The organism is Apibacter sp. B3546 (assembly GCF_009827885.1).
Lineage (GTDB): Bacteria > Bacteroidota > Bacteroidia > Flavobacteriales > Weeksellaceae > Apibacter.
The window spans coordinates 1-115,343 of sequence record NZ_WINW01000033.1 but is presented as its reverse complement, the minus strand read 5'-3'; the positions used below and the strand labels follow the sequence as shown (position 1 = coordinate 115,343).

At 31.2% G+C, this 115,343-nt stretch carries 85 protein-coding genes (1 of these 85 running past the window's edge); 30 read left to right on the top strand and 55 right to left on the bottom strand.

Features of this window, described 5'->3' with window-relative positions; all coding sequences use genetic code 11:
- The 3 genes from lon to GFU93_RS06510 form a co-directional block, all read right to left on the bottom strand.
- On the bottom strand, positions 1–1,424 hold the 5' portion of the coding sequence (gene lon / locus GFU93_RS06520; RefSeq protein WP_160568167.1) for an endopeptidase La. The gene continues 982 nt to the left of window position 1, outside the view; the window shows 1,424 of its 2,406 coding nt (coding positions 1–1,424); its start codon is at positions 1,422–1,424; the stop codon falls past the left edge of the window.
- 192 nt (positions 1,425–1,616) lie between these two features.
- A complete protein-coding gene (locus tag GFU93_RS06515) occupies positions 1,617–1,970 on the bottom strand; it encodes a T9SS type A sorting domain-containing protein (protein ID WP_105296307.1) in 354 nt (117 codons plus the stop codon).
- Between the two features lie 216 nt (positions 1,971–2,186).
- Positions 2,187–2,858 carry a ComF family protein gene (locus GFU93_RS06510; RefSeq protein WP_160568165.1) on the bottom strand — a complete coding sequence of 224 codons (672 nt, stop codon included), beginning with the start codon at positions 2,856–2,858 and terminating at the stop codon, positions 2,187–2,189.
- A 47-nt stretch (positions 2,859–2,905) separates the two neighbouring features.
- Here GFU93_RS06510 and GFU93_RS06505 point away from each other — a divergent pair, with 47 nt between their 5' ends.
- Together GFU93_RS06505 and GFU93_RS06500 are read left to right on the top strand one after the other, a co-directional pair.
- Positions 2,906–3,349 (top strand): 6-carboxytetrahydropterin synthase, encoded by a 444-nt coding sequence (locus GFU93_RS06505; RefSeq protein ID WP_160568163.1) that lies wholly within the window; start codon positions 2,906–2,908, stop codon positions 3,347–3,349.
- Positions 3,328–4,122, top strand: coding sequence for a UDP-2,3-diacylglucosamine diphosphatase (locus GFU93_RS06500; protein ID WP_185150460.1), 795 nt, complete (start codon positions 3,328–3,330; stop codon positions 4,120–4,122). The genes GFU93_RS06505 and GFU93_RS06500 overlap by 22 nt, the downstream gene beginning before the upstream one ends.
- A 2-nt stretch (positions 4,123–4,124) precedes the next feature.
- On the opposite strand, the gene GFU93_RS06495 is transcribed toward GFU93_RS06500, so the two are convergent.
- The 4 genes from GFU93_RS06495 to lepA all read right to left on the bottom strand — a co-directional run bounded on the left by GFU93_RS06495 (position 4,125) and on the right by lepA (position 8,279).
- Complete coding sequence (locus GFU93_RS06495) at positions 4,125–4,643, bottom strand: acyl-CoA thioesterase (protein WP_160565823.1); 519 nt, start codon at positions 4,641–4,643, stop codon at positions 4,125–4,127.
- A gap of 14 nt (positions 4,644–4,657) precedes the next feature.
- Positions 4,658–5,056 carry a hypothetical protein gene (locus GFU93_RS06490; RefSeq protein ID WP_160568161.1) on the bottom strand — a complete coding sequence of 133 codons (399 nt, stop codon included), beginning with the start codon at positions 5,054–5,056 and terminating at the stop codon, positions 4,658–4,660.
- A gap of 102 nt (positions 5,057–5,158) precedes the next feature.
- Entirely contained in the window at positions 5,159–5,761 is a 603-nt protein-coding gene (locus GFU93_RS06485; RefSeq protein WP_105296301.1) for a Crp/Fnr family transcriptional regulator, read from the bottom strand.
- Between the two features lie 724 nt (positions 5,762–6,485).
- Positions 6,486–8,279 carry a translation elongation factor 4 gene (gene lepA, locus GFU93_RS06480; RefSeq protein WP_160542477.1) on the bottom strand — a complete coding sequence of 598 codons (1,794 nt, stop codon included), beginning with the start codon at positions 8,277–8,279 and terminating at the stop codon, positions 6,486–6,488.
- Between the two features lie 186 nt (positions 8,280–8,465).
- Here lepA and GFU93_RS06475 point away from each other — a divergent pair, with 186 nt between their 5' ends.
- Positions 8,466–9,740, top strand: coding sequence for a YeiH family protein (locus GFU93_RS06475; protein WP_160568159.1), 1,275 nt, complete (start codon positions 8,466–8,468; stop codon positions 9,738–9,740).
- A 144-nt stretch (positions 9,741–9,884) separates the two neighbouring features.
- Here GFU93_RS06475 and GFU93_RS06470 read toward each other — a convergent pair whose 3' ends face one another.
- The 5 genes from GFU93_RS06470 to GFU93_RS06450 form a co-directional block, all read right to left on the bottom strand.
- Positions 9,885–10,529, bottom strand: a complete 645-nt coding sequence (locus GFU93_RS06470; protein WP_105296299.1) for a carbonic anhydrase — start codon at positions 10,527–10,529, stop codon at positions 9,885–9,887.
- Between the two features lie 56 nt (positions 10,530–10,585).
- Positions 10,586–10,999 (bottom strand): DoxX family protein, encoded by a 414-nt coding sequence (locus GFU93_RS06465; RefSeq protein ID WP_185116728.1) that lies wholly within the window; start codon positions 10,997–10,999, stop codon positions 10,586–10,588.
- Between the two features lie 326 nt (positions 11,000–11,325).
- Entirely contained in the window at positions 11,326–14,502 is a 3,177-nt protein-coding gene (carB, locus tag GFU93_RS06460; RefSeq protein ID WP_105296298.1) for a carbamoyl-phosphate synthase large subunit, read from the bottom strand.
- 132 nt (positions 14,503–14,634) lie between these two features.
- Positions 14,635–15,708, bottom strand: coding sequence for a carbamoyl phosphate synthase small subunit (locus tag GFU93_RS06455; protein WP_160568157.1), 1,074 nt, complete (start codon positions 15,706–15,708; stop codon positions 14,635–14,637).
- 34 nt (positions 15,709–15,742) lie between these two features.
- On the bottom strand, positions 15,743–16,618 hold the full coding sequence (locus tag GFU93_RS06450) for an aspartate carbamoyltransferase catalytic subunit (RefSeq protein WP_160568155.1): 876 nt from the start codon (positions 16,616–16,618) through the stop codon (positions 15,743–15,745).
- Positions 16,619–17,372: 754 nt separating this feature from the next.
- On the opposite strand from GFU93_RS06450, the gene GFU93_RS06445 reads away from it, so the two are divergent.
- The 3 genes from GFU93_RS06445 to GFU93_RS06435 all read left to right on the top strand — a co-directional run bounded on the left by GFU93_RS06445 (position 17,373) and on the right by GFU93_RS06435 (position 26,270).
- On the top strand, positions 17,373–23,156 hold the full coding sequence (locus GFU93_RS06445; RefSeq protein WP_160568153.1) for a hypothetical protein: 5,784 nt from the start codon (positions 17,373–17,375) through the stop codon (positions 23,154–23,156).
- A 48-nt stretch (positions 23,157–23,204) separates the two neighbouring features.
- Entirely contained in the window at positions 23,205–23,705 is a 501-nt protein-coding gene (locus GFU93_RS06440) for a hypothetical protein (protein ID WP_160568151.1), read from the top strand.
- Positions 23,706–24,485: 780 nt separating this feature from the next.
- Positions 24,486–26,270: an LTA synthase family protein gene (locus tag GFU93_RS06435; RefSeq protein ID WP_255448659.1), complete on the top strand. Its 1,785-nt coding sequence runs from the start codon at positions 24,486–24,488 to the stop codon at positions 26,268–26,270.
- 6 nt (positions 26,271–26,276) lie between these two features.
- On the opposite strand, the gene GFU93_RS06430 is transcribed toward GFU93_RS06435, so the two are convergent.
- Complete coding sequence (locus GFU93_RS06430; protein WP_160568147.1) at positions 26,277–26,972, bottom strand: 3'-5' exonuclease; 696 nt, start codon at positions 26,970–26,972, stop codon at positions 26,277–26,279.
- A gap of 81 nt (positions 26,973–27,053) precedes the next feature.
- Here GFU93_RS06430 and GFU93_RS06425 point away from each other — a divergent pair, with 81 nt between their 5' ends.
- The 6 genes from GFU93_RS06425 (at position 27,054) to pyk (ending at position 32,257) form a co-directional block, all read left to right on the top strand.
- Positions 27,054–27,830 carry an HAD-IIB family hydrolase gene (locus GFU93_RS06425; RefSeq protein WP_160568145.1) on the top strand — a complete coding sequence of 259 codons (777 nt, stop codon included), beginning with the start codon at positions 27,054–27,056 and terminating at the stop codon, positions 27,828–27,830.
- Positions 27,831–28,065: 235 nt separating this feature from the next.
- A complete protein-coding gene (locus tag GFU93_RS06420) occupies positions 28,066–28,305 on the top strand; it encodes an acyl carrier protein (protein WP_055424989.1) in 240 nt (79 codons plus the stop codon).
- A 23-nt stretch (positions 28,306–28,328) separates the two neighbouring features.
- Positions 28,329–29,579, top strand: a complete 1,251-nt coding sequence (gene fabF, locus GFU93_RS06415; protein ID WP_160568144.1) for a beta-ketoacyl-ACP synthase II — start codon at positions 28,329–28,331, stop codon at positions 29,577–29,579.
- Positions 29,580–29,598: 19 nt separating this feature from the next.
- Complete coding sequence (gene rnc, locus GFU93_RS06410) at positions 29,599–30,351, top strand: ribonuclease III (RefSeq protein ID WP_105296289.1); 753 nt, start codon at positions 29,599–29,601, stop codon at positions 30,349–30,351.
- Positions 30,348–30,830 carry an IPExxxVDY family protein gene (locus GFU93_RS06405; protein ID WP_105296288.1) on the top strand — a complete coding sequence of 161 codons (483 nt, stop codon included), beginning with the start codon at positions 30,348–30,350 and terminating at the stop codon, positions 30,828–30,830. The genes rnc and GFU93_RS06405 overlap by 4 nt, the downstream gene beginning before the upstream one ends.
- Positions 30,830–32,257, top strand: coding sequence for a pyruvate kinase (pyk, locus tag GFU93_RS06400; RefSeq protein ID WP_160568143.1), 1,428 nt, complete (start codon positions 30,830–30,832; stop codon positions 32,255–32,257). Before GFU93_RS06405 ends, pyk begins: the two co-directional genes overlap by 1 nt.
- Before the next feature lie 75 nt (positions 32,258–32,332).
- Here pyk and GFU93_RS06395 read toward each other — a convergent pair whose 3' ends face one another.
- The 10 genes from GFU93_RS06395 to GFU93_RS06350 all read right to left on the bottom strand — a co-directional run bounded on the left by GFU93_RS06395 (position 32,333) and on the right by GFU93_RS06350 (position 52,754).
- The gene (locus GFU93_RS06395; protein ID WP_160568141.1) at positions 32,333–33,823 is read right to left on the bottom strand and encodes a hypothetical protein; all 1,491 of its coding nucleotides are present in this window, start codon (positions 33,821–33,823) and stop codon (positions 32,333–32,335) included.
- A 101-nt stretch (positions 33,824–33,924) separates the two neighbouring features.
- Positions 33,925–35,118, bottom strand: coding sequence for a glycosyltransferase (locus GFU93_RS10135; RefSeq protein WP_160568139.1), 1,194 nt, complete (start codon positions 35,116–35,118; stop codon positions 33,925–33,927).
- Between the two features lie 5 nt (positions 35,119–35,123).
- Positions 35,124–36,311, bottom strand: a complete 1,188-nt coding sequence (locus tag GFU93_RS10130) for a glycosyltransferase (RefSeq protein ID WP_160568137.1) — start codon at positions 36,309–36,311, stop codon at positions 35,124–35,126.
- Between the two features lie 15 nt (positions 36,312–36,326).
- Entirely contained in the window at positions 36,327–37,088 is a 762-nt protein-coding gene (locus GFU93_RS06380) for an alpha/beta fold hydrolase (protein WP_160568135.1), read from the bottom strand.
- Positions 37,066–37,365, bottom strand: a complete 300-nt coding sequence (locus GFU93_RS06375; RefSeq protein ID WP_105296282.1) for an acyl carrier protein — start codon at positions 37,363–37,365, stop codon at positions 37,066–37,068. The genes GFU93_RS06380 and GFU93_RS06375 overlap by 23 nt, the downstream gene beginning before the upstream one ends.
- Positions 37,353–41,678, bottom strand: a complete 4,326-nt coding sequence (locus GFU93_RS06370) for a type I polyketide synthase (protein WP_160568133.1) — start codon at positions 41,676–41,678, stop codon at positions 37,353–37,355. Before GFU93_RS06370 ends, GFU93_RS06375 begins: the two co-directional genes overlap by 13 nt.
- A gap of 8 nt (positions 41,679–41,686) precedes the next feature.
- On the bottom strand, positions 41,687–48,829 hold the full coding sequence (locus GFU93_RS06365) for a type I polyketide synthase (RefSeq protein WP_160568131.1): 7,143 nt from the start codon (positions 48,827–48,829) through the stop codon (positions 41,687–41,689).
- A 174-nt stretch (positions 48,830–49,003) separates the two neighbouring features.
- Positions 49,004–50,368 (bottom strand): MATE family efflux transporter, encoded by a 1,365-nt coding sequence (locus tag GFU93_RS06360; protein WP_185150461.1) that lies wholly within the window; start codon positions 50,366–50,368, stop codon positions 49,004–49,006.
- A 117-nt stretch (positions 50,369–50,485) separates the two neighbouring features.
- Positions 50,486–51,190 (bottom strand): response regulator transcription factor, encoded by a 705-nt coding sequence (locus GFU93_RS06355; protein ID WP_105296279.1) that lies wholly within the window; start codon positions 51,188–51,190, stop codon positions 50,486–50,488.
- Positions 51,191–51,197: 7 nt separating this feature from the next.
- Complete coding sequence (locus GFU93_RS06350; RefSeq protein WP_160568128.1) at positions 51,198–52,754, bottom strand: sensor histidine kinase KdpD; 1,557 nt, start codon at positions 52,752–52,754, stop codon at positions 51,198–51,200.
- Positions 52,755–52,932: 178 nt separating this feature from the next.
- Between GFU93_RS06350 and GFU93_RS06345 the strand changes: the two genes are divergently transcribed.
- The 3 genes from GFU93_RS06345 (at position 52,933) to GFU93_RS06335 (ending at position 56,413) form a co-directional block, all read left to right on the top strand.
- Complete coding sequence (locus GFU93_RS06345) at positions 52,933–54,615, top strand: glutamine--tRNA ligase/YqeY domain fusion protein (protein ID WP_160568126.1); 1,683 nt, start codon at positions 52,933–52,935, stop codon at positions 54,613–54,615.
- Positions 54,616–54,626: 11 nt separating this feature from the next.
- The gene (locus GFU93_RS06340) at positions 54,627–55,487 is read left to right on the top strand and encodes a DUF2911 domain-containing protein (RefSeq protein ID WP_160568124.1); all 861 of its coding nucleotides are present in this window, start codon (positions 54,627–54,629) and stop codon (positions 55,485–55,487) included.
- 125 nt (positions 55,488–55,612) lie between these two features.
- A complete protein-coding gene (locus tag GFU93_RS06335; protein WP_160568122.1) occupies positions 55,613–56,413 on the top strand; it encodes a rhomboid family intramembrane serine protease in 801 nt (266 codons plus the stop codon).
- On the opposite strand, the gene GFU93_RS06330 is transcribed toward GFU93_RS06335, so the two are convergent.
- The 4 genes from GFU93_RS06330 to rsmG all read right to left on the bottom strand — a co-directional run bounded on the left by GFU93_RS06330 (position 56,408) and on the right by rsmG (position 62,071).
- A complete protein-coding gene (locus tag GFU93_RS06330) occupies positions 56,408–56,629 on the bottom strand; it encodes a PspC family transcriptional regulator (RefSeq protein WP_105296274.1) in 222 nt (73 codons plus the stop codon). The genes GFU93_RS06335 and GFU93_RS06330 overlap by 6 nt on opposite strands.
- A 71-nt stretch (positions 56,630–56,700) precedes the next feature.
- Complete coding sequence (locus GFU93_RS06325) at positions 56,701–58,449, bottom strand: hypothetical protein (protein WP_160568120.1); 1,749 nt, start codon at positions 58,447–58,449, stop codon at positions 56,701–56,703.
- A 21-nt stretch (positions 58,450–58,470) separates the two neighbouring features.
- Positions 58,471–61,440, bottom strand: a complete 2,970-nt coding sequence (locus GFU93_RS06320; RefSeq protein WP_160568118.1) for a tetratricopeptide repeat protein — start codon at positions 61,438–61,440, stop codon at positions 58,471–58,473.
- 4 nt (positions 61,441–61,444) lie between these two features.
- On the bottom strand, positions 61,445–62,071 hold the full coding sequence (gene rsmG / locus GFU93_RS06315; RefSeq protein ID WP_160568116.1) for a 16S rRNA (guanine(527)-N(7))-methyltransferase RsmG: 627 nt from the start codon (positions 62,069–62,071) through the stop codon (positions 61,445–61,447).
- A 305-nt stretch (positions 62,072–62,376) separates the two neighbouring features.
- Between rsmG and GFU93_RS06310 the strand changes: the two genes are divergently transcribed.
- Complete coding sequence (locus GFU93_RS06310) at positions 62,377–64,500, top strand: Tex family protein (RefSeq protein ID WP_160568114.1); 2,124 nt, start codon at positions 62,377–62,379, stop codon at positions 64,498–64,500.
- A gap of 288 nt (positions 64,501–64,788) precedes the next feature.
- Positions 64,789–72,117 carry a T9SS type B sorting domain-containing protein gene (locus tag GFU93_RS06305; RefSeq protein ID WP_160568112.1) on the top strand — a complete coding sequence of 2,443 codons (7,329 nt, stop codon included), beginning with the start codon at positions 64,789–64,791 and terminating at the stop codon, positions 72,115–72,117.
- 107 nt (positions 72,118–72,224) lie between these two features.
- On the opposite strand, the gene GFU93_RS06300 is transcribed toward GFU93_RS06305, so the two are convergent.
- The 14 genes from GFU93_RS06300 to mraZ are packed head-to-tail and all read right to left on the bottom strand — an operon-like array spanning position 72,225 to position 87,958.
- A complete protein-coding gene (locus tag GFU93_RS06300; RefSeq protein WP_160568110.1) occupies positions 72,225–72,671 on the bottom strand; it encodes a GatB/YqeY domain-containing protein in 447 nt (148 codons plus the stop codon).
- Between the two features lie 22 nt (positions 72,672–72,693).
- Positions 72,694–74,520: a cell division protein FtsZ gene (ftsZ, locus tag GFU93_RS06295; RefSeq protein ID WP_160568108.1), complete on the bottom strand. Its 1,827-nt coding sequence runs from the start codon at positions 74,518–74,520 to the stop codon at positions 72,694–72,696.
- A gap of 14 nt (positions 74,521–74,534) precedes the next feature.
- Positions 74,535–75,911 (bottom strand): cell division protein FtsA, encoded by a 1,377-nt coding sequence (gene ftsA, locus GFU93_RS06290; protein ID WP_160542446.1) that lies wholly within the window; start codon positions 75,909–75,911, stop codon positions 74,535–74,537.
- 2 nt (positions 75,912–75,913) lie between these two features.
- Positions 75,914–76,582, bottom strand: a complete 669-nt coding sequence (locus GFU93_RS06285; protein ID WP_160568106.1) for a cell division protein FtsQ/DivIB — start codon at positions 76,580–76,582, stop codon at positions 75,914–75,916.
- Positions 76,583–76,625: 43 nt separating this feature from the next.
- Positions 76,626–77,987: a UDP-N-acetylmuramate--L-alanine ligase gene (gene murC, locus GFU93_RS06280; protein ID WP_160568104.1), complete on the bottom strand. Its 1,362-nt coding sequence runs from the start codon at positions 77,985–77,987 to the stop codon at positions 76,626–76,628.
- A 3-nt stretch (positions 77,988–77,990) separates the two neighbouring features.
- Positions 77,991–79,091 (bottom strand): undecaprenyldiphospho-muramoylpentapeptide beta-N-acetylglucosaminyltransferase, encoded by a 1,101-nt coding sequence (gene murG / locus GFU93_RS06275; RefSeq protein WP_160568102.1) that lies wholly within the window; start codon positions 79,089–79,091, stop codon positions 77,991–77,993.
- Positions 79,078–80,268, bottom strand: a complete 1,191-nt coding sequence (locus tag GFU93_RS06270) for an FtsW/RodA/SpoVE family cell cycle protein (RefSeq protein WP_160568100.1) — start codon at positions 80,266–80,268, stop codon at positions 79,078–79,080. The genes murG and GFU93_RS06270 overlap by 14 nt, the downstream gene beginning before the upstream one ends.
- A gap of 3 nt (positions 80,269–80,271) precedes the next feature.
- Positions 80,272–81,606, bottom strand: a complete 1,335-nt coding sequence (murD, locus tag GFU93_RS06265; RefSeq protein ID WP_160568098.1) for a UDP-N-acetylmuramoyl-L-alanine--D-glutamate ligase — start codon at positions 81,604–81,606, stop codon at positions 80,272–80,274.
- Positions 81,607–81,612: 6 nt separating this feature from the next.
- Positions 81,613–82,836, bottom strand: a complete 1,224-nt coding sequence (mraY, locus tag GFU93_RS06260; protein WP_160568095.1) for a phospho-N-acetylmuramoyl-pentapeptide-transferase — start codon at positions 82,834–82,836, stop codon at positions 81,613–81,615.
- A 5-nt stretch (positions 82,837–82,841) separates the two neighbouring features.
- Positions 82,842–84,299 (bottom strand): UDP-N-acetylmuramoyl-L-alanyl-D-glutamate--2,6-diaminopimelate ligase, encoded by a 1,458-nt coding sequence (locus GFU93_RS06255; RefSeq protein ID WP_160568093.1) that lies wholly within the window; start codon positions 84,297–84,299, stop codon positions 82,842–82,844.
- Entirely contained in the window at positions 84,296–86,260 is a 1,965-nt protein-coding gene (locus GFU93_RS06250) for a penicillin-binding protein (protein ID WP_160542439.1), read from the bottom strand. The genes GFU93_RS06255 and GFU93_RS06250 overlap by 4 nt, the downstream gene beginning before the upstream one ends.
- Positions 86,253–86,603: an FtsL-like putative cell division protein gene (locus GFU93_RS06245; RefSeq protein WP_160557529.1), complete on the bottom strand. Its 351-nt coding sequence runs from the start codon at positions 86,601–86,603 to the stop codon at positions 86,253–86,255. The genes GFU93_RS06250 and GFU93_RS06245 overlap by 8 nt, the downstream gene beginning before the upstream one ends.
- 1 nt (position 86,604) lies before the next feature.
- Positions 86,605–87,504 (bottom strand): 16S rRNA (cytosine(1402)-N(4))-methyltransferase RsmH, encoded by a 900-nt coding sequence (rsmH, locus tag GFU93_RS06240; RefSeq protein ID WP_160568091.1) that lies wholly within the window; start codon positions 87,502–87,504, stop codon positions 86,605–86,607.
- On the bottom strand, positions 87,491–87,958 hold the full coding sequence (gene mraZ / locus GFU93_RS06235) for a division/cell wall cluster transcriptional repressor MraZ (protein ID WP_105297105.1): 468 nt from the start codon (positions 87,956–87,958) through the stop codon (positions 87,491–87,493). Before mraZ ends, rsmH begins: the two co-directional genes overlap by 14 nt.
- A gap of 196 nt (positions 87,959–88,154) precedes the next feature.
- On the opposite strand from mraZ, the gene GFU93_RS06230 reads away from it, so the two are divergent.
- From GFU93_RS06230 to GFU93_RS06215, 4 genes are all read left to right on the top strand, one after another.
- Entirely contained in the window at positions 88,155–88,919 is a 765-nt protein-coding gene (locus GFU93_RS06230; RefSeq protein WP_160568089.1) for an alpha/beta fold hydrolase, read from the top strand.
- Between the two features lie 11 nt (positions 88,920–88,930).
- Positions 88,931–89,554: a ribosome biogenesis GTP-binding protein YihA/YsxC gene (yihA, locus tag GFU93_RS06225; protein WP_160568179.1), complete on the top strand. Its 624-nt coding sequence runs from the start codon at positions 88,931–88,933 to the stop codon at positions 89,552–89,554.
- A gap of 63 nt (positions 89,555–89,617) precedes the next feature.
- Positions 89,618–90,361, top strand: a complete 744-nt coding sequence (gene rlmB / locus GFU93_RS06220) for a 23S rRNA (guanosine(2251)-2'-O)-methyltransferase RlmB (protein WP_160568087.1) — start codon at positions 89,618–89,620, stop codon at positions 90,359–90,361.
- A gap of 37 nt (positions 90,362–90,398) precedes the next feature.
- The gene (locus GFU93_RS06215) at positions 90,399–90,680 is read left to right on the top strand and encodes a hypothetical protein (RefSeq protein ID WP_160542434.1); all 282 of its coding nucleotides are present in this window, start codon (positions 90,399–90,401) and stop codon (positions 90,678–90,680) included.
- Here GFU93_RS06215 and GFU93_RS10215 read toward each other — a convergent pair.
- From GFU93_RS10215 to GFU93_RS06180, 7 genes are all read right to left on the bottom strand, one after another.
- Positions 90,667–91,110: an exosortase F system-associated protein gene (locus GFU93_RS10215; protein ID WP_160568085.1), complete on the bottom strand. Its 444-nt coding sequence runs from the start codon at positions 91,108–91,110 to the stop codon at positions 90,667–90,669. The genes GFU93_RS06215 and GFU93_RS10215 overlap by 14 nt on opposite strands.
- A gap of 4 nt (positions 91,111–91,114) precedes the next feature.
- Positions 91,115–91,645, bottom strand: coding sequence for an exosortase family protein XrtF (xrtF, locus tag GFU93_RS06205; RefSeq protein WP_160568083.1), 531 nt, complete (start codon positions 91,643–91,645; stop codon positions 91,115–91,117).
- Positions 91,646–91,952: 307 nt separating this feature from the next.
- On the bottom strand, positions 91,953–94,100 hold the full coding sequence (gene pnp, locus GFU93_RS06200; protein ID WP_105297111.1) for a polyribonucleotide nucleotidyltransferase: 2,148 nt from the start codon (positions 94,098–94,100) through the stop codon (positions 91,953–91,955).
- Between the two features lie 264 nt (positions 94,101–94,364).
- The gene (rpsO, locus tag GFU93_RS06195; RefSeq protein WP_105297112.1) at positions 94,365–94,634 is read right to left on the bottom strand and encodes a 30S ribosomal protein S15; all 270 of its coding nucleotides are present in this window, start codon (positions 94,632–94,634) and stop codon (positions 94,365–94,367) included.
- 137 nt (positions 94,635–94,771) lie between these two features.
- Positions 94,772–95,230, bottom strand: coding sequence for an META domain-containing protein (locus GFU93_RS06190; RefSeq protein WP_105297113.1), 459 nt, complete (start codon positions 95,228–95,230; stop codon positions 94,772–94,774).
- 97 nt (positions 95,231–95,327) lie between these two features.
- Complete coding sequence (locus GFU93_RS06185; RefSeq protein ID WP_160542430.1) at positions 95,328–95,612, bottom strand: rhodanese-like domain-containing protein; 285 nt, start codon at positions 95,610–95,612, stop codon at positions 95,328–95,330.
- A 2-nt stretch (positions 95,613–95,614) separates the two neighbouring features.
- The gene (locus GFU93_RS06180) at positions 95,615–97,633 is read right to left on the bottom strand and encodes a M13 family metallopeptidase (RefSeq protein WP_160568081.1); all 2,019 of its coding nucleotides are present in this window, start codon (positions 97,631–97,633) and stop codon (positions 95,615–95,617) included.
- 153 nt (positions 97,634–97,786) lie between these two features.
- On the opposite strand from GFU93_RS06180, the gene GFU93_RS06175 reads away from it, so the two are divergent.
- Positions 97,787–98,479 (top strand): cell division ATP-binding protein FtsE, encoded by a 693-nt coding sequence (locus GFU93_RS06175; protein WP_160568079.1) that lies wholly within the window; start codon positions 97,787–97,789, stop codon positions 98,477–98,479.
- A gap of 35 nt (positions 98,480–98,514) precedes the next feature.
- Positions 98,515–99,411, top strand: a complete 897-nt coding sequence (locus GFU93_RS06170; RefSeq protein ID WP_160568077.1) for a glycosyltransferase family 2 protein — start codon at positions 98,515–98,517, stop codon at positions 99,409–99,411.
- On the opposite strand, the gene GFU93_RS06165 is transcribed toward GFU93_RS06170, so the two are convergent.
- Positions 99,396–100,523: a glycosyltransferase gene (locus tag GFU93_RS06165; protein ID WP_160568072.1), complete on the bottom strand. Its 1,128-nt coding sequence runs from the start codon at positions 100,521–100,523 to the stop codon at positions 99,396–99,398. The two genes, GFU93_RS06170 and GFU93_RS06165, sit on opposite strands and share 16 nt — an antisense overlap.
- A 72-nt stretch (positions 100,524–100,595) precedes the next feature.
- On the opposite strand from GFU93_RS06165, the gene GFU93_RS06160 reads away from it, so the two are divergent.
- A complete protein-coding gene (locus GFU93_RS06160; RefSeq protein WP_160568070.1) occupies positions 100,596–101,741 on the top strand; it encodes a glycosyltransferase in 1,146 nt (381 codons plus the stop codon).
- A gap of 9 nt (positions 101,742–101,750) precedes the next feature.
- Positions 101,751–102,995, top strand: a complete 1,245-nt coding sequence (locus GFU93_RS06155; protein ID WP_160568068.1) for an oligosaccharide flippase family protein — start codon at positions 101,751–101,753, stop codon at positions 102,993–102,995.
- Here GFU93_RS06155 and GFU93_RS06150 read toward each other — a convergent pair.
- The 5 genes from GFU93_RS06150 to GFU93_RS06130 all read right to left on the bottom strand — a co-directional run bounded on the left by GFU93_RS06150 (position 102,992) and on the right by GFU93_RS06130 (position 107,043).
- Complete coding sequence (locus tag GFU93_RS06150) at positions 102,992–103,681, bottom strand: RluA family pseudouridine synthase (RefSeq protein ID WP_160568066.1); 690 nt, start codon at positions 103,679–103,681, stop codon at positions 102,992–102,994. The genes GFU93_RS06155 and GFU93_RS06150 overlap by 4 nt on opposite strands.
- A gap of 67 nt (positions 103,682–103,748) precedes the next feature.
- Positions 103,749–104,564: a 3-methyl-2-oxobutanoate hydroxymethyltransferase gene (gene panB, locus GFU93_RS06145; RefSeq protein ID WP_160542424.1), complete on the bottom strand. Its 816-nt coding sequence runs from the start codon at positions 104,562–104,564 to the stop codon at positions 103,749–103,751.
- Positions 104,565–105,003: 439 nt separating this feature from the next.
- Positions 105,004–105,825: an undecaprenyl-diphosphate phosphatase gene (locus GFU93_RS06140; RefSeq protein ID WP_160542423.1), complete on the bottom strand. Its 822-nt coding sequence runs from the start codon at positions 105,823–105,825 to the stop codon at positions 105,004–105,006.
- Positions 105,822–106,115, bottom strand: a complete 294-nt coding sequence (locus GFU93_RS06135; protein ID WP_105297124.1) for a DUF3098 domain-containing protein — start codon at positions 106,113–106,115, stop codon at positions 105,822–105,824. Before GFU93_RS06135 ends, GFU93_RS06140 begins: the two co-directional genes overlap by 4 nt.
- 28 nt (positions 106,116–106,143) lie before the next feature.
- Positions 106,144–107,043 carry an ABC transporter permease gene (locus tag GFU93_RS06130; protein ID WP_105297125.1) on the bottom strand — a complete coding sequence of 300 codons (900 nt, stop codon included), beginning with the start codon at positions 107,041–107,043 and terminating at the stop codon, positions 106,144–106,146.
- A gap of 88 nt (positions 107,044–107,131) precedes the next feature.
- Between GFU93_RS06130 and rsmA the strand changes: the two genes are divergently transcribed.
- The 5 genes from rsmA to GFU93_RS06105 all read left to right on the top strand — a co-directional run bounded on the left by rsmA (position 107,132) and on the right by GFU93_RS06105 (position 114,294).
- A complete protein-coding gene (gene rsmA, locus GFU93_RS06125; protein ID WP_160568064.1) occupies positions 107,132–107,896 on the top strand; it encodes a 16S rRNA (adenine(1518)-N(6)/adenine(1519)-N(6))-dimethyltransferase RsmA in 765 nt (254 codons plus the stop codon).
- 33 nt (positions 107,897–107,929) lie between these two features.
- Positions 107,930–108,202 (top strand): YHS domain-containing protein, encoded by a 273-nt coding sequence (locus tag GFU93_RS06120; protein ID WP_160568062.1) that lies wholly within the window; start codon positions 107,930–107,932, stop codon positions 108,200–108,202.
- A gap of 582 nt (positions 108,203–108,784) precedes the next feature.
- Positions 108,785–110,122, top strand: coding sequence for a cytochrome ubiquinol oxidase subunit I (locus GFU93_RS06115; RefSeq protein WP_160568060.1), 1,338 nt, complete (start codon positions 108,785–108,787; stop codon positions 110,120–110,122).
- Between the two features lie 3 nt (positions 110,123–110,125).
- Positions 110,126–111,130 carry a cytochrome d ubiquinol oxidase subunit II gene (locus tag GFU93_RS06110; RefSeq protein ID WP_160568058.1) on the top strand — a complete coding sequence of 335 codons (1,005 nt, stop codon included), beginning with the start codon at positions 110,126–110,128 and terminating at the stop codon, positions 111,128–111,130.
- A gap of 83 nt (positions 111,131–111,213) precedes the next feature.
- Positions 111,214–114,294 carry an exodeoxyribonuclease V subunit beta gene (locus GFU93_RS06105; RefSeq protein ID WP_160568056.1) on the top strand — a complete coding sequence of 1,027 codons (3,081 nt, stop codon included), beginning with the start codon at positions 111,214–111,216 and terminating at the stop codon, positions 114,292–114,294.
- Positions 114,295–114,985: 691 nt separating this feature from the next.
- Here GFU93_RS06105 and GFU93_RS06100 read toward each other — a convergent pair.
- On the bottom strand, positions 114,986–115,343 hold a 358-nt coding region (locus tag GFU93_RS06100), incomplete at its 5' end, for a hypothetical protein (protein ID WP_221411559.1).

Below are 115,343 nucleotides of genomic sequence, written 5' to 3'. Positions count from 1 at the left end.
AATACTTCAAGTAAAGCAGATGACGGATCACCGTGTCCACTGGTGCTAATTTTATCTATTTCGTCTAAAACAATAACGGGATTAGATGTTCCAACCTTTTTTATAGATTGAATAATTCTTCCCGGCATAGCTCCAATATAAGTTTTACGGTGTCCTCTAATTTCCGATTCATCATGCAACCCTCCCAATGATATACGAACGTATTTTCTTCCTAAAGCAGAAGCAATGGATTTGCCCAATGAAGTTTTACCGACACCGGGAGGACCGTATAAACAAATGATGGGAGATTTCATATCTCCTTTAAGTTTAAGGACCGCGAGATACTCTAAGATTCGTTCCTTAACATCTTCTAAACCAAAATGGTCTTTATTTAAAACTTTTTCAGCATGATTAATATCAAAATTGTCCTTAGAATATTTTTCCCAAGGCAAATCCAACATTAATTCTAAATAATTCCTTTGAACACCATAATCAGGTGTCTGCGGGTTCATGCGAACTAATCGATTAAGTTCTTTTTCAAAGTGTTCATTTATAGACTTGCTCCATTTTTTTTTCGAAGCTTTTTCTTTCATTTCTTGAACTTCAGCTTCATAAGAAACGCCTCCCAACTCTTCCTGAATGGTTTTCATTTGCTGGTGTAGGAAATATTCACGTTGTTGTTTGCTGAGGTCGGAGTTAACCTTATCCTGAATGGAATTTTTTAAAGATATTTTTTGAAGCTCAACGTTCAGGTACTTTAACGTTTTGGAAGCACGATCTAACAAACTGTTAATTTCCAGTAATTCCTGCTTTTTGACTAACGGCAAATCAAGATTGGAAGCAACAAAATTTACCAACAAGGAGCTGCCTTCAATATTTTTAATAGCAAAAGAAGCGTCTGAAGGGATAGCCGGATTTTCATTAATAATTTTAATCGCTGTTTCACGAAGGCTTTCCAATAAAACATTAAAATGTTCTTTATTTTTATTGGAAACCTTTCTTTTGTCTTCCAATAAAGTAATTTCAGCTTTTAAATAAGGCTCCTCCTCAAGTATATTATTAATAGAAAATTTACGTATCCCCTGAATAATTACCATGGTACTTCCATCAGGCATTTTAAGTAATTTTAATATTTTACCTATAGTACCTACGGAATACATATCATTTATAGTCGGATTATCTGCATTTACATCTTTTTGTGTAATGACTGCTATTATCTTGTCGTTTTGCTGAGCATCTTGTAATAAATTGATGGATTTATTTCTTCCGGCAGTAATTGGAATAACAACCCCGGGAAATAAAACTACATTTTTTACCGGAAGTAAGGGTAAAACTGTAGGAAAAGTTTCATTCATCATTTTATCTTCTTCATCCTGGCTTAGTAAAGGAATAAATTCACTATCATTTTGCATAACTTGATCTAATGACAATATGTCGAACTTCATAATGTTTCGTATTAAAGATTTAATGACAAACTTTCAGATATCTAAAAAAAGAGAACTGCTTTTTTTAAATCTTAAATGGGTATAGTATTGATTATTAATAAGAAATGTTGTAACCTCCAAAGTTTGTACGTGTACTAAGGTCAATTAATATGCCAAATAAAAACTTACTATAATTGCTAATAAAACTTAGAATTATAATTTGATAAGGGTTAGAATTTCTCTGCTTCCATCGGAATAAGTAACTTTAACAAAATATCTTCCTGTAGGAAGTTTTGAAATATTAATTTCCTGATTAAGATTGGAGTCAATTATATCTTTATCGATTAAATTGGTACCGACCATGGATAAAACAGAAATATTATCGATTTTATAAGAACTTGAATTCTTAACAAGTATAAAATTTACTGCCGGGTTAGGATATAATTTTGATTTAGTATAAGGTTGCTCTTGTAAATAAAAGTTCATTAAAATATTAGCCGGAAAATCTTTTGCAGTAACCAGGTTAATTGAAAAAAGCAACGTAATAAAAAATAAAAATTTCTTCATAAGCAATTTATATCTAAAATTATGAAAATTTCCTTGATAAAATGATAGTTTTATGTACTTAAAATTAATGTATAAAATTATAAAAAAAAAATATTCTTTACAACTTTTCATTAAATTATTTTTATTTTTATTTGGGAATAAAGATAATATTCAATTATCTTATCTTCAATAGTTTTATATTAAGGGCTTTTTTCTGAATTATTATATATTTTATATTTAGATTGTTGTTGCTAAAGTAAATATACTTACTTGAGAATCATTGGTTTTTAACAGTTCTTGAGTACATGCAATTAAGGTTGCACCCGTTGTTAAGACATCATCAACCAATAAATAATGACTCGAATAATTTAAATTTCTTATAAAAGCGTTTTCCATTTTTTTTATACGTTCTTCTCTGTTGGACTGGGTTTGAGATTTCGTATGAGAAATTCGTCGGAGAACATGCTCGTCGAAATTGCAATTCATTAGAGTTGCTAATTTTTTGCAACAGAGCAAAATTTGATTATAGTTTCTTTTTTTATATCTTTTCGAATGAATAGGGACCGGAACAATGGTTTTTACTTCTTTTAAACAAGGATTGTTCTCATTTTGCATAAACCAAATCTCAGCTAACCATGAACCGATTTCCGGTTTATTTTTATATTTTAAATGATGAATTAATTGTTGTGTAATATTTTCTTTTGAGAAAAATAATAAGGAAGATGCAAATTCTATTTTCGCAGAATTGTTAAGTTGGCTGTGAATTGAATTTGCGTTGTCAAAAGGAATATAAGTAAAAGGTAAATGAGCTTTACACCTTTCGCATACATAGTGTTGTGATGAAGAAATAATTGTTTCACAACCAATACATCTATTAGGAAACAGGGTAGAGAGTATTTCTTGCCACATGAGTATTTTTCAATTATCTTTGCGTAATATAAACAAATTTATTTATTGTGATAAGGCTGACTAAAATATTTACATTTGAAACAGCACATGCTCTGTGGGGATATGATGGTAAATGTAAAAACATTCATGGGCATTCTTATAAATTGTATGTTACTGTTAAAGGAGAGCCGTGTAATGATATACACCATGTAAAAAATGGAATGGTTATGGATTTTGGAGAGTTGAAATCTATTGTAAAAAAATTAATTATAAATCCTTTAGATCATGCCATTATTTTAAACGCTCAAACAGAACATAAACAATTAGGAGAGCAATTGCAAAATCAAGGGCATAAAGTTATTTTTATGAATTATCAGCCCACATGTGAGAATATGTTGATGGATTTTGCCGAAAAGATACAATCAGAGCTTCCTGAAAATATTTTATTAGCGAAGCTTAAATTATATGAAACCGAAACGTCATATGGTGAATGGATAAGGGAAGACCAATAGAAATTAATCTTATGGCAGGCAAAAAAGTTTATTTTGCCTCAGATCAGCATTTAGGAGCACCTGATGAAGTTTCATCCAGAAAAAGAGAAAAGATTTTCGTAAAATTTTTAGAACAAATTAAACATGATGTTCAAGTATTATTCCTATTAGGGGATTTATTTGATTTTTGGCATGAATATAAAACCGTTGTACCCAAAGGATTTGTTCGAATATTAGGAAAATTAGCTGAACTTTCAGATTCAGGGGTTAAAATATATTTTTTTACCGGAAATCATGATTTATGGATGAGAGATTATCTTCAAAAAGAATTAGCAATAACAGTTTTTAATGAGGAACAAACATTTATCATCAACAACAAAAGTTTTTTTATTGCTCATGGAGATGGATTGGGACCGGGAGATCGAGGGTATAAAAGAATGAAAAAACTTTTTACGAATCCTGTTGCTCGATGGTTTTTCAGATGGTTGCATCCGGATTTAGGAGTAGCCTTAGGTACTTATTTATCAAGAAAAAATAAATTAATTAGCGGGGAGGAAGATATTAAATTCTTAGGGGAAGATAATGAATGGCTGATTGTCTTTTCTAAAGAAAAATTGAATGAAAAACATTATGATTACTTTATTTACGGGCATCGTCATTTACCTATGGATTTATTAATTGGTGAAGATAAAAACAGCCACTATGTAAATTTAGGGGATTGGATTTCGTATTATACCTATGCTGATTTTGATGGAGATCACTTGCATTTACAGACTTTTACCGAAACAGTTTAATTTTATTTATCCATCGTAAATATTTTTCTTAATTCAACAGCTTCTGACGGTGTAATTCTTCCGGATAGCAGCAAAGATAATTCCCTTCTGTGAAGGGCTGAGTTATATCTAACTATTTCTTCTTCAGTTTCAGGTACTAAGTCAGGTATTTTTTTAGGTTTCATAAATTCATCTAAAGCTACAAAAGTATATATCCCTTCATTGGTTTTGGTTTTTGTATGATTTATTGCATCATCCACCCATATATCGACAAATACTTCCATAGAAGATCCAAAAGCTCTAGAAACCTTAGCTATGGCTTCTACGGTGCTTCCTAATGGAATAGGTGTTGAAAAGGAAACATGATTAACAGAAGCAGTCACAACTTTAGCTTCCGCATGTCTTTGAGCGGCTATGGCACATGCTCGATCCATTAAAGAAAGTAAATCCCCACCAAACATATTATTATAAGCATTGGTTTCATTCGTTAGCACAATGGTGGTCATTATGGTTCTTGAATCAGAGGGAGTTTTAGCTTTCATGAATTTCAATTCAATTATAGAGGAAGTAGACCAAAATTTTTGTAAGTAACAAAACTCTTTTCACTCAAACTGAAAATAATTTTTTCTTTTTCAGCTGTAAATGTTCCTAAATTTTCAATGGTTAAATATGTTTCCGATTTTAAATTTTTTTTCCACTCCTTAATTGTCTGATAAACAAAATCTTTAGCTCTCTTAACATCTATTGAATTCAATTCAGCAATTACACTGGCTAAAGCGATATCATTGAGGTTATGTTGCTGAGTAAAAGAAAGGGAATAGGAGGGGGGGAGTAGTTGATTAGTTTCCTGATCCTCTCTCACCGAATTAAATTTTAATTCAAATTTTCCAAAAGAAGGTAAAGTAACTTGATTGGTTTCTTGTAATAATAGTATGCAATATTTTATTAGGTCCATAAAGTAAATTTAAAATAAATACATTATTTATCAACTATCTTTATCTCCATTTTTAAAGCTGAAATATATTTTCACAAATTTAAATAACTTAAGAATATATAATTAAAATTCCTCAACGCATGTTTGCTTGTCTTTTAATTTTTTTTTCATAGCGCTAAAAAATTCAGGAGTAATACCAATGTATGAGGCGATATGTTTTTGAGATATTGAATTTTTTAATTCAGGAAACATAATACAAAAATTTCTATACCGTTCTTCTGCAGATAAACTTAATATTTCATATAAACGATTACGTAAGAAAATTACAGAACGGATTAAACTTTCATTATAATAAAGTTCTAATTTTGGAAACCTTTTAACGGATTCTTCTTTTGCTTTTTTAGATAAAATAAGTATTTCAGTATCTAAATCTGCAACAATATTGAATTTAGCAGGTTGATTGTATATAATACTTTCATTATCTGCAATCCACCAACCTTTAGATGAAAATTGAAGAACCTGCTCCAATCCTTTTTTGTCGTTAATATAACTTCGTAAACAACCGGAAAGTACATAATAATAATTATCTTCAACCTCTTCTTGATGCAAAAGAGAATCTCTTTTGTTTAGCTTTTTAAATTTTAAAATAGACTTTAGATACTCTTTTTCCTCTCTGGAAATAGGCACTACATCGTTTATTTCTTCCAATATTTTTTCAAAAATCATAGTATATAAGAGTTTTTAAATCGCTATGTAAAAATTTTTAAAATATGTAATACAATATCCATTTAATTGTAAGAATGTTATTTATGAAATTATGCTACTTGGTAAGAATTCTCCTCACTATTTTTTTAATAGAGATAGAAAACAATAATATAAGCGATGTTAAAATTTTATAAATACATTGTCTTAACTGTATTAAATGGTAAAGAACACTGAATCCCTTTTTACTATTTGTAGTATATTATTAGGATTGGTTACGAAAATTAATCTATAAAAAAAATTATGCAAAAATAATAAACAATCTGTTTATCTATTTAAAATTTAATGGAATTCGAATTTTACATAAAAATTAAATATAATTAGATTATAAATACTATATAAATTATTTAAAAACTCTTAGAATATAACTTTAATAAATGTTTAAATAGATATAAAAACATAAAAAGTAGTGTTCAAATTATTTTTATAGATAAAAGTACTAAATAATGAATATAAAATAATAATAATTAGAAGTTTAATTTATATAAAAAAGATAACAGCTAGGAAATAAATGTGTTTACCTTCTAGAAAAAATATATGCAAGTATATATACTATAACTTATTAAGGTACAAAATAATTATAGAAGGTAAATAAATCAATAATCCAATCAATTATCGTAATATGATACTCCTATAAAAAAATACAATAAGCATAAATTATAGCCTATAATCTTTCAATAGTAAACAATTAATCCAGTTTCAATACCGCTAAAAATGCAGATTGCGGGACTTCCACTCGACCAATTTGTCGCATTCGTTTCTTACCTTCTTTTTGTTTTTCTAGTAATTTTCTTTTACGAGATATATCCCCTCCGTAACATTTGGCAGTAACGTCTTTTCGTAAAGCTTTAATAGTTTCTCTAGCGATAATCTTAGCACCAAGTGCTGCTTGAATAGGAATGTCAAATTGTTGTCTTGGAATTAATTCTTTTAACTTTTCACACATTTTTTTACCTATAGTATAGGCATTATCTTGATGAATCAAAGCAGATAAAGCATCCACAGGCTCACCATTTATAAGTATGTCAACTTTCACCAGCTTGGAAGTTCTCATTCCGCAAGGTGAATAATCAAAAGAAGCGTATCCTTTGGAAATAGTTTTGAGTCTATCATAAAAGTCAAAAACCACCTCAGCTAAAGGCATTTCAAAAAATAGCTCTACTCGGTCTGTAGTTAAATACGATTGGTTAGTCAGTTCGCCCCTTTTATCAATACAAAGGTTCATTACAGAACCAATAAAATCTGATTTGGTGATGATTGAAGCTTTGATATAAGGTTCTTCCACACGATTTAAAGACGTAGGTTCCGGAAGTTCCGAAGGATTATGTACTACAATCGCTTTTTCAGGATCCTTGTTTAAATATGCATTATAAGATACATTGGGAACGGTAGTAACTACAGTCATTTTAAATTCTCGTTCCAAGCGCTCTTGAATGATTTCCATGTGAAGCATACCTAAAAATCCGCAACGGAAGCCAAATCCTAAAGCAGCGGATGATTCCGGTTCAAAAACAAGAGAAGCATCATTAAGTTGAAGCTTTTCCAATGCAGAGCGCAACAATTCATATTCTTCTGTGTCCACCGGATATATTCCGGCAAACACCATTGGTTTTACTTCTTCAAATCCGGCAATAGCTTCAGATGCAGGGCGTTCAACCGATGTGATGGTGTCACCTACCTTAACTTCACGAGCTTCTTTAATACCACTTATAATATATCCCACATCACCGCAATGTATAACATCTTTTGGAACTTGATTTAGTTTTAAAGTTCCTATTTCATCGGCATCATAACTCTTACCGGTAGCCATAAATTTCACTTTTTGACCTTTAGTTATACTGCCGTTTACAACCTTGAAAAAGGCCTCTATTCCTCGAAAAGGATTAAAAACAGAATCAAAAATCAAGGCTTGTAATGGAGCATTAGGATCTCCGGATGGTGCCGGGATTCTTTCCACAATTTGCTCCAACAATTCTTCAACCCCCGCTCCGGTCTTGCCACTGGCGCGTAAAACGTCTTCAGGTTTGCAACCGAGAAGATTTACAATTTCATCGGTAACTTCTTCAGGATTTGCAGAAGGTAGGTCAATTTTATTTAAAACTGGAATAATTTCCAAGTCGTGTTCTAACGCTAAATAAAGATTGGATATGGTTTGTGCCTGAATACTTTGTGCTGCATCAACAATTAATAAGGCACCTTCACAGGCAGCAATAGAACGAGAAACTTCATAAGAAAAATCAACATGCCCGGGAGTATCGATCAAATTCAAAACATATTTTTCCCCTTTATATTCATACTCCATTTGAATAGCATGACTCTTTATAGTAATACCCCGTTCGCGTTCTAAATCCATATCATCTAAGGTCTGTTCTTGCAGCTCACGATCAGAAATAGTTTTGGTTTGTTGTAAAAGTCTGTCTGCTAAAGTGCTTTTGCCATGATCTATATGGGCAATAATGCAAAAATTTCTTATGTTCTTCATATTTTCTACAATAGTGCAAAAATACATTTTTTATAAACAATATAAGGGTGTATTTGCTACAAACTGCGAATCTGGGTAAAAAATTTTAGTTGAATTCCTATTATTTCGATAGGAATTATTACATTTGCGGAGTTTTAATCTAAAATAAAACTAAAAAACTTTTTTAAAGAACATCAAAAATAAGAAATGAAAAAACTGAGTTTAACAGAGGATTGGACAGCCACAATAATTGGTGGATTAGTCATAGTATTAGGTATTATTTTATATTCTTCATTCGGGTATACACTAAGTTGGCCTACATTTAAATGGAGCACCGGTGACGATTTATTGTCCAATGTTTTAACAGGTAAAAATTTTATAAACATTTTTATCATTTTTATTGTTTCTTATGTTTTATTACTATTGGCAGATCTATTACAAGGAAAACCTATGAGTTCAGCAAAAGGGTTTCCCTTACTGTTCATTCTTACTATAGTTGCCATGGTGATTGGCGGAAACTCGGTAATGAATTATTGGGGATTTGAAACCGTAATATTTTGTTTGCTTATAGGATTAGTTATCAATAACTTTATAGGTACTCCTCAGTGGATGAAAGGATGTTTATCTTCTGAAATGTATGTGAAAATAGGATTGATCTTTCTAGGCTCAACCATTATTTTTCAAGATATTATGCAGGCGGGTGCTTTGGGATTAATACAATCAGTAGTAGTAGTTTTCTCTGTATGGTATTTTTCTTTTTGGCTGTGCAAAAAATTCAATATAGATAAGGAAATGTCTATGATGCTTTCCAGTGCGGTATCCATTTGTGGAGTTTCAGCTGCTATAGCAACGGCAGGAGCAATAAAAGGAGATTCCAAAAAATTATCTTATGTAGTATCACTAGTTTTAGTAGTCGCTGTACCTATGATTATCATTATGCCGGCATTAGCTAAATTACTGGGATTAGGAGAAGTAATGGCCGGTGCATGGATTGGTGGAACAATTGATACCACCGGAGCAGTTGCTGCAACCGGAGCCGTTTATGGAGAAGAAGCACTTAAAATTAGTACAATAGTTAAGTTCTCACAAAATGTATTGTTAGGTATTGCTGCCTTTTTAATAGCTGTTTATTGGAGTTATACTAAAAAAGAAGGGAATGAGTTTGCTGATAAACCTAATCTAAAAGTAATTTGGGATCGATTTCCTAAATTTGTTATAGGTTTTATCTTAGCTTCTTTGTTATTCTCATTTGTTATTCCAACTGAGCAATATAAACCGGTTCTTGGTGTATTGAAGAAATTTCAAGGATTATGGTTTGCCTTAGGGTTTACCTCCATAGGATTAGAAACTAATTTTAAAACGTTAATTAATAAAGAAAACAGAAAAGCTACTTTAGTATTTTTAGGAGCACAAACTTTTAATGTTGTATTTACCTTAATTATCGCTTATTTGGTTTTTGGTATCGAATGGACTAAAATATAAACAATTACTTTATTATTTTTATTTTGGGAGAGATTAGCAAATAGTTAACTCTCCCATTATTTTTATAAATGTTTTTATTGGAAATAAAATTACATTTTAATTTAGTAGAGAAAGGTAATTGACCCGTTGGTTTGTTTTCATATATTAAAATAAACTTTTCCCTTCATAAAGATTATATATTTCCATAATCTCTTTTAGAATCTTTTTGAAATTAATTTTCATGTCAATTAATTTTCCGGATCGTATGTCGAAAATCCAGCCATGAACCTTTAGATTACTTTCTATAATAGCTTTTTGTACAGCAGCGGTTTTAATTAAATTAATGCATTGTTCTTCCACATTCAATTCAATAAGCCGATTGTATTTTTCCTCTGAATCGGTAATTAAATTTAATTCATCTTTATGAATTCTATAAACGTCCCTGATATTTCGCAACCACGGATTTAAAAGTCCCAGGTCTTTAGCCTCCATAGCCTCTTTAACTCCGCCACAATAATAATGTCCACAAACAATGATTTGTTTAACTTTTAAATGATCGATAGCATATGTTATTACAGATTGTACATTAAAATCTGTGCTAATAACCATATTGGCTAAATTTCTATGGACAAAAACTTCTCCGGGTTTAGCTCCAAGTAACTCTTCTGTTGCTACCCGACTATCAGAACAACCAATATAAAGAACTTCAGGATTCTGTCCTTCTGATAGCTTATGGAAATACTCCTTATCGATAGATAACTTTTCTGCTATCCATGTTTCATTGTGGGCAAATATTTTTTCAAAATTCATGTATGGATTAATATAGTAGTAAAAAAAATAATGAACAAAAATTTGAAAGAAATCATTTATATCATAATTCCTTTGTTTCCTTTATATACGCTATATTTTCCTGAACCTAAGAAGAAAAGCGCTAATGAGGTTAATAAATAAAATAGGTTAAGCTCAACTTTTAAACCTCCGGTTTGTGATAGTGAAAAACCTTCCATCCCATGCACCAAATAAAAAGTCATAAGCATAGTAAATGCTACTAAAAGGGATGAAATCCTTGTAAAAACCCCTAATAAGATACAAATAGGAGCAAAGACTTCCCCTAAAGGAACACCAAGCCAGAGATATTCAGGCAAATTTTTTGAAGTAAGCATTCCTTTTATAAAATCGTGTCCATGATATAATTTAGATATTCCATGGAAGACCATTAATCCGCCTATTGAAACACGTAATAGGAGTTTTCCAAGATCAGAATTCAATTCTTTAGCCATAATTATAATGTAAATTTGATCAAAAATAAATTTTTTATTTCATAAATTCTGTATCTTTTGTAAATAAAATCAAATTTATTATAGTAAAAAATGTATTACAATAAGTTTTACGATAAACGTAATTAAGTGGTATAAAATGTATTTTACTAGATAAAAATAGAGCTTGAATAAGCGATACTTTTACCATATTGTGTATTTATATTAGTCGTAATCAGATATGAAAAGATACTATTATAGAAATAAAAACAAATATTGAAAAATTATATATACAAAAAAGCCCTGTTTTTACAGGGCTTTTTTGTATGTATATTTTATAAAATTTAAATTTAAAAAGGTTTAATATCAAATACTATTGATTCTAATACTTGAATTACGGCGGCGGTAGTATCCAAAGAAGTAAAACAAGCCACACTGTTTTCAACAGCATTTCGTCGAATTAAAAAGCCGTCTTCTTGAGCCGTACCGTCATTAGAAAGTGTATTAATAACAAATTGAGCTTTTCCTTGTTGCATAATTTTAACAATATTGTTGTCTTCACTTTCAATCTTGTTAATTTCAACAACAGGAATGTTATAATCTCGGAAATACTTGGCAGTTCCTTCGGTAGCCATAATTGTATAACCTATATCATAAAATCTCTTCGCTAATGGGAGAGCCTCGGCTTTATCCTTGTCTGCTACTGTGAATATGGCATTTCCTAAAATAGGTATATTGATTTGACCCGCTCTTAAAGCTTTATAAAGAGCTCTTTCATAAGTGGTATCTTTTCCAATAACCTCACCGGTCGATTTCATTTCAGGGCCTAACGTAATATCTACAGAACGTAATTTAGCAAATGAAAAAACAGGGGCTTTAATGTATATATTGCGAGGTTCCGAATAACAATCCATAGCATAACCTTGCTCTTTCAAAGATTGCCCTAAAACAGCTTTTGTTGCTATTTTTGCTAAAGGAATACCGGTTACTTTGCTCATGAATGGAATGGTTCGGCTGGAACGCGGATTAACTTCCAGAACGTATATTTTTCCGCTCATTAAAACAAACTGTATATTCATTAATCCAATGATTTTAAATCCTCTGGCTAATGCTTGGGTTTGTCTGATAATTTCTTCTTTTTCTTCTTTTGTTAATGTTTGGGAAGGATATACAGCAATAGAATCTCCGGAATGAACTCCGGCTTTTTCAATGTGTTCCATAATTCCGGGAACAAAAACATTTTCGCCATCGGAAATTGCATCTACTTCAATTTCTTTTCCAATTAAGTATTTATCAATTAGAATAGGTTGTTTCTCATGAACATTGATCGCTTCTTTCATATATCTTTCCAATTCAGAATCTTGATATACAATTTGCATGGCTCTTCCTCCTAAAACATAAGAAGGACGAATAACAACCGGATACCCAATGGAATTAGCTACATGTAAGGCTTCTTCTAACGTAAATACTGTATCGCCTTTAGGACGAGCGATATTTAATTCGTTTAATTGTTCTTCGAATTTTTTACGGTCTTCAGCTCGATCTATATCTTCCAGCGTAGTACCCAATATTTTTGCTCCGGCATCTATGGCAGCTTGAGCCAAGTTAATGGCCGTTTGACCACCAAATTGAACTAAAACACCGTCCGGTTTTTCTAAATCTATAATAGAAGTGATGGATTCTCTGGTTAGAGGTTCAAAATAAAGTTTATCAGAAATGCTGAAATCTGTAGAAACGGTTTCCGGATTGCTGTTGATGATAATAGCTTCATATCCTGACTCTTTAAGGGCTAAAACACTGTGTACGGTAGCATAATCAAATTCCACCCCTTGTCCGATTCGTATAGGTCCGGAACCTAATACAATCACTTTTTTCTTATCAGAACGTACCGATTCATTTTCAATACCGTAAGTACTGTAAAAATATGGGGTTGTGGATATAAATTCAGCAGCACACGTATCGACCATTTTATACACCGGAATAATAGAGTTTTCCTTTCTCAAAGAATACACTTGCTTTTCTTCCATGCTCCATAATTGGGCAATTTCCCAATCAGAAAATCCGTATTTTTTGGCTTTTGCTAAAACCTCAATATTTTTTGGTTTTTCTTTTACTTCATTTTCAATATTGATGATATGTAATATTTTAGCCAGGAAGAATAGGTCTATCTTGGTTATTTCATGTATTTTTTGAATACTTACACCGTTTCGTAAAGCTTCGGCAATTAAAAACAGACGTTCATCATCGGCATTTTTAAGTCTCTTTTCCAATGTCGTAGGATCATACGGCGTCATATCTTTTTTAGTTAAATGCAAACAACCTATTTCCAAAGATTGTACAGCCTTTAATAATGATTCTTCAATTGAAGTTCCTATAGCCATAACTTCACCGGTGGCTTTCATCTGAGTTCCTAGATGCCTGTTGGCACTTTGAAATTTATCAAAAGGCCATCGAGGGATTTTGGCAACAACATAATCCAGCGAAGGTTCAAAACAAGCATAAGTAGTATTAGTTACCGGATTTTTCATTTCGTCCAGAGTTAATCCTACCGCAATTTTAGCCGCCAATTTTGCAATCGGATATCCGGTAGCTTTAGAGGCCAATGCAGACGAACGGCTAACTCTTGGGTTTACTTCGATGACTATATAATCTCTACTAGAAGGATCTAAAGCAAATTGAACATTACAACCTCCTTCAATTTTTAAAGCGCGGATTATTTTTAATGCAGAATTTCTAAGTAATTGATATTCTTGATCTGCTAATGTTTGACTAGGAGCGAAAACAATGGAATCTCCGGTATGTATTCCAACCGGATCAAAATTTTCCATATTACAAACTACTATGGCATTGTCATTGGCATCCCTCATTACTTCATACTCAATTTCCTTATATCCGGCAATACTTTTCTCTATAAGACATTGATGAACCGGACTGTATTTTAATCCGGAATCAGTAATTTCCCTTAGTTCGGTTTCATTTTCTGCTATTCCACCTCCGGTGCCTCCCAGAGTAAAAGCAGGTCTAACAATTATCGGATAACCAATTTGATTAGCGAATTCCACCGATGACTCCACGTCATTAACAATTATACTTTCTGCAATAGGTTCATTAATGTTTTCCATTAATTGTTTGAACAAATCTCTGTCTTCGGCCTGCTCAATGGAAGATAATTTGGTTCCGATAATTTCAACATCATATTGGGCTAGCGTACCTGCTTTAGCTAATTCAACGGCAAGATTAAGTCCGGTCTGTCCTCCCAAAGATGGTAACAACGCATCGGGACGCTCTAATGCAATAATTTGTTGAAGAAAATCTAATGTTAACGGTTCCATGTATACCTTATCGGCAATTTCTTTATCGGTCATGATCGTTGCAGGATTCGAATTAACAAGAACAACTTTGTATCCTTCTTCCTTAAGAGCCAGGCAAGCCTGGGTTCCTGCATAATCGAATTCGGCAGCTTGTCCGATAATGATAGGTCCTGAACCTATTACAAGAATTTTATTTATATCTGTGCGTTTTGGCATGTTGTTTTTTTAATTTTTAGTTTGAAGTAGTGACTTCAGTTTATATGAATTTTTACTAATTCTTTTACATTAATCCTTTTTAACCTAGTAATAATTCGATAGTGCTTAACTATTCGGATATAAAGAATTTTATTATTTATTTTTAAATTCTTCTACCATAGACATAAAGCGGTTAAATAAATATTCGTTATCATGAGGCCCCGGACTGGATTCGGGGTGATATTGGACAGTAAATGCCCAATTCTTTTTATCCTGTAATCCTTCTATAGTTCCGTCATTTAAAGCTCGATGCGTTACTTCTAAAGTTGTGTTTTGTAAAGATTCTTCATCAACTACATATCCGTGATTTTGAGAAGTTATATACACTCTGTTAGTGGCAAGTTCTTTTACCGGATGGTTGGCTCCTCTATGTCCAAATAACATCTTAAAAGTTTTAGCTCCGTGTGCAAGAGCATATAATTGGTGACCTAAGCAAATTCCGAATATCGGGATTTTACCGCTCAATTCTTTTATAGTATTTATAGATTCGGTTAATTCTTCCGGATTACCGGGACCATTGGAAAGCATAATTCCATCGGGGTTTAATTCTAATATAGAGCTTGAATCTGTATTATAAGGTACTACCACTACATCACAATTTCGTAAGCATAATTCTTTTAAAATACTTTTTTTCATTCCATAATCTATCAATACAATTCTGTGTCCTTCTGCAGGAGCACTATAGGCTCTTGGTGTAGATACTTCGGGAACGTGATGTCCTAACTTGGTCTCTTGTAAAGATTTAATTACTTCATCAATGTTTTCATTTTCATCACAGAATTTACCTTTCATACTGCCTTTGGTTCGTATAGTTTTTACCAAGGCGCGGGTATCAATACCGCTTAAACCGGGAATATTTTGTTTTTTCAAAAAAGAATCGATGTTCATTTGGCTTTTCCAGTGAGATTCTGTTTCAGCGTATTCATGAACGATAATTCCACCTACAAAAGAATTAAGGGATTCAAAATCGCTGGAATTAATTCCATAATTCCCTATTAATGGATAGGTGAAAACAATAATTTGCTTGTGGAAGGAAGGATCTGATAAAGTTTCTTGGTAACCGGTCATACCTGTGGTAAAAACAACTTCACCGATTGTGAATTGGTCGCTCCCAAAGCCTTCGCCATTAAATACTAATCCGTTTTCTAATACTAATTTTCTTTTCAAGGGTTGTTAATTTATTATAGTGGTTTGAATATGGTTATGAATTAAAAACATAGTTTAGCACAGCAATTCTGGCAAAAACTCCATTCGTCATCTGCGTAAATATTCTTGATTTTGAAGATTCGATAAGATCCTCATCAATCTCAACATTACGGTTAATAGGTGCCGGATGCATAATGATTGCCGAGGATTTCATTTTATCGGCTCTCTGTTTTGTTAATCCATATAATTCTAAAAAATTTTTTTCGTCATATTGTTTCGCATGTCTTTCGTTTTGATTCCTTAATAACATCACAACGTCTGCTTCTTGTATTACTGAATCAAGAGAAGCATAGGTTCCCATAGTCATGCTGGAATCTCTCCAAAATTCCGGAGTCGCAAATGTTATAGAAGATCCCAGTCTTTTTAAAATTTTAGCATCTGAATGAGCTACTCTGCTATGTATCACATCGCCAACAATTACTATATTCAGATCTCTAAAAGTACCGAATTCCTCATATATGGTTACTAAATCCAATAAAGATTGGGTAGGGTGATCTCCGCAACCATCACCGGCATTAATGATGGGCACCTCTATTTTTGTAATTAAATCGTCATAAAATCTATCTTGCATATGTCTTATAACAAAACATTCAACCCCTATGGAATTTAAAGTTTTAACTGTATCATAAAGAGTTTCACCTTTTTTTACACTTGAACTTTCTGCATCAAAATATATAATTTCCATTCCTGTTTTTTTCTCAGCCATTTCAAAGCTGAGTTTGGTTCGAGTACTGTTCTCGAAAAAAAGGTTGGATATATAATGATTAGACAGATTTGGAAAAGCTTTTTTCTTTTTAAAGCTTATCGCATCATCCACTAATTCCTCAATCAAACTTAGATCAAGATTTTCTAAAGTGATAAAATGATTCATTATTTATATATTAGTTTAATTGGTGTTATAATAGTGTAATTTTTATTATTGCTTTTTAAAAATAAAAAAAAACATCTTAAATAATAAGATGTTTTAAATGAATATTTAAAAAAAATATTTCCGGTATCTTCTAAAGATGATTTCTTGCCCTGAATCTGGAATAGTAGAGGGATAAACTTTTTATAAAAAGTAATTCTTCCTTTTTTGTTTATTGTTTTAGGTAATGATTCAGAGTTATTCAAAAGATTTAATTAGTGTGATTATACAAACTTTTTTATTAAATCGATTTTTTAAAATCCTACAAAGATAAGTTGTTTTTTTTGATTGTGCAATTTAAATTTTTATTTATTTAAAATAAATATGTTTCTAAAGCAGAATAAAAATTTATATATCTCATATTTTAAAATTATTTTAATAAAATATTAAATAAGCGTTAAAAACTAAGGTATTTAAAATTAACTACTTATAATTTTAAATGAGATATAATGTACATTTAATGTGTATAATGCTTATTTTCTTTGTTAATACTTTGTTACATTTGCAGGTTAAAAAACATACATTATAATTGATTAGATAATATATTGTTAATATCATTTTTATTCTTTGCAGATAATAAATAATAAATCATTGTTTATTATAGAAGATAAATTAAGCCCTAAATAATTTTTTAAAATATATTACTATAATGAATTGATGTATGGCTAAAATTCTATCTAAATCAATAGAATTATAACTGTATAAAAAACTAAATTATATGAAAAGAAAAGCTAGTTATGGATCAATTACTTATTATTCATTTTTATTTTATTTTGTAATACCCGTGCTTTTGTTGGGACAAAGTCCCGGTGGGTTTGATAGCAATGTAGAGTTATGGTTAAAAGCAGACCGGCCTCAAGAAGGGGGAGTCGGCTCATTGATGGATAATCAACCGGTGGATTTATGGAAGGATGTATCCGGTAATGGAAGAGATCATAAGAAAGTTAATGAAAATTTGCCGGTGTATAAAAAAACCGGGGATTTAATGAATTTTCAACCGTCTATGTATTTTGAACCAAGATCTAAAGCTTTTTTAGCGGGGCCAGATTTAAAAATATCTGCAAGTAAAGCGTATTATGTATTTTATGTATCAATATTAGATAAACCTACAGGTATACATTACGTTTATTCATTAAATTCTGCGAGAAATAATTATTCGGGTTGGTCTACCGGGTTTCCATATTTTACTACAGCGGGCGGAACTTATAGAAGTAAAATCAGTCAAGGTAAAAATTATGGTATAGTCGGGATAATTCGTCCTAATAGTACAACTTTAACCCAGATGCTCTATTTCAACTCTATTCCCGAAAACACATTTAGATCCTATTCAATAAAGCTGGGAGATGGACAGAGTGTGGTGGGAGCTGGAAATGTAAAAAATCTAAATTCTTTTGAAGGTGAAATACAAGAAATAATTGTATTATCTGCCCCTCAAAATACCTATTTAACAGATATGGATTTACAAAAAATTCATTCTTACTTATCCGTTAAATATGGTATTTCTTTAGAATCAGCTGACGAGATATCATTTCCAAATTATGTTAATTCAAAAGGTGAAAAAATTTGGGACGGAGAAAATTTCATGTCCTATCAAAACCATGTATTTGGTTTAGGAAGAGATGATCAATACGGTTTATATCAAAAACAATCAACTAATTTTGATTTATCAACTTTAACCGCTTATGTTGGAGATGAATTAACAGAATTAAATGATAACAATAATGGAACTTTAACCAATAACACTTTTTTGATGTTTGGATCTAATGATGAGATTGGTGTAGAACGGTATGAACATTTGCAAGGAGAAAAATATTCTAACAGCATATTGAGTGAAGATATATTTTTTAAATTAAAAAGAACCTTAAAAACGAAGGTTACAGGAACTAAAAGTCTAACTGTCAACATGAAATTAAATGTTGATGCTAAATATGTTATAGTTAGTTCTGTTGAAACGTTTGATCCTTCAAAAACTCGTATTTATCCTGTTAATGACGGAATCGTTAAAGGAGTTGAGATAGAGAATGATGATTACGTTTCTTTTACCAGTGGACGACCTAATCCGGGAGGTGTAAATTTACTAACAGAACTTTGGTTACGAGCTGATGATATACCAAGCACTGAAGAAGATAGTACTGAAATTAGTACTTGGCAAGATATTTCAGTATATAAACGAGACCACTCGGTCATTACTGATGCTAAAGAGTTTACAGGACCTATTATTCGTAATCAAAAAGGATTAATGAATTATCATTCACATTTGCAATTTACTAATACCGGTCAGTCAAATTCTACAATTCCGGTATTGACAGCTCCAAGTTTTTTTAGTTCAGATAAATCTTACTACATATTCTATGTATCCGAAATAAATACTAGCGGATTATCTGTATTATATGCTTTAAACAGTAATTATAGTAATACCAATAATGATAATAACCAAGGATGGTATTTTGGAAATCCCGCATTAACCAATGGGTATAATCCGTCTAATACTGTTCAAACACATTACAATAGTATAAATAAAACGTATGGAGTAGTAGCAGTTGAACGAACCAATGATAAATATGTTGAACAAAGAATTATATTCAATGGTATTTCCAATACATTTTACGGATATGATATGGAAAATAAAATTCCGGCGATAAGTCTTATCGGAGCTCGACAACTCTATACTAAAACTTTAAATAATTTCAATCCTTTTGTAGGAAATGTTCAGGAAATAATTGTTCTTTCTGGAAATAAAGGAACCCCCATAGATTCCAAAGACTTTAATAGAATTAATTCTTATTTAGCGATTAAATATGGAATTACATTACATAGTGAATCTGAACCGAATTATTATGACTCTTATGGGAACAAAGTTTGGGATGGTAAAATAAATGCAGGATTTAATCATGATATTTTTGGTATAGCCAGAGATGATAGTTCTGATTTATATCAAAAGCAATCTGTAAGTTACGATAGAGACCTTATGACCATTTTTGTTGGTAATGAAGTCGCAGATATGAATAAGTTAGGTAACGGAACCTTGAAAAACAAAGATTATTTGATGTTAGGTTCTAATGGGTTAGAAGATTATTTATTAGATTATAATTATCTTGAAGGCACTGCTTATGCGAACGGTAAATTGCCATTTAGAATCGATTATAGGAATCAGGTGACTTTAAAAGCACAGACATCAGGATCCGGTTCCTACGTAGTAAATATACAACCAAGTTTGACGGCAAAGATCATGTTAGTTTCTCCTGATGGAAAATTTGAGCCCAAAAATACCAGATTTTATGTGGTGGAAAATAAAGTTGCCAAAAATGTTGAAATTAATGATGGAGATTATATAAGTTATGCTTTATACGGATTTGCTCCGGGGGGAGTATTGAATGGATTAAGATTGTGGTTAAAAGCAGATGATAAGAATAGTTTAGTGTTTGATGGGGAAAGTTCTAAATTATTGATTTGGAAAGACCAAACCGTTAATGAAAACGATTATTATTTTTCATTAGTGGATAATAAAAATAAAATAGAGCCGGTGTATGATTCATGTAATAGTAAAATGAATTTCTTTCCAAGCATATATTTTAGTCAAAATTCTGCACTTGCTATAAATAAGGGGCCTATGAGTACTAATGCGCCGGAACATACCACTTCTTTCATCATTTATAATAGCTTCGCGTCTCCATCATCAGTTAGAACCTACACTCACGGCTTTGGTGGAGTGGATCCAGTTACGGTAAAATCCAGACACCCGGCGGTAGGTTTCAATCCAAATCATGGAACAGGAAGAATAGCAACTTCCATAGCTGTAACTCAAGGTACAGTACAAGGATTCGAATTTGGAGCTACAGCCTTGCATATGACCAGGCTTAGTAAAGCTTATAAAGGTATAGATCCGAAATTTCCTTTAATCGAACATGATTTTGGAGGTATTGTTGATACATTATCTAGGCCGGAATCTAACTTTGGTTCGGATTTCTTAATGGCTAGTGGAGGAACTATAGGTGCAGCCAGTTTGAATTCCGGGCTTTTTGATGGATTAATTTCCGAATTGTTTTTTTATGAAAGAAAGTTAAGTAAAGATGAAAAAGTTCGTATACAAACCTATTTAGCAATGAAATATGCTATTACTTTATATACAACTAAGTATATAACTATGGGTGAGGAAACAGTGCAATTACAAAAACAACCGACTGATTACATATTATCAGACATTAAAACTAAAGTTTGGAAAGGATCAACACGGCCTTATTCTGACTATCATAGAAATGTAGCCGGTTTGGTACGTGATGATAATTCAAATATATTTGTTAACAAAGCTCGATCTACTGATGTTCAGTCAATTGTAACTATTCAAGCCGGTGAAAGTACCGAATGTGGACAAGGGCAAAAGTCTGTATTAAAAAATGATCTAAGTGGATTATTTTGGGGACATAATGGAGATACCGGTACTACTGATTTAAGTGAGCTATCACAATCTATTTGTGGAGGATTAGACAGAAGAATGAATCGAATATGGTTAGTAAATAAAACCAATTTAGATGAACAATCGGTTATTTTATCAGCTGATGAGTCTGCAGATGAATTCGTTTTTAATCAAAATTATAGAGTTTATTTATTAATTGCTAATTCTGACGATGATATTAAAAATGAAAATTGGGCTTATACTATACCCGGCGAATGGGTAGATAATAAAGTTCAATTTAATTATAAATTTACAGAAGATACTACCTATTTTACCTTTGGGGCTGTTAAGTCAGATGGAGTTTGTACAAATTGCAGCTTCAGTGGATATAAAACCATTGATCTACCCCAAATTTGGAAAGGAGCGGCAAATAATGGTCAGCTAGATAAAACGGTTGATTTAGGAGATGATTTCTCTGCCAATATTAATATTTCAGATCCGGGCAAAGTTCTACGCTATAAGTACCCGAGAAGAAGTGGTAAAACCTTGCAATTTTACCGATATGGAAATTTTGATAAAGATAAAGAACCTATCACTACTACCATTTCTTTTACCGGAGGAGCCGCTGCTGCAATGTTTGAAATATTTGATATTGATACCCAAGCGTATAGGTCTGATGAAATTAATGTTTACGGAATTTGCGGAGGAGGAATTGTTAAACCAAAGCTTATGTACGTTGCACCTAAAAAGAAAAGTTCTTATACTATTGATAAGAATATAGCAACAGCAAAAGCTACGGGTGGTTATAGATCTTCAGGATATACTTCTGCCAGAGGAAAAGTTTTAGTAGATTTTTCCGTAGCTGTCGAGAAGATAGTTATTGAGTATAAAGTTCATTATAATAGGCGTCCTGCGACGGGATCACAAATGATAGGTATTGGAGCTATAAAGCTATATTGTCCAAAGCCGGTGGAAGTTAATGAAGATGGTCTAGCATTTACGCTTAAAGTAGCTGAATCCACCCTTACCTGTGAAGAGGTGCCTTTTATATTTAAAATAATGAATACCAATTGCGAATCCAAAATAATAGAATTAACGGATCAACTTCCGCAAGGTATGCAATGGGTGAAAGAATCTTTAAATATTGAAGACGGAGAGTTTACAACTGAAACTAAAGAATATGGAGACAGTGATTTGCTTTCTATAAAAGGAATAAAAGTTCCCGGTGGAACTACAACTATTGTTACGGCAAGAGCAAAATTTACAGAAGATAAAACAGCATCCTATTTTACAAGGGCTTCTATAAAATATTTAAATCGTAATGATGAAAATGTAACCTATGAAAGTTGTGATGTTATAGATGGTTGTGGTAATACCACTGTAAATGCTGTTGCAGCAGGTTTACCAAGTCCGGTTATAATAAGCGATCTTAGAGTGGATAAAACTTGTATTGCAGAAGACGATACCATTTTAGTTACAATGGATATAAACAATCCTAATTCTTTATTGGATAATGTAACCTTAAATGCATCATTTAGTGAAGGTTTTAAATATGTTAAAGGAAGTTTAAAATCTTCATTTATTATGACGGACGGTACAATTAACACAGAAGATATTGAAGATAATGAGTTCGAAATAGAAGACTTTAGCTTACCGAATGGAAATCATACGTTAAGCTTTAAAATTAAAGCGCCTGAAATTCTGCCTAATAATTTTACGGAAATGGAAATAAATATAGATATGACGACATCTTCCGAAATTGATTGTGCCTCCATTGATATAGACGGTAACAACTTTGTTTTGGTTTCATTCTGTACACCTGTTCCATTTTGTACATTAGATCCTAACCTGGAACCTTCAACTGAAGTTTCTAAAATAGGAATTACCACTCTTGAAAAAGAGTTGAAAGGGTGGCCTTTTAATATTTACAATGGATTTATAGTTTTGGAATCAAAAAATAAAGGTTTTGTAATTACAAGAACAAGTTCTGATTTAATTCCTCAGGAAAAACTAGTTGAAGGAATGGTTATATATGATACTACGGATAAATGTATTAAATTGTATAACGGTGAGGAATGGCATTGTATAGAAAGAACTTGTCCTCAATAATTTTTTGACGAGAAAAATTGAAATTAACTCACAAAAATGAAAAATGATATGAAAAATAAAATATTGATCTTATTTATATTGCTCCTAACAGTAACTTTAAACGCGCAAGTTGCTATTGGTAAAAAGAAGGTGGATAAAGGTGGAATTTTAGATTTTAGTCAAGGGACTACTAAAGGTATACTATTGCCTATCGTTGAAACGTTACCGGAGAAAGCGGTTGATGGAACTTTTATAATGGATAAAGAAGATGCAGTAGTTAAAGTGAAAATAAATGATAGTTGGATGGATTTAACAGGAACAGGTAGTGTTTCCAATGTTAAGTTTAATGATTCTGTTGAAAAAGGAAATGGGGTTGTCATCGGAGATTATACTAGTTCAACACCCGAAGGAGTATTAGTCTTAGAGGCGGCCGATAAAGCTTTAATTTTACCAAAAATTTCCGATCCTCATTTAAATGTAAAAAGTCCACATCCGGGAATGATTTGTTATGATACAGCAAGTCAATGTATAGCGATTTTTGATGGTTTACAATGGAATTATTGGAAGTAAAAGAAAATTTTAGTGGATACATGCTAAATAAATTTTCATACAATAAGAATTAAATTTTTTTCATTCTTTAGATTTCTTTTTAGAATAGAAGAATAAATCATTTACTAATCCATAAAATGGATAAATTTAATTGATAAAAAAGGGTAAATTAATTTACCCTTTTTTATTTAAAGAAGTTTATAATTATAGTATTAGAGAATATTAATCAGTAAAGAAAAAAGTCTTAAAAAGATATTTTTAAAAATAAGCTTAATAATTAAATAAATAATTCAAGCAATGCTTAAATTAAAATTTAAAAATTCCATAATTATTTTTCAAACAAGTTGTGAATTATAATAATTTTATATATTTGATTATTTACAATAATTGAGAAAAAATAGTAATTATTAGTTGATTATACTATTAATAATTTTTTTTTCGTTATTTTAAATAGTATAAAAAAATTAATACGTTTCATTTAATAAATAATAAATAAACTAAAGAAAATACGATAAATAATTAATGAAAAAGTTAGTAGCGCCATTTATAAAGATTTCAAGTTTTTACATAATAGTTGGTTTAATCTTAAGAATTGTTCTTCTCTTTTCACCTGTTACTGATTCAAATTTTTCATTTATTGATTATTTAAAAATATTTTCTGTTGGTTTACTTAATGATTTTTGTGTATCAATTTTAATTTTTGTTTTTTTTTGGATCCATCTAATCTTCATTACCGATTCAAAATTTAAATCACCTTTTAAATACATTATATTATGTCTTTTTTTGATTTTAATTGGTTATTTGTTTCTTTTTAAAACGGTTTTTGATGATTATGGAAGTGCTGTTCCTAAAATAATAAAAACATTTGTACTAATAAAAGCTTCATCATATATAATATTGCTGTTGATCCCTAAAATAAGGCAAACATGGCGTTATTGCATATACTTTTTTATTTTCTTTTTATACATTTTTTTAATTAATTTCAATGTAATCAGTGAATTTTTATTCTGGAATGAATTCGGGGTAAGATATAATTTTATAGCTGTTGACTATCTAATATATACCAATGAGGTAATCGGGAATATTCTAGAGTCCTATCCTATTATTCCCATGTTTTCTGCATTAATAGTAATCTCAGTATTGATTACCATATTTTATCTCAAAAAATCCAAAAATTATTTTGAAGATTTACCTAATTTTAAAACAAAATTAATAAACAGTATAGTTTATATAATACTATTTATAGGTGCGATTTTTCTTTTAAAAGTAAATGAAAAGTATGAAAATTCAGATAATGCTTTTGTAAATGAATTACAAGCAAATGGATTAGTTCGATTTTGTAATGCATATAGCGACAGTTCCTTAAACTATGATAAATTTTATGCAAAATTGCCCTTACAAAAAACATTTTCACTAATTAATAAAATTTATGATAATGAATGGTCTGTAAATAATAATACCAAAATTATAAAGGATACTCTTCCGGAACTTCATAAAAACGTTATTCTTGTAACCATTGAAAGTATGAGTGCCGGTTTTCTAACGGAATTTGGAAATACTCAAAATTTGACACCTAACTTAGATAAATTGGCAAAAGAAGGACTTTTTTTTACTGATATGTATGCTACCGGTAATAGAACAGTTAGAGGTTTAGAATCTGTTACCCTATGTATCCCGCCATCACCCGGTGAAAGCTTAATAAAAAGAAATAACAATGATCATATGTTTTCTACGGGGTATTTATTCAAACGCAGAGGATATACGGTTCAATATTTTTATGGTGGATATGGATATTTTGATAATATGAATACTTTTTTTGAAGGAAATGGATATAATATTATAGATAGAAGTTCTTTTAAAAAAGATGAAATAACTTTTGCTAATATATGGGGAGTTTGTGACGAAGATATGTTTATGAAAGCAATCCATGTATTTGATGAAAATAGTAAAAATAAGTCTCCCTTTTTCGGACACATTATGACAGTAAGTAATCATAGGCCATTTACCTATCCCTCAGGGAAAATAGATATATCTAATACCAGTAAATCCAGAGAAGGAGGAGTAAAATATACGGATTATGCTATTGGTAGATTTATCGAAGAAGCAAAAAAACGTCCTTGGTTCCCTAATACAGTATTCGTATTTGTAGCAGATCACTGTGCCTCAAGTGCCGGTAAAGAAGATATTCCTTTGGATAAATACAAAATACCAGCAATTATATATTCTCCGGGATTTATAAAACCGGAAAAGTTTTCTAAACTGGTTTCCCAAATTGATCTTATGCCTACACTTTTTGGTAAATTACATTTTTCCTATTCATCACGTTTTTATGGGCAAGATGTATTTGACTCTTCTTATCAACCACGGGCATTAATTGCAACCTATCAGAAATTAGGATATTTAAAAGATAATAAATTAATTGTTTTATCACCCAACCAAAAAATTGAACAATATAATGTGATAGAAGGAACTCAAATGAAAAAATCAAAATCCATTGATACTTCTGTAGCTGATGAAGCAATAGCTAATTATCAGACATGTTTCTATTTTTTGGAAAACAATAAATTGCGGGTTGAAAATAAATAAACAAATTTATTCTCTTTCAAGAACGGATTCATATCTCATTTTACGAAATACATTTATAAGCGTTATCACATCATTTTCACAATATGTTTTTATACGTTCTAGATTTTTATCTTTATAATATACATCAGATACCTCACTGCCATTCATGTCATCTTTAGGAGAAGGCAATCCAAAAACATGAGATAATAAATCCAGGGATGTATAGTGTTTATAATCTCCGAATTTCCACAAATCCATAGTATCAAGATGTTGAATTTCCCATGGTTTTTTACCGTGAAATCTTAAAATTTTAGGCAGCTCTATTTGATGAATCATCATTCGCCGGGCGAGATAAGGAAAATCAAATTCTTTACCGTTATGAGCACATAAAATCAAATTGGATTTAAAATAATTTGATTTTAATAATTCATTAAATTCGATTAATATTTTTTCTTCGTAATCACCATAAAAACTTTTAATACGAATTTTTTTATCCTCGATAATTAATCCACAAGATAAACATATAATTTTACCAAATTCAGAAAGTATTCCTGCTCTTTCATAATAATACTCTTCCGGGGAAACATTTTCTTTCCTTTGAAATTGAGTTTTTTTCTCCCATAAAACTTTAGTTCTTTCAGATAATTCGTTCCAATTTTCATGTTGAGGAACGGTTTCCAAATCAAGAAATAAAATTTGTTTTAAGGGTATAGAAGATAACATACTAAATATTTAATATCTCAAAGGTAATCAAAACTTATAATTCAGATAATATTGATTAAATTTAAGAAATAGTAAAATATTATGAAAAATATATTTGTTACAGATATTGACGGAACATTAACTGCCCCATGCAAACCTAGCTTAGATGCTTATGGAATTAAAGCTTTACAAAAAGCTTTAAAATTAGGTGAAGTTATATTAGCATCCGGCCGCCCTTTTCAAGGAATTATAAGCATGTATTCACCGGAAGACCTTATCATTGATTATATAATTGCATTAAACGGAGCACATATTTTATATAAAAACAAGACATTTAAAACCTATCCCATATCTCTTGATATCATAAAATATTTTTTGCAAGTCAAGCAGAAATATTTAAACTTATGGTTTTACACAGAAGAAGCTTGGTATGCATCATCTTTAGAAACAGAAGTTTACTGCAAAGAAGTAAAAGGAGTTAATCATCAGGCATTGCCTTTAAAAGATTATAATTTTCAAGAGGTATTAAAAATATTAATTGTTGAAGAAAAAAATTTAAAAGAAGTAACCGAAGATTTAAAAAACAATCTTAAAGGGGTTCACATAACTACTTCATCAAATTCTTACATAGAAATATTTTCTTCAAATATAAATAAATATTTAGCAGTAGAAGAGGTAGTAAAAAATATGGAAAGTAGAATTTTTTCATTTGGCGATTCTTATAATGATTTGGAAATGATTACAAATTCTTTTTTTGGATGTGCAGTAAACAATGCGGTAAAATCTTTACAAGAAAAAGCACATTATATTTCTTCATATAAGTATGGAAAAGGAGTTTATGATTCGCTAAATTACATTGAAAGAAAATTTTTTAAATGATACTTTATTGTAATTGTTAACTATAATTTAATAAAATATGACAGAAAAACATAAAAATTATTAATAATTTAAAGTACTATTTAAATGCATTTTAATGTGTTGATTTTAAGGTTAATAAAATTGCAATAAATTCTTTGAAGAATGAGCATTTCAATCAAAAAGTATTAAAAAATATTATTATAGTAAAAAAATTTTTATATTTGCCGACTGAACTATAATAAAAAAATAAAAGGTTATGTCTGACATTACATCAAGAGTAAAAGCTATCATCGTAGATAAACTAGGAGTAGATGAAAGCGAAGTTACACCAGAAGCAAGTTTTACAAATGACTTGGGGGCAGATTCATTAGACACAGTAGAATTAATCATGGAGTTTGAAAAGGAATTTGATATTCAAATACCTGATGATCAAGCAGAAAAGATTTCAACAGTTGGTCAAGCCATTTCTTATATTGAAGAAGTAAACAAACAATAATTTACACAAAGACACATTCAAGTATGGCTTTAAAACGAGTAGTAGTAACTGGACTGGGTGCAATAACTCCAATCGGAAATAATTTTAAAGAATACTGTAAAGCTTTATTAAGCGGAGTTAGTGGGGCTAGTCCAATTACTCTATTTGACGCAACAAATTTTAAAACAAAATTCGCTTGCGAAGTAAAGAATTATAATCCAGAGGATTATTTTGAAAAAAAAGATATTCGCAAATATGATCGATGTGCTCAATTTGGGTTAATTTCTACCAAAGAAGCAGTAATCGATAGTAAAATATTAGAATATTCTGATTTAAATAAAGATAGAGTAGGAGTTGTATGGGGATCCGGAATAGGTGGTTTAAACACTTTTGAGCAAGAAATTACCGCTTATGCTTTAGGAAAAGGAACCCCTAGATTTAATCCATTCTTCATTCCAAAAATGATTGCAGATATGACCGCAGGTCTTATTTCAATCGAATATGGATTTAGAGGGCCGAATTATGCAACTGTTTCAGCTTGTGCTTCTTCTTCCAATTCTATAATTGATGCTTTAATGCTATTAAGATTAGGTAAGGCAGATGTAATTATAACAGGAGGTTCTGAAGCCGGGATAGTAGCAAGTGGTGTTGGTGGTTTTAACGCTTTACACGCTATGTCTACTCGTAATGATGATCCTAAAACTGCCTCTAGACCTTTTGATAAGGATAGAGATGGATTTGTTCTTGGAGAAGGAGCAGGAACCCTTATTCTAGAAGAATACGAACATGCAGTAAAAAGAGGGGCTACTATTTATGCCGAAGTAGTTGGGGGAGGATTAAGTTCCGACGCCTATCATATGACAGCCCCGCATCCTGAAGGATTAGGAGCATATAATGTTATGAAAAATGCTATTGAGGATGCCGGAATAGAATTAACAGATATCAACCATATTAATGTCCATGGGACTTCAACACCATTGGGAGATTTAGCTGAATCAAAAGCTATCCTAAAATTATTTGGTGAACATGCGTATAACATCCAGATCAATTCAACCAAATCAATGACCGGTCATTTATTGGGTGCTGCAGGTGCTATTGAAGCCTTGGCTTGTATTGTGGCTATCAGAGAAAATAAAGTTCCGCCTACAATCAATCACTTTACTGACGATGAAGAGTTTGATAAAAGATTAGATTTTACTTTTAATGTAGCAAAAGAAAAACAAGTAAATTATGCAATGAGTAATACTTTTGGTTTTGGAGGTCATAATGCATGTGTTATTTTAAAGAAATTTTAAAATAAGAGATTACTAACAAATGAGTATTTGGAAAAAAATACTTTTATGTTCATATTTATTTAAACAAAATTCTAAAAAAAAAGAGGAAATAACTTTTAATAAGAAAATTGAAAATCTTATTGGATATAAACCATCCAACCTGTCGATTTTCTATGAGTGCTTTACTCATTCCTCAATTAATACAAATGATAATAAGAATTTCGAAAGATTAGAATTTCTAGGAGATTCCATATTATCAAGTATAGTATCTGACTATTTATACCATCAAGCACCTGATAAAAAAGAAGGTTATCTTACTCAGATGCGATCCAAACTGGTAAGTCGAAAATCCTTAAATGTTTTAGGAGCAGATTTAAAATTAACCTCTTTTCTTCAAAAGAGGCAAAATACAAGTTTGGGCGAAAATATAAATGGAAATTTATATGAAGCGTTAGTTGGTGCAATTTATATAGATAGTGGATTTGAATTTTGTCGAAATTTTATTAAAGAAACACTCATTAAGCAAGAAAACTTTGAACAGCTTGAAAAAAGAATTGCAAGTTACAAAAGTCTGATTATTGAATGGGCTCAAAAAAATAAACTCGAAATTATTTTTAATACTTTTCAAGAAGAAAATGCAGAAGAATCATTAATCTTTAATTCTATAATTCAACTGGATAATAAGATTATTGCTAAAGGAAGAGCTACTTCTAAGAAAAAAGCCGAAGAGAGCGCTTCCAGAAGAGCCTATCATAGTCTTAGCAAGTATTATAATTCTCTGCAAAATAAATGAGTATACTAAAAACATATTCTTTAGATTGGGAAGTAAATGATCCAATATTTGATTTTAATTTATTAGGATTTAAAACCTGTATTAATAAAGATTATGATTTTGTATTCTATTTAAATAAGAATTGTAACCTTAATTTTAAGCGAGTCAATGACCAGCAAATAATAGAAGATGGGATTACTTATATTTTCTCAATTTATAGGTTTTTCCACGAAAAGACTAAACAAAAATTAGAATTAATAAGTAACTTCTCCTTTCCTCAAACCATACATGAAAACGAAAGTTTTTTTGACCAGATCGAAAAAGTTAAAATTTTAATCCCTGAATATAAATATTACAATTATTTCTTAAAATCAGATGTCATATTAGATGAAGAATTCTATATAAATTTGGGAAATCTTAAAAATATTTATAAATTTAGTGAAATAAATATAGATAAAATTAAAATAAAAAATTTAGAAAATTTGATATTACCTACATAATGAGTGGATTTAGAAAAAAAACGAAGATAGTAGCTACTATTGGTCCTGCATCTGAAGATAAGAATACATTATTAAAGATGTTCCAAGCAGGCGTAAATGTAATTAGAGTGAATTTCTCTCATGCAGAAGAAGAAGTTGTTGAAAAATGGGTACGTACAGTTAGAGACCTTAATGAAGAACATGGCTTTAGCGTAGCCTTATTAGCCGATTTACAAGGGCCTAAACTTAGAGTAGGTATTGTTAAAGAAGGAACAATTGTTAATGCTGGAGATACAATTACGTTTACCAATGAAAATATAGAAGGCGACGCAAAACAGGTCTATATGAGTTACCCCCAATTTGCTAAAGATGTCAAAGTGGGAGAAAGAATACTTTTGGATGACGGAAAATTAATTTTTGAAGTTTTAGAAACTAATTTAACAGATAAAGTAGTAGCAAAAGTTATTCAAGGAGGTCCGTTAAAATCTAAAAAAGGAGTTAACTTACCAAATACTCAAATTTCTTTACCGGCTTTAACGGAAAAGGATATTAAAGATGCGATAACTGCAATAAAATACGAATTTGATTGGATTGCGCTTTCTTTTGTTAGACATAAAGAGGATGTTATAGATTTACAAAATTTAATTAAGAAACACTGTGATCATAAAATCCCAATTATAGCAAAAATTGAAAAACCGGAAGCTATAACTAACATTGAAGAAATAGTTCATGTTGTAGATGGAATCATGGTGGCCAGAGGAGATTTAGGAATTGAAATTCCGATGGAAAAAGTTCCTTTAATTCAAAAGAATTTGGTTAGCATATGTAAAACTCACTGTAAACCTGTGATCATAGCAACTCAAATGATGGAAAGCATGATTGACGGGTTAACACCTACCAGAGCGGAAGTTAATGACGTAGCTAATTCTGTATTAGATGGCGCTGACGCGGTTATGTTAAGTGGAGAAACCTCAGTAGGTAAGCATCCGGTTGAAGTAATTGAGAACATGTCTAAAATTATTTTAAGCGTAGAAGATGATCACCGTATTCAAATACCTTTGCATTATCCAAAAAAAGGCAGTGAGCGTTATATAACTGATATGATTTGCTACAATGCTGCAGTTATGGTTGGACAAGTAGGAGCGAAAGCTATTATTACTTTAACTCAATCAGGATATACAGCATTTCAAATATCATCCCATCGTCCACTAGCTAATATTATAGTTTATACATCCAATAAACGAATAATCAATATGCTAAGCTTACTATGGGGCGTTAAAGCGTATTTATATGAAGGAGCGAACAGTACTGATGAAACAGTTGTTGAGGTTAACAATAATATTAAGCAAAAAGGGTATATTAAATCAGGTGATTTTGTAATCAACCTAAATGCAATGCCTTCTTTTGCGAATAGTTTGACAAACACATTACGCCTTACCCAAATTTAACATATTTAAATTTTTACCATAAAAAAGAGTTCAGTTATAAACTGAACTCTTTTTTGTTATACCCTAAATAAATATTTATGGTTTTTTCTTATATAGAAAATAAATATCTACTGATCTTTCATCAATTGTATTAATGATTGTATCGGTAAGAACTAATTTATAATTTTCCAATAAGAATGGATTTCGTTTTAAACTATACGGCGTATCAATAGAATCCATTTTATCATAATATCCATTACTAGGAATGTATTGTTGTATGATAACAAAATCCGTTTTTTTATCTTTTAAATATTGAAATTGTTCGTCTCTTAATTGAGGATAAAATTTATGAGAAAGATTAGGAGTAACAAAATACTTAATATTAGGTACTATATTACATGTAGTAAAAAGATTATTTGCCAGACCAAATCCTAAATTTAATAAAGTAGGATTATTTTCTTTCATAATTTCTTTTTTTAACCTCATGGTCATTAAAGCTTTTCGGTCATAATTTTCATCCGTTAATATCCATTCTTCTATGCGCGTATTATCAAGTCCTGACATGCCCGCACAGGTAAATACGAATACCAACATAGTGAAAAATAATGTTTTACTTGAGTTTATATAAAATGAGCCAAAACATTTTTGGAATATGGCTCCAACATATATAAAACCTATAAACCCGAAAATTAAAAAAGGTATAGGATAATAATATTGAAATTTACCCATAAATATTACCGAATACAAAATAAATCCGGAAAATACTATTCCAAGTTTAGCAAATATATTTTTAATGTGCTTGAATGGAAATAAAAATATTCCCATAAAAGCAAGTAAAAACAAACAGGTGGGTTCTAAAAATAAATAAAGAATTCTTGCCAATAGTCTTAAAACAATATCCTTAGGAGTTCCTAATTTTGCATAAGCACTATTCAACTCAATATATATTTTATAAGCCTCTTCTAAACAATTATGTGTGTATAGATATCCAATAACAGGAATACTAATGAATAAAAACCCTAAAATAAATGCTAAAATATTGTATAAAAAGTTTTTATATTCTTTATGGTATAAAATATTAATAAATATCGCTGAAAGTGGGAAAATCCAAAATGCTATAAGATTTATTTTAGTATATAACACAGCAGTTACTAACAAACCATTAATAAACATATATATAGGCTTGTGAATAGGATTGTCAGATTTAAAATATTTAAAAAATAAGTATAAGGTGACCCCTTCCATACATAAAATAAATTCTTCAGCAGAACCTCCCGCTTTCATAATTTTAATTATAAAAATAAAGAATGCGGTGGTAATTACAAAAGAAATGAATTTACCTAAGAATAATCTAGAAGAAGAATATAACGATAATGCTAAAATAAACCAGGAGGCTAATTCAATTAAAAACATCCCGAAAAAATTTTCATTGGAAATTATATATCCGGCTGCATAAATAAAAAATATGAAAGGCCCTTTATGATCGAAAATTTCAGTATATAAAGCCCTTCCATTAACCATTCCTTTTGCAACATTAAAATAAATGTTAGGATCTGCCCATTCATTTGTAGTATAAAGAGGGGACATCTTTGAGCATATGAATAAAACACTTAATACATATATAAATAGCAAAAAGTAAATATTTCTTTCAGAAGTTTTTTCCATTTTATAAAAATTAAATATTTTACTTATATCTTATTCTTAATAACTAGATTTTCGATGAGCTCTGCAGCTTTTTTATTTCCTCCGGCTTCAATGAAAGATTCTTGAATTTCTTTTGCTGCTTTTTTATATTTTTCATTATATAATAATTCGTCAACCGCATGTTCTATATCAATAATTCTCATACGTTTGTATTTTAGCCGTATGCCGCATCCGTATTGCTCAATTAAAGTGGCTGTATGAGATTGGTCAAAAGCTATAGGTATTATGAGCATTGGAATACCATTCATATAAGTATCACAAACGGTATTTAATCCTCCATGACCAATTACTACATCAATATGCTTTAAAAGTTCAAGTTGTGGCACATAACTTTGTACAATAAAATTATCCGGCCATTTTTCTATAATAGAAGGGTCTGTTGCCGCAACAACAGTTACGTTTTTATCTTTAAGAGCCTCAATCATTTTAGTGAAAAACTCTTTTCTGATATCTACCAGGACAGTACCTAAAGATATATATATTTTAGGATTATTATCTTTATTTAATCTGTCCCAATCAAAAGGAGTATTATCCGGGCGACCGGTTAAAGCTCCGATAAATTTCATATACGAAGGATATTCTCCATCATTATATCCTGCAAATTTTTGAGAGGTATAAAACATATTAACTTCTTTAGAAGAAATTAATTCTTCATCACCCGATATACCTAAAGATTTTTGCAAATTTATAATGGAATCATGTACCCATTGAGTTACTTTTGGTGCTGTTCCCGGATCATGAAGTGTATTTGGGGTAACAGGAGTGATCGTAGCCAATGGAATTTTTTTAACATGAGCTACAAATGCTCCCGCAAATGTAATACAGTCATTAATAATAACATCCGGCTCATAAGTATCTACTAACTTAGAAAGCTCGGCATACATTATTCTGGCAAAAGGAATATAAGTGCCCTGAAGACCCAATTTTAATGCTTCCAAAGCAGGTAATTTAGCCCCTCTGTCTTGTAGTTTAATAATATCTTGTATTTCTTCTTTATTTTCTTGATATGATTCTTTTAATATAAAAAAAGTACCGCCTGCCGGTATAGTTTCTGGTTTTATTTCGGTTAATCCGGCCCATGCGACTTCATGACCGTTTTCTAATAAAGTTCTACCTATACTTAGACTGGGATTGATATGTCCAAAAAAAGGAGGGACAACAAATAAGAATTTTGACATAATGTTTAATTTTTTACTAATGTTTGTAAATAGTCTGCTCCTTTACTCACTCCTCCTGCTTTTTCAAATGAACTTTGAATCATTTTTGCATTTTCACTAAATGATTTCTGATTTAATAGTGATTCAACAGCTTCTTTTAGATGAGAAGTTTTAAAACGATTAAAATTTAAACGTATACCTGCACCACTATCTGTAACGCAACTGGATACAAAAGATTGGTCATAAGCAATGGGAATAACTACTAAAGGAATACCGTAAGACAGAGATTCACAGACCGTATTATTTCCTCCATGACATACCACTGCTTGCATCTGTTGAATTATTTCAAGTTGGGGTATGTTCTTTTGGATAATAAAATTATCTGGAATATTTTCAAATAAATCAGGATCGGATACTACTATAACAGTAATATTTTCTCCCTCAAAAGCCTCAACAACTTTACTGAAAAATTGTTTCTTTTGTGTATGATCAAATGTAGTTCCTATACTTACTAAAATTTTGGGACGATCTTGACCCATTTTTTCTAGTTTTTCCCAATCAAAATTAATTTTTTGAGCGCGTGGTGATAGTACAGGTCCTATAAATTTGTAATTGGATGGCAAATCGGTTTCACCGAAAAATTCTCTTGAGGTGTATACCAAAGTTAATAATTTAGAACAATCAAGACGATCATATCCGGAAACACCGTATTTATTTTGAAAAGCTATAACCTGTTCACCTTCCCATTCATGAATTTTTGGAAACGAAGGATTAACTTTAATTGATGCCGGTGCAGTAACGGAAGTAGCATAAGGAATATTTTTTTTGAATGAAGCAACAGCTCCGGCAAAAATTTGATGATCGGAAATCACCACATCCGGTTTATATTCATCTAATGCATTTTCAATCCCACTCATCATTAATGAATTCATGGGAGTGAGAACTTCTTCATATAAAAATTTAAGACTGTCTATTCCATATACTTTCTTTTTTTGAAGCTCTTGAGCATGTTCAAAAAGCTTTTTTTTTGCCATTTCATCCATTTCTAAAGGAAGAACAACTAATTCGCCTTTTTCAGGCAATTGAGCTTTTAAATTAGCATCTAAACTATACCAGGTAACTTCATGGTTTCTTTTTAAAAGTTCATTGCCAAGGCTTAATGTTGGATTAATATGACCTGTAAGGGGAGGAACTATGAAAGTAAATTTTGCCATCTAGTAATTAATTTATTAAGTAAAAAATTCACTCAGTTTTTCGTTAATCCATTCAGGATTTTGAATTGGAATGTTATGATCTCCTGTTCCTGAAAATAAGGTTGAATCAGGAATATAGGTATTTAATAACTTCCCATCCGGTAAACAATCCGATTCATTCCCATAAAGTAATAATGTTTTATTTTTTATGAGACTCATATTTTTTTCTGTTGAAAAATTCTTATCCTTTATTAAATCTTGAGGCATCGAAGTTTCATGAAGTAGAAAATCAAATAATTTTTTACTTTTTTCAAGCTGTTTGTTATTAGGAGTAATATTTGTTGAAATACTATAATTTTTCATATAGTGTTCGATATACTCATTACCATATTTTTCAAGAATTTGCTCTGTATCTCCATTTTTATCTGTAATAGGAGAATCGATAATAGCAAGTTTTTTTATTTTATCCTGATGGTGAATTGCAGTATATAAAGCTATTAAACCACCAAAACTATAGCCTACAAGATCAACTTTTGATAAATTTAAATGATTTAAAAGATCCATCAAATCATTAGAAAGAGTTTCTAAATCATACCCATTATCAATTTTGCCGCTAAGGCCGTGGCTACGTAAATCATACATAACCACGTGATATTTTTTAGCAAGTTCCGGAGCTATATTAAAATAAAATATGGATAAATTGGTAAACATACCATGAACCATTACAATTGTTTCGGAAGCTTCCGGATTGAGTTCTAAGATGTGAGTTTTTCTGTTATTTGTCTGAATTATTGGCATCTACAATATAATTAACAACATCGTTGATTGATAAATTGATTAATTGATCCATATCCATACCTGATAACCATCCATTAAAATCTATATTGTCACCATAGGTAGCTTTTACTTTCTCCGCAAATGAAACAATTTCAATACTGTCCATTTCCAAATCTCTGGTAAAAACACTTTCCGGTTCAATAGTTAATTCTTCCGCTACGTCTTCGCCAATTACCTCAGTAATAAATTTTTTAAGTGATTCAAAAATAGTTTCTTTTTGTTTTTCTATAGAGTCCATCCGATTATGAATTTATTATTATGTTTAATTGTTTTTATTATAGTTTCATTGATAGTTAAATCTTCACCATCAATAGATATTACTTCATATTGCTTAGGATTTCCGTTTAATCCAACACCAAGCATTTTTCCATAGGCTTCTTTAGCCACCCAAAAACGAGTGCTCCATTCTGCAATATTTTCTTTTGATTTAATAAGAGTAAGTTCTTTATCTGTGAATGCAATATCTAAAAAGCCTTTGTCACGTTCCTCAATGGTTTCTATATCAATCCCTACCGGCTTATTAGATACCATACTTACCGTATTGCTTCCTTTATGAGCAATTGAAATTTCTAATGACTCAGTTTCTGGAACCCCGTGTATGGATGGCTTATTTTTTTCGTCATGCTGAATAGAAAATTCAATAGGGAAATATTTTATACCATTTTGGTTATTGATGTAATCTCTAACACTATCCTTAACACATACACGACTGATTAAGAAATCTTTTTTCTTATTTAACATTAAAGAATCATATCGACGTTTTTCTTCAGTATTTAAATATATATGCATCAAGAAATCTTGATTTACAGCTTTTTTATATCGGTCATCGAAGAAATAAACATTCGGTGCTATTTCATTTGCCAAAATATGATCCGCCGGACTCATATTCGTATTCCATAGCCTGGTGTCAAAACCTTCAAATATTTGATTTTTCCAATTTTTAATTATACACCAAATTTTTCCGTCGCGTTTCATGATAATATCGGCAGTTGCCAATTTATCTACATAGGAGGTAGGAAGACAAATACATTCAAAAATTCCTTCTTGATCTTCTACATCTTGATAGAAATTAATTTCTTCAATTTTTACCGGAAAACTAACTTTAGATTCTCCCTCTAACATCAATTGAAGATATAAGCCATAAAGTTGACCAATAGTATCCATTAAAGAACCTTTACCAAAGGATTTCTTAACAATGGCTCTTAATCCTTTTTTAGAAATGTTTGTAACTTCTAAAATACCTTGATATCCAGGACCATGGAACATATGATCTTTATAAATAATTTCCGGAGTAGGGAGAGCTACTGCATTTTCTCCAAAATCAATATTTTCAAGATAAGCAGGGTCTACACTTGGATATGCATCACCTAAAGTTACATCTCCATTCGCGAAATTTTTGATTTTCAAAGAAACTACATTTTCAGTTTTCCAAGTTCCTTCAATGGTATGTTGGAAAGGTTTATATACTTTCATCCATTGGAAAACACTTACAGGTCCCAAACGAAGAACCTTTTTATTTAAGTTTTGTTTATGAGCTGCTTCTATTAACAACTCAAAAGTCATGGTCATAGGTATAACCGGACACATATCTTCAACAACTTTCCAATTTTTAGGTTGTCTGAATAAAGAATGATCTATTATATAAGGATAATTCTTTAAGTCGATATCTAATTTTTCTTCAAAAGAACTTCCAACTTTTATCTCTTGAGTAACCGTATTAGGAATAATTGGTTGAGGAGCATATTCTTTTAAGGGTACAAAATCAGTAACTAAATAATCAGAATTTGATGCAAATGCTTTTCTTGTTTCAACCATTTCAGTAAATTCCTTTTGCATGAGAATAAGTTCTTGAGTATACTCATTCATTGCTTGAATAACCGGATGATTGGATTTAATGAAAAGAGAATTTATAGAATCTGATTCGGTAGTATGAATTTTATATTTATTGGATAATTCCTGTAATAAAGGAAAGTTTTTTACTAAAGATTGGTTTTCAAAAACTTGAATCTCTTCGATAGAAGAAGTTTCCTTATTTTTAAGACCTATGAAAGAAGTATTAATTTCTTTACCTTCAATGAATAATAAAGAAAGTACCCTTCTCAATTGTTCCAAAGTTGAAAGTTTAGGAACTGTAGCCGATATTGCAGCATATTCTTTATTTTTAAGAATATCATCCACAAAACCAATTAAACTTCCACTTCCTATTTGTATAAAAAATCTAACATTTTCTTTTTCATATAATTTTTCAATTAATTCACGAAAAAGAACGGCTTGAGTTAGATGTTGCATGGTTAATTCTTTGAAAGATTCAAAATCATGCGGGTAAACATCTAGGGTAGTGGCCGACCAAACCGGAATGTCATTTTTTTCAATCTTAATGTAATTAAGATCGTCCAGTAAATAAAGCTTCTTTTTTAGGAATGGTGAATGAAAGCCCGATTTAAAATCTAAAACTTGATAAAATATACTTTTAGATTTTAAGATTTGTATTAATTGATCTTTTGCTGTTTCTGTTCCACACAAAAGAACTTGGTTGGGACAATTATCATTAGACAGGTAAAGATCCTGGGTTCCATCTAAAATGGGATTTACTGTTTCTGTACCGGCGCCTACGGCGATAAAATACACATCGTCCATATTGTATTTTTCCGGATCCATTGAATTTAATAAATTTTCAACGGATTCATCAGAAACCAGACCACCTGATTTTGCTGCGAACCATTCTCCTAAACTATGCCCTGCAGTTAAATCGGGTATTATACCCATTTTTTTTAACGCTCCGTCTATAATTTCACCTCCGTGAAATTGTTTAAAAGACTGGTCAAGTAATAAATTACCTGTAATTCTTTCTTTAGGTATTTTATACCCAAAATATTTTGCAATACTTTCTACTTCCGGATTAGATGAAGGATCGAATCCCGGAAATAAGAAAGCTATTTTTTCATTATTTCTTAAAAGAGGTTTGTTTGAGAACCAAATATCTTGTCTTCCTTTCCAAGGCTTATCTTTTGAAATTAATTTTTTAGCTTTTTCAATTCGATCCGATGTCGGATTAAAAAGAACTAATCGATAAGTACCGTTTGGATCAGATAAGGAAAAATCTCTTTTATCTAAAGCTTCAATTAACGCCTCTTTAGATGAAGCGGAAATAGCTATCGCTTCGTTGTCAAAAACCGGAATTGAAGAGTTGTTTTCTTCGGCATGACTATGTGCCTGTAAAACAATGTGTGCACTCATTCCATCAATACCAAATGTGCTAACCCCTGCATGCAACGGAATTTCTTTTTCATTCCAATCGATTATTTCTGTAACAGGTGAAATTTGAGTATTTTTTAGTGAATTATTAGGATTTTCACAATTCAGAGTTACAGGAATTTTCTTATTATATAAAGAAAGTGCAGTTTTAATTAAACCGGCCATACCGGACGCAGAAAGAGTATGTCCGATATTTGATTTTACCGATCCGATTAAAACTTTTCCATCTTTGAATAGTTCAGAAAGCACATCAATCTCAATTTTATCATCGCTTTTAATAGCTGTACCGTTAGCCTCTATATATCCGATATTTTCAGATTTAACTTTTGCATTTTTCCAAGCCTCCTGAATAGCAGTTTTTTGTCCGTTTGAAAAATTATTACTATTGGAAGCAATTCCCACCCCTTTAATTACAGCATAGATACGATCATTATCGGAAAGAGCTTTACTTAATTTTTTTAGTACAATAAATCCGGCTCCTTCGCTTAACAAAATACCGTCAGCGTCTTCATTAAAAGGTTTAATTTCTTGTTTATGAGATAATAAACCCGATTTGGAAAACATACTCCAATAAGGAGAATTTTGGCTAAATTGCATACCTCCTGCGATTGCAATTTCGACCTTATTAGCAAGTAATTCCTGTATTGATTGTTCAACAGCAAGTAATGAACTTACTTCGGATGCATCGATGGTATAGGCTGTTCCTTCAGTATTAAAATGAGAGGAAACTATTCCCGCAATTGACTTTGTCGTATGTTCAAGTTGTAATTTATTTTCTTGAGCCCCTTTATCCTTTTGAAAAGCCTCTTTAACTTTTTCAATGTCTTGATCGGAAATGGACGGAAGTATATTTTTAATGGCTAAAGCAAGTTGCTCGCTGGTACGAACAATATCGATCCATTTTAAGTCATTGGAACTAATGTAATTTTCTTTTCCGATTATAATCGAAGACTTCTTTAAAGAAATATTTTTTTCAAATACAGAAGCATCCTCTAATGCTTGATAGACTAATTTTATTACTAAAAGTTGTGTAGGGTCTAAGTGCTGTACCTGTTCCGGTGTTATTCCTATTTTAGATGGATCAATTGTAATAGGAGGAATAAATCCTCCTTTATTACAATAAATATGATCTAATTTATTTAAATTATTTTTAAAGTAGATTGAATCAATTTTTTCTTCAGGAACATCAGTTATGGAAGAAGTTCCTTTCAATAAATTGTTCCAAAAATCATTGATATTATTTGCTCCTGGAAGGAAACAAGACATTCCTACAATTGCAATATCTGTATCTTTCATAGTTATACTCAGATTCCGAAAAATTGTTTAACTCCTTGATCACTTCCTCCCATAATTAAAACTTGGTTATCATTACCATATTTTAATTCGTTAACGAATTCACGAGCTCCTTGTTTTAAAGGAATCATAGCAACACCTCTTTTATTAAATTCATTTTCCAAAGAGCTGGATACCATTCCTGCTCCTTTCCAAGGCCCCCAATTAATAGCTAAAACTCTGGCGTTGGTTTTTCCTTGGATAGCCCACGAAGTCATGTCAAACACGCTGTTGGCTGCGGCATAATCAGTTTGTCCTCTGTTACCGTATACAGAAGCGATGCTGCTGAAGAAAATAATGAATTTAATATCACTATGAAGTTCGTCTAACAGTACGTGTAAAGGATTTATTTTAGTAGAATAAACTTGTTCGAATGCTTCAAGGGTTTTATGTGTAAATAATTTATCAACTAAAAGTCCTGCTGCATGAATGCATCCGTCAATTCTACCGTATTGTTTGTACGTATCTTTTATAAATTTCCTTAGTTCTTTTTCATTTGTTACATCTAAAGAAACATATGTTACTTTAGAACCTGATTTTTCAATTTGGGCTATGGTTTGTATTATTTGATTGGTTTTATCAATTTTTTGAGCTTTCTTCTCTATTTCAGTAGGAGTTTTCATTTGCTCTTCATTGATAAGATATTTACGGATTTCATTTTTATCTTTTAATGAAATGTATTTTTTATCTTCCTCAGTAGGTTTAGCGGAACGTCCTACCAAAATATAATGACAAGGATATTCAGAAGAAAGTTGATTAGTTAATTCAGCGGTAATTCCTTGAGCGCCTCCTAAAACAAGTACTACGGATTCTTTATCTAGATCTAATTTAGAGCTTCCATTTACAACAAGAGCTTCAGGTACTAAATTAAGACGAAAACGTTCGGTATCTTTATAAATGACTTCAGCAGAAATGTCTTTTGCTTGTATTTCATTTAAAACTATTTCCGTTAAATTTTTAGAAGTAAATACAGTATTAGATATAATAGCTCTACAATTTATTTTAGAATATTCACGAGCTAAACTTTTGATTAATCCCGGAAAACCTTGAATTTTCTTTAATTCTTTGATATCTTTTTTACCTTCTAAATCACCCATCAGGTCGCTGAAGCTATAGATCCATTGAATACGATCCATATCAGCACTTTTTATAAGAGTAAAAGCATCTTTAATAGTATAATGCTTAGATGATTCTGAAACATCTAGAATAAGAAGACCGTCGTAGTTTGAAAGATTTGTATTACTGTCTGAAATGATATCTACTGTAGCTCCTTTTGCTTCTAAAGCTTTTTTAAGCTCTTTAGCCATAGATTTTCCATCATCAGTAATTGCAAATTTTTTGCCTTCTATTTCTATTTTATCTGATGAATTAATTGGATATTTCTCAAGTTCAAAACGAGTTCTTAAAAGTGGTTCGTCTTTAGCTGAATCAAGGTTTTTTTCTAATTCTGAAATTGATTCTGCATCAAAAGATATTTCATTTACAGCCGGTGCAGCTGCAATTTGATTGTCTGTTTTTTCTGAAGAATCCCCATTTGCTAAATCTTCAATCCATCCGATAACCCCGTTTAATGTTTTTATAGAGGCCATTTTTTCGATAGCATCTTCAGATTCTTCAATATCAGAAGTAATATTTAATCTTTCTCGTAATGCTCCAATTATTTCCATTCTTTTAATGGAATCGATACTTAAATCAGCTTCTAAATCTAAATCCAAACCTAACATATCAATTGGATATCCTGTTTTTTCACTTACGGTATTAAGGAGAGCATCTTTAATCACTTCCAAAGAAAGGGCTTCTTTTTTAGCACTTGGAGTTGCTGCAGGTAAAATATTTGTAGCTACAATAACTTCTTGAGATACGGGTTGATCTGATTTTACTAATTCTTCAACCCATCCGATAACACCGCTAAGTGTCTTAATAGAAGCCATTTTTTCGATAGCATCTTCAGATTCTTCAAAATCAGCATTGATTTTTAATTTTTCTTTTAAAGCTCCAATGATTTCCATTCTTTTAATGGAATCTATACTTAAGTCGGCCTCCAGATCCATGTCTAAACCTAGCATATCAATAGGATATCCGGTTTTTTCACTTACTGTATCAAGCAAAGTGTCTTTGATTACTTGAATTGATAAAGCAGGAGCTGAATTTTGAGCAACCGTATGTACCGGTACGGCGACTTGAGCCGGAACAACCACCGTTGGTTGAGGGGTAGCGATTTGAGTGCTTTGAGTAGGCACTTGAATAGTTGTTGTTGCTTGAGGAGCAGCAATAGTTGTTGGATTTTGACCAAAGTATCCTAACATGACGTCTCTTTGGTTTTGTATCATAGATCTCATGTTACCTAAATATTCAAGGATAACATGATCCGCTTGAGTAAGATTGTTATTCATGGTATAAGTATCGGAAATAGCTCCAAAATTTAAATTTATCGGTTTGCTAATTGGAAGTGCTCCGTTAGGAGGAAGGCTTCCTACGGAAGGAATAGCATAATGGCCATTGATAAGCCAGTTTGTAGCTCTCTTTTTATATTTTTCCGGTTCATCAAAATTTATAGAAGTAACTTTTCTACCTTCAAATAGTTTTTCAAGATTTATATTTCTTCCGGTAGCAATATATTTAGCTAATGCATTAAGTAAAAAGGTAATTCCTTCTTTTTCTTTTTCTTCGGTTTGAATTGTAGTAATTTCTTGAGCACCTAATGTAGATTGAACAAGATTTATGAGAACTTTACCCGGACCGGTTTCAATGAATACACGAGCACCCTCTGCATACATATTAGTAACCTCTTTGGTAAAATATACTGGATTAATTAAATGCTCAGCTAAACGATTTTTAATTTCTTCAGGTTTAGAAGGGTATAGTTCTGCAGTTGTATTAGACCATATGGACAACATCGGAGAAGTAAAATCAACAGAAGAAAGCTCTTTCAAATATAAATCTTTAGATTTATTCAATAGTGGACTGTGGAAAGCACAATCTACGGCCAATTCTCTGTAAGTGATTTTCTTATCCGTAAGTTTCTTCAAAAACTCAGTCATTGCAGCAGTAGAACCGGCAAGAATGGTTTGTTTGATAGAATTGAAGTTTACGGCCCAAACTTCTTTTTCTCCTTCAAGTAATGATTTTATTTCTACTTCCGGTAGATTTAATGCAATCATTTTACCCTTATCTTGTCCAACAGCATCTAAAATTGCATGGGCTCTTTTTCTACTTAAAGAAACTAATTCTTCAGGTTTGAATACTCCTGCAAAACAAAGCGCAGGAAGTTCTCCATAGCTGTGTCCCGCAACCATATCCGGTTCAATTTCTAAAGATCGTAAAAAACTGGCGATCGCATAATCAACGATACCTAATGATGGCTGGGCATTTTGAGTTTTTGTGATGGTAGTTTGCTGTAATTTCTTACTCTCATCATCAAAAACCGCATGAGGGAATAATATTTTTTCAACCTCTTTATTTTGAATTAATAAGGATCTCATAGCAGGAAATGCCACAAAAAGATCACGAGCCATATTAATTCTTTGACTTCCTTGTCCTGAAAATAAAAAGGCAACTTTACCTTCCTTAGGATCCCTTAGATAAATCCCCGCTTCTTCTTTATTGGAAAGAAGAGATTCAATTTTATCTTTTAATTCAATAGTATTGGAAGCTACTATAGAAGCTTGAATATTTTTATTGTTATCAGTTGCTAAACTATAAGCTATATCTTTTAAGTTTAGAGAACTGTTTATTTCAATTAAATTTTTAACTTTTTGAGCAATTTGTTTGGCTTCTTGTAAGTTATCCCCTTTGAAAACAAATAATTCGGAAGGCCAAGAAGTTAAGCTGCTTGTAGTAGGAATTTCTGATTTATAATTTTCCATTACAACATGGAAATTGGTTCCACCAAAACCAAACGCACTAACACCGGATATTCTTCTTTCACTGCTCCAGATTCCCGCTTTAGTATTAAATTTAAACGGACTGCTTTCTTTGTTATAAAAAGCATTCGGATTAGTTAAATTGATGGTCGGCGGTTGAATACCGTAATAGGTTGCTAAAGCCGTTTTAATTAATCCGGCCATACCGGCAGCACATTTAGTATGTCCGATTTGAGTTTTTACAGACCCTAAATGAGTTTGTCCCACTAAAGCTCCGGACTCTAAAAACATTTCAGTCAATGCGCTTAATTCCGTTTTATCACCTACAACAGTTCCTGTTCCATGAGCTTCAATTAATTCAACTTCTGAAGGTAAAACACCTGCATGTTTATAGGCTCTTTGTAGAGCTTTCATCTGACCTCTTTTGTTTGGAGCGGTCATACCTAAGCTTTTACCGTCACTGCTGGCACCTGTTCCTCTTATTACGGCATAGATTCTGTCTCCATCGCGTTCTGCATCTTCCAATCTTTTTACCACAATCATTCCAATTCCTTCTCCTAAAGCAATTCCATCAGAATTAGCATCGAAGGAAGCACATTTTCCTTTTCTTGATAAGGCATGTGTTGCAGAGAACATTAAAAAGTCATTTAAACCATTATGTAAATCTGCTCCCCCTATGATGGCAATGTCTGTTCTATAATTTTGTAATTCTTGGCATCCTATATCTACTGCTGCAAGAGATGCACCACAGGCAGCATCAACAGTATAGTTGGTACCCCCTAAATTTAACCTGTTGGTAATTCTACCTGCCACCACATTGGATAAAACCCCCGGGAAGGAATCTTCATTAAGTTTAGGAAGCATATTTTTAAGTTCCTCAGGAAGATCTCCGAAAACTTGTTTAGCATATCCTCTAAACCCATAACTTGAAGCTAATTCGGTTGCTCCTTCAGCACCGATGATAACAGATGTATTTTCTCCATCGAAAGTTTTCATGTCATAACCGGCATCTTCCAATGCTCTTTTAGCCACTAAAAGGCTTAATAACTGCACCGGTTCTATAGAAGCTAATGATTGAGGAGGGATACCAAATTCTAACGGATCAAAATCTATGGTTGGTATAAAACCACCCCACTTAGAGGAAACGAAATCAGTATCTCTGGTGTCGGGATTATAGAAAAGTTCTTTATTCCATCGGTCATCAGGAACTTCGGTAACACAATCTTTACCGGACAAAATATTTTTCCAGTATTCCTCTAACGTTTGGGCTTGAGGAAAAATACCTGCCATACCAACAATTGCCAATTTAGAACCAGTAGGTTCTTTAGTTGGTTCTGTAAGATTATCTAATTTTGAAAGAACTTTATTGTTTTCTATTGCTACGTCTTTGTGGAGTTCTTTTATGGTAGTTGAATTGCCTCTTAAAGCACCAACCTGTCCAATCATAAATACCCCTTTATTTAACTGGTCTTCATTGGATAGTTTGATAAGTTCTTTACCCTGTCTTTCAATTCCTTTTGCAGCAATTCTTTGACGTCCCAAGTTCATTTCTTCAAGTTTCAACCAAACTTCTTTGGAATCTAAACCTTCCGCAAATAATCGTTGTTTTTCTTGATCGAATAATTTGGTAAAAGGGGTAGGTAGAGCTCTGGTTTCTTGACCTGGAGCCGCTTCTAGTAAAACGGTTTTATCATGTGCTACGGATTGTTTTTGATATTCATCTGAAATAGCACCCGTTTCCACAGCTTCTTTTGTAAATAAGTAAGAAGTTCCCATCAATATACCAATTTTAGCTCCTTTTGCTGCTAGGGATGCAGACATAATAGAGATAAATGCGGAAGAAAATGCATCATGAATTCCTCCTGCAAAGAATATATTTAATGTACTTGGTTGGTCGTCTTTTAATAAACGATAAATTTGTTTTTCCCAAAGAACCATACTAGGTAAAGGGCCAACATGTCCACCGCTTTCTCTTCCTTCAAAAATGAAATTTCTGGCACCTTCTTTTAAGAACATGTCCAGTAATGATACAGATGGGACATGTAAAAATGCTTTGATACCTTCCTTTTCATAAGGTTTAGCTAATGAAGGTCTTCCACCTGCAATGATAATAAAAGGAGGTTTATTTTCGAGGATGTATTTCATTTGCTCTTCACGCAATGGCGCCGGAGCAAAACCTAAGATACCTACTCCCCAAGCCTTATCTTTTAATAGTGTATGTGTTTTTTCAACAGCATCTTTAGCTGCTTGTCCAATCATTAAGCTCATTGCAATAAATGGAACCCCACCTTCATTGGCAATCTTTTCAGCAAATTCAGGTACGTCACTAACTCGAGCCATAGGACCTTGAGCGATTGGAAATCTGCTTCCTAATTCTTTCGCAAGAGGGCTGTTCTCTCCGATTATATTTAAATTTTTAGCTTGCAATAAATGTCCATAGGCGGCTTCTTGAAAAGCTATAATTAAATTGTCAAGCTTTTTGTATCGTTCTACAAAATCCACGGATAAGCAAATATCTTGCCCCATAGGAATTATATGTTGAGAAAGATCGAGGCCGCCTAGAAAAGGTAAAATATCTGCATATTTTGCTTGTATTGGTAATTCCGGTGAATTTTTTCTAAGTAGGATTCTGAAATTGTCAATAATAACAGTTTCGCTTCCACTCAGTTTGTTAAAAATGTTTTTTAAATCTTTAGATATGCTACATTCTGGAAAAAGAGCGATTTGACTATCCAATATGATACCTTGTGCCCCCATTGCTAAGGCGGCAGCAGAGGTATGAATACCCATTCCTCCTTGTATGTAAATTTTAGTTTTTAATTTTTTGTGCTTGTTTTTAATTCCTTGAAAAAGAACATATGAGGATTCATAAGCCACTTTTCCTGCTCCTTCATTTCCTTTTAATATAATTGATTCTACCCCTTTTTTGATAGCTTCTTCTGCCTCCTCCAAAGAGTGAACTTGATGAAAAATTTCTATATTTTTTTTAACAGAAATTTTAAAATTAAAGGGAATAAATATTTTTGTTACATTTTCAGGAAGTGTAAGGTCAGCCATTGATTCTGACACAAAACATACACCAAATGATTCTCTTGTTTTTTCAGAAAGTTCATTTAAACTTTGAATAGCTTTGTTTTTATCTCTTCCTAAATGTAGAATTGGAAAAGCCCCGGTTTTAATAGTTTTTAAGGCTAGATCAACGTCAGGTAATTCAAAAGGAGAAAGAACAAATAACTCTTTTTTTTCTTGCATGGCTTAAAAAAATTGTATTTAGTAAATATTTAACTTATCAATGTTTTTTACTACTTAAGATAATCTAGGATCATATAGTATTAACTAAACATATTCCCCGTGTTATTAAAGGGGGGAAATCGAATCGCAAATATAATCAAAAAAAAATAATTTTAACATTTTGTTAATATTAATTTATATTAAGTTTTTGATCTTGCGAACCTGCCAAATAAAGATGATTATAGCTAAAATAGTAGAGATTGTATCGGATAATGGAATGGAGTACCACACTCCGTTTAATTTTAAGTAGTTAGGTAGAATAAATAATGAGGGTACAAGTAGTAAGAATTGTCTGCTCATACTTAAAATAAAAGCAATAACAGCTTTTCCAATACATTGAAAAAAATTCGAAATAACCATTTGTATGCCGCTTAATGGTAATGTAATGGTCATTATTTGTAAAGCTAAAGATGCTTCTTTTGCTAATTTTGGGGAAGGATTAAAAGGTTGAACAACAAGTCCAGGGAATAAAAAACCGAATAAAAATCCTAGACATCCAATAAAAAATCCGGTTTTAAGACTATAAATTAATGTGTCCTTAACCCTATTCATATTTTTCGCTCCGAAATTATAACCTATAATAGGTTGCATCCCTTGAGTTAAACCTACTAATACCATTATAAATACCATGATCAGTCGATTAGCTATGGTATAAGCTTCTATGGCTGTGCTGCCTCCGTAAACATTAAGCCTGTTATTTATGAATAAAACAACAAGAGATGCAGCAAGTAACATGAAAAAAGGAGCAAACCCCACATTAATTATGGACCATATGATCTTATAATTGGGTTTTATGCTTTTCCAGTGAAAATATACAATGGAATTAGAATTAAAAAAATGTTTTAAAACGACACCCAAGCCTATCGCCATGGAAATATTGGTTGCTATGGCAGCACCTTTCATTCCCCATTTCAATACAAATATAAAGATGGGAGCCAAAATAATATTGGCTACAACACCTATAAGCATCATATACATGGCTTTTTTAGGATATCCTGATGCTCGCATGATACTGTTGAGAGCATAATTAACGGTTAAAAATATATTTCCCGGAAGATAATAGAGTAAAAATTCTTTTGCAAATGGGAATGTTTGAGGAGTAGCTCCAATACCAATAAGTATCGGATCCATGTAGGCATACATACCAACGATTAAAAAGAAAGTTAATGCGGTAGCTAATAAGATGGAATTTCCCAATACAATATTGGCAGATTTCATATCTTTTTGGCCTAGAAAAATTGAGGTACGTGTTGACGCTCCGGCTCCAACCAGCATACCTATTCCTGAGATAAGGTTCATTATGGGAAGTAGAACTCCAAGTCCTCCTATAGCATGATCTCCCAAATTTTCTCCATGACCTATATAAATACTGTCAATGATATTGTATAAAGCAATTACTATAGTTCCTATAATAGCAGGAACGGCATATTTCCAAATAAGTTTGCCGGGTTTTTCATTCTCCAGCTCTGAAATGTTTTGAGATTTATCTATAGCATCCATTCGTAATAATAAGATCGTCTGTTTTTTAATAAATAGTTAGTTAAGTAAAGGGAAAGAATAGATTATTAATCTTCATAAAAATATTAATAATCTATTCCATATAGTTTTTGAGAAAGGTTAATCTTTCACTAATAAGCGAAAACCTTCTCCATGGATATTTACGATTTCTACATTGTCGTCATCTTTAAGTAATTTTCTGATTTTAGCAATGTATACATCCATACTGCGAGAAGTGAAATAATTGTCATTATGCCAAATTTTAGTTAAGGCTTCTTCTCTTGGCATAAGATCATTTTTATACTTGCAAAGAAGTTTTAACAGCTCATTCTCTTTAGGAGATAATTTATGCATTTTACCGTTAACTTCTAATTGTCGTAATTTGGTATTAAATTTAAAATTGGAAATTTCATAAATTTCTTTGTCTTCATTTTCAGAATTAACGGAAGAATTGGAATTCCTTTGAAGAACGGCATTAATTTTATACAATAAAACTTCAGAATCAAACGGTTTAGTTATATAATCATTAGCGCCAAGTTTATATCCGGTAAGAATATCCTCACGCATGTTTTTAGCTGTTAAAAAGATAATCGGAACATCCGGATTAATGTCAATAATTTCTTTAGCTAATGTAAAGCCGTCTTTTTTCGGCATCATTACATCGGAGAGACAAATATCAAAATTGTCTGCTTTAAATTTTTCTAACCCATCCTCACCATCAACAGATAGGGTTACATCGTAATCGTGAATAGAGAGGTAATCTTTTAAAACAGCACCAAAACTTGGATCATCTTCTACTAATAATAGCTTTACTTTTTTATCCATGATATTTTTAATTTAGAGGAATACGTACAATAAAAGTGGTTCCTTTATGTAATTTACTAACAACTTTAATACCACCATTATGTAACTTAATAATATTTTTTACGTAGGTCAAGCCTAGTCCGTGACCTTTTACATTATGTATGTTTCCGGTTTCTTCCCGATAAAATTTTTCAAATATTTTTTTTATAACGTTTTCAGACATACCTTTTCCTTTATCTGAAATTTCAACTACGTAATCATTTTTATCGTTGTAAGTTTTTACCGAGATTTCAGGTTTTTCTAATGAATATTTGTTCGCGTTGTCTAATATGTTAACAAAAGCATTGGTGAGATGAAATCCATCTACATTTCCAATATATTTATCTGCTAAATACTCTTCTTTGATTGTTCCCCCCCGTTGTTCCACTTGTACCCGAACAGTTTTAATGCTGTTTTTCAGGATTTGACGAATATCTGTTTCTTTTCGGATCAGTTGAAGTGCATTTCGTTCAAGTTTTGACATTCTCAAAACCATCTCTACTTGTTTTTTCATTCTATCATTTTCTTGCTTAATTAAAGAAGTATAGAATTTCATCTTTTCCGGTTCTGATTGAACTTTCTCCGAATTTAGCGCATCCGTGGCAATATTAATGGTTGCTATAGGAGTTTTAAATTCATGAGACATATTATTTATGAAATCAGTTTTTATTTCAGAAATCTTTTTTTGCTGGGACATATAATATATAGAAGCAATATATATAGCTATAATGACCAAAGTAGAGGCTATGGTTACCCCAATAGCTCCCAAAATAGGATTTAGTACGGAATATTGTTTAGAAGGGAAATAAACGGATAAATAATATTGGGTATTATCTTTTCCGTCAGAAAATAAAACTACATTATAATTTTGAGTAAACTTATTACTTAAGATAAAATCTTCACTATGGATTTTAGTTAATTTAAGTTTATTGTTGAGCACTCCGCATTTGAATTCAGTATTAATATTGTGCTTTTTAAGTTCTAAGCTAACCACTGAATCTATTAGCTGCATGTTAATCCTGGATTCCAAACTCATCTGGTTTACACTCAATCTTGCAAATTCGTCCAAGGTAAATTTAGGGCTTACAAAACTATTTTCAATATTTTTTTCAATCGGTCTAATATTGGTTTGAAGAGAATCTTTTTTAATTTTTAATACGCCTTCATCCGTTAGTAAATTGGTGATTTTTAAAGTATCTTTTTTTGAAAAAGGAATGATAAGAGGCTTTTTATTGACGATTGTTTTTTTATAAATGATGTATTTAACAGACTGTGAGTCAATAACACTCATGGCTGTTTGGATGGTGCTGGAATCTTTTTGATTATTAATGTCTTGATAGAAATTAGTAAACGGTTTGTAAAACTTATTAATCTCTATAGTATTAATTTTTTTGGAAGAATTATTTAGTGCTTTGTATACACGAGATGAAAAATCCTGTTCACCTGCATCTATAGCTTGTTTCAGCCAAAAAATCTGCAATCCCACAAAAACTATAAGGGAAATGGTCATTAATCCCGATAAAATAGGGATGAAACGTTCCTTCATAGTACAAAATTAATCATTTTAACCGATGAAATTTAAGACATATCGAAAATTTTCAATATTTTTAAAATCTTATCTGATTAAAAATAAAGCTAAAGAAATATTTATTACGTTTAAAATATTATATGGAGAATAATTTTAAAAATGATTTAAATTTGTACGTCTATAACTATATTATATTATGCACCAAGAAGAAAAAAAATCTTTAAATTTTTTAGAGCAGATAATTGAAGAAGATTTAGAAAATGGTTTTCCTAAAGAGAAATTAAGGTTTAGATTTCCACCTGAGCCTAACGGCTATCTTCATGTAGGCCATATTAAAGCCATATGGATAAATTTCGGATTGGGGCAGAAATATAATGTACCCGTTAATTTACGATTTGATGACACTAATCCGGTTAAAGAAGATCAAGAATATGTTGACGCGATTAGAAAGGATGTAGAATGGCTGGGATATACTTGGGATAAGGAATGTTATGCTTCTGATTATTTTCAACAGTTATATGAGTGGGCTATACAATTAATTAAAGAAGGAAAAGCATATGTTGATAATCAGACTTCAGAAGAGATGAATGAGCAGAAAAAAAATCCTTTTGAAGAAGGTATCGAAAGTCCTTATAGAAACAGGAGTATAGAGGAAAACCTTGATCTTTTCCAAAGAATGAAAGAAGGAGAATTTGAGGAAGGAAGTTGTGTACTTCGCGCAAAAATAGACATGAAATCTCCTAATATGAATATGAGGGACCCGGTAATGTATCGTATTTTAAAAAAACATCATCAAAGAACCGGTAACGAATGGTGTATATATCCTTTATACGATTGGACACATGGAGAATCAGATTACATAGAGCAGGTTTCTCATTCTTTATGTTCTCTGGAATTTGAAAATCACCGACCTTTATATGAATGGTTTTTGGATCAAGTATACGATCCGTCAAAAGTTAAAAGTAAGCAGCGTGAATTTGCCAGATTAAATTTAAGTTATACGATTACCAGCAAACGAAAATTATTGCGTTTAGTAGAAGGAAATTATGTATCCGGTTGGGATGACCCGCGAATGCCTACCGTATCGGGTATGAGAAGAAGAGGATATACTCCTGAAGCTATTAAAGATTTTATGGAACGAGTAGGAGTGGCTAAAAGAGACAACATTATTGATTTTGCTTTATTAGAATTCACGGTAAGAGATCACCTTAATAAGATTGCGCCTAGAGTCATGGCTGTGATCAATCCGGTGAAAGTTGTAATCACTAATTATCCGGAAAATTCAGAAGAAAATGTTTGCATTGAAAACAATCCGGAAAATAGTGATGCAGGAGAAAGAGAAGTTCCTTTTTCAAGAGAAATATATATAGAAAGAGAAGATTTTATGGAAGAAGCTCCTAAGAAATTTTTCCGATTGACCTTAGGAGGAGAAGTCCGATTAAAAGGAGCTTATATAATTAAAGCAGAATCTGTAGAAAAAGACGAAAACGGTGTAATTCAAACCATTTATTGCACGTATGACGATAAAAGTAAAAGCGGAAGCGGGACAGAAGAAAGCATGCGAAAAGTGAAAGGTACTTTGCATTGGGTATCCGTTAAACACGCATTACCTATAGAAGTGAGAATCTATGATCGATTATTTAAAGAAGAATCTCCGGATACGCAAGAAGGTGACTTTTTAAATTTTTTAAATCCGGATTCTTTAAAAACTATTCATGGTTTTGCAGAACCCGGCTTAAATGGTACAAAAATTGGAACAAAATATCAATTCCAAAGACTTGGGTATTTTGCAGTCGATGACGATTCAACAGAAAATCATCTAATTTTTAACAGAACTGTAACATTAAAAGATACCTGGGCGAAAATCGCTAATAAATAAAGTTTTAAATTATGAAAAAAATAATTTTTTTAATTGCTCTTTCTTCTTTTTCACTTTTCAGTGGAGCTCAACAAGTAAAAACTCCGGCAGCAAGTTTAAAAGCGGAGGTTGAACAAATGGTAGGTTTAACAGATGTTGAATATGAATATTCTCGACCTAATAAAAAAGGAAGGGTAATTTTTGGCGGATTGGTACCTTACGGCCAAGTTTGGAGGACAGGGGCTAATGAAAATACAACCATTAAGTTTGGGGATGATGTTGAAATTGATGGAAAAACTATTCCTAAAGGTAAATATGCTATATATACAATTCCCTACGAAGATACGTGGGATGTAATTTTTTATTCCGATTCAGAAAATTGGGGAACACCTGAAAAATGGGACGATAAAAAAGTGGTTTTAAAAACAACGGCACCGGTTAAAAAATTGGCAGAATCAGTGGAATCATTTACTATAGGAATAAATAATCTTTCAGATAATTCCGCACATTTACAATTTATGTGGGATCAGGTTTTGGTAGATATAACTTTCCATGTACCGACACAAAAAATAGCAAATGCAAGTATTGACGGTATATTATCTAACCCAAGAGCAGATGCTAATGCTTATTATGCTTCAGCCAATTATTATTTACAATCTAATGGAGATATGAAGAAAGCTTTAAATTGGATCAATAGAGCCATTGATTTAAAGCAAGGAGAATCCCCTTATTGGTATTACAGAGTTAAATCGCAAATTCAAGCTAAGTTAGGAGATATAAAAGGGGCAATAGATTCAGCTGAGAAATCTTTAGATGGAGCTCAAAAAGAAGGTAATAAAGATTACATTAGATTAAACACCGAATCTATTAAAGAATGGAAAAAAATATTATAAAATATTAATGTTAAAAAAAACAGAACGGTAAGAGATTTCTTACCGTTTTTAGTAGTATATAGTTTATAGAAGATAAATTTTTGGATTTTACAATCTGTTCAAATTTGTATTTATAAATAAGCTAAATGCATAAATTTCCGATCCATAAAGAAGCTATTATTGTTCCGATCGTATTAGTCGGTGCCATATGGTTGGTATTTCTATTGCAAAATTTATTGGTTTTCAAAGAATGTTATGGAATCATACCTCTTAAGCTAAAAGGGTTGAGAGGAATACTACTATCACCGCTATTTCATGGAAACCTTACCCATATACTCAGTAATACAATTCCTTTATTTGTATTAACATTTTTTACTTTTCAGTTTTATGAAAAATTGGCATATTTCGTTTTACTAAATGGATGGATTATATCCGGTTTTGTGGTTTGGTTACTACCCAATTTTTCTTTACTAAATTCTTCCGTTTTATCTTGTCATATAGGAGCCAGTGGTATTATCTATGTTTTGGCTTCATTTCTTTTTTTTAGTGGAATTTTCAGGCATGAAAAAACCTTACTGGCAGTTTCATTAATTGTCGTTTTTTTATATGGGAGCTTAGTTTGGGGAATATTTCCCAGAGAACTTTTAGGCATATACGATGATCGACCTATTTCTTGGGAAAGTCATCTGTCGGGAGCAGTAACCGGGTTTATATTAGCTTATATGTTGAGAAGAATAGGTAAAAAAAGAGAAAAACCTCAATGGGATAAGGATGAGTATGATCATTCTGATGATGAAAAACTTTGGGAAAAATACCAATTGGAATATCCTGAATATTTTCATGAAGAAGATCCTTCGAAATCTGATTCGACTTCAGAGATAAATAAAACAGACAATGTCCATTACGAAGATGAAAAAGATTCTTTGAAAAATCAAGAGAAACTATAGGTCAAAAACCGAAGGTCGTTTAGTGATAATGCTGTCTTTAATCCAAAGAAAAAATGCTCCGGTAAGATATAAAGCAAAAATCCCACCTAAAGTAATAAATGACAAGTAGATAAATAAAAGTCTTAATTTAGACGCCCGTACTCCGAATTTTTCCGATACACGTGAAATTACTTCAAATCCGTTTGCTTCAAATAGGGTGCGTAATTTTTCTATCATAAAAAAGTATATATTAAGTTAATACATATAAGGTAAAAAATTACAATTTTTTATTTACAAACATCAATTTGCTAAAATTGAACCAAAATACCGCCCAATACTTGAGCTCCTAAGACTTTATAATCTTGAAAGCGTTCGTAATTTTTACTGAATAAATTAGTTCCATTAACAAATAGTGAAAAATTCTTATATAATTTATAAGAAGCCGAAAGATTAAGATCTACATAACTGTCTAAAGTAGTTATTCCCTCCCTAACAGATGAAGAGGCAGGATCGTAATAAAAATAATTACTCTTACGCTCACCGGTAAAAAATAATTTTGCTTCTAATTTTAATTTATCTTCTAAAGTTTTATAATTACCATCTAAACCTACTTTAAAATTGGGTAAATTATAAGCATGTTTAAGCTCATCCAGATTGTAATTATGATATTCTCCTTCCAATCCAATAGTCAAATCTCCGGTCCAAAAATATTGTAAAGCACCTTTAACAGTAATAATATTACCATCATCGTACACAGCATTAAAGGTATTTAATCGGTTATAGGCCTTTAATACAGAAGGCAAGGTAAGGTCATAAGGATTTCTCATGAAAAAATAAAGGTTTTCGGCTTTACTGAATGATCCTTCCGCTTCGTACTTAATGCTTTCATCTATATCCCCTTTAACCCCTCCATAAACTTTATATAATATATTGGTAGGTCTTAACAATTGATTGGAGTATAAATACGGATTTTCCGAAAATAAGTCGGACATATTATTAAGTTTTAAACCGCCATCAATACCGGCATATACATTAATTTCTCTGGCAGCATTGAATAAAAATTCAGCCTTAGGATGGAAGAAAATTTTTGTATTATTACCTTCCAATTCGCCATTATAGGCAATATTAGCACCCACTTTTAAATAAGAACCTTGACTGGAAATTCGTAACACAGGAGAAAATCCGGCAGTTAAAAATGAATATTTATCTTTTGTGTTCAATCCGAAATGCGTATAAGTATAATTAAACAATACATCTGCTTCCACGCCAAAATTTAAACCGGGTAGCATAAGATTTGCATTTTCAGAACTTTTAGCCAGCTTTGCTTTTAAGTCTACAAAAGTTTCATTTGAATCAAATTTGTCCCACATATATCCGGCTTTTAAAGAAGCTTTGTCCAAATAATTATTACTATACATGTCATAATCGGATTTAAAGGTAAGTTGATTGGTATTTTGCCTTAAATTCATGTGAGGAGTTGCATGTATTTCCGGTGTGTTAAGACCGTAATAATTAGTTCCATTATAGGTATAATTTCCCGCAAAATGTAATTTCCCCGTTTTTAATTTAAAAATGTAAAAAGCTTCTGCATCAATTGTTGAAGAAGAAGTTTTCCAATCGTATTTGTTTTTAGGACCATCGGTAGAAAGTGCAGACAATTTAATACCGGTCAAATTATTATTTATCGGATAATTAAAATATAAATCCCCCAGTACTGTATTTCTGGTTCCATAACCTAACTTAGCATGATTGTCATAATATGAATTAGTAAAATCAGTGTTTAAAGATTGAGGAGGCAGTTGAGACGTTTGAAATTCAGAAACAGCAGGAACATCAATAATCGTATAATTTAGTGAATCTTTTTTTACTGAGTTGCTTTCATTAGACGGTGGATATTTATCCGGATCTGTTTTCTTTTTCTCAATATTTTTTACATTAACATTCGGATTTTTCTTTTTTCCAATGGTTAATATTTCTTCTTTAATTTGAGAATATCCTGATGTGGTTGAAATAGTTGCTATTAAAATTAAAATCAGTATTTTATATTGAGTATTCATAAACTTCAAAACGAGATATAATTATTTAATATGGTTAAGTTGAGTTTGGGCATCTTGAACAACATCCGGAAACTCTTTATAATTTTCTATAATTTGCTCCAATATATAAGTAGCCTGATAATTATCTTTAAGGTTTAGATAATTGTTGCTCATTATAAGAAGAGCTTTAGCTCCCCAATACTGTTGATCAGAATATTTAGATGTTAAATTAAATATTACGGAATTACTAGCATCGTATTTTTTATCTTTATTTTTAAATAATGCGTTATAGTATAAGGCCTCAGCTTTTACCGCATTATTTTTAGATTGTTCAAGAGTTGTAAATACTGATTTTGCGTCATTTATTTTTCCCGAATTGTATAAACTGCGTGCTTTTATCAAAGTGGCTTGTTCTTTTACAGTAGAAGGATTTTTGGAATTATTCAGTACTTTTATAGCCATTTCATTAGCCTTAGTATATTCTTTATGATCGGAATAGATATACATCAATTCTAATTCAGCGAAAGATTTATAATTCTGATTGGAAGTAATTTTATACAAAGATTCTAGTGAATTTTGAGCAGCTTCGTCTTTTTCTTGTTTTATATAAATTTGAGAAAGTCTAACCAAAGCATCTTCCTGGAATTCATTGGATGATTCTGAAACTTCTTTTAATGCCTCTAACGCTTGATTATAATTAGTTAGCTGAAAATAACTTTCTCCTAAATAATAGAGAGAGGTTATTTTACGATTTGTAGTAGGAAACTTAGTTAAAAAAGTCGCAAATTCTTGAGAGGCCGCAGAGTAATCTTTAGATAAAAATTTCTTTTGAGCAGACATAAAAGACAATTCCTCAGCTTCCGCACGGTCCATATTATAGCCTTTTCTATTTGCCCAGTCAATATATTCATTTTCTTTACCGCTTTCAATAAATGCAGTTTTAGCTCCGGTTATAGCTTGTAAGGCATAATCGGTTTTAGGATAATTATCGGCAATAGTTCCATAATTTACAATAGCTTTTTGATATTCTTTTAAACTGGTCAAATTATCAGCAATACCAAGATATGACATAACCACTAAGTCATTATTTTTGGAAGCGCTGATAACTTTCTGAAAATAGTTATTTGAATTCTGATAATTTTCAGTTTCAGCGTACGCTGTACCTAATTCAAAATATGCATCGGTAATTTTTTCCGATTTTGGATATGCTTTAATGAACTTTTCAAGTTCAACAATTTTATTTTTATAATCTTTTTGCAGACCATATACAATAGCTTTTTGATATTGAGAATATTCTCTGTCTTCGATAGAAGAGGTATACGCTTGATCATACATTTGAATTGCTTGGTTAAGCTGATTACTGCCTAATAATGCATCGGCAAGACGTAATTCTGCATCTGCTTTAAATTCTTGCTTTGGATTTTTAAGATATTCTTGAAATGAAACTGCTGCCAAATCGAAATTCTTCAATTTTAAATAAGAATATCCTTTTTGATACATCACTTGCGAACTTTCCGGTATGGTAATTCCGGAATTTTGCAAAAGTTGTAATTTATCAATAGCATTTTGAAAATTTCCTAATTGGTATTGACAATCGCTATACCAATAGAGTGAACGAGCATAAAATTGAGAATTATTTTTTAAAAGTATGGCTTTTTCGAATTCTTGAGAAGCCGATTCTATTTTACCCTGATTGTATAATTGTACTCCGTAGGCATAAGCAACTTCTTGCTCTTTAAGTTTCAACTCCGAAGATTTATTGGGTATGGAAGATAAAAGTTGAGAGGCTTCTGAGAAATTTCCGGAATTAATATATGATTTAACCAGCAATTTATTGATTTCCGATTGATGCTTGGAAGCGGGATATCTTTTTAAATAGGTATTTAAAACTTTGGAAACAGGCTCATAAGGATTACCTACTTCATAACTCAATTTCGCATAATTTAAATAGGCGTTTTCTTGAATTTTTTTGTCAAAATCCATTTCAGAAGCAGCTTTGAAAGCAGTTAAAGCTTCTTTCTTTTTATTTGTTTTCAGGTAGGAATTCCCCAATTGGTAATATGCATTTTGTGAAATGGGAGAAATATCTCCAACAGTTATCTTATTAAAATAAGTAACTGCTTCTTCATATTTCTTGGCTTGATACAAAACATATCCCATTTGATAATAATCGCTCAAAGTTGGAGAAGCACTATTTTTTATATAAGATGAAAGATAAGGTTCAGCTTCGGCATACTTTTTTAATTTGAAATAACTTTCTCCTATAATTTTTATTATCTCATTTTTTAACTCAGGATATTGATTAGAAGCTAATAAAGTTTTACCGGTAGATATGGCAGAATCATATTCACCGTCATTAAAATAAATCTGAACCATATAAGGTTTGATTTTTTCGGTAAATTCCGGTTGATTTAATAAGGAAGTAAATTTTTTCTTAGCTTCAATATGCTCACCGTTAGCATAAGCTATATGACCTAACAAAAAGTCTATTTGATTTTTGTATTGGTTGCTATAGGATCCTTTTTCTAAGTTTTTTTCAGCATTTTCAAAATCCTGATTCATAAATTGAGCATACCCGAGTTTGATGTATTGATTGGCTCTTTTATTAGGAGGAAGTTTGTCTATAGCTACTTTAGAGAGTTCTTCTGCTGCACGAAAATAATCCTGATGTATTAAATAGTAATTTCCCAATTGGAGGTGTGCTCTTTCAGTTAATACGCTTTGCGGATATTTATTGGTAAAAGCATCAAATTTCTTTTCTGCTTCTTCATCTTGTAAGATAAGGCTTATCAGAGCATCGTAAAAATTGGCAATTTCCAATTGATAAGATCTCAGATTAGAAAAGTTAATTAAATCATTAATTATATATTGAGTTCCTCTATAGGCTTCATTTTCATATAATTCCTTTGCGTTGCTTATCTGGTAATTGTTATAATAAATTTCAGATAATTGAGCATTCACAAATAAATTTGCTCCTAATAATGGGATAAGCCATTGGATTTTTTTTCGCATAATTTTAGTGCATATTTTTAATATAAACGACTTTTTTAGTTTTAAAAAATTCCTCGTCAAAATAATCTTTTAACTCATAGAGTGTAGCTTCGGGAAAATTTTTCAATTCTTCAGTTAGATCTCCTCCTTTTAAATATAAAACGCCATTTTGTAAACTATTGATATTCTTAGATGTAAATTTTCCTTTAATCCAAGACATAAAAACAGGCATTTGAGTTACCGCTCGACTCACTACAAAATCAAATTTCTCTTTAATTTTTTCGGCTCGTGTATGAATACCGATGACATTTTCTAACTGTAATTCTTGTGCAATTTCATTAACAACCCTAATTTTTTTTCCAATGGAGTCGGCCAAAGTAAATTGAGATTCCGGAAAAAGTATAGCTAAAGGTATACCCGGAAATCCGCCACCTGTACCAATATCCAAAACTTTAGTCGAAGGAGCGAACTGCATTACTTTTGCTATTCCCAAAGAATGAAGGACATGTTTTTCAAGTAAAGAATCTATATCTTTCCTTGATATAACATTGATTTTTTCATTCCAATTTGAATACAAATCAGGGAGTTTTTCGAAACTATGCAATTGTTTTTCAGTTATCTCCGGAAAATACTTTTGTATTAAGTTTGTCATGGGTATTAATAGATATACAAAAATATAAGTTTTAATAATATAAGACTCTATTTTATAATAGACATTTGCTTTTATTACAACAAAAGTAGGGGTTTAAGAGTATGTAGAAGACTTTTTAAAGTCATTTAACAAAATTTATAAAGATCAGATGGTAAAGATAAAATTTAATTGGAATGCTATTAATATAAATTATAATTTATTTTGAAAGCAAGTTATTTTTGATTCGACAATTAATTTATATTACCTATTTTTATAAAATTAAAAACGAACCTACACTACTTAGATATAAAATAATTACTATAAATATGATTTCCTTCATTCAGAAACGAATTGATATCTCTCAAAAAAGCATAGAAAATACGGTAAAATTATTAAACGAAGATCATACCATACCCTTTATTGCCCGTTATAGAAAGGAGATGACCGGAAATCTGGATGAAGTTCAATTATTCAATATATCTAAGTTAAAAACAGATTTTGAAGAAATTCAAAAACGTAAGGAGTTTATTATAAAAAGCATTGACGAGCAAGGAGCATTAACCGAAGAATTTAAGCAAAGAATAGAAAATTGTTTCGAACTTACTCTTTTAGAAGATTATTACTTACCCTATAAAAAGAAAAGAAAAACAAAGGCGTCTGTTGCAATTGAAAACGGTTTAGAACCTTTAGCAAAAATCTTAATGGCGCAAAAACCGATTTCAGATTTAACTCTATTAGCTTCAAAATACACTACAGATGAAGTATTGTCAGTAGATGATGCTCTTCAAGGTGCCGGATATATTATTGCGGAATGGATTAACGAAAATAATTATGTACGTTCAAATTTAAGACGTTTTTTTCAACAAACTGCCGTATTGGAATCTAAGCTGATTAAAGGAAAAGAGGAGGAAAAAGAAGCACAAAAATTTTCAAATTATTTTGAATTTTCTGAAAATTTAAAACGTTCGCCATCTCATCGGTTTTTAGCAATCTTACGAGGGGAAAAAGAAGGAATTTTACGCGTCAAAGTTAAAGTTGACTCAGAGGAAGCCTTACATATAATAAGCAAACATATAATTAAAACGCATGAAAAAATAATTAAAGATCAACTACTTTTAGCAATAAAAGATTCTTTTTCACGCTTATTAGAACCGGCGCTAAGTAATGAAGTTTTCCAGAAAGCCAAAGAGTCAGCCGACCAAATAGCCATTCAAGTGTTTTCATCTAATTTAAAACAATTATTACTGCAATCTCCTTTGGGGGAAAAAAGGATACTGGCAATTGATCCCGGATATAAATCAGGTTGTAAGTTGGTTTGTTTAGATGAAAATGGTAATTTATTACACAATGATACCATATATCCTCATCCTCCCCAAAAAGAAACCAAAGAATCAATAAAAAAAATTAAATCTTTAATTAATGCCTATAAAATTGAAGCCATATCCATAGGTAATGGTACAGCCTCCCGAGAAACAGAACGATTAATACAATCCATAGCTTTTGATCGTACCCTAAAAGTTTTTGTAGTAAATGAAGCCGGGGCGTCCGTTTATTCTGCATCTAAATTGGCTCGGGAAGAATTTCCATCCTATGACGTTACGGTAAGAGGAGCAGTTTCCATAGGAAGAAGGTTGTCTGATCCACTTGCAGAATTGGTAAAAATAGAACCTAAAGCCATAGGAGTGGGACAATATCAACACGATGTAGATCAAACATTATTGAAAAAAGAACTGGATGCAGTTGTTGTTTCTTGCGTAAACAGTGTAGGGGTTAACCTTAATACAGCCAGTAAATCCTTATTGTCTTATGTTTCGGGTATAGGAGAAAAGATGGCTGAAAATATTGTTCAATACCGTTCGGAAATGGGAGCATTTTCAACCAGGCAAGACCTGAAAAAAGTTCCCAGACTTGGTGAAAAAGTATTCCAACAAGCATCCGGATTCTTAAGAATTCCAACGTCTGAAAATCCTTTAGACAATTCCGCTGTTCATCCCGAAAGCTATTCACTAGTTATGAAAATGGCGAAAGATTTAGGAGTAAAATTGGGAGATTTAATCCGAAATAAAGAACTAATTCAAAAAATAAATTTAAACAATTACGTAAACGAAGAAGTAGGGATTTTAACTTTGGAAGATATTTGTAAAGAATTGGAAAAACCCGGTCTAGACCCAAGAACACAAGTAAAAATGTTTACTTTCGATCCTTCTTTAAAAACCATCGATGATTTAAAACCGGGAATGAAAGTTCCCGGAATAATCAATAATATCACTAATTTCGGTTGTTTTGTAGATATAGGAATTAAAGAGAATGGATTAGTTCATCTTTCTAAAGTATGCAATGATTTCATAACAGATATTAGCACAGTCGTGCATCTTCATCAACATGTAGAAGTAAAAATAATCGATATAGATAAGGAACGAAAGAGAATACAATTATCTATGATTGATTAAATTGATTAAAAGGTTAATAAAAGATCTTTGGATAAAAATATAGGTTCTATTATAGATTATATAATTATTTTAATTTTTTAAAATACATATACTATATTTTTATCACATAAAATAAAAAGTATATATAAATATAAAACACTCCAAAACTTTTAAATTATATAATTATTGCTCTAATAGTAGTAAAAAAAAATAAGAATTAATATCTTTATCCATTCATTATCCGTATTTATCATAAAATCTGATTTAATAGGGTATTATTTAGTTAAATAATATAAATAAAATTAAAAAATGAAAAACCTTTATTCGTTCGTTATTTTAATATTTTTTATTGGTAAAATTTTTTCACAGGATTTTAAAGAACCCAAGATCTCGATCAAAGATCATAATGGAAATTCAGATACTGTGTATGTTGACTGTGATTATAAGTTTTTTAGAAATAAAAACATTAAACTAAGTGTAGATTATCCTATAATCAAACAAACCAATAAATATGAAGTTTCTTCCATTCAATATCCTTCAAATGTAGATTTTACCAAGGGTACTCCGGTATCAACCGGTAACTCCAATGGTAAAAACGATGATGTTTTTGGTAACGATATCATCGATATAGGTTTTAATTTTTGCTTTTATGGAAAAAGTTATAATCAGATTATTGTCAGTGATAATGGAGTAGTCAGCTTTGACTTGTCGCAAAAAAATAAAGAATGCCCGTATATTATTTCAGGTAATAATCCAAATTCCGGATTACCTAAAAATTCAATATTTGGTGTTTATCATGACATGAATAATACCACGCCAAGCAAGGTTAAAGTTGCTTATGAAGGGAAAGCTCCCTATAGGAAATTCATTATTAATTTTGATAATTTAAAACAGTACGGACCGGATCGGATTTATTCATCTTCACAAATTGTTTTGTATGAAACTTTTAATATCATAGATATATATGTTGGAAATAAAAGTAAAAACCCCCATACCACTAAAGATAAAAACGCTTTAATAGGGATCATCAATTCCAATGGATACATTGGAGTTTCTCCCCCGGGAAGAAATAGGGGAGATTGGGAAGCAAAAAAAGAAGCATGGAGATTTACTCCGAATGGAAATACGGATATTTCCGTTACTTGGTATGAAGGAAATTCTTCAAGTCCAAGTAATTGGGGTGATACTTGGATAGTTACTCCCACTTCTAACACTTATTTTAGAGCAAAGGTTACTTATAATGGATGTAATGGTTTTTCACTTACGGATACCTTACAGGTGAAGTTTAGCAAAGAATTTCCTACGGCAGTAAAACAATCACCCCCACCTTTTTGTATTAATAATGGAGAAAGTTATACAGTTGATTTAACATCATATCAACAACTGATAAATCCGGATCCAAATTTAAAATTTACCTATTACAGGTATAAGAATTTAACTAATCAGATTTCAGATGAAGAAGCAAAATCCTTTACTTTTTCTGATGATATGACGGTCTATGTAAAAGTATTGAAAAGCGGAGTTTGCTTTGTTTCTACAGAGATAAATCTTAAATTAAATAAGAGGCCTGATTTAAAAGATAACCAGCAATTCATTGTTTGCGATGAAGGAAATGACGATATAGAGAATGTGAACCTGAATAATTTTAATTACGGAATAAATAAACGGACTACAGAGTATATTATACTGGATGATCAGATGAGAGAATTGCCCGATGTTGTTATACGTAATTACCCGATTGATTTATCAGGAACTGACGAAGATAGTGTAAAGTTTTACCTTAAAGCATGGAATAAATCCATTAGGGATAAATCGTGTTATACCTTAATCGCATTTACTGTAAAATTGGTTAAAAAATTAGAGTTAGAAGAGTATTTAGCTGAAATTTGCGATGTTAGGGAAGGGCAATCCGTGATGTTGGATCTAACCAAATATAACTCTAATTTACTAACAAATTCTCCGATCAATCCTTCTCATACTACCGTAAAATGGAAATACTATAAAGATTCCTATTACAGTAACGAAATTGTAAATCCGGAAAATTGTATGTTGAGATTAAATAACACTATTTACATCAAAGCGACTCATCCGGATTTTTGTGGAGAAGTAAAAACAAAATTGATTTTAAATGCCATCGGAGATTGTAGCGGCGGTGGTGGCGGCGGTGGTGGCGGCAGCATCGGAGATGGATTGCCATATCCAACTATATGTGATGCCAATGATACAGAAGAAGTAAATTTGGAATCGTATCTTCCTAACTTTTTGTCCGGTACTTCATTAACTCCACAAGATATTGAGATTGAAGGTTTTTATAAAGATTTGGCATGTACGGATAAACTTAAATTAAAGGAATCATCACCCGGCTATATCTATAGTGTAGAGGCACCGGCTAAATCTACTATTTATTTAAAATATAAGATTAAAAAAAGCGGAATTATAGCAGTAAGCTCAATAACTATCTTCGTATCTAAAAATCAAACATTATATAAGAGGGAATTTGATATATGCGACACATACAATGATGGCATCGAGAAAATATACTTAAAAGATTACGAAGATTTACTTAAAGATCTTTATACTTATTCATATTCTCATCCATCCTTTGGAAATGATTCAGATGATAAAATTGTATTTTTTGACAATCAGCACGATCGGGATATGTATTTGGCAGATCCTAAACATGAAAAAGGAATGATTAAAAAGAGTTTTGATCTAACTTCGGCTGAAAATCCAAAAATAATATATCCTGCGGTCCGATATAACCGATGCAGCTATGCTTATGATTTGAAATTCAATTTGATAACAATTGAAGAAAAAGTATTGGGTCCGCATACTATTTGTGATTTTAATGATGATGGAATTGAGATTGTTAATATATTAGAATTTATAAAAGGTTCTAAAAAGACTGATCCAAACAAGCTGGAAGAACTTCTTACTCAAGATCAGTTATCAAGTTTAAAAACTCCTATAAAAGATATAAGAAATTTAAGGTATTATAAAACCAAAAATGAAGCTCACGACGGGGGTAAAGCATCGATTACAGATCCTACTAAATTTCAAATTGGACAAGGAACTTTTTCGGCATTTGTTAAATTAGAATTTAAAAATCAATGTCCCATTATTGTTGAGATTAAATTTAATTTAGTTCCATCTGTACAATTACCGGAATATACAGACTTAGAGGTTTGTGACATAGGGGATGACTACAAAGAAGAAGTAGATTTGTCTAAAATCATACTTGATTCAAAAGGGACAACCATTCAATTTTATCGTTTGATATACGATGCAGAATATGAAATAGATGCTCCCGGTGAATTGTTAGGAACGTATACGGACAGCAATACTCCAATAAAGTATCTGGTAAATACGACAACAAATATTACCAATAATGAGATATGCATGAGAGTGGAGGATCCGGTAACCAAGTGTTTTAAGATTATTCGAGTTACAATAAACTTAATTCCTGTACCGACAGTTAGTAATCCAAACATCTATATATGTGATTTTGGAAATAACGGGACAGAAAAGATCAATTCATCAAATTTATATCAACTGGTAACGGCCCCACTTATATCCAATAATCCAAAGTTGACGAGTCAAATGGGTTATGAATATTATGTGACAGAAAATGATGCAAAAAATGGCACTAATCCGGTAAGTGAATTTGATGTAACCAACTCCACAAAAATTTGGGTGAAGATTAAAACCCAAGATTGCTCGGATTATTTTATGTTAAATTTTTCATTAATTGAATCTCCCGTTTTAAAGCAAAATGTAACTGTTCCCATATGCAATAATAACACGAAAAATGATCAAGACAGCATCTATGAAACTATTTGGTTGGAAAATTATAACAGCCTTTTTCTTGATTCCAACATCAATAGTAAGGATTTTGAATTTATTTATTTTACTAGAGAGGATGATGCACTTAAAAATCAAAATCGTATTTGGGGGAGTGCTTCGGTTACCCGATTTCCAACCACTTTTTGGGTTAGAGTAAGAAATATAAAAAGTAATTGTTTTTCGGTTGCCCCTATAGAAGTTGAAGCAATTCCTGAATTAGAGGTAAATCATTTTGCTACCTTATTATGTAATGAAGAAAAAAAGGTAAAAGTTAACTTAAAGGATTATCCATCTCAAATGATTGGAAGTTCATATACATTGAGTGATTTTACTGTTTCCTATCATGCAAGTAAATACAATGCAATTTATGGGATAGGTATACCTGAGGAAAATTTAAAAGAATATGAAGTTTCCGGAGGAGATGAAGTTTGGATTAAGTTTAAATACATAAAGACGCAGTGCTATATAATCCGTAAAGTAGAATTTTTAATTTCTTTAGTTCCTAAAGCCAATGTCCACTTTTTAGATATTTGTGATGAAACCGATGGAACCATAGACGGCAAGTATGTAATCAGCAATTTAGATGATTACAAAACTAATATTATTACCGGAGAATCTCTATCCTTTATCAATTCGGAATATGATTTTACTTATTATAGAACGAAACAAGATGCAGTAGACCATAAGAATGAGGTATCGCCTGTAAACTTTACCATCAAACATAATGAATTTACCAATGTTCCTCCTGACAATCCGTTTTATACAATCTATGTCAGAATAGATAAGAAAGATAAAACTTGTCCGACCATTACCGCTATATCGGTAAATGTAAATCCACGCCTACCGCTGGATAAACAGGAAGTTGAAATAATAGGATGTATGGACGGTCAGGATAAATCCTTCGTTGACCTAACTTCTGTTTCTAACCGGATTAGTAGTTCTTCCGATATTCAATTTGAATATTATAAAGATGAAAATCAAGCACGAAAAGGAGAGATCAATAATGCTGTTGCAAATCCAAATGCTTACCAAACCGGAGTGATAACTACAGATGGGTTTTATACATTTGATGAGGTATTTGTCAGAGTAAAGGATAGCAAAGGAATTCAATGCGATAGTATAGCAAAGATTAAAATAAAAGTATATCCTTATATAAAAGTAGAAAATCAATCCGTTGAAATTTGCGAATACGAACCGGACGCTACAAAATCAAAAATTAATCTTTGGGAGTTATCCCGGTCAATGCTTGAATCAAATGGCATTCCTGATCCAACACGTTTAAATAGAATGTTCAATTCTTTACGAATTATCTACCAAGACAGCAAAGGAGTAGAGATTGGCAGAGTAGAAGACACATCAGGACCAATACCTAATACTTTAACCGATTACGAACCTCCTGTAGGAGAAAACAAAGTAGAAATAAAAGTCAAATTTGAAAACAAAGAGAACGGCTGTGGAAATGAAGGAACGATTATAATCACCCAAAAAGAAACGCCACGTCCCAATAAGGTAACCTATACCCTGTGTGATGAAGACTTAGACGGAGAATATAATGACGTATTACTAAAAGATTTAGATAACCTGGTAATTACCCCGTCAGCGAAACAAGAAATTACGTATTACCGCACTCAGTCCGAAGCCTTAGCAGTAAATGATCCGACCATAATTCCAATAGACAAACAAACGTACTTTACTGTGGACTTCTTGAATCCGTTATACGTACGAGTACTTAACCAAGAGAGCGGTTGTATAGGCATAAACGAAGTATGGTTTAAGAAAAATTCCAACCATGTACCGATCCCCAAAGAAGTACGCTTATCAATAAAATGCGATGATTCCCAAGACGATTCAAAAGAAATATTTAATCTACACGAATCAGAACAATTACTGGGGAATTATCCGACAAGCAATTATCGTTATTACAGAAATGAATCAGATGCCAAAGAAGCCTTTAAAAATGAAGCAAAAGGGATATATACACACCTGACCGAACCGGAAATAAGTAACTATACCAATAGAGAATTATATAAAGAAGGATTATACCTAGTAGATGAAATCTATGTAAGAGTAAAAGACGAAGAAGGCAACTATTGTGATGAAGTATCGAAAGTAAAACTCTACGTATATCCATATTTAAAAGTAGCAAAAGACGAACCGATCATCTGTGAATACGAACCGCAAGGCATTAAAACCCGAGTAGATTTATGGAGTTCGATTTATCCAATGTTATCATCCAATGGAGAAGAAGCAAGAATAAAAAGCTTCTTACAAGATATGCGAATAATTTTCCAAGACAGCAAAGGAGTAGAGATTGGCAGAGTAGAAGACACATCAGGGCCAATACCTAATACTTTAACCGATTATGAACCCCCTGTAGGAGAAAACAAAGTAGAAATAAAAGTCAAATTCGAAAACAAAGAGAATGGATGTGGAAATAAAGGAACAATAACAATCACCCAAAAAGAAACCCCACGTCCACAACTGATACCTCAATTTGTGTGTGATGGAGACAATAATGGAAAATATGATGACCTGTTACTCAAAGACCTCGACCCTAAAATTCAAGATAAATCAGGACATAATTATTTAGATCAACGCGTATATGAAATAACCTATCATGAAGGATATAAAAAAGCATTGAACGGAACAGGGATATTAGATAAAAACAAATATTTTAATTTATCCGATTCAATTTATTGTAGAATTAAAAATATTCAAACCGAATGTATCGGTATTACAAAAATAGAATTTGAAACCAATGATCCTGTAGAACTTAATGATGCTACCCTATATGCTTGTGATGGAGATCAAGACGGATATGCCTATTTTCAACTTCCGTTAGTTGAACATTTATTTAAAAATCAACCCAATTCAACAATTCGTTTTTATAGAACCGAAAAGGATGCAAATAATGCCTTGAAAGATGAAGCAATGGGTAAACCTTCCAAACAAATACAAGAACCCGAATTATCTAACTATAAAAGTAAAAAAGGATATGTATATGTTCGTGTGGATAATATAGATGATGATTTTTGTCCATCCGTAGCAAAAGTAGAGTTGATTCCTTATGTTTCTCCAACGCCTCCTAATGAAATAGTTTATATCTGTCCAAGATATGCTACAACACTAGACGCGGGAGATGATGGATACGATCAAATCCGATGGTATTTCAAAGGAAAATTAGTTGGGACCGGTCAATATCTGGAAAATGTTAGAGACATAGGTATTTATACGGTTGAACATACTAAAATTTTAAATTATAATATCAGCTGTACTACTACGCATCAAATAGAAGTTAAATTATTGGAAGAACCGATTATTGTTGAATTACAGCAAGGAAAAGATTATATAACCGTAATAGCAAATGGACCGGCTCCGTTGGAATATTCCATCGATAAGATAAATTGGCAAAGAAGTAACACATTTACTAATTTAAAACAAGGAATTTATACATTCTATGTACGTTCCGTTGCTAATTCATGTGATGCTATAACTTCCAAAGGAATTATTTTCGGAATTAATAATGTGATAACTCCCAACGGAGATAATTATAACGATGCATGGAGAGTATGCGGATTAGATTTGTTTAAAGGCGAAAATTCTCAAGTTAAAATCTTTGACCGATACGGTAAACAAGTTTATGAAGAAACCTCTAATACATGTTTTGTATGGGACGGAAAACACTTAGGAAGAAATCTGCCGACCTCTTCCTATTGGTACATAATTACTATTGCCGACGGAAGAGAATTTACCGGTTGGATTATGTTAAGGAATTACAATGAAGCAGATCGATAAACAGTTTTCTTATAAAAAATACAAAATAGAAAAGACATTCATTAACGAATGTCTTTTTTTTAATTAAAAAAAGCCGATTGATCATCGGCTTACATACAAAAGATAAATTAGGACAACAACTTCCTAACAGTTTCTGATATTGTTTTTCCTTCGGATTTTCCTTGTAATTTTTTTGAAGCAACACCCATAACCTTTCCCAGATCTTTGATATCTTGAGCACCGGTTTCAGCTATAATTTCTCGAAGTTCTTTTTCTAATTCTTCAGGAGTAAGTTGTGCCGGAAGGAATTGCTCAATGACTTTTGCTTGTGCTAATTCATTTTCAGCCAGTTCATTCCTGTTGTTGGCTAAAAATTGTTCATAAGCCTCTTTTCTTTGCTTAACCAATCTTTGTAATAAAGCAATTTCTTGGTCCGGAGAAATATCTTCCGTCTTACCATCCGTTTTAAGTAATAATAATTGAGATTTAATAGCTCGTAATGATTCCAATGCTACTTTATCTTTATCTTTCATGGCGACTTTCATCGCATCCATTATTTTAGTTTCTAAGCTCATAATTATTTGTTTTAGTTAGGGACTAATCAACATTATCATGGAAAAAATTATTCGGTCGGATTTGAACTTCATTAGAATTTTTGTTAAAGTACATATCCGAACTTTTATTAGAATCTATATTTTCATCTAAATTAATGCCTTGTCTTTTATAAGCCGGAACTTTTTCTACTTCATCAACATTTTGTTTAGATAATCCTTGAAATTTGCTGTTCAGTTTTTTCAATCGTTCTCTTCTTTCTTGGATTTTTTTCTCCATAAGCTCATTCAAGGATTCTGAAGAATAATTTTTATCTTCAGAAACGGTTTGATCTTCTGTGAAAATTTCCTTTTTTTCTTCAGGAAGCTGAAATTTGTTATTATAAGAACTAAATTCTTCGGTTTCTGTTTGAAAATTTACTTTTTGAGTAAAATCCTCAGCTTCATCTAAAGTGAATATAGTCGATTGGTTTACAGGGGTGTCGGGAAGTTTATCTTCTTTGATTTCCTTAAATGTATTTTCTGTATTAGAAAATAAAGTTGTTTCATTATTTTGGGGAGGATATACATCCTTTTTAATAATATTTATTTCCTCATCAATGGGAAAAGAAGGAACAATCGGATCTTTTCTGTTAGATATTCCGAAAGTGGTTACCTCTTCTTCATCTTCTAGAGTTATTATTTTTTGAATCGTTTTTTCTTCGTTTTTTTCCTGAATATAATTTCCTTTATTAATTGAAGAAATTATTTGTGGTTCATCAGATCTATTATCTTTTTGACTATTGAAATTTGCAGCTTTTGCATTTCCTAAATTCAAGGGATTAGAAGTTGGAAAATCATCAGTTAATGTGTGTACAATTTTCTCTTTTTCTTTACCGCTGTTTCTTTCATCGTCCACAGGAAAACCGGTTGCAATGACAGTTACTCTGATACTATCTCCTAAACTTTCATCCTCACCGATACCCATAATAATATTTGTACTGTTACCGGCCTCAGATTGAATGTAATCGTTAATGATACCTATTTCGTCTACTGTTATCTCATCATCACCGGATACGATTAACAATAATACATTCTTAGCTCCCGTAATTTTATTATCATTAAGCAAAGGAGAATCCAAGGCAGCCATGATAGCATCCTGGGCTTTGTTAGGTCCGGAAGAAACAGCAGATCCCATGATGGCTGTTCCGCTATCTGCCAGAACGGTTTTAGCATCACGTAAATCTATATTGATGGAGTAATTTTTGGTAATAACTTCAGCAATTCCTTTAGCAGCTGTGCTTAGCACCTCATTGGATTTTGAGAATCCGGATTTATAACCCAAGTTTCCATACAATTCTCTCAACTTATCGTTTTTTACGACAATTAAAGAGTCAACGTTTTTCCTGATTTTTTCAAGACCTTTTTCTGCTTGTTCCAATCGCGATTTACCTTCAAAAGAAAAAGGAATAGTGACAATACCAACAGTTAGAATACCCATTTCTTTTGCAATACCCGAAATAATAGGCGCTGCTCCTGTACCGGTTCCTCCTCCCATTCCTGCGGTAATGAAAACCATTTTAGTTTGATCACCTAAAGCATTTTTAATGTCATCTATACTCTCTAGAGCAGCCTGTTCTCCGATTTCAGGATTGGCTCCGGCTCCTAAACCTTCCGTAATGGTATTTCCCAACTGAATTTTATTTGGGATAGGATTATTGATTAATGCCTGTGCATCCGTATTGCAAATTATAAAATCTACTCCTGTAATGCCTTGATCATACATATAACCAACAGCATTATTTCCTCCACCTCCGACACCAATTACCTTGATGGCTGAAGTTTTATTTTTGGGCAGCTCAAAAAATAGCTTATTGTTCTCTGTATTATCCATTGTATTCTATCTGTTTATTCTGTATCGTTAATATATTTAATAAATTTTTCTTGAAAAGAAGCGAATATAGATTTTTTCTTTTCTTTACTTTTCTTCTTTTCTTCTTTCAAAGTTTTTTGCTCAATATTTAGGGTAGTTGTACTAGAATTTTCAGTCGGAATATCTGAAGAAACTTCAGGTTTCTTTATATTTTTAGTTTCCTGTTGAATTTTATTTTTCTTTAGTTCAAGATTATTGAGCCCTGTCATTAATAATCCTATGGCAGTAGCATATTCAGGACTGGCTAATTCTTCAGGCTGTCCTCCGGCTAAATGTTCATTACAATAACCAATGCGAACATCCATACCTGTGGTATATTCTGTTAATTGCCTTAAATGTTTTAACTTAGAGCCTCCTCCCGTCATTACGATTCCTGCAATCAACTTTTTCTTTTGCTCCTCACATCCGTAATTTTTTAACTCTAAGTAAGCTAAGGAAATAATTTCTTCAACCCTTGCATGTATAATTTGAGATAATTTCTTAACGGTAATTTCTTTAGGTTCTCTTCCGTGCAATCCGGGTATACTGATGACTTCAATCTCCTTATTTTCAGATGGCCAGGCAGAACCATATTTAACTTTTAAAATTTCTGCTTGTCTTTCAATAATTGAACAACCTGATTTGATATCATCAGTAATCACATTTCCACCGAAAGGTATTACCGCTGTATGACGAATAATATTATCTTTAAAAACGGCAATATCGGTTGTACCTCCTCCTACATCGATCAAAGCAACTCCGGCTTCTTTTTCTTCCTGACTCAAAACCGCATCCGAAGAGGCAAGGGGTTCCAATGTTATACCTACTAAATTTAACCCTGCTTCTTTAACACATCTGGCAATATTTCTAATTAAAGAAATTTGACCAACTACAACATGAAAATTAGCTTCCAATCTGCTACCGTGGAAACCTCTCGGTTCAATAATTTCAGATTGAGAATCAACCTTGTATTCTTGAGGAAGAACATGTATAATTTCTTCTCCCGGAAGCATGACTAGTTTATGTACTTGTTCTTTTAACTTTTCAATATCCGTATCGTCAATAACATCTTCAAAGTTAGGTCTGGAAATATAATCGCTGTGTTGAAGACTTCTAATATGTTGTCCTGCAATTCCAACAGTAACATCGGTAATTTTGTAATTTGCTGCTTTTTCAGCCTCAGAAATTGCTTTTTTTATTGAATCAATAGTCTGAGTAATATTATTTACTACGCCCCGATGAACGCCTAAACTTTTAGCTCTTCCCATTCCCAGAATAACCAATTTTCCATGTTCATTCCTTTGCCCAACTATAGCAACAATCTTTGTTGTGCCTATATCCAAACCTACTGCAATATTGTTGTTGTTGTCCATATTTATCTCTTTGTTGCAACTATTTGATTGTCATATTTTAAACTTATTTTCTTATAAACGCCAAAACCTACATAATCTAGATATTGTTTGTAAAATTCTTTTAGATTTATAAGTTTCTGATGATTGTTTTTAAGATCACCATATTCTATATATACTCCGGCTACATTTAAAAGTAAATTATAACTATTTTTTTTGTCTTTATCAATGCTTATAATGTGATTTTTTAATATCTTATCTTCACTTATTAATTGAGATAATTTCACTAATTTTTTATATTCCTCTGCTTTAATATCACCACTTACAAGTAAACAAGGCAATGAAAAGTTTTGGGACAAAGGAAATTTCGTACCGTATTGATCCAAATAAAATTCATCATTAGGAGTCTTAATTCGAACAATTGGAATTTTTTGACTCACATGTATATTTAGGGAACCATTTAAGTCTATATAAACATTACTGTTTGAAATAAACGGTATGGTATCCAAATTTTCTTCGGTTTTTGAAATATCAATATCTTTTATTTTACTTGCTTTCTTTTCATTTTTTGATGATCGATTGACAATGTCATAAACCATGGCATTAGTAATAAAATGTATATAATCAGAATTATCAATTAGAATACTGACGTTATCTATACTTTTATCATTATGTCTTCGAACTGCAAAGTTCATCAAAAATCCTAGTACTATTAGTAATAAAAAAATTTTAATTAATCTATATTTTAATTTCATTAAGCCAATTTATAATGGGATCATTTAAGGTATCAATATTACCGGCTCCTATGGTTAAGAGCACATCAAAATCTTTTGTCTTAATACTTTTTAAAACATTATCAATCGAGCATACTTCCTTGTCATCAAGTTGTATTTTATCCGCCAACCATTCCGAAGTTATTCCTTCGATAGGAGTTTCTCTGGCCGGGTAGATGTCCAATAAAATAAGCGTATCTGTTTTGCTGAGACTTTTAGCAAAATCCTCTGCAAAGTCAGCGGTCCTTGAATATAAATGAGGCTGAAATACTGTCAGTAATTTTTTGGTAGGATACAAATTTCTAATTGTATCGATTACAGCATTGATTTCAGTTGGATGATGGGCATAATCATCGATGTAAATTTTATTATTTTCAAATATATGTTTATTAAATCTTCGTAAAACCCCTTTAAAATCAATTAATGCCTTACGTAGTATATCGGCTTCAATACCCAGTTGTAAGCTGATTGCTAAAGCGGCTATTGCATTTTCTACATTGTGTTTTCCGGGTATGGGTACAATAAAATCTTTTATAATTTGATGAGGCGTTACTAAATCAAAATGGAATTGCCCATTGATTATCTGTATATTTTCAGCATAATAATCTGCCTTTTCATAAGCTGAATAAGTAAGGTGTTTTGCATTGATGGGTAACCCTTTTTTAACTATTAAAAATCCGTTTTCGGGAATTAAGTCCGCAAATTGATTAAAAGATTCAATAATATTTTCATGATTTCCATAAATATCCAAGTGATCTGAATCTGTAGATGTTATAGCTGCCATGTTTGGAGAAAGAGACAAGAAGGACCGATCAAATTCATCAGCTTCAACAATGGAAATTTTAGACCCATTGTAAATGAAGTTAGAATTATAATTGGCAGAAATACCGCCTAAAAAAGCAGTAGCAGGTAAATTTGCATACTTACAAATATGTTCTAATAAGGTTGAAGTTGTCGTCTTTCCATGAGTTCCTGCAATAGCTAAACACAAAGTACTTTTAGTGATTTCACCTAAAACTTGGGATCGTTTGAAAAGTGTAAATCCTTTTTCAATAAAATAGTGTTTAATTTTTAAATTTTCAGGTATAGCAGGTGTATAAATCACTACCGTATCCTCTTTGGAAATATTTTTTGGAAGTAATGAAATCGTATCCTCATAAATAATAGATATATTTTCCTTTTCCAGGTTATGAGTCAGTTTAGTAGGAGTCTTATCATATCCATACACTGTTGCATTGGAAAATTTGAAATAACGAGCCAAAGCACTCATTCCTATTCCTCCAATTCCTATAAAGTAATAATTTTTATATGTATGAATATCTTTCATAGACTAGTAAATTTTCAATTCATTTAATATATGAGTTACAATTTCTTCCGTAGCATTTGGTTTAGCCAATTTAACAATATTTTCAGACAATAATTCTCTTTCTTTTTTATCGTTACAAAGATTTTGTATCTCGCTTAATAATTTTTGAGAAACCTCTGAATCCTTTACCATTTTTGCAGCGTTTGCGTTAACTAATTGCCGGGCATTTTTAGTTTGATGATCTTCTGCGGCAAAGGGGAAAGGTATAAGTATTGTTGGCTTTCCGGCTAAGGTTAATTCCGATATGGCTATTGCTCCGGCTCTAGATATAATGATATCAGCGGCAGCGTAAGCAACGGACATATCTTTTATAAACTCAAAAATAAATATATTGTTGTGTTTTAAGTTGTTATTGGCTTTAATGTCTGAATAATCCAGTTTTCCGGTTTGCCATATGATTTGAATATTGGTATCAGCAATTATCTTGGAATTTTCTTTCCAAAAATTATTGATAGTTCTCGAACCTAAAGACCCTCCTATAGATAAAATTGCCAATTTCGATGGATCGAGTCCTAGTTCTTTTTTGGCTTGTTCTTGAGTTATAGTTCCAAATAAAGATTTCCTAACAGGATTTCCCGTAACATATAAGTTATCTTTTGGGAAATAGTTTTCCATGCCTTCATAAGCAACAAAAATTCCTTTGGCTTTAGTTCCAAGTTTTCTATTGGTAATACCGGGAAACGAATTTTGTTCCTGTATAAAAGTGGGAATGTTTGCTTGAGCCGCAACATATAAAGCAGGCCCGGATGCATATCCGCCGGTACCTATTGCTGCATTTGGTTGGAAAGATTTAATAATTTTCCGTGATTTTACCAGGCTCGAAATAACCTTAAAAGGAAATTTAAAATTAGACAGCATGGACGATCGTGAAATTCCTGAGATCCATAATCCTTCAATAGCATAACCGGCTTGAGGTACTTTTTCCATTTCCATTTTATTTTCCGAACCAATAAACAGAAATTCTGCATTAGGAATACGATGTTTTATTTCATCTGCAATGGCAATTGCAGGAAATATATGTCCACCGGTTCCACCTCCGCTTATTATAAATCTAGGCGATCTCATAATTTATATCTCCTTTATTATTTTCTTTAACTGTGTTTTCATTTGAAACAATATCACGACTTACACTAATAATAATCCCTAAAGCCATATAAGTTACCCACATGGAAGTTCCTCCGTAACTTAATATGGGTAGAGGCTGTCCGGTAACCGGAATTAAATTAACGGCTACAGCCATATTGGAAAATGCCTGAAATATAACCGGTAAACCAATACCCACCACTAATAAAGTACCGAATATATTTTCCACCTTAGTGGCTATAACAATGATTCTCCAGAGTATAAGTAAATAAAGGAAAAAACATAAAAACACACCTGCATAACCGTATTCCTCTACTATAATAGCAAATATAAAATCCGAAGAAGATTGAGGTAAAGATTGCTTAAAAGCGCTTTTTCCCGGTCCTCTGGGTATAATACCGCCCTGAACTATAGCTGCTTTAGCTTGTTGTACCTGGTAACTTTCTTCTCCATCTTCTCCTGCAAAGTTTTCAATTCTGCTCTTCCACGTATGAACCCTGTGGCCGGGAAACATATCCGGATATTCCAACACGATTGTTATAAAAAGAATAGCCACAATTATACCAACCCCGATAATTGAAAGTAATATTTTGATAGGATATCCCCCGATAAACAATAAAGCTAAAACCATCAAAAATATTAAAATTCCCGTTGATCCGTTTGCAGGAAATATAAGTCCGACTACCATAAAAATAGGTAGTAAAATGGGTACAAAACTATTATTGAAAGTTATTTCTTTATCTTTATTTCTATCAAGATATCGGGCAACATATATATTTAATACTAATGCCGCAAAAACAGAGGTTTGAAAAGCAAACGGAACCCCCGGAAGTTTCAACCAACGAGAAGCATTCGCTCCATCAATACTTTTTCCTTGCATTAAAGTAAGTATCAATAAAAAAATAACTACCGGTAATAATAATTTGGAAAATCCGCCAAAATATTTATAATCAATTTTTTGAAAAATAAAAACAATACCTATTCCGACTATGATAAACCCGGCATGTTTGGCAAAATGTCCCAAAACGGATCCTTGTCCGACTACATATTGCAAATTCGAACTGGCAGAATATACGGGTAAGAAGGAAGCTAACGAAATCAGTAATATCGCTGCCCAAAGAGTTATATCTCCCTTAAAGTATTGTTTTAATTTTCTCATTTATTAAAGTTTTCTAACTTCCTCCTTAAACTGATTTCCTCGATCTTCATAATTTTTAAATAGATCGAAACTTGCACATGCAGGTGAAAGAAGTACAGAATCTCCTTTTGAGCCTAAACTATAGGCTGCATTTACGGCATCTTTCATACATTTAGTTTCAACAATGTTTGAAACTATATCCTGAAAAGTATCAATTATTTTTTTATTATCAACACCTAAACAAACTATGGCTTTGACTTTTCTTTGAACAAATGGAATCAGTTCACTGTAGTCATTTCCTTTGTCAGTTCCTCCCACAATCCATATCACCGGTGTTTTCATACTTTCTAAAGCATAATAAACAGAATTTACATTGGTCGCCTTACTGTCGTTGATAAAATTAATTCCATTAATTTTTAAAACAAATTCCAAACGGTGTTCTACCGCTTCAAAATCCATTAAACTTTGTTTTATGAAATCATTTTTAATTTTAGATAGTTTTCCGGCAATTCCTGCTGCCATGGAATTGGCAATATTGTGTTTTCCTGTAAGTGCTAATTCGTTGATTTTCATTTTAAAAGTATCTGAGTTAATGTGGAAGTTTATATTTTCATGATCGCAGAAAGCTCCGTTTTCAATTTTCATATGTAAAGAAAAAGGAAGCTTTTGCGCTTTGGTATTGTGATTTTGAAACCAATTAGTAGTCATTGGATCATCCTCATTATATATAAAATAATCCTTAGGATCTTGATTTTTAGTTATTGTAAATTTTGCATCGATATACTTTTGATAGGTGTATTCATATCGATCGAGATGGTCAGGACTTAAATTCAAGACCATAGCTATATGAGGTTTAAAGTTTTGAATGTCATCTAATTGAAAACTGCTAATTTCTAGTATATAATAATCAAAATTTTCTTCAGCTACCTGCCAAGCAAAACTTTTACCGATATTTCCTGCCAATCCAACCGAATAACCTGCTTTTTTAAACATATGGTAGGTTAATGAGGTAGTGGTTGTTTTACCATTTGAACCGGTAATTGCAATAAGTGTAGCATCGGTATGTTGTGAGGCAAATTCAATTTCTGATGAAATAAGAATTTGTCTTTCACTAATTTGTTGAATTATGGGTGATTTTTTAGGGATCCCCGGGCTTTTTATGATCCAATCAGCATTGAGTATTAATGCCTCTGTATGTTGTTTTTCTTCAAATGGAATTTCCTTTTCAGATAAAATCGCTTTATATTCATCCTTTATAGAACCCATATCGGAAAGAAAAACGTCAAATCCGACTTTTTTTCCTAATATGGCTGCACCTACGCCACTTTCTCCACCTCCTAATATAACTAGCCTTTTCATTTCTTTTTATCTTACTTTTAGGGTTATGATACAGAATATGGCCAGCATAATTCCAATAATCCAAAAACGGGTTACTATTTTACTTTCGTGATATCCTAATTTTTGAAAATGGTGATGAAGGGGAGACATTAAAAATATTCTTTTTCCTTCTCCGTATTTTTTCTTAGTATATTTAAAATAAATTACCTGGAGTATTACAGAAAGATTTTCAATTAAAAATATTCCACACAATACAGGGATTAGTAATTCTTTTCTTAAAACTATAGCTAAAACTGCGATAACGCCTCCGATCGTAAGACTTCCCGTATCTCCCATAAATATTTGAGCCGGATACGTGTTATACCATAAAAAGCCGATCAAAGCACCGGCAAAGGCTGCCGAAAATATTACTATTTCGCCCGAATTAGGGATATACATCAGATTTAAGTAATCTGCCATCATTATATTACCGGATACATAGGCAAATAAAGCTAGTGTGGTAACAATAATTGCTGAGCTTCCTGCTGCTAGTCCGTCAATCCCGTCGGTGAGGTTGGCTCCGTTAGAAACTGCAGTAACAATAGTTATAACCACAGGAATTAAAATGATCCATACTAAATCTTCTGATTCTTTTTCATCCATTCCTATCCATTTGAGAACTTTTCCGTAATCAAATTGATTGTTTTTAAAAAATGGAATGGTTGTTTTAAATGTTTTTTCTCTGGGATAGAAATCTTTTGCGAATTCTATATTATGTGAGCCTTCGATTTTTTCTTTGATTACTATATCTTTATTTGTATATAAAACTATTCCCACAAAAATACCGAGACTTATCTGACCTAAAACTTTGAATTTACCTTTTAATCCGACTTTATTTTTTTTATGAATTTTTAAAAAATCGTCTAAAAAACCAATAATTCCCATCCAAATGGTAGATATGACCAAAATAATAATATAGATGTTGTTTAATTTACAAAATAAAAGTACCGGAATCAACGTTGCCAAGATGATAATAATTCCTCCCATAGTAGGAGTACCTTCTTTTTCTTTTTGTCCGCTAAGTCCCAGCTCTCTTACTGTTTCACCTAATTGTTTTCTACGAAGGAAATTGATAATTTTTTTACCAATAATTAAAGAGATAAATAGAGATGTAAATACCGCTGCTAAGGCTCGGAATGTAATATATCTATATAAACCGCTTCCGGGTATATAATAATTTACATTTAAATAATCAAATAAGTGGTAAAGCATCCTTTTTATGTGTTTTTTAATAATTCTTTAGCTATTTTCATATCATCAAATGGAAAATGCTTTCCATTAATTTCTTGATAATTTTCATGTCCTTTTCCTGCAATCAGGATTATATCTTTAGGTGCTGCCATTTTAATGGCTGTTCGTATGGCTTGTTTTCTATCTGTTATGGATAAATATTTATTGGTATTTTGAGGTTCAATTCCTGTTTCAATTTCTTGTATTATTTCATCCGGATTTTCATCTCTGGGATTATCGGATGTTATAATTGCTAAATCGGATAATCGAGTGGCAATATTTCCCATTTTGGGTCTTTTCTCTTTATCTCTATGTCCTCCACAACCAAAAACAGTAATTAGTTTTTCATTTCTAGTACGGGATTGATTGATGGCCTCCAAAATGTTTTGTAACGCATCGGGAGTATGGGCATAATCCACAATAATGTATTTTTTGTCATCGCTCACATAGGTTTCAAATCGTCCTTTCACTCGTTGTAATTTACTTAATGCCGTTACAATATCTAAAGAATCAAAGCCTAATTCAGAAGCAATAGTATAAGCTAAAAGTTCATTGTATGCATTGAATTTTCCTGCTAAAACTGTCCAAAATTCTTGATTATTAAATTGTAACAACATTCCGTCTAATCTATTCTCAATAATTTTTCCCTTATATTCTGAATTTGATTTTAAGGAGTAGGTTACTTTTTTAGCGTTCGTATTTTGAAGCATTATAAGACCATTTTTATCATCCATATTAGTGATCGCAATGGCGGTCTTTGGTAATTCATCAAAAAATTTCTTTTTAGCAGCAATATAATTGGAAAACGTTTGGTGATAATCCAAATGGTCATGCGTGATATTTGTAAAAGCTCCAATTTTAAAAGTTAACCCTGCTAACCTATTTTGATGAATTCCGTGGGAACTGACTTCCATGAATGCATATTGACAACCTTCGTCTACTGCTTGAGCTAATAATTGGTTTATGGTAATAGGATCAGGAGTCGTATGATTTGAATTTAAAACTTTATCTGAAATTCTGTTTTCAATTGTTGAAAGTAAAGCACAACGAAAACCTAATTGTGTAAATAAATTATAGAGTAAAGTTGTTGTAGTGGTCTTACCATTAGTTCCTGTAATCCCTGCAAGTGTCAATTTTTCGGAAGGATTGTCATAAAAGTTTGAAGCGACTATACCTAAAGCTATGCTTGAATTTTTAACCTGAACATAAGTTACGTAATCTGATAACTCTTCAGGAAGTTCCTCGCATACGACAACAGACGCCCCTTGGGTTATTGCTTGGGGTATATATTTATGACCGTCTAAATCGTATCCTTTTATCGCAAAGAAAATATATCCCGATTCAATTTTTCTTGAATCAAAAGAAATATTTTTAATTGAAGAACCAACATTACCAATTAGTTTTTCAATGGATACTTTATATAATAGGTCTGAAAGCTTTTTCATGCGCTTAATTTTAAATATACAGTCATACCTTTTTTTATAGGATAGCCAATTATGGATTGTTCAATGACTTTTCCATTTCCTGAATAAACTACTTTTAATCCCAGGTTTTCCAAAGCGGGGATAGCATCTTTTCCATAATAGCCAATTACGTTTGGTACCAATGCAGTAGAAGGGCTAATAGTTAGCTTTTGGTTTTTAGTTAATAATACATTTATATTTTGTGACTCTTTAGATTTATCTTCTTTGGGAAGATTTAATGGTTTTTTAAGATATACTTTACCTGCTATTTCTTTAAATACAGGAGCGGCAACCTGAGATCCATAAAATCCTTTTTTTGGTTTGTTAATAACTACTATACACGAATATTCAGGATGATCTGCTGGAAAAAATCCGCAGAAAGAGGCTTGATATAATCTGCCTTTTCCTTTATTCCAGTATTCCACCTGAGCAGTTCCTGTTTTACCGGCCATTGATAAATTCGGTGTATAAATACTTTTTGACGTTCCTGTTTCCACAGCATAGGTTAACATTTTCTTTAAATCGTTAATTGCTTTTTGGGAAGCCATTTTTTGATTTATTACTATAGGCGTAAATTTTTCAGTAACGATACCTTTTGATTCAATTTTATACAGAAGTTGAGGTTTCATTAATTTGCCGTTGTTAGCTACTCCATTGTAAAAAGTAAGAATTTGCAGCGGAGTAAGTTTTACGCCATAACCGAATGACATCCAAGCAAGGGTAACCGGACTCCATTTTTTACCGTATTTAGGTATGTAAGGAGCGCTTTCTCCGGGTATATCAATGTCTGTTTTTTTATTAATGCCCCATGAATTTATTTTATTTAAAAAATCTTGCGGATTTTTAGAAAAATATTTATCTACCGTTTTAGAAATTCCCACATTGCTCGATTGAGAAAGAACCTGTGATAGAGTGATAATACCGCTTCCGTGATCATCTCGAATGGTATGTTTATAGTATTTCCAATATCCGGGACCAATATCAACCGTGGTATTTGGTTCTACATATCCATCATCCAGAAGAGCCAACATAGATATTGATTTAAATGTTGATCCAGGTTCTGCTGCCTCCCACACTGCAAAATTCCGTAAATCGTCATATCCGCCGTCTTTAGTTCGTTGAAGATTTGTAAGGGCAACAATTTTACCGGTGGCAACTTCCATAACTATAGCACAACCATGATCCGCTTCAGATTTTTCAAGTTGTTCTTGCAAAGCAGAATAAGCAATGTCTTGAATCCTCATGTCTATAGTTGTATACACATCATTTCCATCTTGAGGTTCTAACTCTATATTAATGGGTTTCCACTGTTTTTGATTAATTCTTTGTTGGATTTCTCTACCGTTTTTACCTTTTAAATAACAAGAAAATGCACCTTCTAACCCTGATTTTCCTCTTTCATCATCAAATCCTAAGGTTCTGATTCCAAACCCTGAAATGGTTTTTATTCTCTCGGTTCTTCTTTCAACTATAAAGCCTCCTTTGTTTTTTCCTTTGTTTAAGATTGGGAAATTTTTAAGTCTGGCAAATTGTTCGTAATCAAGGCCTTTGGCTAATTTTAAGTATTGATTTTCTTTTTTTCTTGCTTCGTTTAATTTTGAATAAAAATAAAAGCTTGGCTTTTTAAACATTTTTTGCAAAGAATCGCATAATGCTCCAATATTATTTTGATACAATTCATTACGGATAGTTTTCATATCCATATATATATCATATTTAGTAATCGTGGTGGCAAGTAAGATACCGTCCGAAGCATATAAATTACCTCTTGCGGCTACAACCTCTACATTTCGGAAATTGGTGGTTTGAGCAAGATTTTTATATTTTTCGGTATCATGAGTTTGAATATAAATAAGGCGAGCAAACACGGATACCGCAAATAATAAAATAAGTGCGGCAACCAAGTAGGTACGTGCTAATATTTTTTTTCGCTCATTATTCATCTTTAACTTTAGGTACCAAAATTTTATAAGGTTGTTTATCTAATGCATGAAGTGAATCAGAGATGACCATGTCTTCTAATTCCGATTCTACTTTCAATTTCATTAGTTTATTATGTATTAAAGCATATCGGGCTTTATATTCTTCTGATTTTTCTTTTAATTCTGAAATTTCAACCACTTTTTCGTCAACTATATGAGAAGAAGAAATTGAAATTAGAGACAAAATCATCATAAATAAAATAAACTTCCAAACGGAAAAAGCATCGCCCTCTACTAAAAATTTTCCTTTTAGTATATCTAAAATAGTTCTACCTTTTTTATTTTTAGCTCTTCTTTTAGCCATTTTACCGTTTTGTTGCTATTCGCATTTTTGCACTACGTGCTCTTGTGTTATCTAAAATTTCTTCCTGATTCGGGATTATAGCTTTTGAATAAGGAATATCAAAAGGTTTGTCCCAATTCCCGTAAATATCTCTTTCCGGCTCTCCTTTAAATAATCCTGTTTTTAAAAATTTTTTAACCAATCGATCTTCAAGAGAATGGTAGGAGATAAACACCAATGTTCCCCCCGGTTTAAGCATTTCATAGCTTTGAGTTAATAGTTCTTTCAAAGCATTTAATTCGTCATTTACTTCAATTCTAAGTGCTTGAAATAATTGAGCGAAAAATTTATTTTGTTTAAAAGAGGGAATACTCTTTTCAAATATTACTTTAAGATCTGAGGTTGTTTCTATATGTTTTTCTTTTCTTGCTTCTATAATTTCTCTTGAAATTTTTCTGGATTGTTTTAATTCTCCGTATAAATAAAAAATTTCAGCTAATTGATCTTCTGTATAGTTGTTAATAATATCTTTTGCACTAAGGGATTGTTTATTATTCATCCTCATGTCTAGTGGGCCGTCAAATCGGGTAGAAAAACCTCTTAACGGCATATCAAATTGATGGGATGAAACCCCTAAATCGGCAAGTATACCATCAACAGCGTCTACTTTATAAAATCGCAACGAATTTTTCAAATAACGAAAATTCTGTTGAATGAAGGTAAAGCGACTATCTAGAATAAGGTTAGCAATTGCATCATAATCTTGATCAAAAGCAAACAGCTTTCCTTCAGGAGATAATTTTTCCAAAATTAAACGAGAGTGCCCTCCGCCGCCAAAAGTGCAGTCTACGTAAATACCTTTGGGGTTAGTAATTAAAGCATCTACGCTTGGATGTAATAATACAGGCTTATGATAATTCATCTTCAGATATATTACCCATTACTTCCTCTGCTAAATTGGCAAAGTCTAAATCATTTACATTAACAGAATCTTCATAAAGGTTCTTATCCCATATTTCTATAACATTAATAGCTGCTGCTACTACAATATTTTTTTCAAGCTTAGCAAATTGTATCAAATCTTTACTTATCTGTAAACGTCCGCTGGTATCTATTTCCACATTTTTTAAACCGGCTGTAAATTGGCGAATAAAATCATTATTTTTTTTCACAAAACGGTTTAATTTATTTATTTTGCCCATTACCTGATTCCATTCAGACATGGGGTGAAGCTCTAAACAGGGTTGAAATACGGATCTTTTTAGGACAAAACCTTCTTGCAAAAGGGTATCCATTTGCTTCTTCAAACCTGAAGGGAGCAACATTCTTCCTTTTGAATCAAGGGTACATTCATATGTTCCAATAAGATTTACCATATTAGTCTTCAAAATTAGAAATTATTTTCCACTTTGTTCCACTTTTACCCACTTTTGTTGATAACTTTTGTGGGCTAAATAATTCGGTAAAAAAAGGATATTTAAATACATAAAGAAGGAAAGTTATTAGTAAATAATGTTTTTATTTAGTAATAAATGATGTATTTTTGCATCTGCACAGCAATAAGATTGACTAATGATTTTTAATCTTCGTAAAGAAAAAAAATTTGCATATACGGTAGAGGGAGAAGGCAAACCAATAGTATTATTGCATGGTTTAATGGGTAGTTTAAGCAATTTTTCGGATCAGGTTAATTTTTTTTCCAAAAATGGCTACAAGGTGTATTCTATTGAACTTCCTTTGTATTCTCTTCCTACTTTGAGGACTAACGTAATGGGATTAACTAATTATGTGATTAGCTTTCTACAAAAGGTTGTTGATGAGCCATCCATTATTTTGGGGAATTCTTTAGGCGGACATTTAGGATTAATGATTTCTTTGAAAAAACCTCAATATGTTAATTCTTTGGTTTTAACCGGTAGTTCAGGATTGTATGAGAGAAGTTTTGGAGAGTCCTATCCTAAAAGAGGCAGCTATGATTATATAAAAAAGAAATCGGAAGAGGTTTTTTATGATCCTAAAATAGCCACTAAAGAATTAGTTGAAGAAGTATACGAAACACTGTCTGACAGGAGCAAAGTTTTAAAAACAATTCACATTGCAAGAAGTGCCATCAAGCATAATTTATCTAAAGAGTTAAAAAATATTCATCAACCGACTTGTCTGATTTGGGGAAAACAAGACAATGTAACTCCACCGGAAGTAGCAGAGGAATTTCATGAAGGAATTCCTAATTCTCAATTATTTTGGGTAGATCAATGTGGCCACTCGCCGATGATGGAAAAACCGATTGAGTTTAATGAAATTCTTTTTAATTGGCTGAAAGAGATGAAATTGTAGAAAATCAAACCATGAATATATATTCAGCAGAATTTATAAAAAGCAGTAAATTAATTGAAGATTGTCCGGAAGGCAATAAGCCTGAATATGCTTTTATAGGCAGATCTAACGTAGGTAAATCATCTTTAATTAATATGCTTACCAATAAAAAAGGGTTAGCCAAAACTTCATCCACTCCAGGAAAGACTCAATTGATTAATCATTTTTTAATTAATGACAACTGGTATTTAACAGATTTGCCGGGATATGGTTACGCGAAAGCTTCTAAAACGAATAGGGCTGCATTTTCTAAGATGATTGAAAAATATGTGTTGTCTAGAAAAAATTTAGTAAACCTTTTTGTATTAATAGACGCCCGTCATTTACCTCTTAAAATTGATATAGATTTTATCAACTGGCTGGGAGAATCAGGTATCCCTTTTTCATTAATTTTTACCAAGTTGGATAAAGTCACTCAAAAAGAGTTTTCTTTTAATTTTAAAAAGTATTCTCAAGAATTACGTAAAACTTGGGATGATCTTCCTGAAATATTTAAATCTTCATCAGAAAAGAAGATTGGAAAAGAAGAAATACTTTCTTTTATTGAAGATACCAATAAATATTTGGCAAGAAATAAAATTTATTTTGGAGATTAATAATCTACCAAATAATTAGTAGAAGCTTGACTAAATATTTATAAATCACCCTCATTTAAATATATGGAAAAAGATTTTATATTCGGAATACGGCCTGTTATGGAGGCTTTAGAGGCAGGAAAAACTTTTGATAAGGTATTTATTCAAAATGGTTTATTAGGAGATAATATTAAAGTCTTGAAGATGAAATTTTCACAAGCGGGAATTCGTGTTAAGTATGTTCCGATTGAAAAATTGAATCGATTGACCCGTAAAAATCATCAAGGTGTATGTGCTTTTCTTTCACCGGTACAATTTTTTGCAATTGAGGATATCATACCTCAATTGTTTGAAGACGGGAAAATGCCATTGGTCCTTATTTTAGATCATTTAACTGACGTTAGAAATTTTGGAGCAATTTGCAGAACTGCAGAAATTGTTGGTGTTGATGTCATAGTTATTCCTGATGAAGGTTCTGCTCCAATCAATTCGGATTCTATTAAAACATCTGCAGGGGCTATTTACAATTTAAAAATTTGCAAGGAGAAGAATTTATTAAAAGTATTGGAGTTTTTAAAGCTAAGTGGTATAAAAGTTGTTAGTGCTACTGAGAAAACAGATACATATTTATATGATGAAGTGTTGGAACTTCCTTTAGCTGTTATTGTTGGAAATGAAGAAAAAGGAATTTCAAGGGATCTGCTTAAAAATTCCGATGCAAAATTAAAGCTGCCTATTTATGGTAAAACGGATTCTTTAAATGTATCTGTAGCTTGTGGCGCCTTTTTATACGAGGTGGTAAGGCAGAATTTAAACTCAAATAAATAAATTTTCATAAATTTATTATCTAAAATATATTATAATAATGAAAAGTTCAATAATTATTGGTATTCTATTTTTAATACTGGGAATAGCCTTAGGGTACATCCAATGTAATGGATCAAAAGAACCCTTTTTAACAATTACATTAGTTATTGGTTTATTAGCGGGTTCCGGAATAGGTCTCATATTAGGTGCTATTGGCGGTTATAGCAGTAAAACGCAAAGTATAAAGAGAAAAGCTAGAGAAGCCGAAAGAGAAGTTATGAGAAATAAGCTACAAAATCAAGAAACCACAACCAATAACGATACTCCTAACGGGAATTAGTGGGTAAATTCTTATAATAATATATTGCGGGTATAAGCAACAGTAAAAATATAGGCTGAATTAAAACTCTTCTTATATAAAATGTTGGCATGTAACCCAAACTAAAATTGGTTAGTAAGGAAAATAAATAAAGGGATATAAAAATAAGGAATCCAATACATAAAATATAGGAACATACTTTCGTTATTTTTTTATCATTGTACCATAAATATATAATCACAAGCGTTATAATAGAATTTAATCCGTATCGAAAGATAAGAGACGTCATAAGTTTTATAAAATTAAATTCAGGGGGAATTTGATGATTAAAATCTTTTTGTTTAAAAAATAAGAGTAGAGGATCATAAAACAAAGAGGTTTCAAATTTTCGTACCAAAATTAACGCAAGTATGCTTAGTAGAATTCCAATAATTTTACCTGTTTTTTTCATATTTTTATTTCTTTTTAAATATGAAATATTTAATCCATACAATCCATAAAATAATTATTAATCCGTATATAATTGATGGAAATAAATAGTCATGGCTGAATTTTCCATATTGAGGATAATAATAAAAGATATAATTAATAAAGCTTATCCTTACAATGTTTACTAAGTATATAAATAAGATAGTGATAAACAGATAAATACAGGATTTTTTGAAAGAATTAGCAAAAGCTATTATAAACGATAGGTAAAGAATAATTACCGACAAAGCATTGCAGCCCTCATTTACAATGCTAACAAATTTATTATTGATATAAAAACGCATGAAATTTTCATGATCTATATGGATCGCCTTGCTTGTAATGCCAATCCATTGGAGTAAGCAAGACGATTGTTTAGCTACGTTAAAAGTATAAATATCACAGGTCGCCAGGTCATTTTGATAATAAGTAAGATACCAATAATAAAGTGCTGTTAAAATTAAATAAACAGAGAAAAATTTAAGTAAACTTATAAATATGGGCCTATATTCCTTCATGAAAAAGAAACTAAAATATAAAAATATAAATTATTATAATTATAAGTAGTGCAATTACTAAATAAATTATACTTTAATTATAAGTTTTAAGATATATAGTTAAGATGAGAACTAGTCGGATTATTTCAATTTTTTGGCAATATCATAGTTTTAAATATTTTATTGAAATAATAAGTGGTTGAAAATAAGGGTTTTACTAATATGCGTAAAAAAGTAGGTAAAATCTGATTTTTATAAAATATATTTCATTCGATGAACTAAATAAAAAAAGGTTGAAATTAATTTCAACCTTTTTTATTATAAAGTATTATTTTTTACTTTCAGAATCCTTTTTTTCAGGTTTAGGTAATAAGACTTTTCTTGAAAGCTTAATCTTTTTCTTATCGTCTACACCTAAATATTTCACTTCGATGATATCTCCAAGCTTAACGGAATCTTCAACTTTTTCCAAACGTCTCCATTCTAACTCAGAAATATGAACCAATCCTTCAACACCTTTAGAAATCTCAACAAATGCTCCAAAAGGTTTTATTGAAACCACTTTAGCTTTATAAGTAGCTCCAACTTCAGGAACGAAAGCTATTTGTTTAATTTTTTCAATTGCTTCATCAATTTTGGCTTGATCAACTCCCGATATTTCAACTTTTCCTACATCATTACTCTCTTCAATCGTAATTACAGTGTCTGTATCTTTTTGAAGTTGTTGAATGATTTTTCCTCCGGGTCCGATAACAGCGCCAATAAAGTCTTTAGGAATTTCCAAAGATACCAATTTAGGTGCATTGGGTTTCAAATGATCATTAGGAGCGGAGATGGTTTCCAATATTTTACCTAAAATATGTAAACGCCCTTCCTTCGCTTGATTCAAAGCTTTTTCCATAATTTCAAAAGATAACCCTTGAATTTTAATATCCATTTGGCAAGCGGTAATACCGTCGGCAGTACCGGTTACTTTAAAGTCCATATCTCCTAAATGGTCTTCATCTCCAAGTATATCAGAGAGAACGCTCCATTTGCCTGATTCCTTATCAGTGATTAATCCCATGGCTATACCGGATACAGGTTTCTTTATTTTAATACCCGCATCCATTAATGCTAATGTTCCTGCGCAAACAGTTGCCATTGAAGAAGAACCGTTAGATTCTAAAATGTCGGAAACAACACGTATAGTATACGGAGAATCTTTTGGAATAACATATTTTAAAGCTCTTTGAGCTAAATTACCATGACCTATTTCTCTACGAGAAACCCCTCTTACCGGTCTAACCTCACCGGTTGAAAATGGCGGGAAATTATAATGTAAATAGAATTTTTCTTCGTGTTGAGATATTACATTGTCCACTCGATTAGCATCCAATGAAGAACCTAGGGTAACAGTAGTCAATGATTGAGTTTCACCGCGTGTAAAAATGGCTGATCCGTGAGACCCAGGAAGGTAATTAACTTCACACCAAATAGGTCGGATAGTTTTTGTGTCTCTACCGTCTAAACGAATGCCTTCATTTAATATAAGTTGTCTAACAGCGTCTTTTTGTACATCATGAAAATAAGTAGCGGCTAAAGATTTTTTTTCTTCTAACTCTTCTTCAGTGTATCTTGATAAAAATTCTTCTAAAACAGCATCAAATTTTTCGCTTCTCTCATGTTTTTCAGAAGGTGTTTTGGCTATATCATAAATTTTTTGATAGGAAAATTCTGTAATAGCACTTCTTAATTCTTCATCATGAGTTTCATGGCAATATTCCCTTTTAGGCTGAGATTTTCCAACCTTAGCAGCTAATCTTTCTTCAGCATCAATTTGTTTTTTAATGGCTTCATGAGCTACCGAAATTGCATCGATCATATCTTTTTCAGAAATTTCACTCATTTCTCCTTCAATCATAACAATTGAATCTTTGGAAGCACCCACCATTATATCAAGATCAAATCCTTCATCCATTTGAGCAAGGCTCGGATTAATGATGTACTTTCCGTTATGGCGAATAATTCGAACTTCAGAAATTGGTCCGTTAAAAGGAATATCAGTGATGCTTATAGCTGCTGAAGCAGCTAGTCCTGCTAATGAATCGGGAAGTATGGAGCCATCGTACGAAATAAGTTGAATCATTACCTGTATTTCGGCATGAAAGTCGTCGGGAAATAAAGGGCGTAACACACGGTCTACCAATCGCATGGTTAGTATTTCTTCATCCGTTGGTCTTCCCTCTCTTTTCATAAATCCACCCGGAATACGTCCTCCAGCTGAGAATTTATCTCTGTAATCCACTGTAAGAGGTAGAAAATCTACTCCGGGATTAGCCTCTTTTGCAGCTACTACTGTTGCTAATAACATGGTTCCACCACAGGTAACTACCACAGAGCCATCTGCTTGTTTAGCAAGTTTTCCGGTTTCTAAGATGATTTCTCTTCCATCATCCAAGACAATTTTTTCTGTAATTGCTTTTGGAATCTCCATAAAAAATAAAAAATTTGTTAATAAATATATAATAAAGCAAAAAGAAAAGGTAGTGTTGATAAAATATTTAGTTACTTATCTTAAATAGGAAAACACCAGAGAACACTCAAGTCCATTAAAATAATGAAGATTAATGGAATTCAGTGCTCAGTGTGTTAAAATATATAAAATGAATAACTTATTAAATTAAACTTTTTTCTTTTCGTGCTTTTTTCAAAAGATAATAAAAGAGGCAATTGATAAATTGCCTCTTTATAATTTCTTTTACTTACGAATACCTAATTCTGCAATAATTGCTCTATATCTGTTGATATCTTTTTTCTTTAGATAATCAAGTAATTTTTTTCTTTTTCCCACTAATGCCACTAAAGCTCTTTCAGTATTGAAATCTTTATGATTTCTTTTAAGATGCTGTGTTAAATGGTTAATTCTAAAGGTAAACAAAGCTACCTGTCCTTCGGCGCTACCGGTATTTTTTTCATCTTTACCGTGTTTAGCGAAAATTTCTTTTTTTACATCTGATGTTAGATACATGCCAATATTATTTTAATGATTATTATGTATTGAGCAGCAAATATATAACTTTTTTTTAGATGTAAAGAAAATAAGAGTGCTTTTGTGAAAAATACACTCTTATTTTATATAGTTTGCTGTATCTTACTAGTATTTACTTATTTTGTTAACGGAGCAAATTCAAGTACTACTTTGCCATCTTGAACAAATTGTAAAGTGTAATTAGTAAATACTAAGGTACTTCTTTTACCCATTAATTCTAAAAATCTAGGCTCTTGGTTGTATTCAGGACAAGCCATAAGAGTTGAAACCATTGGACTAGGATTATATACATTGCCAATTAGAGCAAATGAACCGTTATATTGATTGCATCCTGCATTACCATTGGTTCTGTTTTTATCAAAGTCAAAATTTAAAGTAGGAATTTCTCCTTTAAATGAATTTGTTGCCAACGTACCGTCTATAGAAGTTAGATACCATGTACCTCTTAGTTTAATTTGTAATTCTTTATCATCCACTTTTTGTGCAACATTTTTGGTAGAATTACAACTTTGAAATGTAGTACCTAAAAATAATAAGAATAAACTGGTAATACTAATTTTAATTAAATTTTTCATATATTATATTAAATTAAATTTTTAAGCTTTTATAAGCCTTTTTTAACTTTTAAAGCGTTATTTCAAATATTTTGCCAAAGTATAAATTCAGGATAAATTAGGAATTTAACAATTGATTAATTTCTTTAAATCCACCACCATTATATATATCATTAAATCCTTCTTTTTTGAGGTAGTTAACTATTTTTTCGGATCGTATTCCTGATCTGCAAAAAACTATAAGTGGGGTAGAAAAGTTGCGAATTTCTTCTATTTTAGATGGTATCTCATTCATGGGGATTAAAATAGCTCCTTCTACTTTTCCTTCTTTAATTAATTCTTCTTTTTCTCTTACATCCAGAAGGGTTGCCGAGCTTTTTTTCAAAAGTTCTTTTAGATCCATAATTACCAAATAATAATTCTTTCTTTTTTAGGTTTAAACATTTTATCTCCTTTTTGTACGTTAAATGCTTTATAAAAGCCTTCAACATTTTCTAGAGGGGCAATAGCTCTATAATAACCCGGAGCATGAGGATCTGTTTTAATTTGATTAACTAAAGCTTCTTCCTTGGATTTGGTTCTCCATATGGTCGCCCAAGATATAAAATATCTTTGTTGCGGTGTAAAATTATCAATTTTACCGGGATTACCTTTTTCTTTTAAATAAATTTCTAAGGCATCATAAGCAATGGCAACTCCGCCTAAATCTGCTATATTTTCACCTAAAGTCAATTTTCCGTTTATATGTAGACCCGGAATGGGTTCATAAGAGTTATATTGTTTTTCAAGTGCTTGAGTAGCTTTCTCAAATTTTTCTTTATCTTCGGGTGTCCACCAATCTTTTAAATTTCCATCTCCATCAAATTGAGAACCGCTATCATCAAATCCGTGAGATATTTCATGGCCGATTACGGCTCCGATTCCACCAAAATTTATTGCTGCATCTGCTTTATAATCATAAAATGGAGGCTGTAAAATGGCTGCCGGAAATACAATTTCATTATAAGAAGGATTATAATAGGCATTTACTGTTTGAGGAGACATCAGCCATTCGGTTTTATCTACCGGTTTACCTATTTTATCTTTATCTCTCTCATAATTAAATACAATAGCATTTAATTTATTTTGAAAATAAGATCCACCTTCTTTTACAGATTTTATTTCTAACTTAGAATAGTCTTTCCATTTATCCGGATATCCAATCTTAACCGTAAACTTACTTAGCTTATCTAAGGCTTTTTGTTTGGTAGGATGTGACATCCAAGTTAAATTATTAATATGGATGGCAAACGATTTTTTTAGATATTCAATCAATTCATTAGCGTTTCTCTTAGCTTCTTCCGGAAATACTTCAGCTACGTAAAGTTTACCAAATGCTTCTCCTACTAAAGAATTGATACTTGTAAGAGCGCGTTTTTCCATTGATCTTTGCTCTGATTGTCCTCCCAATGTTTTATTGTAAAAATCAAAGTTTATATCATCCAATTCTTTGGTTAGGCTATTGGCTGCAGATCTAACAATATTTATTTTTATATAATCTTTTACTAATGAAAGGTTTTGTGGAGTAATATTATTATCTAGGTTCTCAAAATATTTTTTTTCGGGAATAATTACAGTATCTACACGTACTCCCAGTTTTGTCAAATAATCCGTTAAATTTATATTTTTGGATAATTCGGATAAACTTGTAAATGAATAAGGATTATTTTGAAGTTGTGCGTTTCTAATTTGCTCTACCGTTAAGAGATTAGAAGCTAATTGTTTCTCGAAAGCAACAATAGCAGAAGCGGTTTTATCCGGTTGTTTGTGTCCGATTACCTTTAATAATTTTGATAAATAGATTGTATAATCCTGTAATGTTTTTAAGGATTTTTCATCATTTTTTTGATAATAATCTCTTCCCAAACCTAAACTTACATCTCCTAAATATACCGCATTTTTATTGCTGTTATTTAAATCGGATTGAACGCCGTATTCATAAAAAGGATTCATTTCTAACGGAGTGAACTCGATAAGTAAATTTTGTAAGTCCGTTAAGTTTTTAACCCGGTCAACTTTTGATAAATAAGGTTGAATAGGGGCTATGCCTTGTCTGTTTCTAGCATCCATATCCATGAATGAACTAAACAAATCTTTAATTTTTTGTCCTTCAGAACCTTTAGGATAATTTTTATTATTTGATTTTTTTAAAATGGTAAGTGAAACAGAATCTGTAAATTCACGTAATTGGTCAAAGCTTCCCCATCTGGAACGGTCAGGAGGAATTTGAGTGGTTTTCATCCAATTTCCGTTAACATAGTTATAAAAATCGTCTTGCGGTCTTACTTTCTTATCCATGTATTCTTCATTAATTGCATGTTTTTGAGCAAATACTCCGGTAAAAGGCAGCAGCGCAGTTGCAATAAATAATATTAAATTTTTCATTATTAAAAATTAATTCTCAATCAAAAATAGTTAAAAATAGTCATATAAGCTATTTTTAACAAAACTTTAAAATGGAGTAAAATAAGCAATATATTTTAAATTATTATTTTTGTGAAAATTAATTCTCTTTTATAACTTATACAACTTTTACTAATGAGTGAGCCTATTTTGTACTTAAGAAATGCTAATATTTATCAAAAAAACTTTTTAGTTCTAAGTCATGTTAACATGAGCTTAGAAAAGGGTGAATTTTATTATCTTATTGGTAAAACGGGTAGTGGGAAAAGCTCATTGTTAAAAATTTTATATGGAGATATTCCTTTGCTTGAGGGACAGGGGAAAGTAGTTGATATTGATTTGGTTTCCTTGAAAGATAGTGAAATTCCTACATTAAGAAGGAAGTTAGGTATTGTATTTCAAGATTTTCAATTATTAACGGATAGGAGTGTAGAAAAGAATTTATTGTTTGTTTTAAAAGCGACCGATTGGAAAGATGCGTATGCTATCAATGAAAGAATTGAGGAGGTTTTACAAAGCGTTGGAATGGCAACAAAAAAACATAAAATGCCGCATGAACTTTCCGGAGGTGAACAGCAACGGGTAGCTATCGCAAGAGCCTTATTAAATCATCCGTCCTTAATTTTGGCAGATGAGCCGACCGGAAACTTGGATCCTGAAACATCTAATGAGATTATGCTGTTACTTAAAGGCATTGCACAACAAAATCATTGCACCATATTTATGGCTACTCATGATTATTCGATGATTAAGAACTTTCCTGCAAAAACTATTAAATGTGAAAATGGAAAGATTTATCATGGTGATTCCAATGATCTTTTTATTTAAATTATATTAATTGAAATTATAATATTTAATCTTCTATGATTTCAATTCTTGTTCCAGTTTATAATTATTCCATTATAAATTTAGGTAAAGAATTGGTAAAACAAGGAGCAGAATTAAATGTAACCTATGAGGTACTTTTTCTTGATGATGCCTCTGTAAATCATGAAATCACTAAAAGTAATCAATTATTTTGTGCAAAAAACAATCTTACTTATATCATTTCCGAAGAAAATTTAGGAAGAGCTAAAGCTAGGAATTTATTAGCACAAAAAGCTAACTATGAATGGTTAGTATTCATGGATTCCGATGTTATACCGGCTACTTCATCGTATCTTAAAACTTTTGTTTCATCCATTCATTGTGAAAGTCAGGTTTTAAGCGGGACTATATTATATAGGAGGAATTTGGAACAAACTATTCAGAAGTCTTTACGTTGGAAATACGGAGTTACTTATGAAGAAACTTCTCTAAAAAAAAATTCTGGTAACTCAAATTATCTCTATTTAAAAACAGCTAATATAATGATTAGAAAAAGTATTTTTCATTCCATTCCTTTTCCTGTTTTAGAACGCAATTATGGATATGAAGATACAATGTTTGGGTTAACCTTAGAAGCAAATACTATTAAACTTGAATTAATAGAAAATCCTGTTTATCATGAGGGAATTGAATCGAACCATATATTTTTAAACAAAACGGAAGAAGCTATTAAAAATTTATCAAGTTTAATACAACATGATGAAATGCTATGTAAAAAAATCAGACTAGCAAAAGTATATTTTCAAATAAAAAAAGTGAACGGCGTTAAATTCGTTACCTATTTATTTAAAAAAAATCGTGGTTTAATGAAAAAGAATTTATTGTCCGAAAATGCAGATTTAAAAATTTTTCAATTATACAAAATTGGGTATTTGTGTCATTTACTCGCCTGATTGAAAATATTTAACAAGGTTGATTCCTGTGCTTCCCAATTGTATTTTATTGATGTTTTTTCCAAATTATTTTCATAATGTTTTTTTCCTCTAGAAAGTAATAATTTTATTTTTTCTGAAATTTCAATCGCTGAATGATTAGTAATTACTTCGCCAATTTGATTTTCATTTATCATGTTTTTTATTTCCGGAAGATAGGTTCCTAGAACAGGTATTTTAGCATGAACATAATCAAATATTTTATTAGGAAGAGCATAACGATAACTTAGACCCCCGTCTTCTTCCAGACTTATACCTAACTCAGCTTTAGGAGTTATTAATTTTAGTTGTTCAGGAGAAATTTCTCCTAAGAAATAAATTTTATGATCTAAACATAATTCTTTACTTAAATTTTCGAATGTGTTTTTTAATGGGCCATTACCAATAATCCATAATTGTGCATTTTCAATATATTTCATGGCTTCTATCATTTTATCAATCCCTCTGCTGTAATTAATGGCTCCTTGATATACTATAATTTTCTTATTACATGGAATTTCAGGTAATTTAGTATGAATATTTTTATTCTTGTTGGATACAGTGGCGATGATTGGAACATTTTTAATTATAATAGGGCGATTGCTGTATTTTTCTTCAAAAAAATCTGCATATCCTTCACTAACGGTATAAAAATATTCAATTTTGGGTATAAGATATTTTTCCAGTTTTCTCCAAAGTTTTTGAGCATATCTACCTTGTATGGACGGCAGCTCAGAGTATATTTCATGACTATCAAAGACTAAAGGAATTTTATTAAATTTTGAAACTAAATAATTAGGTAAAAGAGAATCCAGATCGTTAGCTAATAATATGGTGTGTTTATCGGATTGAAATAATAGTTTCCAAAATAATTTAAAATTAAATTCCGCAAATAATAAAAATTTTCTTTGAAAGGCAAGATGGAAACGGTGAAAAGAATAGGGTCTATTTAATGGGGGCTTTCCATATAAATTAGTACCGATAATTGAAATTTCGTAACCATTTTTATATAAGGAATTGCAAACCTTTTCTACTCTTTGATCCGTAGCTATATTATTAATTACAGAAACTAATACTTTTTTTCGTTGAGTCATTTTAACTAACAAAAATAATAAATTAATTATCTGGATAAAAATAATATATTTGTAGTTTGTTCTCTTTTACTGATGCGACAAAAATTACATATTCTTTTTTTACCTTATTGGTTTCCTTCCAAAAAAAATCCTAAAAATGGTAATTTTATCTTACGACATGCTCAAGCGGTTGCAACAAGACATAAGGTAAGTATTCTTTATGTTGAAAGAGATGAACAGTTAAAAAATGAATTTGAACTTACTACGGATAAAGAACAAAATTTATTTATTTTAAAAATTTATTATAAAGGAAGTTCTTATAAACTCATTAACTACGTTAAAAAATGTCAAGCCTATATAAAAGGTTTACGGAAAATAGAAAAAGTAGATTTACTCCATATTCATGTCTTACATTATTATGCTATTCTTGCTTATTATTTTAAGATGAGGAAGAACATAAATTTTGTAGTTACAGAACACTGGTCGCGTTGGCTCACAAACAATTCTAGTCTGTCTCTCAAACTTTATTATCTACTAATGAAACTAATTTGTTTTAAAGCAAGTTGCCTGATACCTGTAACTAAAGATTTGGAGTTAAACATGAAAAATAAAGGAATTAAGGGGAAATTTAGTATTATTCCAAATGTGGTAAATACGAAAATTTTTAAACCATTAGAGAAAAAAAAGAAAAAAAATGAATTTCTTCATATTTCGAATTTAAACAATGAATACAAGAATATTACAGGTATTTTAAATGTAGCTAAAAGATTAGCAGATTCAGGATATAGATTTACACTTCAAATAGGAGGGGATGGAGATAATACTCATATAAAAGAATTTATAAAAAATAATAAGCTGAAAGAATACATTTTTACTTTTGACTCTTTATCTGAAGTTGAGGTTTCGGATAAAATGAAGAATGCGGATCTATTAGTCATGTTTAGTAATACTGAAAGCCAACCGTGTGTAATTAATGAAGCATTTTCGTGCGGTTTACCGGTAATTTCGACTAATGTAGGAGGAATTTCTGAGTTATTTCCTGAAAATTTTGGGATTCTTATAGAAAAAGGTAATGAGGATCAATTGTATGAAGCAATGGAAAAATGTATTACGGGTAAAGTAGAATTTGCAAAATCTGACGTTATGCATCAATTTTCTGATAAGCATTTTAGTATAAAAAGTATAGCAAAAAAAATGGATCAAATATATATGAATGTTATGTTCAAATACACTAAATAGATACTACCAATGATAAAAAGTTTATCATCTTTTTTACTTGAATTCCAAAAAAATAAAGGAGGATATATTGCTATATCTCAAGTAGTAAGTAAATTGGCTATGGTAAGTAATTCTTTTTTTATAGTTAGAATTCTTACCAAAGAGGAATTTGGATCGGTTACATTAGCCTTGTCCATTTTATCTTTTCTTATGCCCTTTATAAATATGGGAAGTCAAAATGCATTACTTCGTTACGGCTCATTAGTTTCCGATAATAAGGGAAAGGATAAATTAAGTATTTATAATTTTAAAGTAGGCAATAAGCTCAATAGTATCACCATATTTTTATTTCTTATTATTTGCCTGTTGTTTGCTACAAAATATAACTATCTAATAATAATTTCATTACTATTAAGCTTACGTTTCGTCAGTCTTTCCTTTTTTTATCAAATACGCATAGATTTTCAAATACGTGATAATAATTATGGATATGCAATGACGGATATGGTCTTTAATGTTAGCACATTAGTAGTTTCTTTATTGTTCAGCTTTATATTTGGAGTTTATGGGTATGTTGTTTCATTATCCATTTCATGTATTTTTTTTTATTGCTTCCTTAAGAAATATAGTAAGTCTAAAGAAAATACGAAACTTCCCGTATCTAAAAAAGAATTTTGGAAGTATTCAATAGGTAGTTCCATAGCTAATTTTTTACATACTTCTATTTCATCGATAGATACTTTTATGGTAGGATATTTTCTTTCGGCAGTTAGTATTGCAGAATATAGAATTTCATCTATCATTCCTTTTAATTTATTCTTTATTGCTCAAATGTTTATAGTAACAGATTATCCTAAATTTGTAAAGAATTTTAACAACAAAAAGTATTTTCAAACTTATATGAAAAATTATTTTATAATTTTTTTTAGTTTGGGAAGTGTGCTTATATCGATATTTTTTTTATTTGGAGATTTTATAATTAATTTATTATTTGGAAGTAATTATCAGGCAAATACGGCCTTTTATATTCTTATGATTGCTTCGGTTTTTTCTTTACTCGTATTGATTCCTTTTGGAAATATTTCAGCAGCATTAGGGTTACTAAAAAACAATATTTTTGCTTCCGTAGTAGCTATTATTATTCAGCTAATTGTAGGGATATTTTTGATTCCTCACTATGGAATAGCAGGAGCAGCAATGGCAACCGGTTTAGCGTATATATTTTCAGGATTTTATAATATGAGTACTGTATATTTATATTTTAAAAAACTCTAATTTTCAAAGCTTTTCCATAAATTATCATTTTCCGGAACAGGAGCTTCCAGTACAATCTTTTCCTTCTTAATGGGATGAATAAATTCAATTTTTCTGGCTAATAGATGAATGCTTCCATCAGAGTTGGAACGATCAGCACCGTATTTTAGATCCCCTTTGATTGGACATTTAATTGCACTGAGTTGCGCTCGTATTTGATGATGTCTTCCTGTTTCCAAATCGATTTCCAATAATAGGTAATGGTCAGATTTTTTTATTATTTTATAAGTTAGAATGGCCTCTTTGGAACCGCTTTGAGCACTCGATGTATTAAAAATAATTGCCTTATTATTTTTTTCATTCTTCTTTAAATAGTGAATTAACCTTTGTGTTTCAGGAATTTCATTTTTTTTTACTACTGCCCAATAAGTTTTTTTAATTTCTCTTTTCTTGATCATTTCCGTCAATCGAGTAAGGGCTTTACTGGTTTTAGCAAATATAACAATGCCGGAAGTAGGACGATCAATGCGATGAACAAGTCCGGCAAAAACATTTCCGGGTTTGGAATACTTTAGCTTAATATAAGATTTTACCTCATCCAATAATGAAATATCACCGGTCTTATCTCCTTGAACGAGCTGACCGGCTTTTTTGTTTATAATGATGATATGATTATCTTCAAAAAGTATTTGATTTTCAGTAAGCATATTTTTAAAAAAATAATTCCAATAATTTAGGACACTAAAATTTTATATCCTTAAATAGGTGAAAAATTTAAAAGCTTTCTTCTTTACTTGGAAATTCTTGGCTTTTTACATCTTGAACATAATTTGAAACGGCTTCAACAATTTGTTCATGAAGATGTAAATATTTTCTGGCGAATTTAGGTTTGAAATTTTTATTTAAGCCTAGTAAATCATGAATAACTAAAACTTGACCATCAGTAACATTTCCTGCACCGATACCAATGGTAATAATATCTAATTCATTGGTTACCTTTTCTGCTAATTGAGCCGGTATTTTTTCTAATACTAGTGAAAAACACCCTATTTCCTCTAATAATTTAGCATCGGAAATTAATTTATCTGCTTCGGCATCTTCTTTCGCTCTTAACTTGAAAGATCCAAATTGATGAATGGATTGAGGAGTTAAACCTAAATGTCCCATAACAGGAATACCGGCTTTAACAATGGCTTCTACAGAATCTTTTATTTCAATTCCTCCCTCCATTTTTATTGCGGAAGCACCGGTTTCTTTCATAATTCGAACGGCAGAATGATAAGCTTGTAAAGGATCGGATTGGTAGGTACCGAAAGGTAAATCTACAACTAATAAAGCTCTTTTAATTCCTCTTGATACACATTGGGCATGATAAATCATTTGATCCAACGTTATAGGTAACGTAGTTTCATATCCTGCCATTACATTAGCTGCAGAATCGCCAACTAAAATAGCATCTATTCCGGCTTCATCTGCAAGACTTGCCATAGTGTAATCATAAGCAGTTAACATAGATATTTTTTCTCCCGAAACTTTCATTTTTTTGAAAGTTTCAGTAGTTATCTTTTTAAATTCCGAGTGTATTGACATTATTATTAGTTTTTGGTAAATTTATGATAATATTAATTAAAAAGTATTTTTTAAGCTTTATCTTGTATATAGTTTATTATATTATAAGATATTTATAAACTCTAAAAATATATAACATCTGTTAAATTTATGATTGCAAATTACATTCCTTAACTGAAAAATAAATAATAATAAAGTGTGATTATTGAGAATATCGAACTTCAGGTAATTTTTGAAGATTATATAATTTGGTTTTTAATAAGGTATAAATTTAAACTAAAATAAGCAATTGTGTTTATCCCATACAAAATATTTAATTTACTATTAAAATATAGAAAAATAAAAACAGTTAAATATTAATGCGAAGTAGTAGAACTATATAGTATTTAAATAAACATAAAATCTTAAATTCAACTTTTTTAAATTGTAAGTAAATATTTAATAAATAAAACTCAAAATTTTAAGCTTTTTGGAAGTAAATAAAATATATCAATAATAAAGAACCTATAATAATTCTGTACCAGCCCCAAATTTTAAATCCGTATTTTTTAATCACTCCAACAAAAAATTTAATAGCAAAAATTGCTACTACAAAGGCAACAAGGTTTCCTAAAATAAAAAGCCACATTTGATTACTATTTGAAGCCAATAGTTCATACCCTTTCATGCTGATTCCATTTTCTTCCCATGTTTTTAATGTAAGAGAATATACGGTAACCGCCAGCATAGTAGGAACTGCCAGAAAAAAAGAAAATTCAGCGGCAACCTCCCTGCTTAATTTTTGTTGCATTCCGCCAATAATTGAGGCTGCAGATCGGCTGGTACCCGGCATCATTGCTAAACATTGCCAAAAACCTATAATTACAGCTTGTTTAATTGAAATATCCTCTTCTTTAAGTATAGTAGGATTTTTAAAAAAACGATCTACAAACAGAAGTATAAATCCGCCAACAACTAAAACGATGGCAATAGGAATGGGTTTTTCTAAAATAGCATCAATTTTTTCATTAAATAATTTACCTAAAATTAAAGCAGGAATTACAGCACATATTAATTTCAAATAAAAATTTAATCTTTTAAAATCGAAAAATTTTTTCCAGTATAAAACAACAACTGCTAAGATTGCGCCCAGTTGAATACAATATTCAAACATTTTTACAAAGTTATTTTCTTGTATTCCTAAAATGGAACTGGTAAAAATCATATGGGCAGTGGAGGAAACAGGTAAATATTCTGTAAGACCTTCAACAATAGCAATAATGATCGCTTCTAACGTATTCATTTAGAGTTCTTTTTTGGATTAGAATAAGTCATGATTGAATAAATTTCGACTAAAAACCCAAGAACAATAAGAATTGGGGCCAGTCGAATTCTTCTGAAACTAAAAATATCTTCGTTCCAGTTATTCTTATCATAAACTCCATTTACAGTATTCGCATCCGGTCCTGTCATCAAAATAAGACCTAGAGCAATTAAACCCAAACCGATAAACATAAATGTATAATTTCTTTTTCCAAATAAAAAAGGTTTATCAGATTCAGAATATATATTTTTTGATGGTTGATCTTTCATAAAATTAAATTTTCAGCCAATTTAAGAATTATGAATAATATAGATCATCAATTTTAAGTTTTAAATATCTCCAAGTTGCAAACCATGTACTAACCGTTGTGATCAAAATTCCAATAAGCAAAATAAATAAAGACAAGATAATGTGGTTAGAATAATCTACAATTGGCGGAAGAATATTATAACGGATAAGCATATAATTTACGGCAAATAAAAGAACTAAGGCTATTGCAGATCCTATGGCTCCTAAAATTACCGATTGAATTAAAAAGGGTTTCATAATGAATAAACGCTTTGCGCCCACTAATTGCATGGTTTTGATTATAAATCTTTTAGCGTAAATTTTCAATCGAATGGAATTATTAATTAATGAAATGGCAATTAATAAGATAATACCGGCAAGTATGGAAATACCTAACGTAATTTTTCGAACTCCTTTATTCATCTGAGTTAATAAATTACTGTCGGATTTTACCTCATCAACTAAAACATTTTTTTGAATTTGCTTTTTTATAGTTTCAATATGTACGGAATCAGTATATTCCGGTTTTAAAGCGATAGTAATGGACGCCGGAAATATATCTTCTTCGAAAAGAGATTGAGAGTCAACTCCTAAATCTTTTTTTGCGGTGTAAGTTGCTTGTTCTTTAGATATATACTTAGCCTTTTTTACGTAAGGATTTACTTGAATGCTGTCAAGATAATTTAGTTGGGCTTTTTCGTTTTTTATTAGATTATTTTTATTTCTGTCGTTTTTAAAGAAAACTTCAATCACCATTTGTTCTTTCAAATAATCAATATAAGAATTGGCATTAATTACAATCATGCCAATGATTCCAATTAAAAATAAGACTAAAGAAATACTGATGACTACAGTAATGTTAGAAGAACGCAATCTTCCCTTATTTAGCTTGTCTGTTTTATTGGCCATATTTTTATTAAATATTCGCTAAAATATAAAAACTTCATTTATTTTAGTGTAATTTTGGATATAAATTATTGTTAAAATAAAGATACAATTGAAAGTTAAACCTAAAAAGCATTTAGGGCAACATTTTCTAAATGATCAGAATATCGCCTCAAAAATAGTAGATTCATTAAGCTATAAACCGTATGACTTAGTGTTGGAAGTTGGTCCGGGTATGGGAGTTCTAACTCAGTTTTTACTTCAAAAGCAGGTGAAAGTATATGTTGCTGAAATAGATAAGGAATCTGTAGATTATTTAAAAATAAATTATCCTCAACTGGAAAACAACATTGTAGGTGATTTTCTTAAGTTAGAATTTGAGGAATTATTTTCAGATAATTTTGCTGTAATCGGTAATTTTCCCTACAACATTTCTTCACAAATTGTTTTTAAGATTTTAGAAAATAAACATACAATACCGGAAATGGTTGGAATGTTTCAAAAAGAAGTAGCAGAAAGAATTGCCGCTCAAAAAGGAAATAAAATTTATGGTATACTATCCGTTCTAACCCAAGCATATTATAATGTAGATAACCTATTTACTGTTCATGAAAACGTATTTACACCACCTCCCAAAGTTAAATCGGCAGTTATACGCTTAAAACGATATAGAGATAAAATAGAGGGTATAGATGATGAATTCTTTTTTAAATTAGTAAAGGCAGGATTTAATCAAAGACGAAAAACACTGAGAAATGCATTAAAAGTTTTAAACATTCCTCAACATCTTGAATCCCATGAATTATTAAATCTACGCGCCGAACAATTATCTGTAGAAGATTTCATACATTTAGCTCGATTATGGAGTTCAAATTAAAACTTCATATTTTAAAATTAAAATTCATAATTAATGAAAAAAAATATAAAATTTATCGCACTCAATATAATTGTAATGATGTGGATGACTTCTTGTGAGCTTAAGAATAATAAGGATACAAGCAAAGAAGAAATACTCTCCAATGTAAAAGTTGTGAATGAAGTAGATCCTGTATGTAGTATGTCTACCCATGAAAATTTAAAAGATACCTTAAATTATCAAGGTAAATTATATGGTTTTTGCAGTTCACATTGTAAGGAAGAATTCAAAAAAAATCCGGGAAACTATTTGTCTAAAAATGAGTAAATTATTTTGACATTCGAAAAATAATAATGTTGGTAACATATATAATTGGAAACTTTATTAATCTAAATAAAGTTTCATAACTGAATGGGTTTAATTCTTTTAAAAGCTCTTAATTTTAGCTCATTTTAAATATAAATTAAATAATAAGTAAACTCCTCCTTCTTTTTAGCGCTTAGCTCATTTAATTTAATGAATTATAACCATGCCTACTTAAAGTAAATTTTAAAATAATTGAACCTCAATAATTAAAATCAAATTACAACTAAATATTGATGTTGAAAATTCTTTTTTTTGAAGTTTAACCTCAAAAAATAAGATTTTAATTAGTAATTCTAAATTTTCGGCATAATTTTTTAATAAAAAATAATTATTTGTTTAACAATAATGAATATGTGATGTTTTTTATAATAAGTGAAAGCAGCTATGATAATTATGCTAAAAAAATATAATTATATAAATATCTTAATTAAATTATTGTTATATAATGATAAAATAAATCATGACTTATAGTAAAACTTTTTATTAAATGATTTTAAAAGTTAAGAATTATTATAAATTTGCACTCTTTAATTTGTTTTTTCGATGAATGATTTTATTGCTGCTCGATCGCAGATGGCAGTTTCATTAGGATTCCATATCATATTTTCATGTATAGGTATGGTTATGCCTTTCTTTATGGCAATTTCACATTATAAATATTTAAAGACCGGAGATGAAGTATACAAAGGTCTAACAAAGGCTTGGAGTAAAGGAATCGCAATATTATTTGCAACCGGAGCGGTTTCAGGTACCATGCTTTCCTTTGAATTAGGATTGCTTTGGCCTGAATTCATGAAACATGCAGGTCCAATTTTTGGTATGCCTTTTTCTTTAGAAGGTACTGCCTTTTTCGTAGAAGCTATAGCTATAGGATTCTTTCTTTACGGTTGGAATAAATTCAACCCCTGGTTTCACTGGTTAACAGGATTATTAGTTGGAATTAGCGGATTGTCATCAGGTATACTGGTTTTAGCAGCTAATGCTTGGATGAATAGTCCCGCAGGTTTTGACTATGTTAACGGAAACTATATAAACATTGACCCTGTAAAGGCAATGTTTAATGATGCTTGGTTTTCTCAGGCATTACATATGATAATAGCCGCATTTGTGGCTACCGGATTTGCCGTAGCCGGTATGCATGCATTCATGATCTTAAAGAAAAAGAATATCGAATTTCATAGTAAAGCATTTAAAATTGCTGCCACTTGTGCATGTATTGCAGCTTTGATTCAACCTTTAAGTGGAGACATCTCTGCGAAAGATGTAAGCAGAAGACAACCGGAAAAGTTGGCAGCCATGGAAGCGCACTTCCACACAGAAGCCCCGGCCTCATTTATTTTAGGAGGTATTGTAAATGAAAAGGAAGAAAGAGTTGATTATGCTATAAAAATACCCGGTTTATTAAGTTTTTTAGCTTATGGAAATGTAAAAGATCCGGTTAAAGGAATCACTGATTTTCCCAAAGACGATAGACCGCCCGTTGCAATAACGCATTATTCCTTTCAAATCATGATTATATTAGGTGTGGCATTAATGATATTGGCGGTTATATATTTATTGGCAAGATTCAAAACTAAAAATTGGCTTACAAAAAAATGGATTTATAAATTATTTGTAATAGCTACCCCCTTGGGATATATAGCACTGGAGGCAGGATGGACCGTAACGGAAGTTGGACGTCAACCGTGGATTATTTATAAAGTAATGAGGACAGCTGATGCCGTAACACCTATGCCCGGAATAGCATATTCATTCTATTTATTCACAGCTATTTTTATTTCTTTATCAGCCATTGTAATTTTCCTTTTATATAGGCAAATGAAAATGGTTCCTATATTATATGACGCAACGGATAAGAATTATAAACCTAATAAGAAGTAGAGTATGTTTTATTTATATGTAGTAATTTTTTTCCTCTGGACAGCGATCGCTTTGTATTTATTATTAGGAGGTGCAGATTTTGGAGTCGGAATTTTAGAATTATTCAGCAAACAAAAAAATGAAAAAAGAATTGAAAAAATTATGTATGAAGAAATGGGACCCGTATGGGAAGCTAATCATATGTGGTTGATCATTGTAATTGTAATTCTTTTTGTAGGGTTTCCTGATATTTATTCGGTGCTATCAACCTATTTACATATACCTTTACTATTAATGCTTATAGGTATAATTGCTAGAGGAACTGCCTTTTCATTTCGAAATTACGATGCGATTAAAGATCATTGGCAGTTTGTTTATAATAAAATATTTAGATATTCCAGTGTAACCACGCCCTTTTTCTTAGGTATAATAGCAGCAGCAACGGTTTCCGGAACTATTGATGTAGAACCTACCGATTTTATGAATGCTTATATTTGGAGTTGGCTTACTCCGTTTGGATGTGCGCTGGGTGTTTTCACTTGTAGTATTTGTGGATATTTGGCTGTTTCCTATTCATTGTCTCAAGTTAAAAATTTTGATGATCGTGAATATTTATCTAAAAAACTTACTATATTTTTATTTGTAGTGATAGTTACCGGAGGTTTAGTATTTGTATGTGCTTATTTTTCACATGTTCATTTAATTCAATGGATATTTGGAGAAACAGTCGGATGGATTGCGGTAATTTTAGCAACCGTTTCTGTTTTTGGAACTCTATATGCATTGAAAGAAAAAAAATATTCTTGGATAAGAGTATTAGCGGGATTTCAGGTATTAACCATATTGTTTGCGGTAACCTACCGGCATTATCCTAATTTAGTTATATTAAAACAGGGGAGTCTATCTTTGATTGAAGACCAATACATACATAAAACTATTGCAATGCTGGCATGGGCACTAATGTTAGGAAGTATTTTTATACTTCCGGGAGTATTCCATTTAATTTATTCATTTCAAAAAAGAAGATAGAGAAAAGCTTTATTAAGTTATAAAATTCCATACTATTAAGGATTTAACTAATTTTGTTAAATCCTTTTTTAATTTTCATCTGAATGAGTTCAAGCTATACGATATACAATGCATCTGCAGGTGCCGGGAAAACATTTACTTTGGTGAAAAATTTCCTTTGTATCCTGTTGCAAAATGATACCGTAGAGTCTGTGCGTTCCATAGTAGCAGTAACTTTTACCAATAAAGCAGCTAATGAAATGAAAACGCGCATACTTTCATGGTTAAAGGATTTTTCAGATGAAAAAAATTATCAATCGAATATAGTTTTACAGCAGATATCTCAAGAACTGAATATAGATATATCTCTTTTACATCAGCGATCGTATAGGGCCTTATCCTATATCTTACATCATTATTCTTTATTTTCCATCAGTACCATTGATAAGTTTAATTTACGATTGATGAAGGCATTTACCAAAGAATTGGGGTTGTCGTATTCGTTTGCGGTGGAACTGGATTCTTCGGAATATCTAAAACAGTCAATTGATGAATTAGTAGATGAATTAGGAACAGATAATCCTTTTGCTGAGGTTATTTTAAATTATATATTTTGGAAATTCGAGAACGAATCATCTACAGATATTAGAAAGGAATTATTGACTTCCTCACAAAATTTTTTAAAAGAAAAGAATCTGGAACAGATTAATTCTTTGACTTCTAAAGAGATTGAAGATTTTAAAAAATTGAATCAGTTGATAAGTAGGCGAGTACAGGAAAATTATACCTTAATACAAAAAACAGCCGATGAAATTATAGCGTTATTTGAATCCAACGGTTTAGAAGTAGGAGATTTTTATCAAGGAGCGAGAGGTATGGCCGGATTTTTTTATAAAATGCAGGACACGAGCAAAATACTTAGTATAAACTTATCTTCTTCTTACTATAAAGCTTTTTGTGAAGAAGAAAAATATGCAAAATCAAAATCGAGTCATGAAGAAGATATAAAAGGTATTGCACCGCAAATTATTGAAGCATTTTATAAGATAAAACAAGCGATCATTAGAATTAAAGTAGATGAATCTGTTCGTAAAAATCTAATTACGATTGAATTGCAATCTGAAATTAATCGATTTTTACACAGACGAAAAACAGAAAATGATGTAGTATTTCTATCAGATGTAAATCCTATTATAGGAACTCATTTAAAAGAGGAACCGGTAGCCTTTATATATGAAAAATTAGGAGGGAGATACAATCACTACTTTATAGATGAATTTCAAGATACCTCACAACTTCAATGGAATAATATAATTCCTTTGTTAGATAATGCAAAAGTCTCAGATGGAAATTCAATTACTTTGGTTGGTGATCCCAAGCAAGCCATATACAGATTTCGTTCAGGAAATCCTGAAATATTAATCGATCTTATAGCTAATGCAGAAGACAAAGGCATTCATGTAAAAACTTTGCAGAATAATTTCAGAAGTTTGCCCAATATTGTTGATTTTAATAATACCTATTATCAATTTTTATCTACTTATTTAGTAAATAATCCCGAATATTCTTCATTGTTTGGAGTCCATGCACAGCAAATCTCCCACTTATCCAAAGGGGGAAGGGTACAGGTATCATTTATATCTCCAAAAGAAGAAAATCTTTTAGAAGAAAGAATTGTTGAAATAATTGAAGAGTCTTTACAGAATGGTTTTGATTTTAAAGATATAACTATTTTAGTAAGAAATAAAAAGCATAGTGTTTCCATTGTAGATAAAATTGCAGAAAAAGGATATCCTATTTTAACAGAAGAAGCGTTATTAGTTATATCGTCCCCTGAAATCCAAGCTCTTATTTATGCTTTACAATGGATTTCCAATCCTGAAGACAAAGAAAATTTGGTGAGAATGCTCCATCTTCTTTTTACCATAGGTAGAGCGGAATTTGAAGATTTTACAGAAGAAATTTGTAAAATAAAAGATTTGGATTTTGACGATATTATTAATTGGTTTAAAGAAAAATTGAATATTTCTTTGCCTTATCAACAAATATATAATTTAAGCTTTTATGATTATGTAGAAGAATTTATTAATTCTTTAGGGTTTGGAGAGAAAGAAGATTTATATATTTCTGCCTTATTGGATATGATAGTTCAGTTGGAAAAGAACGGAGTTATAAGTTTACAAGAATTTTTAGAATATTGGGAATTAAAAAGTCCGGGATTATCCATACGATTTCCTGATAATCGAAATGCCATCCAGATCATGACTATACATAAATCTAAAGGATTGGAATTTCCAATTGTAATTTATCCTATGATCGATAGCAATTCTAGAAAAGAAGAATATTGGTTTCCACTTGATAAAGACTTATATAATGGATTTGATAAGTTTTACACATCTTCAAAATCAGGCTTAGATGATACCGGTGATAGTATAAAAGAGGTGGTAACTACCCTAGAATTTGAAAATAAGATAGATGAATTATGTATACAATACGTTGCAACCACACGGGCGTCACAACAATTATTTTTATTGGAAGAAAGAAAAGATAAATTAAGTTCGTTGGGTGAATTTTTAATTCAGCAAGGGAAATCTTCAGAAGGAATAGTTGAACTTTATCCTGCTTCCGATTTTAAGAAAAATAATGAGAAAAGCGCAAAAAATATTGTTCAAGAAGAAAAAATACAATGGACCTCTGAGAGATGGAATTCTAAAATAAAAGTAAGTTCCGAGGCTCATAAATTTTATAGTGAGGAAAACGAAGACATTCAATACGGTAATAGTATACATGCTATTTTAGCAGAAATTAATACGCCGGAAGATCTGCCAATGGTAATTAAAAAATTAACTTTGACGGGATTGATTCCAATCGGTCAGGAAGCAGAAATTGAAAAGATAATACAAAAAGTTATATCCAATCCTCAATTAAAAGATTATTTTTCAAAAGGGATAACTGTATATCAAGAACGGGAAATAATATATGAAGGAAAAATTTACCGCCCCGATCGAATCATAGAAAAGCAAGATTCATTAACACTTATTGATTTCAAAACGGGTGAAAAATTAACCGGTCATAAAAAACAAATTTCGCTATATGAAAAAGCTTTAGTTGGAATGAATAAAAAAGTTGCAAGTAAATTATTGGTATATATTTCTTCAGATGATGTGGAAGTGATATATGTTTGAACTTAAACAAGAGTTTATTTCATATTACATTAATTGAAATAATTTTTTAAAAAACTAATTCAACTTTTTTATGAAATAAACTATGAAATACTTATTAAGTAATTATCCCATATTTCATCGAATTCTGTAGTAAGAAGATAAATCTTTTAGCCATTAATGTTTTTAAATTGTAATAAAAAACATTGAGGCTTATTTTGTATATTTTTAAAAATAATAAGTTTATATAGTATGTTTCCGAACAACTTATAAGTTTACATAGTGAAAACATAGTTTCTGAATTTCGAAGAAATTTTACGATCTCATTTTTTAATAAGTCTATATTTGTTTAGTACAATTTATTATTAGTTTATAAAAATTTTAACCTATACACTTATTCTAGAATATATACTATTTAATACTTTTAAAGTTCATAGTTAACATCTTTTTTTACAGTTGATTTATGATGAAATTTATTAAATAAAAATCGCTTACATTTTATAATAAGCTTTAAGATATTTCACAATAAATAATTAATATGCAAATCCTGTTTTATACTTCGTCTTAATTAGTAATAGTTTTAAATCTCAAAAGCTTACGAGCTTTGTTAAGAATTTTTAACTTTACTTATATAAATATGAATTATAAAACAAAATGGTATTTGTATCTATTTAAATTTAGATTTTAAGCATCCGTCTAATAATGTATTACATTCCTAAAATATATCCATGTCGTAATTTTTTGGATTTATATGAGTAATATAGTTTTGATCAGCATCAAGTTTCATTCCTTTAATGTACTTATCGCTCACTTTGTAATAATGTTTCCATAAATAAGTTATTTCGTCTAATTTTTTTTTATCGTTTAAAAGATAATATAGTTTAAATAAAATTTTATCCTCCCTACGAAAAAAATCTTCTTTTATTTCAACAGACATAAAATTAATAGTTTGTTTTTTATGATTTATTATTTTAATGGCTTGCTTATATTGGTGAGAATAAATATAGGATTTGTACAAAGGAGCCCAAAGTGCATACAACCACATAAAAGATGTACGGCACTTTTTTTTTTTT

Bases quoted from the DNA above. Each gene is read 5' to 3' on its own strand.
- GFU93_RS06515 (WP_105296307.1), bottom strand. From the start codon at position 1,970: ATGAAGAAATTTTTATTTTTTATTACGTTGCTTTTTTCAATTAACCTG.
- GFU93_RS06510 (WP_160568165.1), bottom strand. From the start codon at position 2,858: ATGTGGCAAGAAATACTCTCTACCCTGTTTCCTAATAGATGTATTGGT.
- GFU93_RS06500 (WP_185150460.1), top strand. From the start codon at position 3,328: ATGGATAAGGGAAGACCAATAGAAATTAATCTTATGGCAGGCAAAAAA.
- GFU93_RS06495 (WP_160565823.1), bottom strand. From the start codon at position 4,643: ATGAAAGCTAAAACTCCCTCTGATTCAAGAACCATAATGACCACCATT.
- GFU93_RS06490 (WP_160568161.1), bottom strand. From the start codon at position 5,056: ATGGACCTAATAAAATATTGCATACTATTATTACAAGAAACCAATCAA.
- GFU93_RS06485 (WP_105296301.1), bottom strand. From the start codon at position 5,761: ATGATTTTTGAAAAAATATTGGAAGAAATAAACGATGTAGTGCCTATT.
- lepA (WP_160542477.1), bottom strand. From the start codon at position 8,279: ATGAAGAACATAAGAAATTTTTGCATTATTGCCCATATAGATCATGGC.
- GFU93_RS06475 (WP_160568159.1), top strand. From the start codon at position 8,466: ATGAAAAAACTGAGTTTAACAGAGGATTGGACAGCCACAATAATTGGT.
- GFU93_RS06470 (WP_105296299.1), bottom strand. From the start codon at position 10,529: ATGAATTTTGAAAAAATATTTGCCCACAATGAAACATGGATAGCAGAA.
- GFU93_RS06465 (WP_185116728.1), bottom strand. From the start codon at position 10,999: ATGGCTAAAGAATTGAATTCTGATCTTGGAAAACTCCTATTACGTGTT.
- carB (WP_105296298.1), bottom strand. From the start codon at position 14,502: ATGCCAAAACGCACAGATATAAATAAAATTCTTGTAATAGGTTCAGGA.
- GFU93_RS06450 (WP_160568155.1), bottom strand. From the start codon at position 16,618: ATGAATCATTTTATCACTTTAGAAAATCTTGATCTAAGTTTGATTGAG.
- GFU93_RS06445 (WP_160568153.1), top strand. From the start codon at position 17,373: ATGAAAAGAAAAGCTAGTTATGGATCAATTACTTATTATTCATTTTTA.
- GFU93_RS06440 (WP_160568151.1), top strand. From the start codon at position 23,205: ATGAAAAATAAAATATTGATCTTATTTATATTGCTCCTAACAGTAACT.
- GFU93_RS06430 (WP_160568147.1), bottom strand. From the start codon at position 26,972: ATGTTATCTTCTATACCCTTAAAACAAATTTTATTTCTTGATTTGGAA.
- GFU93_RS06425 (WP_160568145.1), top strand. From the start codon at position 27,054: ATGAAAAATATATTTGTTACAGATATTGACGGAACATTAACTGCCCCA.
- GFU93_RS06420 (WP_055424989.1), top strand. From the start codon at position 28,066: ATGTCTGACATTACATCAAGAGTAAAAGCTATCATCGTAGATAAACTA.
- fabF (WP_160568144.1), top strand. From the start codon at position 28,329: ATGGCTTTAAAACGAGTAGTAGTAACTGGACTGGGTGCAATAACTCCA.
- rnc (WP_105296289.1), top strand. From the start codon at position 29,599: ATGAGTATTTGGAAAAAAATACTTTTATGTTCATATTTATTTAAACAA.
- GFU93_RS06405 (WP_105296288.1), top strand. From the start codon at position 30,348: ATGAGTATACTAAAAACATATTCTTTAGATTGGGAAGTAAATGATCCA.
- pyk (WP_160568143.1), top strand. From the start codon at position 30,830: ATGAGTGGATTTAGAAAAAAAACGAAGATAGTAGCTACTATTGGTCCT.
- GFU93_RS06395 (WP_160568141.1), bottom strand. From the start codon at position 33,823: ATGTCCCCTCTTTATACTACAAATGAATGGGCAGATCCTAACATTTAT.
- GFU93_RS10135 (WP_160568139.1), bottom strand. From the start codon at position 35,118: ATGTCAAAATTCTTATTTGTTGTCCCTCCTTTTTTTGGACATATCAAT.
- GFU93_RS10130 (WP_160568137.1), bottom strand. From the start codon at position 36,311: ATGGCAAAATTTACTTTCATAGTTCCTCCCCTTACAGGTCATATTAAT.
- GFU93_RS06380 (WP_160568135.1), bottom strand. From the start codon at position 37,088: ATGCCAATAATTCAGACAAATAACAGAAAAACTCACATCTTAGAACTC.
- GFU93_RS06375 (WP_105296282.1), bottom strand. From the start codon at position 37,365: ATGGACTCTATAGAAAAACAAAAAGAAACTATTTTTGAATCACTTAAA.
- GFU93_RS06370 (WP_160568133.1), bottom strand. From the start codon at position 41,678: ATGAAAGATACAGATATTGCAATTGTAGGAATGTCTTGTTTCCTTCCA.
- GFU93_RS06365 (WP_160568131.1), bottom strand. From the start codon at position 48,829: ATGCAAGAAAAAAAAGAGTTATTTGTTCTTTCTCCTTTTGAATTACCT.
- GFU93_RS06360 (WP_185150461.1), bottom strand. From the start codon at position 50,368: ATGGATGCTATAGATAAATCTCAAAACATTTCAGAGCTGGAGAATGAA.
- GFU93_RS06355 (WP_105296279.1), bottom strand. From the start codon at position 51,190: ATGGATAAAAAAGTAAAGCTATTATTAGTAGAAGATGATCCAAGTTTT.
- GFU93_RS06350 (WP_160568128.1), bottom strand. From the start codon at position 52,754: ATGAAGGAACGTTTCATCCCTATTTTATCGGGATTAATGACCATTTCC.
- GFU93_RS06345 (WP_160568126.1), top strand. From the start codon at position 52,933: ATGCACCAAGAAGAAAAAAAATCTTTAAATTTTTTAGAGCAGATAATT.
- GFU93_RS06340 (WP_160568124.1), top strand. From the start codon at position 54,627: ATGAAAAAAATAATTTTTTTAATTGCTCTTTCTTCTTTTTCACTTTTC.
- GFU93_RS06335 (WP_160568122.1), top strand. From the start codon at position 55,613: ATGCATAAATTTCCGATCCATAAAGAAGCTATTATTGTTCCGATCGTA.
- GFU93_RS06330 (WP_105296274.1), bottom strand. From the start codon at position 56,629: ATGATAGAAAAATTACGCACCCTATTTGAAGCAAACGGATTTGAAGTA.
- GFU93_RS06325 (WP_160568120.1), bottom strand. From the start codon at position 58,449: ATGAATACTCAATATAAAATACTGATTTTAATTTTAATAGCAACTATT.
- GFU93_RS06320 (WP_160568118.1), bottom strand. From the start codon at position 61,440: ATGCGAAAAAAAATCCAATGGCTTATCCCATTATTAGGAGCAAATTTA.
- rsmG (WP_160568116.1), bottom strand. From the start codon at position 62,071: ATGACAAACTTAATACAAAAGTATTTTCCGGAGATAACTGAAAAACAA.
- GFU93_RS06310 (WP_160568114.1), top strand. From the start codon at position 62,377: ATGATTTCCTTCATTCAGAAACGAATTGATATCTCTCAAAAAAGCATA.
- GFU93_RS06305 (WP_160568112.1), top strand. From the start codon at position 64,789: ATGAAAAACCTTTATTCGTTCGTTATTTTAATATTTTTTATTGGTAAA.
- GFU93_RS06300 (WP_160568110.1), bottom strand. From the start codon at position 72,671: ATGAGCTTAGAAACTAAAATAATGGATGCGATGAAAGTCGCCATGAAA.
- ftsZ (WP_160568108.1), bottom strand. From the start codon at position 74,520: ATGGATAATACAGAGAACAATAAGCTATTTTTTGAGCTGCCCAAAAAT.
- ftsA (WP_160542446.1), bottom strand. From the start codon at position 75,911: ATGGACAACAACAACAATATTGCAGTAGGTTTGGATATAGGCACAACA.
- GFU93_RS06285 (WP_160568106.1), bottom strand. From the start codon at position 76,582: ATGAACTTTGCAGTTCGAAGACATAATGATAAAAGTATAGATAACGTC.
- murC (WP_160568104.1), bottom strand. From the start codon at position 77,987: ATGAAAGATATTCATACATATAAAAATTATTACTTTATAGGAATTGGA.
- murG (WP_160568102.1), bottom strand. From the start codon at position 79,091: ATGAGATCGCCTAGATTTATAATAAGCGGAGGTGGAACCGGTGGACAT.
- GFU93_RS06270 (WP_160568100.1), bottom strand. From the start codon at position 80,268: ATGAGAAAATTAAAACAATACTTTAAGGGAGATATAACTCTTTGGGCA.
- murD (WP_160568098.1), bottom strand. From the start codon at position 81,606: ATGAAAAGGCTAGTTATATTAGGAGGTGGAGAAAGTGGCGTAGGTGCA.
- mraY (WP_160568095.1), bottom strand. From the start codon at position 82,836: ATGCTTTACCACTTATTTGATTATTTAAATGTAAATTATTATATACCC.
- GFU93_RS06255 (WP_160568093.1), bottom strand. From the start codon at position 84,299: ATGAAAAAGCTTTCAGACCTATTATATAAAGTATCCATTGAAAAACTA.
- GFU93_RS06250 (WP_160542439.1), bottom strand. From the start codon at position 86,260: ATGAATAATGAGCGAAAAAAAATATTAGCACGTACCTACTTGGTTGCC.
- GFU93_RS06245 (WP_160557529.1), bottom strand. From the start codon at position 86,603: ATGGCTAAAAGAAGAGCTAAAAATAAAAAAGGTAGAACTATTTTAGAT.
- rsmH (WP_160568091.1), bottom strand. From the start codon at position 87,504: ATGAATTATCATAAGCCTGTATTATTACATCCAAGCGTAGATGCTTTA.
- mraZ (WP_105297105.1), bottom strand. From the start codon at position 87,958: ATGGTAAATCTTATTGGAACATATGAATGTACCCTTGATTCAAAAGGA.
- GFU93_RS06230 (WP_160568089.1), top strand. From the start codon at position 88,155: ATGATTTTTAATCTTCGTAAAGAAAAAAAATTTGCATATACGGTAGAG.
- yihA (WP_160568179.1), top strand. From the start codon at position 88,931: ATGAATATATATTCAGCAGAATTTATAAAAAGCAGTAAATTAATTGAA.
- rlmB (WP_160568087.1), top strand. From the start codon at position 89,618: ATGGAAAAAGATTTTATATTCGGAATACGGCCTGTTATGGAGGCTTTA.
- GFU93_RS06215 (WP_160542434.1), top strand. From the start codon at position 90,399: ATGAAAAGTTCAATAATTATTGGTATTCTATTTTTAATACTGGGAATA.
- GFU93_RS10215 (WP_160568085.1), bottom strand. From the start codon at position 91,110: ATGAAAAAAACAGGTAAAATTATTGGAATTCTACTAAGCATACTTGCG.
- xrtF (WP_160568083.1), bottom strand. From the start codon at position 91,645: ATGAAGGAATATAGGCCCATATTTATAAGTTTACTTAAATTTTTCTCT.
- pnp (WP_105297111.1), bottom strand. From the start codon at position 94,100: ATGGAGATTCCAAAAGCAATTACAGAAAAAATTGTCTTGGATGATGGA.
- rpsO (WP_105297112.1), bottom strand. From the start codon at position 94,634: ATGTATCTAACATCAGATGTAAAAAAAGAAATTTTCGCTAAACACGGT.
- GFU93_RS06190 (WP_105297113.1), bottom strand. From the start codon at position 95,230: ATGAAAAATTTAATTAAAATTAGTATTACCAGTTTATTCTTATTATTT.
- GFU93_RS06185 (WP_160542430.1), bottom strand. From the start codon at position 95,612: ATGGATCTAAAAGAACTTTTGAAAAAAAGCTCGGCAACCCTTCTGGAT.
- GFU93_RS06180 (WP_160568081.1), bottom strand. From the start codon at position 97,633: ATGAAAAATTTAATATTATTTATTGCAACTGCGCTGCTGCCTTTTACC.
- GFU93_RS06175 (WP_160568079.1), top strand. From the start codon at position 97,787: ATGAGTGAGCCTATTTTGTACTTAAGAAATGCTAATATTTATCAAAAA.
- GFU93_RS06170 (WP_160568077.1), top strand. From the start codon at position 98,515: ATGATTTCAATTCTTGTTCCAGTTTATAATTATTCCATTATAAATTTA.
- GFU93_RS06165 (WP_160568072.1), bottom strand. From the start codon at position 100,523: ATGACTCAACGAAAAAAAGTATTAGTTTCTGTAATTAATAATATAGCT.
- GFU93_RS06160 (WP_160568070.1), top strand. From the start codon at position 100,596: ATGCGACAAAAATTACATATTCTTTTTTTACCTTATTGGTTTCCTTCC.
- GFU93_RS06155 (WP_160568068.1), top strand. From the start codon at position 101,751: ATGATAAAAAGTTTATCATCTTTTTTACTTGAATTCCAAAAAAATAAA.
- GFU93_RS06150 (WP_160568066.1), bottom strand. From the start codon at position 103,681: ATGCTTACTGAAAATCAAATACTTTTTGAAGATAATCATATCATCATT.
- panB (WP_160542424.1), bottom strand. From the start codon at position 104,564: ATGTCAATACACTCGGAATTTAAAAAGATAACTACTGAAACTTTCAAA.
- GFU93_RS06140 (WP_160542423.1), bottom strand. From the start codon at position 105,825: ATGAATACGTTAGAAGCGATCATTATTGCTATTGTTGAAGGTCTTACA.
- GFU93_RS06135 (WP_105297124.1), bottom strand. From the start codon at position 106,115: ATGAAAGATCAACCATCAAAAAATATATATTCTGAATCTGATAAACCT.
- GFU93_RS06130 (WP_105297125.1), bottom strand. From the start codon at position 107,043: ATGGCCAATAAAACAGACAAGCTAAATAAGGGAAGATTGCGTTCTTCT.
- GFU93_RS06120 (WP_160568062.1), top strand. From the start codon at position 107,930: ATGAAAAAAAATATAAAATTTATCGCACTCAATATAATTGTAATGATG.
- GFU93_RS06115 (WP_160568060.1), top strand. From the start codon at position 108,785: ATGAATGATTTTATTGCTGCTCGATCGCAGATGGCAGTTTCATTAGGA.
- GFU93_RS06110 (WP_160568058.1), top strand. From the start codon at position 110,126: ATGTTTTATTTATATGTAGTAATTTTTTTCCTCTGGACAGCGATCGCT.
- GFU93_RS06105 (WP_160568056.1), top strand. From the start codon at position 111,214: ATGAGTTCAAGCTATACGATATACAATGCATCTGCAGGTGCCGGGAAA.